This window comes from Pedobacter sp. UC225_61 (genome assembly GCF_044452285.1).
GTDB lineage: Bacteria > Bacteroidota > Bacteroidia > Sphingobacteriales > Sphingobacteriaceae > Pedobacter.
Window position 1 is genome coordinate 1,614,803 of record NZ_JBIOAL010000001.1, and the last position, 115,343, is coordinate 1,730,145.

The window sequence follows — 115,343 nt, forward strand, 5'->3', positions numbered from 1 at the left end:
ACGGGTACCTTAATTCCTTTTGATTTCGAACAAATTCAAGAAAATGTACCAGAATTAGCTAGGCTAGATTATCAACTCTCTATTCATTCCTTCAATCCTATTCTCGATTCTTCTAATATGAACCCAGAAATTTGGGCAGAATTAGCAAAGTTGATTCAAGAGAAATACGAAGAATTTGATGGTTTTGTAATTCTGCATGGTTCGGATACGATGTCATTTACAGCTTCGGCATTAAGCTTTATGTTACAAAATTTAGCTAAACCAGTTGTTTTAACAGGTTCTCAGTTGCCAATAGGTGAGATCAGAACAGATGCCAAAGAAAATTTAATAACAGCTTTAGAAATTGCAGCAACAAAAAAAGGTGGCAAAGCAATGGTGCCAGAAGTTTGTGTTTATTTCGACTATCAGTTATTCCGTGGTAACCGCTCTATCAAATATAATTCAGAAAAATTCGAAGCGTTTACTTCGCCAAACTATCCAATTTTAGCAGAAGCAGGAGTGAGCTTATCTTTTTATCCTAATTATATTCTACCAATCCCACAAAAACCATTTCAAATTCATACTGTTTTTAATGCAAATATTGGTGTGTTAAAAATGTATCCAGGTATAACTGAAAATGCAGTAAAAGCAATTACCAAATCTGGTGTTGAAGCTATTGTATTAGAAGCATTTGGATCTGGAAACACAACTACAGCGCCTTGGTTTATCGCTTGTTTAGAAAAAGCAATTGAAGACAACAAGATTATTATAGATATCTCACAGTGTAAAGGTGGTTCAGTTCAACTAGGTGTATACGAAACCAGTAGAAAGCTACAGCAAATGGGTATTATAAGTGGCTACGATTTAACATTTGAGGCTGCAGTAACCAAATTAATGTACTTAATGGGGCAGGGCTTGTCGATAGAAGAAGTGAAAAGATTAATGGAAGTTTCAATAGCAGGAGAGTTAACCAATTAGGTTACACAGCTCCATTTAAGTAAAACTTCTGCAATTATGATGAAGATCATATCACTTATATAAGATTAACCCTTATTTTTGCTAAAATTGATTATGAAGATTAAGCAAATATATACTGGATGCCTAGCCGAAGCGGCTTATTATATCGAAAGTAATGGCGAAGCAGCTATTATTGATCCGCTACGCGAAGTAACGCCTTATTTGAAAAAGGCAGCTGATAATGGCGCAAACATTAAGTATATATTCGAAACTCATTTTCATGCAGATTTTGTATCTGGACATATAGATTTAGCGGAAAAATCTGGAGCTACTATAGTTTATGGTCCAACGGCCAAAACAGATTTTAAAGCACATATTGCTACTGATGGTGAACAGTTTAAAATCGGTGATATTACCATTACTACACTACATACTCCAGGTCACACCCCAGAATCTACAACTTATTTATTAACGGATGAAAATGGTAAAGATCAGTGCATTTTTACCGGAGATACATTGTTTATTGGAGATGTTGGTCGACCAGATTTAGCACAACAAGGCGAGCTAACCATGGAAGATATGGCGGGAACACTTTATGAATCATTACATAATAAAATTCTAACGTTAGCAGATGATGTGATCGTTTATCCAGCTCATGGCGCAGGTTCTGCTTGTGGTAAGAACATGAGTAAAGAAACATTTGATACATTAGGACATCAGAAAGAAGTTAATTATGCGTTAAAGGCAAAGTCTAAACAAGACTTTATTAAGGAAGTAACAAATGGTCTTTTGCCTCCTCCACAATATTTTGCTAAGAATGCAGCCATGAACAAAGGTGGTTACGATAGTATTGATGAGGTATATGAAAAAGGTTTAGTTGCTTTATCACCCGAAGAATTTGAATTAAAAGCAAACCAAACAGATGCTTTAATTTTAGATACAAGAGATCCTCAAGTATTTGCCAAAGGTTTTATCCCAAAATCGATAAACATTGGTTTAAATGGTCAGTTTGCGCCTTGGGTTGGTGCTTTAATTACCGATTTGAAACAAGAACTATTATTAGTTACGGATGAGGGCAAGGCCGAAGAAACGATTACACGCTTAGCAAGAGTAGGTTACGATTATACCATTGGTTATTTAGCTGGTGGAATAACTGCTTGGCAAAATGCAGGAAAAGAAATAGACCAGATTGAATCCATTTCAGCTGACGAATTCGAAACCATTTTAAATGCGAATGATTCTATACAGGCTTTAGATGTACGCAAGCCTGGCGAATACGAAGCTGAACATTTAGAAGCTACACTTACTCGTCCCTTAGATTACATTAACGACTGGACCACAGAGGTTCATCCAGATGAAACGTATTACATTCATTGTGCTGGCGGTTACCGCTCTATGATTGCGGCTTCAATTTTAAAAGCTCGTGGCATCAACAATGTAATTGATATAGCTGGTGGTTATGGAGCAATAAAAGCGACGAACTTAAAACGTACTGACTTTGCTTGCCCAAGTAAGGCAATGAAAAGTTAATTAATCTTAAGGCAGCAGTTCAGCAAGTTTCTTTTTTAATTCATCGCCTCGTAGATTTTTTGCGATGATAATGCCTTTTTCATCAATCAGGTAATTTGTAGGAAATGCATTAATGCCGTAAATCACTACCGCTAAATTTCTATCGCCTTTTAAATCACTTACATTTTCCCAAGGTAGTTTATCATCTTTAACTGCTTTTAGCCAATCTGCCTTATTATCATCTGCAGAAACGCCCAATATTTCAAAACCTTTGCTTTTATACGCATTGTAAGTGTTTACTAAATTTGGATTTTCTCCTCTACATGGTCCACACCATGAAGCCCAAAATTCTAGTAATATATATTTGCCTTTAATAGCGGAAAGTTTAACTTTTTTGCCACTGACATTTTCTTGTTCGAAATCTTCAAATTTGTTGCCGATTTTTATTTCTTTATTTAACGCAAGGTATTCATTAACTGCCTTTCCAAATTTGGATGATTTTTGTTCAGCACTAAGGTTTTGGTATAATTCTCTTGTTTTTTCTTTTCCCCAAGAAGAAGCATATACTTGTAATACGTTAGCCGCAATTAGGGAGTTAGGATTGTCTTTCACATAATTCTGATAAACTTTTTGTTCTTCATTACGAGTAGTTTTTATTTTATCCCATATAGCTGCTGACTCTGCAGCACTTTTACCTTTTAAAGATTTTGTTAAGCTATCTTGTAGTCGATCTATCACACTTAAGTTACTTCTTAGAACATCGGCCTCAGTTTGAGTTTTAGAGCCCATTATCATTGCCTTTCTAAACTCTCCACCTTTGAGCGTTACCGTTATATCTTTTGGTTCAACCCACAACATGGTGTAGTCTTTATAGTTTGCTGTGTATATGATCATTTCAACAGCCTTTTCATCTATATTTCCTTTTAGGGTAAATTTCCCATTTAAAATTATACTTGAATCAAGTTTTACTTCTGGGGTAGCTGTTCTTAAAAAAATCCAGGTGCTATCTTTTAAACCAGTTACCGTTCCATGTATGTTGAATTTTTGGGCAGATGCCGTAAAGAATAAAGTGACAAATAAAAAAAGTACAATTAGTCTACTACACAGATTTTTCATGGGAATAAAGTTTTGATTAAATATACACTATTCATTGTTTGACAGGTTACTATTATTCTAATCTTCCAGCCGCTCTTTCTTGTCTCAAAAGTTTAGCTAAATCTATTTTTGGATCACTTAATAGAATAATCCTTGTCCCTTTTTCTCTAGCGAATTGACTTTCAATTTTAGCAACTTCTTTAATGCCACCAAATAAAGAAAGATCACGGGTATTGCTTAAATTATCTTCAGTTTTAATTCTAATCACTGTTTTAATTTCTTTAGTTAAGTCTAACCAATTCACGTAATCTGCAGTAAAAGCATCAGCTTTTAAACCTTTAATTTTTGTGTAATAATTAACCGCTCCAGCTTGTCCATAATTATCGCAAAGGATCATTACATGTTTTTTATCTGCTAGGCTAGTATATACTGAATTTGTTTTTTTAGCTAATTCCTGCCAGCCCAACATATCAGCAAAGTCTTGTGAAATAGGATGAATTTTCCCGTCTTCCCATTTATGCTCGCTAAAAGGTTTGTGTAGTTTAGCAGCTTCTGCATATTTATCGGGTGTTCTTAAAGGCAAATCAATTCTTAGCATGGGTAAGAACAATAGTAAGATGATAGTGATAGCCACATAACGTAGATACTTTTTCCAACCTTGTTGTAATACTTCGCTTAAATAAATAGCGCCAAAGGCGAAGAAAATAGGGTATAAACCAAGGGCATAATAGGCTTTTGCTTTTAAAAAGATGAATAAGGCAATGGTAAAAACATAAGCCCAAAAGAGTAATTGATATTTCTTAAAAGGTTTGTAACTGAAGAATGAAATGAAAGCTGCAATAAGGATAAATATGGAGCCAAGGAAAAAGAAGATCTGCTCTTTCACAAAATCCATCCGTTCTACATGAACTAATTGGGTATCATTTAATTCTTTTAAATGTTTAAAGACCGGGAAATCGTTTTGAAACTGCCAAATAAGATTAGGACTTATTAAGAGTAAGGTAAGTAAAATTGCTCCATAAAATTGCGGTTTTAAAAACAGGCTGCGGTGTTTGCTTAGCAATAGTGCAGGTAGTATTCCTAGAAGGCAAAATGCGATATTATACTTATTTAAAAAACCTATAGCAAAGCTGATGGCCATAAAATAAAGCCATTTGTAGTTTTCGGTTTGGATAAATTTAACAAGTGTGAAGAAAAGCAATGTCCAGCAAAGAATATCTAAAGAGTTTGGCTGATATAAGATATTTATTCGTACTAGCGTAGAAAAAGTTAGGGCAGTGGCGGCAAGAATACATGCGTATAAACTTCCTTTTAAAGTTTCTATCGTTTTCCAAACGACTACAATAGTAAGCGCACCAAATAGTGCTGGAAAAAACTTAATCCAAAAATAGGAGTTACCCAATTGTAAAATTAACCATGAAAGCCAAGAGGTGACAGGTGGAACAGAGTGATACCCCCATGCTAAATGTTTGGCTTGATCGAGATGCAAAAACTCATCGCGATGTAGTTCGTAGATTGGATTTACAACTACATACTGTAGTATGAGTTTGATAAGGATGAAAATGAATAGAAAAATGGTTCCTTTTTTCATACAGAAATTTTGTTTGTGGTTTGTTTGGTTAGAGCGGGAATGAAAGCTTATTGTTACGAATTAACCAAATTATGGAAAGGATTTAAGTAATATTAATCTTTAAAGAAATTCAACTAGAAAATTTGAACAGAGATGGAGGGTACCTGAATGTAATTGTCTTTTTCTTCTCTATTTTTCCGTTTTTCCCAATGGGAAATGCTCTTTGCGTGATAGGAAATGTCCTTTGCGTAACGGGAAATGTCCTTTAAGTGATGGGAAATATCCTTTGCGTGATGGGAAAAGCTCTTTGCGTGATGGGAAATGTCCTTTGCGTAACGGGAAATGTCCTTTGCGTAATGGGAAATTGACATTTCCCATCGGGAAAAACCAAATTTCCGTATCAAAACGTGCTTAAACTACAGGGTTTTGATCAAATTTGAACAGGTTTTACACCATTGTTACGCATATGTTCTAAAACAACAATTTTTAGACGTTTTATACCTAATTATACCACTTTTTGCAGAAATAGGTTAAAATGATTCTCATGCTAACTTTCATGGCAATATATGGCATGCGGAAATCTTATTAACTCGGACACAAGGGGGACGCTTGCACTAGATGAGGCAGTAAGTGGTTTGGGGGTTAGGGAAGTTGTAAGGTTGGCGTCATTGTCCCCATGCCCGTCTTTGCGAGACTTGTTTTTCACAAGTCGTGGCAATCTCCTACTTGCATGCTTACCCCACGCTTGTCATCCCGAGCGTAGCGAAGGATCTATTCTTCACCTCACACTCTGGCTTGCCTCGGCTCTTGATAGCCGAAGGATCAAGTTCCTTTTTTCACGAGCGCTTATTTTTGGGGTGTTCAAGAGTGCTACGCAGTTTTCCTTGATGAAAAAGTAACAATCCCGAGCTTGCGAGAGCATGAATACCGATAAAAAAAATAAAGGCTAATGAATAACATCAAGGCTGTGAATCATTGCTCGGATTACGCTATCCAAACTTTTAAAGCGACAGAAAAAGGTTCGATAAAATCAGATACCTATCGGATCGAACTGCTTTCTGTCTTGGATAGTGGTTGTTCTAGGGCGGTGCAAAAGTTTGAATGCGTTCTCCTTCGGAATGCTTCAAGGCCGTCCGTAGTTCTTAGGAATGGTTTGTGGTTTTGGTAAGGTTGTTACGCGGTCGCGTCATTTCGACCGCAGCGGAGAAATCTTTGGAAAAGCCGTTCCTAAACTTGTAGGTTACCTAATATCGATATAAGTTTTTTGAACGGATTTAAAATACATTTAAAACAAAAAAGTTCAGCATACACTTATCGTATGTTGAACTATTATTAACTATAGGACAAGCGGGGTGCTTGTGCTTGGTGAGGCTAGATATGTGGGAAATCTCTACTTCCAAAATATGAACATGTCGTTCCCCAAATTTTTATAATTCAATTTAAGCTTATTTAAAAGCTCTTTCTCAAACTTACTTTTTATTCGAATATTCTCCTTTCTATCAAAATCTTTGTTTATTCTCTTCCAATGACCAAGAGTTAAACCCTCGTTTACTGCTTCAAAAGAAATTATTGATTTTGTTTGTTCATTATCTTTTTGGGAAGTTAAAATATGAATAATTCTATCTTCATCTTGCCAATAAAAATAAGAATGGTAATAATACTGGTCTTTAGCATAAGAATCAGTTAAACCAGTTTCCTTTGCAGGTTGTAAATTCGGGTTTTCCTTTTTAAATTCTGTTAGTTTTTTAATCATCAATTCTTTTTCACAATAAAATTCATACTTCTGTGAATAAGCATTATTACCCGCAGATAGTAATGCTCCGAGGAAACCTATTATTATTACTCCTACAATTAAAATAATTATTTTTGTTTTTGTCATACCTGAAATTTTATCCCTTAAGTTATAATTAGGAACTAAATATTGAAGTCACATAAAAATGATTATGTTTTATTAATTTTCATAATAAAGAAAAGCAACACCCAAGGAACTATTAAGGAAACTACTACTAAAAACCCTCGAGATATTTTTTGAGAATCAGTCTCATCTTTCCAATAGAGCCTGAACTTATCATATTTATTTTTATAGTAATACTCATTAATGGTACTAAGAATAAAAAAGAATAGACCAAAAAAGTAGGAGACAATTTTAGAATATGGTTTTATTTCATCTTGTTCAAAATAAAATTTCATAAGAAATATGCATAAGTCTGCAAGGAGCAATGTCTGTATCATGCTGACTCCACAAACTGCAACTATTCCTTTTTTACCGTCCCATTTAAGATAAAACTTAGTCATACTATAAAAGATGTAAGCAAATACCTTTTTCATTTTTTACGTATTACATCTAGCTGCCGAAATATTAGTATTACGACTAAATGACAAGCTGTTTTAGCCAAGTCGAAATCTTTTTTATAAAGCATAACTTTTATCTACTTTTCACTCTGGCGCAAGCGTCTCTCTTGTGACTAAATATAAAAAAAGCCATTCCTAAACTTCACTTTACACTTAATATCGAATATAGTTATTGAATAGATATAAAGCCACCTTTAAAACAAAAAAGTTCAGCATACATTATACTGAACTTTTATTTAACTATACCACAAGCGGGACGCTTGCGCTAGATGGGGCTGAACTTAATTCAAATCACAAGTGAGACATTACTTCTTACCTGCTCGTTTGTTTAATTCTTCAATTGGCATATTCATCATTCTACCTACTGGAGTTTTACCACGATAGGTAATTACCTTTAACACAGTAGCATCAACAGGTGGTACTAATGGCGCAGTATATTTAGGGTAAAAACGATCTGGAAACGAGTTATCAAAACTATAATACATATCTAAACCTTCTACTTCTGTACTTAAACTAATTGATAATTGTCTATCAGCACTTCGTTTTACAGAAAAAATAGGATCATACACACTTGGTGCGTATTTGGTTTCTGCAACATCTAAACGTTTAAAATGTTGTTCGGTACGAGCAAAAAAGTTAGTCCAATTCTTTTTTTCTTTAGGCGACCATACTGATTCGGCAATAGCAAAACCACGTGGCCAAGTCATGTATTCTGCCTGACGGATGTTATACACTTGTTCTGTCCATAAATTTGCTTGTCCACCTTTAATATAAACTGGATTTACACCCTCTGGTATTGGGTCAAATTCGTAAGCTTTGCTTAATCTAAGCGATGCATATACCTTAGGTTCGGTAATTGCATCTGCCTGCATGTAATCTATATACGCATATTGAGTTGGAGACATTACGACTTCATGACCTGCTTTAGCAGCTTCTGTTCCATGTTGCATGTTACGCCAGCTCATTACTGCTGCGGTTTTTGAAACGCCTCCTTCTAAAACTTCATCCCATGCCATAAACTTTTTGCCTTTAGAAACGATAATCTGTTCTACTCTTTTCTCAAAATAACCTTGTACTTCTGGAATGGTTTTTAAGCCCTCACGCTTCATCAATTCTTTTATTTGATCATTCTTTTCCCAAAAATTACGGGCAACTTCATCTCCACCTACGTGGATATATGGGAACGGGAACAATTTTGCAACTTGTGTAAATACGGTATCTAAAAAAACATATACTTTTTCATTAGCTGGACACAACGTATTATCTACTAAACCCAACGGGGGTGCACCACGGCTCCAGTCCATAATTTTTTCACCACTGCGCACTTTATAATTTACCGCTTCTGGTGTACAAGATAATTCTGGATACGAAGCTATTGCAGCTAAACTATGTCCAGGAACATCTATTTCTGGCATAATGTCTACAAAACGTTCTTTAGCATAGGCTACCAATTCTTTAATGTCTTCTTGCGTATAAAAACCTCCATAATTACGTGGTTCATCTGCCGTAGGCGGAATAAAATCTCCAAAAGATCCTACACGTTTTACATTCCATGCACCTACTTCAGTTAGTTTTGGTAAGCCTTTAATTTCTATTCTCCATCCCTCATCATCTGCCAAGTGTAAATGCAAAACATTGTATTTATAGCGCACCATTGCATCTATATATTGCTTTACCTCTTGTTTAGTAAAGAAATGTCTAGCTACATCAAACATTAGTCCTCTCCAACCTAAACGTGGATAGTCAGTTATTTCTACACAAGGCATTGTCCATCTTATGCCCTTAACTTCTTCTTTGCTTTCTATTTCTTTTGGCAACAATTGCACTACTGTTTGTACGCCATAAAATAAACCCGCAGGTTTATTTGCCCTAATAATTACTTGTTTTAAACCAACTGTGATATGGTAACCTTCTGTACCTAGAGTTGCATCTTGTTTATCGTTTAAAATTAACTTGAAAGTTGCAGTTGCAGATGGGGTACTAATAATGCTGGTGTAATATCCAGTAGGAGTTGACAAACGTTCTTGTAAAAAAGCAACGGTTTGTTTTAACTCTGGAGATTTATTGGCTTGAATAACAATGTTTGCTGGCAACACAAAATGTCCAGCTTGTTTCATCACCGAAACAGGCTCTGGGATAATTGCAATCTCACTATTAGTTATGGGTTCGCTATTGGAAAAAGTTTCTGTAGAACTTTCTATGGATTGAGCGAAAATGTTGATGTTAACGAATAAAAGAAATACGAACGGAATGGTAAGTTTCATGTAGGTTATAATTGGGATTAAACTTAAAACTGCAATTTATTAAATTCTTTTGTCATTCCGACTTTGGAGGAATCTCTTTATGAGATTTCTTCGTTGCACTCAGAATGACAAATGTTGTTTATTATACATTAATAGGTTTTCTAACAGCATAGATTAATTCATCGTAAACCGTTCCGTTTTTGTAGAAGGTCTCTTTAAGTTCAGCTTCTAAGGTGAAACCTACCTTTTCTAAAACGCGTTGCGATTTAAAATTAGTGTCAAATGTTCGGGCAAAAATCCGAGTAATATCAAAAGTTTTAAACCCATAGTTCACCATTAGTTTTACGGCTTCAGGAACAATACCTTGTCCCCAATATTCTTCTGCTATCCAATAGCCCATTTCGGCATTTTTGCAATAGAAATCTGTTTGCGGATGAACACCAATAGAACCGGCAACTTCACCATTCACTACAATGGCAAATATTTGCAATGGATTTGCAGATAATGCTAAGTTGATAAAAGCAACACCATGATCTTGTGTATAGGGAAAAGGGAATTTATTGCTCAGGTTTTTGGCGATATTATAATTATTAGCATGTTTTACCAAGCTGCTTAAATCGCTAAGATGAAAAGGACGAAGTTCAAATTGCATTGGCTAAAACTTCATTTTATTTTCGCCAGCATTTACACCTTTCATAAATTTAATGATTCCTTTCATATACGTTTGTTGGTCATCGTATAAACTCATGTGACTGCCGTTTTTACAATACAAATAACTACCATTTTTAAAGGCTGATGCCATCCATTCCATATGCTTTGGATCCATGGTATCATACTGCGCACCTATACTTAACGCTGGTATGGTAATATTTTTAAGCTGATCTTTAATATCCCATTTTAATAATTTACCAGAAACGCCAAATTCGCTTGGGCCTTGCATGGTTACATATAAAGATTGGTTCATTTTACTAAACGATCTATTGATAGGCTCAGGCCATTGATCTAAAGGAATGCGACAAATGTGTTTTACATAGAAGTTTGGCATTAACAGACCCATGTATTCTGGATTTGCAAAATCATTTTTTGCTTCCATATCTCTAATTTTTTTGAGCACTTGCGGATCCATTTGTTTTGCTAATACCTCATCCGCATATTTTCCGTAATCGGGAATACTCGACATCATATTGCTTACAATCAACCCTTTCATGTGTTGTTGGTACTTTAGCGCATATTGCATGGCTAAAATTCCACCCCAAGAATGACCTAACAAGTAGAAGTTGTCCTTATCTAAATGTAAGGCTACTCTAACTTGTTCTACCTCCTCCACATAACGACCCAAATCCCACATTGCGGTGTCTTTAGGATTGTCTGAATTGCCACAACCTAATTGATCATAATAGATAAATTCAATTCCTTCTTTTGGAAGAAAGCTTTCCATGCATTCGAAATACTCGTGAGTAGCGCCTGGTCCGCCATTTAAGAGTAATAGCTTTATTTTAGGGTTATTACCAATACGTTTAGTCCAAACGTTAAATTTTTCCTTTGGAGTTTGAATAGGAATAATTTTAATTCCTCCATCTAATACACCTGTATCTACTGTATTAAAATAAGCTATCGAACTATTTTCTGAGTTGTTTTTGTTGGTGCAAGCGCATACAGTAAAACACACTAGAAAAACTCCAAGGTAAAGTAAGTTTTTGGTATTCATGATGTTAGAGGTTAAATTAAAAGATGAATATATAAATTCTAATCTTTATATCCATTGTTAATCTTATTTCAATGCATCTAAAACTTTAAATAGTTTTTTGCTAATGCCACCTCCGTTATAGTTGTTGATATTGATCACGGCAATGTATTTGTTTCCATTTTTATCGGTATAATATCCAGCATAAGCTGAAACATCATTAATACTGCCGCTTTTTAATTTCATGCCATTATTTTCTGGGAAAGAATTGTAATAAGCTGCAAACCAATCTTCTTTCTGTGCTTGAAATAGGACAGAAGCCATTGCTGAAGTAGTTACTCTAGTTCCCGGAGAAAGACCGCTACCATCTAAGATATTTAATGCATTTCTGTCAATCCCTTTGGCAGACCAAAAATTAATAACTGATGATGCACCATTCCTAGTACTTGGTGTTTTCCCTTGTTTCCACGCAATGGTTTTAAGTAATTGTTCTCCGTAAAGATTAATGCTTTTTTTATTAAACCAGTACACAATTTCACTTAAATCTGGCGAACTAATGGTTGCTAATTTTTGAGTTACAGTTGGTACAGTTTTACCTTCTAAGTCCAATCGTCTTGTAGTTGTGGCTTCCTTTGTGCTGGTAATAGTTAAGCGTAATAACGTGTCTTGTAAACGATAGGCGGCATCATAAGCAGGGTCGGGTAGTGCTAAAGAAATTCCAGCTTTGCTAATTCCCATTCCCCAAGTGCCACGTAAATACGCTAAATTGCTGTATGGCGGTAAAAAAGCATAGGCATTATCGCCAGAACCTGATGAACCCGTTTTAAGTTCATTTACTACTTTTAAATAAGGCATTGCTGGAACAACTTTTTGCACACTAACTTCTGCTCCAGTACTTCCACCAGGTTTTAAATGAATATCAAATTGATTTTCTCGCCAAGTAAGTGCTGAACTTCCAGCGCCATAATAATTTCCCATATCTTGCCAAATCCAACCTTCGGGCATAGTTTGAGTACCGAACAAACTGTCATCTCCAATTACCGAACCTTCGATTTTTTTAATGCCAACAGCTTTAATTGCATTTACCCAAGTAGTTAAAACTGAATTTTCTTTAGTTTGCTCGTAACGCCATGAACCTAATGTTGGATCACCACTACCACTAATAATTAAATCACCTTGTAAAGTCCCATCAGAAGTAATTTTTCCACTGTAAGCTAAGGTAGTTTGGTATTTAAAATCTTTACCCAGAACGCTAAAAGCTGTTGCTGACGTGATTGTTTTTAACGTAGATGCTGTTGCTAATCCTATATTTTCGTTTTTAGCAAAAATTACTTTTCCTGTTTGTGCATCTAATATGCAAAGCGATGTAATGGCATATTTTGCTTGTGGGTCATCTACTAAATTCTGATAAGCTTGCTCTAACTTTGCTATTGGAAATTGTGCAAAGCTTGTTAGGGAACAAAATATAAATAGGAGTTGGAGCTTAAAAATTTTCATTTTAAAGGATTGATCTGTTATAAAACGATTTAAACTAAAAAAGTGATGCATCAAATACATCACTTTTAAATTATTTAGTTAAAGATATGGACTTAAAACGTAAACTTATACGTTTAATTCGATTATACTAATTCTTTTCTCACCAAGTATTCGGCAATTTGAACCGCATTTGTAGCCGCACCTTTACGCAAGTTATCAGCAACAATCCACATGTTCAGCGTATTTGGCATCGATTCATCTCTACGAATGCGACCTACAAAAACTTCATCTTTTTCATGTGCATCTTTTGGCATTGGATATTTTAAGTTAGCAACATCGTCTACCACAATAATGCCTTCTGTTTTTTCTAATAATGAAGTAACTTCAGCTAAATCAAATTCATTTTCAAACTCAATGTTTACTGATTCTGAGTGACCGCCCATTACTGGAATACGAACTGTTGTAGCAGTTAAACGGATATTCTCATCACCCATAATTTTACGGGTTTCATTAATCATTTTCATTTCCTCTTTTGTATACCCATTTTCAGTAAATACATCAATTTGAGGAATAACATTTAAATCGATTTGATATGGATAAGCCATTTCGCCATCATAAACGCCTTTTCGCTCATTCATCATTTGGTCAACAGCCTTAACACCTGTACCCGTAACCGATTGATACGTAGAAACAACCACACGTTTAATTTTATATTTATCGTGTAATGGTTTTAAAGCAACTACCATCTGAATGGTAGAACAATTTGGATTTGCAATGATTTTATCGTCAAGTGATAAAATGTTAGCATTAACTTCTGGCACAACCAACGGGATGTTTGGATCCATTCTCCAAGCAGAAGAATTGTCAATAACTGTAGTACCTGCTTCTTTAAAACGAGGAGCATGTTCTAAAGAAGTGCTTCCGCCAGCAGAAAACAATGCAATATCCGGACGCATTCCAATCGCAGTATCCATGCTAACGATTGGAAACTGTTTACCCTTGAACGTAATTAACTTACCAACGCTCTTTTCAGATGCTACTGGGATTAATTCTGTCAATGGGAAATTTCTTTCTTCCAATACTTTTAACATTACGGTACCAACCAATCCGGTAGCACCTACTACTGCAACTTTCATTTTTCTCTGTTTTTTTATATATTTAGTAAATTCTTAATATCTACCAAATATGAGAAAAAGTTTACTTTTTTTAATGCTGCTGAGTGTTAAACTTACATTCGGCCAAGTTTCTGATGACTTTAGTGATGGAGATTTCACTACAAATCCAAATTGGGTGGGGAGTACATCATTGTTTAATGTCAATGCTGCAAAGCAATTAAAATCTTCTTTAAGTTCTACTGCTCAAACAGTTACCTTGTCAACTGCAAACACTTATGCTACAAATGCCAAATGGGAATTCTCTGTGCAAATGAGTTTTGATCCTTCGACAAGTAACTTAGCAAGAATTTATTTAATTTCTGATCAACAGGATTTAAATGGACCTTTAAATGGATATTTTGTCCAAATAGGAGAAAGCGGAAGCTCAGACAGCTATGATTTGTACAAACAAACAGGTACAACGGTAAGCAAAATTATCGATGGTCCTGCAAGAACAAGGGTGGATGCAAACAAACTTTTAGCACAAGTTCGCGTAACTAGAAACGATGATGGAAAATGGGAACTATACACAGATATAACTGGTGGAACTAATTATGTACTGGAAGGAAGTGCGACCGATTTAACGTTTACCAATTCGGATTGGTTTGGTGTATTTTGCAAGTATACAGCTACAAGATCTACTGGTTTTACATTCGATGATTTTAGCATTACAGAATTAATACCAGATGTAACAGCACCAACTTTAGTAAGTGCAAAAGCGTTGGATGAATTTACTGTAGAAGCTATTTTTTCTGAACGATTGGAATCTTCTTCTGCCTTGATGGAGAATAATTATGCGATTGCTAATTTGGGTAATCCTGTTTCTATAACTACTACAAGCGTACCAACTGTTTATAAGCTAACATACCCATCGGCTTTGCCTTCAGGTGATTATAAGTTAACAGTTAACAATGTTAAAGATTTAAAAGGGAATGTAATTGGCGTTAATAATGCAACTTCATTCTTTTATTTAAAGCCTTATACACTTAAAAAAGGAGATCTATTAATTAGTGAGATTTTGGTTAATCCTAAAACCGGTGGAGTTGATTTTATAGAAATTTACAATAACACAAATCAGGTTTTAGATTTGGCTACAGTACAGTTAGCAAATGCCGATGTGAGTGGAAGTCCAGCTAATCATAAAAACGTTAGTACAACAGCTGTATATATGCCAGCGAAAACCTATTGGGTGCTCACTACTAAGCCAGCTATAGTTAAAGAGCAATATGAGGCGAAATTTCCAAATCAATTTGTACAAATGAGTAGCTTGCCATCTTATAACAATGATAAAGGTGCTGTAATCTTAATGGCGTCTCAAGAAGTATTGGATCGATTGGATTACACGGATAAAATGCATATTCCTCTTTTACAAAATGTAGATGGTGTTGCTTTAGAAAGGGTTTCATTTACAAAACCCACCACTGAATTGGGTAATTTTAAATCAGCCGCAGCCACAATTGGTTTTGCAACGCCAACGTATAGAAATTCACAAGAAGAAGATCCTTCACTTATTAAAAGCAATGTAAGTTTAACGAGTAAAACTTTTTCTCCAGATGGAGATGGCTTTGAAGATGCATTGCGAATTGATTATCAGTTTGTAACTAACGGAAATTTAGCCACTGTTAACATTTATTCCGATAAAGGAATACTTGTTCGCAAACTTGAACGAAATACAACAATTGCAACTACTGGAAGTTTTAGCTGGGATGGCATCAACGACAATGGTCAGCAAAGTAAAGTTGGTATTTACGTGATTAAGTTTGATACTTTTGCCTTAAATGGTAAAGTTGAGCACTTTAAGCAAACCTGTGTTTTAGCAACAAGACTGAATTAGCAACTAATATTCAGATTTTTTTAAACAATATGAAAACGTGTTTGTTGTTTTAAAAAAAGGAATGATTATGAAATATGGAAAATTAATAGGGAAAATTCTTTCTCAAAAATCAAGTAATAACGGTCAAGTAGCAGTGGCAATAGTTGCAGGTTTAGCTGCTGGGGCAGTACTTAGTATTTTATTCGCTCCAGAAAGTGGAAAAGATGCACGTAAACTAATTAGCGATAAAGCAAAAGATTTAGGAAACTCTGCTAGAGATACTTACGCTACATTAAAAAATAGAATATCAGGTAATAATTTTGAAGAGCACAAAGATGATGTTGCTCCAGAAGTTCCACATTTTGTTCGCACGCCAGTTAAAAAACGTAAATCAGATATTAGAGATATTATTCACGAAAGTCATGTTGATGACCAACATACTAAACAAGAAATTAGCTAGATAGTACTAAATTCAATTTTCATTGTTTACCAATGAAAATTGAATTTTGAAAGTCTTATTACAACAATTGATTGTTAACGTAATTGAAACTGGTTTTTATTGAGCCTAATTCATCGGGTTTATAATTAAATTCGTGTTCAACAAAATAGTGTTTTACACCAGCCATTTTTGCGCCAGTAAATATCGATTTAAAATCTACGGCTCCTTGGCCAATTTCTGTATTTACATCATTTTTAGTTTTATCCATATCTTTTATGTGCCACATGGTAAAACGATGTTGATGCGTTTTGAAAAGCGATAACGGATCTACCCCAGAACGTGCTACCCAATATAAGTCCATCTCAAAATCTACAAGATTTTTATCTGTCTCACTTAGTAAAATTTCATATCCAGTTGTATTACCAAACTTTGTAAATTCAAAATTGTGGTTGTGGTATGCTAATTTTAAGCCAGATGCTTTACATAAAACCGCAGCCTCATTAAGTTTGCCTGCAATTTTTTTATAATCATCTGCTGTTTTTCTAAGCGAATCTCCCAAATAAGGAACGGTTACATATTCACCCCCAGTAATATTTGCTGCTTCGATATAAGATTTCAATTCATCGCTATTTTTGCCTGCAATAAAATTATCCATTCCATAATGACCGCTTGGTGCTTTTATACCATTTGCTTTTAATAAATTATCAAAAGTTTTTGCATCTAATCCCCAAAATTTATCCTTTACAGAATAGCCATAGGTTTCTACTTCTTTATATCCAATTGCTGCAACTTTTTCAATTATTCCTTTGATATCATTTTTAATGATATCTCTTAAACTGTATAATTGTAAACCTACTGGATGTTTAGCAACAGGCGTACATGCGAATGATGGAGATACTGCAACAGCAGCCGCAATTAGGCCTGTTTGTTTAATAAATGATCGTCTTGAATTCATGAGGATTTACGTTTAATTATAAATTAGGTAGTAGCTTCTGGTTTAGTTTTATCATTAAATAAAACAGCGAAGAGTATAAATACAACAAATGCAATTCCAGCTGGGATAATCCAAATCATTTTCCAATTTTCTTCTCCACCCACTTTATACATTTCTGTAATTTGCCCTGCAACCATAAATCCAATAAGCATGCCAATGCCATAAGTAGCTAGCGTAATTAGGCCTTGTGCAGAGCTCTTGAACTTTTCTCCCGCTTTAGAGTTGGTATAAATCTGACCTGAAACAAAGAAAAAGTCATAACAAATTCCATGTAGTGCTATTCCGATTAATAACATAAAGCTTAATTCGCCTGCATTGCCATAGGCGAATAAAACGTATCTAACTGCCCAAGCAAGCATACCTACAAGAATCGTTTTTTTGAAACCGAACTTTTTAAAGAAAATTGGAATGAACAATAGAAAAATTACTTCAGAAGCTTGTCCAATCGTCATTTTACCAGTAGGATTATCGACACCGATTTTAGATAAGAATAAATTGGCATTTTGATAGTAAAATGCTAAAGGAATGCAGATTAATATAGAAGAAACAAAGAAAATTAAGAAGTTCTTATCTTTTAATAGTTTTAAAGCATCTAATCCTAAAATATCTGATACGGTTACTTTTTCTCCTTTTGCAACTTTAGGTGGTGTTTTAGGCAGGATAAAACTAAATAATCCTAATACTAAAGATGCAATTCCAGCCATAAGAAAAGTGTTTTTTAATAATCCTGCGGTGGTGCTTTCTTGCGAATCCCAATGGAAAAAATAGCTAATTAATAAACCAGCAGCAATCCATCCTAAAGTTCCCCATATTCTAATTGTAGAAAACTCTTTTTCAGGATCTTGCATCTGATTAAATGAAACAGAGTTCACTAAAGCCAACGTAGGCATATAAAGTATCATATAAGCCAATACGTAAGGATAGAATGTAGATATATCTGTTGAATTATACATTTGATACATTAAAATGGCACCAACAATATGCAAAACACCTAAGATTTTTTCGGCATTAAAATATCGATCTGCAATTAACCCAATAATAAACGGAGCAATAATGGCTCCCCAAGATTGAGTTGAAAAAACTGAGCCAGTTTCTGGGCCAGATGCTTTTAAATTTGTTGCCAAAAATGTGCCTAGTGTTACAAACCATGCGCCCCAGATAAAAAATTCTAGGAACATCATGAATGATAATTTGATGCGAGTTGTTGAGTTCATTTTATGTTTGGTTAGGTTTAGTTCTTTTACAATTCTTTAATCGATATGTTTCTATACCACACTTCATCTCCGTGATCTTGCAACGATATTTTGCCAGTTTTATAGGTTCCAAAACCTTCCCACTTGGCAAATTTACTTCCAGCAATTAAGGCTTTCCAATTGGCATCCCACATGGTGGTATTTACTACTTTTACACCATTTAAAATGAAAGTTAAATTTCCTTTATCACTAATAATTTCCGATTTATTCCATTCACCTACTGGTTTTACAGGCTCTATATCGCTTTTAACCATGTCATATAAGTTCCCAGCTCTGTGTTTAGTTATTTTTCCATCGGGATGTCCATCATTATCTAACACTTGCATTTCTGGGCCTGTACTATAGGTTTGACTATATTTTGGATCTTCGTGAATGTAAAATATCACGCCACTATTTGATTTTGGAGCAACTTTCCATTCTAATTTTAAATGGAAATTGGTGTACTCTTTATCCGTTACTAAATCACCACCACCGTCTTTTCCTTTTGTTTTCGGATCTAAATGGATAGCACCGTCTTGAACTTGCCAAGCACTTCCAACGGTAGTTTTTCCGTAAGTATGCCAACCTGATGTAGTTTTTCCATCAAAAAGTGGAGTGAACCCTTTTTTAGCTTTTGTTGTTTGAGCGGTAGAACTGCAACCCATTACGATTAATACCAGTGCCGATGCTATATATTGTTTCATTTTAGTAATTTTTAATATCTGTAATTAAACCCCTAAAGTCCAACCTTTGCGGTATTCTCTTTTCACAAATTGATTAACCTCATCAAAATTTGTCACCTTCATATTGTCGTTATCCCACAATAATTTTTTGTACCTCCCAGGATAAATAGTTTTACCTTCTGCATTTTTACCCTGAATATCAGCTGCACGAATAGCCAAATTAGCCATCAATAAACATTCAGTTAATGGTCCTGCGATTTCGAAAGGAGAACTTAATTCTTTTTTACCATGACCTGCAATACATGCTTCTACCCATTGTGCATAATGGCCATTTTCTCCGCCGGTTACACGAGCAAATTTTGCAGGCACTTTAATATCTTTTGTTTTGCTTAATGGTAAAAGTTGTGGATTTCTTCCATACGTTTCTGATGTCATTTTTCCTTTAGTACCGATAAATAATGTTCCATTTCCACCGTCTCCGAATTTTTCATTTGCCATTAATTCTTCAGGTCGTGTTGGTTGAATTCCACCATCCATCCAATGTACAGTTACATCACCTTTGGTTTTATTGGTTTTAGGGAATTTTAAGGTTACGTGACTTGATGGAGGGCAACTTTCAGGGAAATAACCTCGTTTAAATTCATCCACATAAACAGAACCTACACTTGCTTCAACTTCTTTCGCATATTTTAAATTCAATACGCTAAAAGGAGTTTCTAATAAGTGACAACCCATGTCACCTAATGCACCAGTTCCATAATCCCACCATCCACGCCAGTTAAATGGCACTAATTTATTTACGTAATCTTTGTAAGGAGCAGTCCCTAACCATAAATCCCAATCCAGTTCTGCTGGTACTTCTGCTTTATTTGCAGACCATGGAATACCTTGAGGCCAAACCGGTCTGTCTGTCCAAGCATAAATCGTATGTACATCACCAATTAAACCAGCATCATACCATTCTTTCATTTGTCGTGGACCATCATTTGAAGCACCTTGATTTCCCATTTGAGTAACCACTTTATATTTTTTTGCCGCTGCGGTTAATGCACGAGCTTCGAAAATATCATGAGTAAGTGGTTTTTGTACGTACACATGTTTACCTAATTGCATGGCAGCCATTGCTTGTACCGCATGGTTGTGATCTGGAGTAGAAACTGTAACGGCATCAAAGTTCTTATGTTCTTTATCAAACATTTCTCTCCAGTCTTTATAGAATTTAGCTTTAGGGAAACGTTTTACACTTTCTACAGCTCTTCGTGTATCTACATCGCATAAATAAGCAATATCTGCTTTGCCACTTTCGGATATAAAACGAAGATCTGAATCTCCTTTACCGCCCACACCTATACCAGCAACAATTAACCGATCACTTGGTGCTAAAAATCCTTTACCGCCCAAAACATGACGAGGAACAATCATAAATGCAGCAGAGGCAATAGCTGTTGTCTTTAAAAAATTACGTCGACTGCCTGCTTCTACTTCTTTTTTTGCCTTATCCATTTTAAAATTTTTTAAGGTTAATGTTATTTTTTAAGCGATAAAATATATTTTACCATTGATTTGGCTTCGTCGTTTGTTATTTTAGTGTGAGGTGTCATTGGAATATTGCCCCAAACGCCTTTACCACCTTTTACAATTTTATCGGCTAATAAATTTACATTTTCGTCTGTAGCAGGATATTTTGCTGCAATTTCTTGATAAGCTGGACCAATTAATTTATCTTCTTTATGATGACAACCGATACAATCTGATTTCACAATCAATAATTCGCCTGGTTCCATTGCTGGTTTAGATTCACTTGTAGCAGGTGTAGTAGTCGTAGCAGTATCCGAATTGGAAGTTGAGCCACCACACGCAGCTAATAAAAAAGTTATTGCGCTTAAAAATAAAAGTGTTTTTTTCATCTGTGTTATATTATATACCTAAAATTTTCTTGTTAAAATTTGCATCGCCTCCTGCGGATGCAAAATCATCAAATGCTTTGGTGGTAACTGGAATAATGTGATTTTTAATAAATTCGGCACCCTCTCTAGCGCCAGTTTCCGAATCTTTAATACAGCATTCCCATTCCATTACTGCCCAACCCTTGTAATCGTATTGAGTTAATTTGCTAAAGATGCGTTTAAAATCTACTTGTCCATCACCAGGAGAACGATAACGACCTGCTCGATTTGCCCAACTTTGATAACCGCCAAATGTTCCTTGTTTTCCTGTCGGATTAAATTCTGCATCCTTTACATGAAATGCTTTAATTCTTTCGTGATAAAAATCGATGTACTGAATATAATCTAATTGTTGGAGCACAAAATGCGAGGGATCGTACAATAAACAAGCTCTCGAATGATTGTTTACTTTGGCTAAAAACATTTCATAGGTTTCGCCATCAAATAAATCTTCCCCTGGATGAATTTCATAACAAACATCCACACCACAATTATCAAATTCATTTAAAATTGGTAGCCAACGTTTTGCTAATTCTGTAAAACCATCATCCACTAATCCTTCTGGGCGTTGTGGCCAAGGATGAAATGTGTGCCATAATAAGGAACCGCTAAAAGTCGCATGCGCTTTTAATCCTAAATTTTGGGAAGCCTTGGCTGCATATTTTAATTGTTGTACTGCCCATTCTGTTCTAGCCTTCGGATTGTTCTTCACTTCATCTGCTGCAAAAGCATCAAATAACTGATCGTATGCTGGATTAACAGCTACTAATTGACCTTGCAAATGAGTAGAAAGTTCGGTAATCACTAATCCGTAAGAAGCTACTTTTGCCGTAAGTTCATCAGCATACGTTTTACTCTCCGCAGCCAATTTTAAATCGATAAAGCGCTTGTCTAAGGTTGGCATTTGAATGCCTTTAAATCCTAAACTAGCCGCCCACTTGCAAATTCCATCTAACGAATTAAATGGGGCTTCATCTCCAATAAATTGGGCTAAAAATACGGCTGGTCCTTGTATAGTTGTCATTTTTTAAATTTTAAAATCGTACCATTTCTGATCAGATTTACTCGAAGCTACTACATTTTCTATAAAAGCCATTCCACGAACCCCGTCATTTGCATTCGGAAAATCAAGCATTTCTAAAGTAGGTTTTTCATTGTTTTGTTTGGCTGATAAAGTCAATGCAAAATTTTTATAAATATTAGCAAAGGCTTCTAAATATCCCTCTGGATGACCTGAAGGTGTTCTCGTATTAAATTTAGCAACGTCTGATAAATAATTATTACCTGTTTTATAAACTTGCGTAGGTTGGTCTAACAATTTTATAAGTAATGTATTTGGTTCTGCCTGATGCCATTCCAATCCGCCTTTTTCGCCATAAATTTTAATTTTCAAGGCATTTTCTTCTCCGGCAGCAATTTGCGATGCCATTAAAGTTCCATTGGCGCCATTGTTAAATCTCAATAATACATTTCCATCATCATCTAATGCTCTACCATCTACTACACAATTTAAATCAGCACAAATTTTTTCAATTTGTAAGCCCGAAATATATTCTGCTAAATGTGCTGCATGTGTGCCAACATCGGCCATGCAACCGCTAATTCCACTTTTTTTAGGGTCAGCTCGCCAAGCCGCTTGTTTATTATCAGCAGGTGCTGGCATACTTAACCAGCCTTGTGGATATTCTACGCAAACTTTCCTAATCTTTCCAAATGCACCATCTTTTACCATTTGTTTTGCTTGCTTAACTAATGGGTAACCAGAATAGGTGTGGGTTAAACAAACCAACAAGCCGGTTTCTACTGCTTTTTGCTGTAATGCTTTCGCTTCAGCTAATGTTAAGGTGATGGGTTTGTCGATGACCACATGAAATCCATTTTCTAGGGCTAACATGGCGGGTTCGAAATGAACGTTATTAGGTGTAACTATACTTACAAAATGCATTCTTTCTGGTTCTGGAAGTTTGCTTTCTGCTGTAATCATTTCTTGATAGTTGGTATAAATTCTATCTTCTGGCAAGAACAATTCTTTGCCAGAGGTGATTGCATTTTCTGCATTGGAACTTAACGCTCCGCAGGACAATTCAATTAAACCATCTAAACTTGCAGCCATGCGATGAACAGCACCAATAAAGGCACCTTTTCCACCGCCAATCATACCCATTCTTATTTTTTCTTTCATAGTTATTAGCTAAAAGCAAAAAGGAGAGAACAATTCTGTTTCAATTTAATCTTTTTGCTTTAGTCTTTAAGCATTTTAAATATTGCCTTTTTTCAATTCGCTAACCGCAAAATCACATGCTCTTGCAGTTAAAGCCATATATGTTAATGAAGGATTTTGACAAGCAGTTGAAGGCATACAAGATCCATCGGTTACAAAAACATTTTTAACTTCATGCATTTGATTCCATTTATTTAATACCGAAGTTTTAGGATCTAAACCCATTCTAGCTGTACCCATTTCATGAATAGCCATACCTGGCATTGAGCCATTATCGTATGTTTTTACATCTTTAATACCTGCATCTTCTAACATCTCGGCTGCATCATTCATCATATCCACACGCATTTTTGCTTCGTTGTCTTTAAATTCACAGTCGATCGCTAATACATGCTGACCCCATTTGTCTTTTTTGGTTTTATCAATATATACATGGTTTTCATGGTAAGGGAGCGATTCTCCAAAACCACCTAATCCCATACTCCAAATTCCTGGTGTGCTAATTAAATCTTTAAAATCTCCGCCGAAGGCTAACTCTGCAATATCGTTATGCCAGCCAGAACGACTTGCACCACCTTGATAACCGAAACCACGAACATAATCACGTTTATCATTACCTACATTTCTATAACGCGGAATGTAAACCCCATTCGCTCTCTTACCATACGTGTATTTATCATCAAAACCTTCTGCTTGGCCAGATGCTCCACAACGGAAATGATGATCCATTAAGTTATGTCCTAATTCGCCACTTGCATTCCCTAAACCATTTGGATGCTCTGCAGATGTAGAATTTAATAATAAAAACGTAGTACCCAAAGTTGAACCATTTACAAAAACTATTTTCGCAAAATATTCAATGTGTTCCATCGTTTCGGAATCTATAATTCTAACTCCTTTTGCTTTTTGAGTTTCTTTGTCGTAAATAATTTCATTAACCAAAGAAAATGGTCTTAATGTTAAGTTTCCAGTGGCCACTGCAGCCGGTAAGGTAGATGATTGCGTACTAAAATACGCACCAAAAGGACAACCACGACTACATAAATTTCTATACTGACAACTTCCTCTACCGCCATGTTCTACCGTTAAATTTGCAGTACGACCCATAGTCATAATACGGCCTCTATTGTATTTTTTCTCAATACGTTCTTTAACAGATTTTTCTACGCAATTCATCTCCATTGGCGGTAAAAAATGCCCATCTGGAAAGTGAGGATAATTCTCATTGGATCCGCTAATTCCAGCAAATTTCTCTACATAATCGTACCAAGGTGCAATATCTTTGTAGCGAATTGGCCAGTCTACGCCATGTCCATCCTTTGCATTTTCTTCAAAATTAAGATCGCTTAATCGATAACTTTGACGACCCCACATTAACGATTTTCCACCCACATGAAAACCACGGTACCAATCGAATCTTTTTACCTCCGTGTAAGGACATTCTAAATCGTTTACCCAAAAACTTTCATTAAATTCTTGATAAGGATAATCTCTTTTTTGTACAGGGTGAGATGCTTTTTGAGCTTCCGTTAATCTCCCACGATGCTCAAACTCCCAAGGCTTTTTCATAGCCGTGGTATAATCTTTAATATGCTCTATATTTCTACCACGCTCTAAAAGTAATACTTTTAGTCCTTTTTCTGTTAACTCTTTTGCTGCCCATCCACCACTAATTCCAGATCCTACAACAATGGCATCATATGTATTTTGTGCGGTTGCTTTTGTATTTAAGTTCATTATAAAATGATAATAAGGTTTATGCCCAAACTTTTTGACCAGGTTTAAGGTCTACACATCCATCATAACGGCCAGGGATTTGTACGTATTCATAAGCTTGTGTGGCACCAACTTCTGATGTAAAGTAGCCAAGCATTGTTAAATCTCTTGCAATTGCAAAAAACTGAGGTGTAGTTTTTGGCGGGTCTTTAACTGCCATTGGATTTCCGGCTCTCTCTTTCTCTGGTTTATTTCTTTCGATATCCATTTCTAGTTTAGCAGCTTTTTCATTAGCATCATTTTCTGTCTTTTGAGCAGCTACCGTTTCATCTCTAACTTTAGTAATTAGTTGTTCACGTTCTTTAACAGAAATTTCAAGAAATGATTTGCCAAAGTCTTTTTTAGATCTTGTTTCAATATTTTCTAAACCTTTTACAAAAGCTTTCTGTGCATCCTCAGGATAGCATTCTTTTATCATCATACTGATAAATGGTCCAACGTTTGCAGCTTTAGCTCCGGGAGATTTTGCTGTTGTAGGAATAATGATGTCAGCAATTTCTGAAATTAGCTTTTCCTGATCTGAGGTAAATAGATTTGCGCTGTTTTTTCCAGGTTCATTACAGCTGTCAAATAAAGTGGCAATTGTTGTGGCCGATAAGGCTCCACCAATTAAAAAAGCTACACTTTTTACGGCTTCTCTTCTGTCCATATGATTTGGTTAGGTTTTGTGTTCCAAAGGAACTCCTTTTGGAGCAATTAAATTAGGTAAAATATATTAACATAAAGAACCACATTTAAAAATTAATAAGGATTTTAGGTTTTAATATTGTACAAAATACACTTAGGTGTATCGTAGGGCAAATAAGGCTTTGTAAAAATTAGTTTACATAATAAAACGTTTTACGTATTAACACATTTGCAGATTTTTTTACCTTTGCTGCATTACCCACATTGTATGATCGAAAAAATACTAGTACTTGGTTCTAACGGACAAATTGGTACTGAATTAGTTACAGCTTTACGCAAGGGTTATGGAAACGACAATGTTGTTGCTTGTGATATCCGTAGACCTGATTATGAGACTAAAAATGCTGGCCCATTTGAATTTGTAAACGTATTAGATAAGGAAATTTTAAAAGAGATTTTCCAAAAATACAAGCCAACACAAGTTTATTTACTTGCTGCACTTTTATCTGCCACAGGCGAACAAAATCCAAAATTAGCTTGGGATTTAAATATGAATGGCTTGCTAAACGTATTGGATTTAGCATTAATATATAAAACAGCAAAGGTTTATTGGCCAAGTTCAATTGCAGTTTTCGGACCAAATTCTCCAAAAAATCATACACCTCAATATTGTACCATGGATCCAAATACGGTGTATGGTATCAGTAAATTGGCTGGCGAACGCTGGTGTGAATATTACAATCAGAAGTATAATTTAGACGTAAGAAGTATTCGTTATCCTGGATTAATTAGCTGGAAAGCAGCACCAGGTGGTGGAACTACAGATTATGCTATTCATATTTTCCATGAAGCGTTAAAGAAAGGAAGTTATTCTTCATTTTTATCTGCTACAACTGAATTGCCAATGATGTATATGGACGATGCCATTCGTGGAACAATAGAGTTAATGGATGCTCCAGCTGAACAAATTTCTATTCGTTCAAGTTACAATTTTGGTGGAGTTCATTTTACTCCAGAAGTATTAGCTGCAGAGATTCGTAAACATATACCAGATTTTAAATTATCGTACACTGAGAACGATCCGCGTCAAGAAATAGCCAATAGCTGGCCAAAATCTATTGATGATAGTTTTGCTAAGAAAGATTGGGCTTGGAAACCGGAGTTCGATTTAGCAAAAATGACAGAAGACATGTTAACGAATTTAAAAAAGAGTTAAAAACTAAAACTAGAAGCAGAATAAAGTATTCAATACTATAAAAAGATGGGAAGAGCATTCGAATTTAGAAAAGAAAGAAAATTTAAACGTTGGGCCAAAATGGCTGTTCAATTTACCCGTATTGGTAAAGATATTGTAATGGCAGTTAAAGATGCTGGGCCTCATCCAGAGACCAACTCTCGTTTGCGTACTGCTATGCAAAATGCAAAGGCTGTGAATATGCCAAAAGATAGAGTTGAAGCTGCCATTAAGCGTGCTTCAGATAAATCGATGGCCAACTATGAAGAGATTGTATATGAAGGTTATGCACCACATGGCGTTGCCGTATTAATTGAAACTGCAACCGATAATACCAATCGTACGGTAGCTAATATTCGTAGTTATTTTAATAAAACTAATGGAACTTTAGGTAAAACTGGTTCGTTAGATTTTGTATTTAACCGTAAATCTATTTTCAGGTTCGCACCTGCGGAAGATTTAGATTTAGAAGAACTAGAATTCGAATTGATCGATGCAGGTTTGGAAGAGTTATATGTAGAATCTGATGAAGAAGGAAATGATATTGCAGTAGCCCAAGGTGCTTTTGAGAATTTTGGTTCTTTGCAAAAAGCATTAGAGGAAAAAGGTATTGAATTAAAAAGCTCAAAACTGGAGCGTATTGCATTATCTCATCATCCAGTTTCTGAAGAACAGGCAGTTGATGTATTAAAATTGATTGATAAGTTAGAGGAAGATGATGATGTTCAAGCTGTTTATCATAATATGGCTGAATAACTATGTGTGATACAAAAAGAAAAGGCTTCGAATTTATTCGAAGCCTTTTCTTTTTGTATCTACTTATGATTACTAAATAACCAAGGAAGTAAATTAGGTTCTGCAAAAGTAGAATCCCAACTGTTGTGATTTGCTTTTAAGTAAATGGTGTATTTAGGTTCATGTCCTAATTTTTTTAACTCTCTGTACACATTGTAAGATAATTGTGGGTTAACCACATCATCTAGTCCTCCGTGGAAAATCCACAATGGCACATTTTTATATTTCTTTGCATTTGCGGGATTATCGCCACCACAAATTGCAAATGCGGCTGCGAAAGTATGTGGTTTGCGTCTTAAAATTTCAAATGTTCCCATTCCACCCATAGATAAACCACCTACATAAACTTTGCTCTTATTAACAAAAGACTGATTTAAAAAATGATCAGTTAGCTTTAGTAAAAGTGCCATTGGCTTTGTAGGTTCACCACCTTTTTGAAAAGTAAAAAAACGTTTACCGCTTACTTCTTCAATTTCTACATTAGACCAATAGCCATTTTCTTCACATTGCGGAAAGATAACAATAGCTGGATTAGTTTTTCTGAACTCTTCTTTTAGGAATAATTTAGCGCCATGTGTTAACTGCTTTTCATTATCATTACCTCTTTCTCCACTACCATGCAAGAAAAAAACAACAGGATATTTTTTTGTGGCATCAAAGTTTTCTGGATATAGTATTCTGTATTTTAACGTATCAGTACCTTGAATAAAATTTTCTTTTTTGTACTTGGATAAATCTTGAGCAAATGTCGAAGAAATCGTTACGCAAAATAATATTAATAGAATAGTCTTTTTCATGGTGTTTTATGAATTTATGCTGAAGATTGCTTTTTACTTCACCAATTTAAAATCAGCTTCTTTAACATCTCTAACATTTGAACCTACAAATACCTTGAAATCGCCAGGCTCAGCAATAAATTTAAGATCACTAGTATAGAATTTCAAATCTTCTTCAGTCAGGTTAAATGTAACCATTTTACTTTCTCCAGGTTGCAATTTAATTTTTTGAAATCCTTTTAACTCTTTAACTGGTCTAGTACTTGTGCCAACTAAATCACGTATATAGAGTTGAACTATTTCTTCTCCAGCCAATTTTCCAGTGTTTGTTATGGTTGTGGTTACTGTTATTTTTTGACTAGGTTTTAATGTGTTCGAGCTCAATTTTAAATCTCCATAAGTAAATGTTGTGTAGCTTAAACCAAATCCAAAAGGATATAGAGGTTCATTACTTACATCTAAATAATTCGATTTAAATTTTGTAAACCATTTTCCATCTGGCAATGGTCTACCTGTATTTTTATGACTATAATAGATAGGAACTTGCCCAACATTTTGAGGGAAAGTTACAGGTAGTTTGCCAGAAGGGTTCACATCTCCAAATACTACATCAGCAATTGCATTTGTTGTCTGAATACCACCAAACCAAACATTTAATATGGCTGGCACATTTTCACTTTCCCATTTTATAGCTAATGGTCTACCAGTAAATAAAACCAAAACAACAGGTTTTCCTGTTTTTAATAAAGCATTTAATAGTCTTTTTTGGTTTTCAGGAATTCCAATATCTGTACGACTTGAACTTTCTCCGCTCATTTCAGAACCTTCGCCAAGTGCTGCTACGACAACATCAGCTTTGCTAGCGTTTTGAACTGCCTCTTTAATTAATTCATCTTCACTGCGGTTGTCTCTTGGTATTTCTCTTCCAAACATGGTCGAGTTTATTTGAAGAGTTTCATCAGTTGTAAGATTTGACCCTAAACTATAAGTAATCTTCACATTATCACCACCTACATTTTTTAAACCTTCCAATAAAGATGGAACTAAATTCATATCAGCATTTACACTCCATGTACCTGGCATATTTGCTTTTGTATTCGCTAATGGGCCAATTACTGCAATATTGCCTGATTTTTTAAGTGGTAAGGTTTGATTTTGATTCTTTAACAATACAAAAGTTTTAGTCGCTGCTTCTCTGGCAAATTGAATGTTAGCAGGGGTTAAGATTTCATTTTTAGCACGTTCTTCATTACAATATCTAAAAGGATCTTCGAACAAGCCTAATTTATATTTTGCTTGTAAGATTAAGCGACAAGAATTATCTAGTTGAGTGATAGTTACTTTTCCTTCTTTTAAAGATTGTTTTAACGTTGATAAAAAACCCTCGCTCACCATATCCATATCAGTACCCGCTTTTAAAGATAAAGCAGAAACAGTTTTTAAATCACCTAACCCATGATCTATCAATTCACTTACTCCTGTATAATCAGAAACGACAAAACCTTTAAAGCCCCATTGTTTGCGTAATAGATCTGTTAGCAACCATTTATTTGCAGTTGCTGGAACTCCATTTATATCGTTAAACGATACCATAATACTACCTGCACCCGCATCAAGGGCAGCTTTGTAAGGAGGAAGATAATCGTTATACATTCTATCCAAGCTCATGTCGGTTGTATTGTAATCTCTACCCGCTTCTGCAGCGCCATATAAAGCGAAATGTTTTACACAGGCCATAATGGTATTGTACTTTGATAAATCATCTCCCTGATATCCTTTAACCATTACTTTGGCAATTTGTGAACCTAAGTAAGTATCCTCTCCACTTCCTTCTGCAATTCTACCCCAACGAGCATCGCGAGCAATGTCTACCATAGGCGAAAATGTCCAGTTTAAACCATCTGCACTTGCTTCTATAGCAGCAATCCGAGCTGTTTTTTCAATTAAAGGTAAATCCCAACTTGCCGCTAAAGCCAAAGGAATTGGAAATGTGGTTTTATAACCATGTATCACATCTTGTCCAAAAATTAATGGAATTTTTAAACGACTTTTCATGGCAATTTCTTGAGCTTTGCGAATTTTTTCAGGAGTAGTTAAACTGAAAATGCCACCCACATTACCTTTTGCTATTTTAGATTCAACATCAGTACTTACTGCTGCTCCAGTTGTTGCTTCTCCGCCAGTTAATAAATTTAATTGGCCAATTTTTTCATCAACAGTCATTTTAGATAATAAGTTGTTAATGAATGTATTCATCTTTTGCTGCGCAGGATTTTCTGTTTTCTTTTGCTGGGCAAAAATAGAATTTGAGATAAGAGCGGCTAATAAAAGAAGGTAACTGAGTTTTTTCATTGTTGTGTGTATTTTGTTATTCAATTTTTATTTTTTGTAGGTAAATCCTAATTTATCCAATCCTTTTTGAACTTCTGGCGCACTCATAAATAAGTTCCATAATAAACCAGTTCTTCCGTTTTCTATCATAATCACAATAGGGCCTTGATCAATTCCTAAGTATCTTTTTGGATACCAATTTTCGGTTTCACTGTAAGCATCGTAAAAACCAAATTCGCCCCAAACTTTATCGTTTAGATTTTCGTATAAATTTCTCATTACTTGTAAGCTTTCTTTAGGGGCATAAGGATAAGATGAAAGTGCTGCAGTTGGACTAATCACTCCAAAATCTTCATTTGGCATGTGTGCTGCATAACCTTTTACGGAATAGCTTGCCGTTAATCCCCATGAATTTTTTCCATAACCTTTAAAACCTTTGGGGTTAGCAATGGCATAGTTGTAATTGATTAAAGTTTGATTTTTATTTTCTTCCCAATAATTAGCGTATTTGTCTTTTAGTCCAGTCGGATTTAAACCTAAATAAGAATAATGTGCCCAAAATAATGGTCCAATACTCTCCCCAACTACATTATGTTTTAATTTAATTGGATGACCGTAAATACTTATATTAGTGTTTATGGCTCCACTTTTAGCCCAACCTTGGTAATAAACTTCAGCTGGAACACCATGAGTTGGTGAAGAAGCTGCCATAATGTAGGTAATTAAGCATTCATTATAACCTGTAATGGCAAAATTCATTTTCCATCCAGAATTAGGTGACCAATGCCAATACAGCACATTTTCGTTATTTTTTCTATAAAAATTCCAATCTATACCTTTCCATAGTTCGTCAGCTTTATTTGCTAATGCCTTTTCTGCTGCATTACCGCTTGCATAATATTGGCGAACGCAGATTAAAGCCTGAGCTAAAAACGAGGTTTCTACTAAATCCCCTGCATCATCATTTTTACCAAATGCTTTTGGTTTACCCGAAGATAGCATCCAGTGTGGCCATGCACCATGAAACCGATCTGCCTTTGCTAAAAAATCTATTCCTTTTTTAAGATGAGCAAACCCCTGTTCTCTAGTTATAAATTTACGTTCAATCGCCACTAATGTTCCCATTATACCAAAACCACTTGCGCCTGTTGCAATGCTATTCTTATCGTTTTCAGGGTAAATATTATCGCTATGGTAGCGTTCTCTTGCTAAACCAGAAATAGGTTCAGCACCTTCATAAAAATACTTATAGGTTTGTTTTTGAACTAAAGTTAATAGTTCATCATCACTAAGATGTTTTTGTTTAACTACAGATTTTTTTTGCTGTGAAATGCAGCTGTTTAATACAATAAGAAGGGGAAAGATATATAAAAATTTCATTTGTGTGTGGTGTTTTTTAAATGTTAGGACTTGTAAAACCTAAGTTTGTCATTCCTGTTTTTACTTCTGGAGCGCTCATAAATAAGTTCCATAGTAATTTGCTGCGGTAATTCTCTATCATAATGATGATTGGACCTTGATCAATGGCCAAAGTTGATGTAGCAAACCAAGGATCATTTAACTTAAATGAATCTACAAAGCCATAGTCTTTCCAGATTTTATCGCCTAGTTTATAATAGAAAAATTTAAGTGCTGCCATAGATTCTGTTGGTGTATAAGGAAAAGATGATAAGGCTGCGGTAGGAGCAATTACTCCTAAATCATTTATTGGCGAACTAGCTGCATATCCATTCGGAACATCGCTGGCGGTAAGCCCCCAACATTCCGCACTGTAACCCACATTTTTTGCAGGATTGGCAACACAATAGTTGTAGTTAATTGAGGTATGTGCTTTAGTTTGGGTTTCATAATTAGCATAAGCATCTACCAAACCCATCGGATTTACCCCTAAAAAAGTGTAGTGCGCTAAGAATAATGGTCCACCATTTGCCACACCCAAAGGCAATTGCACACCGTAATATGTATTTCCGTTTTTCATTGCACCGCTTCTTGCCCAACCTAAATCGTAAACTGATTTTGGAATTGAATAAGTAGGTGATGATGCAGCCAGTATATACGTGTTTAGCGCTTCATTCCAGCCCTGTAATGGTAAATTCATATCCCAGTTATACGTTGGGCTCCAATGCCAATACAACACATTTCCGCCATCTTTTCTAAACCACGACCATTCTACTCCCTTATAAAGTGTGGTAATGTCGTTTCTTAAGTTAGTTTCTGCAGCATCAGTTCCGGTAAAATATTGTCTAGCGGTTATTAAACCCTGCATTAAGTAAGAAGTTTCGACTAAATCTGCACCATTATCTTTTGTGCTAAAAGGAATTACTTTCCCAGTATTTCCATCTAGCCAATGCGAATAAGCACCATGGAAGCGATCTGCAGTTTTTAGAAAAGCTACAATTTTTTGTAATCGAGCCAAACCCTCTGCTCTTGTAATAAAGTTTCTGTGAATTCCAGTTACAATTGCCATGATACCAAAGCCAGAACCTCCTGTAGTTACAATATCCCCAGATAAATTTCTTTCTCTAGCTAAGCCACTTGTAGGGTGTCCGAAATCCCAAAAATATTTAAAAGTTTGTTTTTGAACTAAAGTGAGAAGTTCATCATCAGTAATGCGAGGAAACTTGTCAGCGTTGTCTAATCCTGAAACCAAGGTGATTTCGACTGGATTGATTAAATTTCCGCCTCCAGAAGATTTTAAAGCATTATTGATTGTTAATGAATAAGAAGAATAGGACTTGAAATCACTCTGTGGAGTAATAATAATAATTTTATTCCCATCTTGATAAGTGGTTGAAAACGGCATTGAATTTCCTGCAGCATCTTTTAAAGATACTCCGCTCGAAACCGTTGAAGTGTTGATGGCTTCGGTAAAGTTGAATTTTATAACAGGCTTTAAGTTGGCTACGTTATATTTCAGGGTTCCATTATAAATGTCATTTACAGTAAATGAAAGAGATGTATCTATATTGGCAATTGGCTCAGTTTTACTTTTTTTGCAACTGATAAAAAATAATAGTAAAACAGCTAATGAAACACAAGTAAGTTTTGAATAGCCTTTAAAAGAAATAAATTGCATTTGCACTTATTATTAGGGTACATTAAAGAACATAGCACCACAATCGTAGTGCTATGTTTTAAATATTGAAATTATTTACCTGCTAAACCAAGGTTATATAATGCCTTAATATAGGCTTGTGGTAAATTTGTATTATATACTCTAACCTCATCAATTGATCCAGTCATAGCACCAAAATTTGTATCTGAATTTACAGATTTCCCAGGAATTACGTTGTAGTTTGCACCCATTATGATTTCACTAGGTTCGTATGAATTAAATAAACTGGTTCCAGTTCCTCTGTTTGGATAGTTACCAATTTTAATTGCATTAGCCCAAATATCAAAAGTCCCAGTAAGACCATCATAAGTAATTAGCAAATGCACCCACTTGCTTGCACCTATTTTAGGCGAAAGATTTGTAGAACCATAGTTGTTAATATTATCTTGGCGCCCACCACCTACAGTTGTAAAATATGGATGAATTTGAATGTAATCTGTGTTGCTTGCAGGATTGGCATTTGTCTCCAAAATAAAATCCAAACTTCCGTCAAATATTCCTGGTCTAGCAATTTGAAATAACATCGTTTTTTTCGAACCATTATTTAAAATTTGTACCCATTCACTTATGGTAAAGCTTTTAAACGCAGTTGTTTTAAATGCATCGAATTGTTTGCCATAATACATGTAACCGCCAGTTAAACTTAACGCTTGTCCTTTAACTCCTCCCGCAATAAATGCATCATTTAAAGTTGATGTAGGTGCTGTACCAGTTTTAAGTTCATTTTTCGTTCCATCAAAAGACCAATAGGCCACTAGATTTTTTGAATAAATTTCATCGGATGAGCTAAAGCCATCTATTTTTCCAGTATAATCTGAAGGACTTACATCTGGTAAGTTGTTAGGATTTCCATCTTTTTTACAAGATGAAATAACTGTTGCAGCAAGGACTAAACCTAGCATACAACCTTTTGTATATAAATTTGAAAATTTCATTTCTAATTTTTTAAAGATTAATAATTATGGGTTTTGTGTTAAAACGCCCTTACTTAAATCTATCTGAACTTGAGGAATTGGTAATAAGTTATCGCGGCTAGCAACGAAAGCTGTTTTTCCAGCTGCTGACATTTCAGCTTGCGAAATGCCCCAACGAACAATATCAAAGAAACGATCGTGTTCCATTGCTAATTCAATTCTTCGTTCATGTTGTATTGCTAAACGTAGGGCAGTTTGATCTGTTGTTGTGATATTAGGTAAAATAGCAGTATTGCCATTTCTAGCTCTAAAGCGAACACTGTTAACTGCAGCTAAGGCAGCAGTAGTGTTTGCTGTACCACCAATTTCATTTGCAGCTTCTGCATACATTAAAACAACATCTGCATAACGTAAAATACGAACATTCATCCAGTAGCCAAAAGTATCATTAATAGAAGCTCTAAAAGTTGGGTTGGTATATACTTTTTGATTGTAACGTGGATTTGGTAAACCAATTGGAGTAATTTCTCCATAAATGGTTATGCCAGGCGTAGTAGCTGTACTAGTGTATAAAATTGTTCGGGCTTTTCTTGGATCACCTGGTTCATAGGCGGCTTCTAATGCAGTGCTTGGAGTATTCCAACCCCAACCCATATTCCAAACCCCAGATCCTCTTACTCCTTGAATACTCGCATATTGAACACCATTGTCAGTTTTAACTTTGGCGTTTGCAGTTGCTTGTACTTCAAATACTGATTCTTTACTGTTTTCTCCAGATTCACTAAAAATTTTATCATATGGAGTTGATAAATCATATTGACCAGAGGTCATTACCAAATTAGCTGCACCCATTGCCGCAGCCCATTTTTTTTGTGTTAAATAAACTTTAGCTAACATTCCATTTGCTGCCCCTTTAGTAACGCGACCTACAAATTTCGATTCCCAACTAACAGGTAAATTTGCTGCTGCAAAAGTTAAATCACTTTCTATTAATGCATAAATTTCAGCAGGTGTGCTTTGAGGTACATTAGATTGTTCTACAGTCAATACTTTATCAATCAAAGGTACCCTTCCAAATAAACGAACTAACATAAAGTAAGCATAACCACGTATAAATTTGGCTTCTGCTCTCGACTGTGTTTTGATGGCATCAGTAGCAATAATAGTAGCATCATTATCAATTTTATCTAGCGTGATGTTACACTTGTTTATTAATGCATAGTAACCAGTCCATAATGAATTTGCTCTTCCGTTATTAGCTAATACAGGAAAATTATCCATTGAAATTACATCTGAACCGCCATCAGATGCAGTACTTCCTTTATCAGCATCATCACTTCTAATGCTTGTAGCAACTATAAAAGCATCCGAATGAACTCCGTAAGCTCTCAAGTCATTATATGCCCCAAAAAGATATTGATCATAAGCGCCTGAACCACTTGGGTAAGGGTAATCTCCTGATGTATATTCTCCTTGTTTTTGCGTGTCAAGGAAATTTTTACAACCCGAAGAAATAGAAATTAGGCAAATTGCAATCATTACAATACCAAAATTTCTTTGTGTTTTATTAAATTTTTTCATGTTATATGAATTTAATGCTGTTCTTAAAAAGTTACGTTTAAACCGAATGAATAAATCGCAGGTACTGGATAAACACCATTGTCTGCACCACCACCTAAAATACTACCAATTTGTGCTTCAGGGGTATAGCCGGTTACTTTGCTCCATGTTTTAACATTCTGACCACTTACATATAACCTCAATTTTGAGATACCAACTTTGCTTAAAGTGTTAGCGCCGAAAGTATAACCGAGTTGTACATTACGTAATCGGAAATAATCTCCAGGCTCTAAATAATAAGTGCTGAATAAATAATTATTACCACGAGAATTATCTAAAATTGGCTCGATATTGCTTGAACCAACCCCACTCCATGCGTTTAATCTATTGCTTTCGTAGTTTAAAACTGCAAATGTACTTGTACGACGTTGTGTATATATTTTATTTCCAGCAACACCCTGTCCTTCAATCATTGCATCAAAACCTTTATAATTCATACTTAGATTTAAACCATAACTGTACGGAGGGAATGGAGTTCCCAAATAAGTTCTATCTGCAGAGGTTATTTGACCATCTTTATTAATATCTGCGTAGGCGATATCACCTGGTAATGAATTTGAAAAATGAGGAAGTTTATCTAAATCTGCTGTTGATTGATAAATACCAACTTGTTTATACCCATAGAAATAACCAATAGATTGACCTGTTTCAGTTAAATTAGCACCACCATTTCCAATAATTTGGAAGTTGGTTGCATTACCTAATGAGTTAACTCTGTTTTTATTGTAACTAAAATTACCTGAAATGTTGTAACCAAAATCTTCACCAATTTTGTCTGTCCAACCCATGCTTACCTCAATACCCTTATTAGTAATCTTACCTAAGTTGGTAAAGTATGCTAATCCACCTTGCGAAGCAGGTAATGGGTAACTTGTAATAATTCCGTCTGTTGTTTTGTTATAAAGGTTAATTTCTGCATTCATTCGATTGTTAAATGCTCTAACATCTAATCCTAAATCTACACCTTGAACAATTTCAAAATGTAAGTTTGGATCTGGAATATAAGCGTTTTGAACCGCTGTATAAATATTTTCGCCAAATACAGCTGTAGAAGAACCTGATAGACCCTGCTGATATAAATTAGAACCTAACGAATTAGAATTTCCTAATCTACCCCAAGCAGCACGAATTTTTAAGAAATCGATACCCTTAATGTTGTCTTTAAAGAATTTCTCATCAGATGCAACCCATCCTAAACCGATACTTCCAAAAGTACCCCATCTGTTTTCGGGAGCAAATCTAGAACTTCCATCTCTACGAATAGTTGCGTTTAATAAATATTTGTTTTGATAGCTATAGCTTACGCGACCAAATGCACCAGCATTTGATTCTTCTCCACCACCACCACCATTAGAAGTAATGTTATTTGGGTTAATGATATTTATGTACCATAAGTTTGGATCAAATGGAACTTTTAATGTTGAATTTGTTCTAGAACCACTTAAAGATGTGCTAGATGAGAATACGGATGTAAAACCAATCAGCGCATTTAATTTATGACCACCCTTAAACTCTTTATCGTAGTTTAAAGTATGATCTTGTTGGTATTTACGATACTCTGCTTGCGCTTGACTTACACTTGTTCTAACAGTATTGTCGTAAAAAGTAGAAGTTGCAGCAGCGCCTTCCCCTAAATTAATTACTGTAAATGGAAGTGGTGAATAGCTTCTCGTATTATTAAAACCCAAATCTGTATATACTGTAGATCTAAGTGTGAAATCCTTTAAGAATTTAATTTCGGCAAATAAATTTCCATTAATTCTATAACCACGGTTAATAGAAGTATTTCTGCCACGATTTAATGCAGCAACAGGATTACCTACTTGCGCTCTTTGGAAAGAAGGCATGCTATAATAAGTATTTGCATCAGTTTGTATTGGTACAATTGGCGCTGCCCAAATGGCATTATTTAAACCAGCAGATGTTGGTTCATTTCTCCAATGAAAACCAGTTAAATCTCCGCCAACTTTAATTTTGTCAGTAATTCTAATTTCCTCGTTTAATCGAGCAATAAACTTTTTGTAGTTGTTGTATTTTACAACTCCATCTTGGTTGTTATAACCAATGCTTAATAAAGTTGTGCTCTTTTCTCCACTATTTGAAATACTTAATGAGTTGGTATTAATTACAGCGTTACGAAGAATTTCATTTTGCCAATTGGTGTTGGCCGTATAGTTTGTATAATCAAAAGGAGCTGCACCTAAATTAGCAAGTTGAGCAGAATATAATTTTTTAAATCCAGCTGCATCAACTACATCAATTTGATTAGTTACATGCTGAATACCAAGTGAACTTTGGAAATTAACTCTTGTTTTTCCTCTAGATGCTCTTTTAGTAGTTACTGCAATTACACCATTAGCACCTCTTAAACCATAAATTGCTGTAGATGAAGCATCTCTCAATAAGTCGATACTTTCAATATCTGCAGGATTTAAAAAATCAATATTGTCTTGCAATAAACCATCAACTACATATAATGGATTAGCACTATTTGTACTACTGATACCACGAATACGTACTGTTGGACTAGAACCAGGCGAACCAGAGTTTACCACTGTTAAACCAGCAACTTTACCCTGTAAAGATGAAATAGGATTTGTACCCTGAACTTTTTCGATATCTGCACCGCTAACACTTGTTATAGATCCAGTTAAATCTCTTTTTTTCTGTGTACCATAACCCACAACAACTACTTGCTGTAAATCATTTGATGAAGATTTAAGATCAATATTAATAGTTGTTCTACCATTAATTGCAATCTCTTGAGTAGCAAATCCTATATAGGTAAATACCAATGTGCCGCTTGCTGGTGCATTAATGGAATAGTTTCCATTAACATCTGTTTGCACTCCGTTACTTGTTCCCTTTACTATAACACTTGCGCCTGGCACAGGTAAACCTGTGTCATCTTTTATTATACCCTTAACTGTAACGTTTTGGGCATAAGCAACGTTTAATAGTAATAAACAAAAGAAGGTTAGAACAGAAAATTTTGTAAAGATTTTTTTCATACTGTTATGCATATTTGTTTAATTGATTAATCTAATTTTCTGTTTTTGTTTGGTTTCTACAAGAGAACGCACCTATACATTAATACATCAAAGCAATCATGTGTACTTTCTCAACTGAGTAGATAAATTGGTTTTTTAGTTCAAAAAGGATGTTTTATGAACGATAACAAGAAAATTACAGGTACTACAAAGTGAAATCTGTGTAGGGATAACAATGTAAAGAAAATGAAAGCATGAGAGGTAATGATGTAGTCCTAAAGTTCCATTAAAAACTCAACTAGGTTTTTATCGTGGGGAACTTCTAATTTTTTACGCAAACGATAGCGTCGTATTTCTACACCTCTAAGTGATATATTTAAGAGTGAAGCCATCTCCTTACTGCTCATGTTCATGTGCAAATAAGCACACAGTTTTAAGTCGTTTGGAACAAGATCTGGATGATTTGCTTTTAGTTTTTTGAAGAAACTCTCATGTGCTTCATTGAAACTGCTTTCGAATAAATTCCAATCCCGCTCATCATTCATTCCATCATCAATCACCTTTTGAATTTTGCGCAATTGATCTTCCGAGAGCTTTTTGCCATTTTCATCTTTCAACTTATTGATCTCCTCACTTAACTTCTGCAGCAATTCGTTTTTATACACTAAACTCATTGCAGAATTTGCTAACTCTCTATTTTTGCCAGCCAACTCGGCTTGTAGCTTCTCAGTCTGTAATTTGATGATATGCTTTTCTGTAGCTTCTGCTTCCTTCTTTAAGAATTCTTCTTTTTCAGTTTGTAGCTTTTGACTTATAGCGTGTTGGTCTTTACTTAATTTAGCTTCATAAATTCTTTTTCCTGCTACAAGTGCAATTACACCAATTAAAGCATAACATGCCAGAGCCCAATTACTACCATACCAAGGTGGTAAAACACTAAATTCAAAAACCGTGATAGCACTTATAGTTTCTTCATTTATTTTAGCTCGTACTTTAAACTTATAATTTCCTCTAGTTAAATTAGTGAAGTCTTTTTGTGTGGCCGAACTCCAATCGGACCATTGCTTAGAATATCCTTCTAGGTAATATTGAAATTTAATTTTAGATTGACGATAATAGGGTAGGGAAAAAGAAATGCGAATGTTGTTTCTACGAAATGGAATTTCAACGACTTCACCATTATTACCATTTTCTGTTAGTGTAGAATATTTATCGGTAATATCTTCTATTTTTCTAATTAAAACCGATGGTAATTTTAATTTCTCTTGCTTGCTTTCAGTATTGGTTGTGTTATAAATTACAAAGCCATCGTCAACGCTTATGAGATAAATTTTACTGCTGATCTGACTAATATTTTCATAATACTGTACCATTCGTCCATCTAGAATGCTAAATCTGTTTGAATCGATCAGTATTTTACCAGGCTCACTTAAATTAACCAAGCTCATTTTGCCATGGTTAATAAACCAATACTTTTTAAAACCAGCGTTAATAATTTTGTTGGATGAATAAAAACTGCCTAAATTTTTATTGAGCGCATCGTATTTGCTAAAGCGATTGCTAATTTCATCGTACACTAAAAAGCCAGAATCTGAAGAAAAAAGAATTTTATTCTCTACATTAAAAATGTTGATATTAAAGCTTCCTGGTAAGCCATTTTTCTCATCATAATATTTAATGTTAGTTGCTCTTTTTAAATCTGCACTTAAGGTTAATTTATACAAACCTTTATATGCATGACTTATCCAAATATCTCCTTTTGTGTCTTGCTCTACATATCGTGATGGTTCACCAAAGCCAGTTACTTTATGACTGAATTTCCAGTTTCCGCTCGCATCTTTTGCAAAAATAACTAGGCCATTGTAGGTTCCCTGAATTAAGAAATTAGGATTTGAATTTAGTTTCTTTATTGTCCATCCACCGCTAATGGTTGATATTCTTTCCATTCTATCACCAACAATGTTGAAAGTGCCATCATTGTGGCCGCATATCAACTGACCATCAATTTGGCTAAGTTCCCAAACCTGTCCTTGCGAATTTGGTATTAATTTAAAATCGAAGGAATTAAATAAATTCCCATTTTCTGGTAACCACGGGCTAGTGAATAAGCCTTGATTTGTACCTAGATATATTTTGTTTTTTACAATTAAACTTGAATATACTGTGCCGAACTGACCAGCTTTATCGAAATAAAAATATAATGGAGAATTTAGCTCTATTCTATCAATTCCGTTATCTAAACCAGCCCAAAGATTTTGCTCATTATCTGCGTACAAACTTAATATAGTATTATTTTGTAAACCACTAGATTTGTTTATTCGTTGAACAACATTCCCATCTTCATCGATAATAATTAGACCATTTAAAATGGTTCCATAGGCATAATATTTATTTAAAATTTTAACACCATTATTAAGTTGATAGGTTTTAAGAAAGGAATTCGCAGCGCTGAACATTGGACTAATCTTCTGACCATCATAAATGAAAAGTCCGTTTTTACTAGTGCCAATAATAAAACTATTGTTTTTGTAAGGAAGAATAGAAAGTACGCCTGTTTTTAAAAGTGTCTCACTTCCAGCTATTGGGACTAAATTTTTACCTTGTAACTCAAAAATGCCCCTCCCTAAAACTTCTGCAAAAAGACGGTTTCCTGCTTGATGCAGAAACAAAAATGCATTTGGCGCTTTAACAACGCTTATTTTTTTATTTTCGTAACTGTAAATGGTAGAGAAAGATTGAAAAATAATCTTTTTTCCAACCACATAAATTTTCCAAATTTCATCCGTTATTTTGTTTGGTTTTGGAATTAACTTAACCAAAGAAGTGTAAATAAGGCGTTTGTCTTGATAAGACCAATAGCCAAACTCACCAAAACTTCCAGTATAGATCATCCCTTTTGTATCGGTAGCTACAGCACGTACTATTTGGCGATTTGGCATTTTATATTGCTGCCAATATTTACCATCGTAAGTAAGTAAACCTTCGGCATTGCCAAAATACATGATTCCATTTTTATCTTTTGCTATCGACCAATTTTGATTGCCTGATAAATAAGATGATTTAGGATAATTTTGAACATAAGGAACCCCAATACTTTGTATATCGCTAGCCAAAAGAGTAGTTGCTTGGAGTAAAAATGCTAAAAAGACAAGAAGATATTTAAAAGATTTATTTTTCATTTATAGCAAATCGCGACCCTAATTCATTGCAAAATAAATATTTAAACTATATAAATGATGATGTATTGTTATTTCTTAATGAATGCAAAGAAAACAGCAAGAATAATGAGCGCAAATGCGACCATGTGATTCCAAGCAATCTTTTCTGTTTTAAAAAATAAGATAGAGAAAATAAGAAAAACACTAATTGAAATAGCTTCTTGTGTAATTTTTAATTGCATTAAACTAAAAGGACCACCATTCTCTTTAAAGCCAAATTTATTCGCTGGCACTTGAAAAATATACTCAAACAATGCAATTCCCCAACTAATAGCAATAATGCTAATTAACCCTAAACTTTTGCTCCACTCCATATCCTTAAACCTTAAATGGCCATACCAAGCCAAGGTCATGAATGTATTTGAAATGGTTAAGAATGCTATGGTGATAAGTGCTCTCATGCTTTTGCAACCTGCTGAGGAACTTTTACATAATAGCCCGTTCCATCATAAGGGCGTTTACGAGGATGGGTAGTACATTCTATTGAGCAGCAACCTTGCAGTTCTTCACCACACTCATCACATTGTGTAAAATGCTCATTGCACTCTGGATTTGCACAATTAATCATTTTTGGTGTTGTTTTACCACAATTATAACAGGTAGAAACAATGGTCGGATTAACAGAATTTACATCAACTGCAATACGGTTATCAAAAACATAGCATTTTCCTTCAAAATCTTTACCGCCAGCTTCTTTACCATATTTAATAATGCCGCCATGCAATTGATATACATCTGTAAAACCATGGTGCAATAGCAAGGCAGATGCTTTTTCACATTTAATGCCACCAGTACAATAGGTCATTATCTTTTTATCCTTGTATTTGGCTAATGCATCAATTTGATCTGGAAAATCACGGAAATTCTCAATATCAAGTGTGACAGCATTTTTAAATTTGCCTAAATTATGTTCATAATTGGAACGGACATCTAAAACAACTACATCATCGCGATCTAACATTTCGCTAAACTCTGCAGGTTCTAAATATTTTCCTGTTTTTTCATTAGGATTAATAATACTGGTATCACGTAAGCCAGAGTGTACAATTTCTGGTTTATACCTACAGTGCATTTTAATGAAAGAAGGCTCTGTAACCTCGTCAATTTTAAAATCTGTTTTAGCAAAACGTTCATCCGCGTTTAAATGCTCCATGTAAATTGCACATGCTTCTACAGTTCCAGAAACAGTTCCATTCAAACCTTCTTCGGCAATAATAATGCGGCCTACTAAGTTTAAAGATTTACAAAAAGCTAAATGATCTGCAGCAAATTGTTCTGCATTTGCTATTGGAGAATAGCAATAATAAAGTAAGGTATTGTATATCATAATTCATTGATACCGCTGCAAACGGCGTTTAATGCGTGACAAAGATAAGAAAATTAGTCAGGAAGACGGAAAGTCCAGAAGTTTAATTTGCAACTTTCTATAATTGGCTTTAAAAACTCCCGACTAAAGACCTCAGACTTTCGGACTAATTAAAATCCATAGGTTATCCTAAATCCTTGATCAACCTTTTTATTCCCGTCATATGCATAACCATAACTTGCGCCAAAACCTAAACGTTCGATACCAAAGTAAAACTCTTTGTAATTTCTTTTGCCTGGTTGTGTTAAATAGTTTACACCTACAATTTCCTCTAACTTTAACTTACGTAACAAAGGGATTTTATTAAGCATAAAGCCCGCAAAGTTATGTTCAAAATGAACTTCTACATACTCACGACTTGTACTGTATTGATAAAAATCTAAAAATCTAAATTTCCTCAAATTAGGAGGGAATATGGTTGAGTTGTTTCCTCTAAAATGTTTCATTTCTGGATAAAAGACGGTGGTGTTATTTAAAAATTTACCAGCGCCTACCACAAAAGACGAATAACCCAATAAACCTGTACTAATACGATCTTGATAAATTTCTACACTTAATAAATCATAATCTACATCACTATTTAAAACGCCTTTAAGCCCTTTTCTATACCCAATTTGAAAACGAGGATATTTTGATTCTTGATAGAATTTTCCGTCTGGTCTAGTTATATATTTTTGTCCAATAGTATACGTTAAACCTGCTGAAATACTTAATGAAGTATAGGTCGGAAATAGTGGCGTTTCAGTAGTAGGTGTAAACGGATTGTTGGATGTATATTCTTCGTCTTTAAGATCTCGAAGTTTATAAGTACTAGTGTTTTGTAAAGTATAATTTTTACTATAATCTATACTTGCAGAAGCTTGTAAACCATCAGCCAATTCTCTTGTACTATTAATATTGGCAAACTCTTTTTTGTAAAATTTAGAAAGATTTCGCTCAAAAAGTAACGTGTTAATAGAATTAGAAAGCAAACTCATTGAGCCATATCGATTAAGATCTGAAATATCTGTTCCAAAACTTGCGCCTACACTAGCTCGCTTTAATGGGTCGTAATAATAACTGCCACTTAAATTAGCTGTAAAAATATGGTTAGAAAACCCATAACGTGCTTCTGGCCTAATGCTATAACTTTTCCTATCCTCTAAATTTTTTCGAAATGTGATGCCATATTTTAATCCAAAACCTTCAACGGTGTTATAAAAAACGGACCTGATTATTGGGTCGAAAGAAATATATTTTTTCTCATATCTTTTATTAATGGTATATCCAGTTAATATCATTTTCCCGATGCCAAATTTATTATTTTCTTTCTCTAATGAATCTAGATAATGCTTAGAAGTTTTACGCAATGCGATACTATCCTTCTTTTTGTAATCGTATTTTTCTTCATCGGTTAACGGAATTGGACGGATATTCATCCAATACAATGAATCCTTTTTATTAACTGCTTTAGTTACTTTTAAAATCTCAGCTGTAAAATAGTTTTTAGGGAAATTAGGATGGATATTATAATCGCTGTAAATACCTACGTAATACCCTTCAAATTTAAAACCAAGTACATTTCCATTAAATTGAAATTTGATATCGGAAGGCATGTACACATTTTCAATCTTTATAAACTGCTGACTTATATTTAACGTGTCTACAAAATTAATTCCTGCATCTTCTGTTAAATTAAGGTTTGTGCCCATTAATCGCCAACTATCATCAGTAATATAAACTATACCTCTAAAAACAGGGTCATTTGTACGACGAGGAATGACCTCTATTTTATTTATGGTTACGCCATTTTCTTCCGTAGTTCCTAAAAGTTTGTACCTATAGTAGAATAAAGCGTTATCTGCAATTGGCGAAACAAAGCTTCGAGAGCTTAAACCAGTTCCTTCTAACAATAAATTTTCATAAAAATTGATAATTAAATCAGACGCTTTATTAAAACTGAAAGAGTTATTTCTACCAGAAACTTTTGAAGAAACCATCTCTTCATGAATTTTATTTGGGCGCTTAAAACTAAAAATTGATTGAGATTCTGATAAATACAAGATTCCTTTTCTATTCGTATCTAAATCGAGCGTTTTCTGAATATCTCTGCCAAAAAATTTCTTAGGAGCTCCAACTAATTTTTGCAATCCTTTTATATAGACACTACTACTATATTCATCTACTTCGTTTAAATGTATTTTTCTGTTTTTAATGGCTTGCCTAATTATTTCATAAGCAGGGTCTTCGGCATTTGGCCTAATAATCACATTTTTAAGTGTGTAGCTTTCTGATGCAAGTTTTTGGTTTAGCGTTAAATCTGAATTAACGGTTACAGCTTGTTCTGTAGTTTTAAATCCAATTGCTTTATATACTATCGTATAGCTGCCTTTGTCGAGTGAAAGCTTATATACTCCATCTGCATTCGCAGAGACACCTTTTGAAGTATTTTTTACATAAACAGACGCAAATGGAATAATTTCACCATTGTTCTCTGTTATTTTTCCACTAATTTGATATTGTTGAGCTACCGAAACATTAAAAAGAGCTAACATTAAAATTAGCAAGAGGTTAAATTTGTTCATATAAAATGATAAGCTATAAATATCGACTAAGTTCTAGAAGTTAACACAAATATTATGTTAAAGTTTGTTAACGAGCAAAATATTATATTTGCCAAAGCAAATCGTTATGCCTACGATTAGTCGCATCAAAATTTAAAATCATGTATAAAACTCTACAACCTGTATTACAAAAAGAACTCGAAGAAATAGAAAATGCTGGCTTATATAAACGCGAACGCATTATTACAACTCCACAAGGTGCTGACATTAAAGTAAGTACTGGCGCTGAGGTAGTTAACTTTTGTGCAAATAACTATTTAGGCCTTTCTTCACATCCAACAGTAATTGACGCTGCTAAAAAAGCAATTGATGAATATGGATATGGAATGTCATCAGTTCGTTTTATATGCGGTACACAAAATATTCACAAGGAGTTAGAAGCTAAACTATCTGAATTTTTAGGTACAGAAGATACAATTTTATACGCTGCAGCTTTTGATGCGAATGGAGGTGTCTTTGAACCTTTGTTTAATGCGGATGATGCTATAATTTCTGATGAATTAAATCATGCTTCTATTATTGATGGCGTTAGGCTTTGTAAAGCACAGCGTTTCCGCTATAAAAATGCGGATATGGCAGATTTAGAAGCGCAATTAATTGCTGCAAAAGCGTGTAGACACAGAATTATTGTAACCGATGGTGCATTTTCAATGGATGGTTCGGTTGCTCCACTTGATAAAATTTGCGATTTAGCAGACAAATACGAGGCCTTAGTAATGATTGATGAATCGCATTGCACTGGTTTTATTGGTAAAACTGGTCGTGGTACACACGAACACTTTGGAGTAATAGATCGCGTTGATATTATTACAGGTACGTTAGGTAAAGCCTTAGGTGGGGCATCTGGCGGATTTACCTCAGGCAAAAAAGAAATTATCGATATGCTTCGTCAGCGTTCACGCCCCTATTTATTTTCAAATACATTAGCTCCAGCAATTGCAGGTGCATCTGTGGCTGTTTTAAATATGTTGAGTGATACGACTGCACTACGTGATAAATTAGAAAATAACACTAAATATTTCCGCGAGAAGATGACAGCTGCAGGTTTTGATATTAAGCCAGGTTTCCATCCAATTGTTCCGGTAATGTTATATGATGCTAAAATTGCGCAAACTTTTGCAGCAAAAATGCTCGAAGAAGGAATTTATGTGGTAGGATTTTTCTATCCAGTTGTTGGGCAAGGAAAAGCTAGAATCAGAGTTCAACTTTCTGCAGCACATGAGCAACATCATTTAGATAAAGCAATTGCCGCATTTACAAAAGTAGGTAAAGAGTTAGGTGTTATTTAGTTCCCCATTTTAGTTTGAAATCATTTATGAAAAGCATCTCAAAAATTAGTGGTGTAGGATTTTTAATGTTAATGCTTTTCATAGCTTGTGAAAAAGTTGAACAGCCTTCGTATCAAACAAAAGCAGAAGCTCAATTAATAACAGATTTAGCATATGGCAACGATCCAAAACAAACCATGGATGTGTATTTGCCACCAAATCGTACCTCAAATACCAGTGTAATTATCTTTGTGCATGGCGGAAGTTTTATTGGAGGAGATAAAAATGATTATAAGGCTCATGCTATATATTTAGCGAATTGTGGTTATGCAGTATTAAACGTCAATTATCGTTTAGTAAATGGAACAGGTTTAAGCGAGACAAGATTAGAACCACCGCATATTGAAAGCGAAGTAAAGATAAAAGATCAGGTTAATGACGTAGCAACGGTTGTTGATTTCGCAATAGCACATGCTAAAGAGTGGGTAGTTAGTAATAAACGAATTGCAATCGCTGGGCATAGTGCAGGTGGTACATTAGCCTTGTTATATAGTTACGATGCAAGAAATACCAATAAAGTTCAAGCGGTATCAAATATGGCTGGAGCTTTAGATTTAGTATTTACAAATGTTTCAAATTGGCAATTTTACCCTAGGTATGTTTTTGAAGGTGGTTTCCGGTATACTGGATTTGATATTTCAATTGCTAATGAGAAATATTACAAAGAGATCAGCCCATTATTTACTGCAACTGAGAATAAAAGGATTTCAACTATAAACATTTTCCCGCAAAATAATGAAGTAATGGGATTGCCAAACCAAGATTTAGCAACTTTCGACAGATTTACCACAAGATTAGATGAACTCAAAGTACCTAATGAGTTCTTGTATGTTAGTGGTGCAGATCATAACTTTTCACAAACTGGCAAATGGCAACTTGTACTCGATTCAACAGTTGCCTATTTCAATAAAAATATAAAGTAACGCAGAGTAGATTGTTTTTGGGATCTTAGTTCATTTTCTTGTAATAAATACGTTTCAAGTTCATTTATAGACTCATGAGCTGTAAAATATTTCTATAAATTGCTGTATATTTGGCAGATGTTACAAGACCAGATTACACAGTATACGGCAGAAATCAACTCATTTGATACTACTAGTGCCGAAGAACTGGAACAATTCCGCATTCGTTTTTTAGGAACCAAAGGTATTATTAAAGATATTTTTGATGAGTTTAAAGCGGTTTCTCCTGAAGAAAAAAGAACCTTAGGTAAGGTATTAAATGAGTTTAAGCAATTAGCCGAAGCTAAATATCAAGCGTTAAGCGAAGTTACTGCAAGCGCAAAACAGAAAACTGAAAGTTCTAAAATAGACATGACTTTGCCTGGCGAGGGTTTCGAAGTTGGTGCTCGTCACCCTTTGGCTTTAGTTAGAAGAGAGATTATAGAAATATTTAATAAACTAGGGTTTAGCGTTGCTGAAGGTCCGGAAATAGAAGACGATTGGCATAATTTTTCTGCCCTAAATTTCCCAGAAGAACACCCAGCAAGAGATATGCAAGATACTTTCTTCATCCAAAAAGGAGGAGAAAAAGGCGATATCGCTTTGCGTACACACACGTCATCTGTACAAGTACGTATGATGGAAGCTGGTCAGCCACCATTCAGAGCATTAATGCCAGGTCGTGTATACCGTAATGAAGCAATTTCTGCAAGAGCACACTGCTTTTTTCATCAAGTAGAAGGACTGTATGTAGATGAGAACGTTTCATTTGCAGATTTGAAACAAACCTTATTTTACTTTGTTCAAGAGTTATATGGAGAAGGAACAAAAGTGCGTTTCCGCCCATCGTATTTCCCTTTTACAGAACCAAGTGCAGAAATGGATATTTCATGTACCATTTGTAAAGGAGATGGATGTCCAATGTGTAAATACAGTGGTTGGGTAGAGATTTTAGGTTGCGGTATGGTAGATCCTAATGTATTGGAAAACTGTGGAATTGACAGTAAAAAATACAGTGGTTTTGCATTCGGTATGGGTATTGAACGTATTGCCAATTTAAAATTCGAAATTAAAGATTTGCGTTTATTCTCTGAAAATGATGTGCGCTTCTTAAAGCAATATAAAACTGCAATTATATAATGAATAGGCTAATCGGTTTATTTTTGATGGTTTTACTTAGTGCATCTTGTGCTAAAGAAGAAAATCTAATACCCGATTTGCCTGTAAATTTTAGTGCACCATTAACAGATCCAAGGCTAAGCAGATTAAGCACAGCAGGTGGTGCGGTAAGTTTAACAGGGTATGGTGTGGCAGGCATTATCATTTATCGCAGGGCGGATAATGCATATGTGGCGTATGATCGCTGCAGTACTGTAAATCCTGAAAAGAAAAATGCAGTAATCGTAGATGATCCCTCATTAACGGCAACAGACCAAGTATCTGGAGCTAAATACTCATTATACGACGGCAGTCCGGTAAAAGCACCTGCTAAAACATCACTTAAAAAATACACTGTGATTATCACAAGTTCTACTATCCAAGTAAGCAATTAATGGAACCAGAAAAAATAAAAGAAAGCATCATAAGAGCTGCTAAAGAGTTATTCAGAAAATATGGTTACCATAAAACCAGTGTAAATGAAATTGCCAAAAAAGCACGAATTGCAAAGGCAACTATTTACAAATATTTCGATAGCAAAGAACAAGTTTTAGATGCTATTTTAATGGATTACCTAGATGTAAATCTTCACGAAATTTTAAGCAATAAGGTAACTTTTGCAAGTGAAGAAGAGCATTTAAAAGCATTGGTGATGAAAACTTGCCGTTTATCTTACACCGTTTGTAATGAGTTTATCGGTTGGGATTTCGTTCGTGAAAATGCCAATTCTCAAGAATTCTTAAAACATCTTTCAGATCAGTTAGAAGCACTTTTACTTTCTGCGTATCTAGAACTTGATCATTTTAAAAAGAACCCAGCTCGCCGTGGTGGATTGGCATTTCTACTAAAAGCCAGCAAAAGTATCGTCTTCTCTTTCGCCTTCACTTCCGTTAGTGATGCCGATGTTCGCAAGAACTTTGTCACTTTCCAAAAAGAGATATTGCCCTATCTGGTAAAGGCGGCTTTGTAATTACTTGCCATTCATTTCTCATTAGAAACTTTTTATTAACTTGGGAGTTCATGAGAAGAGCAATAATTTTAGCAATTTTTATTTGTAGTTCAATTATTAATTCAAGTTACGGTCAAGTTTCTGATTCTGTATTAATAATAGGCAAACCAGCTTTTTACTTGGTTTCGGATACAACTATTAGAATTGAATTAACAAATTCTTTAAAAGGTTTTTTGAGGACTAGAAATGATACATCTAAATCTAATCCGTACATAGAACAAGCTTATTTACTAAAAGATAATACTCCATTTAATTGGTTATTTAATGCTGAAGGTAAGATGCCAAATGGCGAGAATTTTTTCACGCCCACTTTGTTAGCGGTAATGCCTATTGGTAATGAAAAGTATATACTTAAAATTGCCTATATGGGTGTTGACAAGAAGCAATTTAATATTCCAAAATTAAATTTAATTACAACGCTTGAAGCAAGAAAAAACAGCAATGGATATTTCTTCTATAATGCGATTGACTACAATACCAGGTTGTATAATGTAAAGCAAGTTGGGGACATTAAATATATCTATCCAAATAAATTGAATAATGATAAAGCAAATAGGATGAATAGTTTTAATACATCTTTTGCGAAGAAATTTAATATTAAGCCTTTAAAAATAACGTATTATAAATGTGATGATCCGGAACAGTTATTTAAGATGTTAGGATATGACTATATTGAAAATATGTATTATTCTTTGTCTGGCGGATTTGCACATCAATGGACAAATACATTATTTGCGGGAAATAATTCTGAAATGTACCCGCATGAGGTTGTTCATTTTTATACATCTATATTGTTTCAACATCAATTTAGAGAAGTAGATGAAGGTTATGCCACTTATATTGGGGGCTCTGGTGGAGTAGGTGTAGAAAAGTTGGCAATTTTTGCTAAAACATATATAGCTAAAAATCCTAAAGATGATATTGGAGATTTAGCAACCAACTTTAAAATCCGTGTAGATGGTGGCGTTCCAATTACCTATATATTAAATGCGCTTGTTTGTAAAGATATCGAAGAGAAACTAGGAGTTGAAGGGATAAAAAAGTTATTCAGCCCAGAGCCACAAGAAGATTATTTTGCAACCCTAAAAAGACTAAATGGTGTTAGTAAGGAAGAATTTCCTAATTATATTAAAACATTATTGGCTAATTATTAGAAAATCCTTTTTTGAGCTTCGTCATAGAAATAGAAATGGCTGAAAATGCTTATGCTTATCAACAAGTATCTTTTTTAATCTGGCAAGTTTTAAAACGTTAAAAATTAAATTTCCAAATCACTTATGTTTTATTAAATAAATTAAAGTTGTTCTTTTCTAAGTAAGAAATAGCCTTATTTATTGCACGTAGATAAAAATAGGTGTGCGCAAAGCCCCATAGATTATACCAATTAAAAGTGTAGTGTTTTTTTAAATTTATATCGTAAATAACTGGAATTTCACGTTCACCTATAGTAGATCTCATTGATCCTTTACTAAATTTAATAGCTGATGGATCAATATCATGACCCACTATGATATTAATATACACTGTTAGAGAATATTCCGATTTTCCAGAAACAGCTTTGATAAAGCTTGTTGCCGCTGAGGTAAATCCTCTTATATATGCCTCATCGATTAACTTATCTGTTTTAGCAACAATTAAGATAAGTTTTAAGTCATACCCGTAGAATGGTTTTATATACCCTAATAATGCAACATCTGCTGTTGTACCGAAAATTTGTACGTTTTCAGCAATTTTTTGTAGTTCCATTAACTAATGTACAATTTATCACCGAAAACGATTTAAAATGTTATCTAATGATTAATTATCTTATATGAATTAAGCTTTTATTGGTTAGTGTCTTAATAACCAAAATCCAATCTGCTTTTCTAATCTTTCTAAGTTTGCAACCTTAGCAAACTATAAGTTTAAACACTTAATTGATTTAAATTGTCAAATCTTTTACAGCTTTAGGGGATAAAACTTTCTTTTAAGGTGTCGTTGCAATTTATACTGAAAAGTGCGCTATGTATTCATTTTTATGTATAAGTTGCTCTTAGTTTCTTCGGAGTTCCTTCGGAGCTTCTTCGGAGTTTGTTCGGACTTGCAACGGTTAACTCCGAACAAACTCCGTTTTAAGTACGAATGAAGTATGAATGAAAGATTAAGCTGTTATAGAAATCGTATTACTCTTTTTCCAAATTATTAGCATTTTATATTGTTTGTTATAACTTCTTTTTACCTCTCTAATGCCAAATAGAGCTAATCTTTTTATACTTCGTCATCTCGACTGGAGCAACGCGGAATGGAGGAACTTTCTAGATACAATATTTAAAGAATTTAGCTTTGCTGATTGCTGCGGGTTCTCCACTAGCTCGGAATGACGGAAAAAACTTAACATAAAATTAATATATACCGTTTTGGTTTTTGGTTCATAATAAGCTATATTTGTATAATTATCAACATAAAAACGTCATGAGTAAAGAAACTTTAGAAATCTCTGTAATGGTTGATGAACAATTTGATATGAGCTTTAACTTAGTAGAAGGCATTTTTGGATTAATCCTTAAAGTTTTTGGGAAGTAAGAAGATCAGTTGATTGTTTAGCCTCACCCAACCCTCCCCAAAGGGAAGGGCTAAATATGCTTTAAATTTTTTAGCCATAGATTAGCAGATTAATAGGGCATTATTTCTTTAATCTTTATCCTTTAGTCTTTCTGCTTTACTCTTTTAGGTTTTACTTATATTTGCAACAATGAGTAGAAATAGAAAAAATGCTGAGCCGATTCGAATTTCGGGACTGAGTATTATTGACATTGCCGAAGAGGGAAAAGGTGTTGGCAAAGCCGATGAATTAGTCATTTTTGTTGATAAAGCCGTTCCTGGAGATGTGGTTGATGTGCGTGTAGTGAAGAAGAAAAAGAACTTCGCGGAAGCAATTGTGGAACATATTCAGACCCCATCAGATTTGCGTCAAGATCCTTTTTGCAGTCATTTTGGTACTTGCGGTGGATGTAAATGGCAGCACATGGACTACGATGCACAATTAAAATTTAAACATAAAAATGTAGAAGCTGCCTTACAGCGTTTGGCAAAAATTGATACATCTACCATGGAACCAATTTTAGGTTCTGCCGTAAATAGATATTACAGAAATAAATTAGAATATACTTTTTCGAACAAACGTTGGTTAAATGCAACTGACATGGAATTTGAAGCGGAAGGCAGAGAAATGAATGCTTTGGGTTTCCATGTTCCATTGCGTTTTGATAAGATTTTAGATATTGAACATTGCTATTTGCAAGCCGAACCAAGCAATAGCTTGCGCTTAAGAGTTCGTGAATATGCATTAAAAAACGGATTGAGTTTTTACGATTTGCGTAATCACGAAGGTGCGCTACGTAATCTAATTATCAGAACTTCATCAACTGGAGAAGTGATGGTTGTTGTTGTTTTCGCTTATGCGGAGCAAGATCAGATTAATGGTTTAATGGAATATTTAAAAGTTTCATTTCCTGAAATTACGGCTTTGCTTTACATTGAAAATCAGAAAAAGAACGATACCATTTTTGACCAAGAAGTAATTAGGTATGCAGGCCGAGATCATATTTTTGAACAGATGCCCGTAGAGAATGGAGGTGTAGTTAAATTTAAAATTGGAGCAAAATCATTTTATCAAACGAACTCTGAGCAAGCATACGAATTATATAAAATAACAAAGGAGTTTGCTGGTTTTAAAGGTGATGAACTGGTGTACGATTTATATACTGGGGCTGGAACAATTGCTAACTTTATTGCAGGTAGTGTAAAACAGGTGGTAGGTATTGAGTATGTGCCAACGGCGATAGAGGATGCTAAATTTAATTCGTCGCTTAACGGAATCGATAACACCATTTTTTACGCTGGCGATATGAAAGACATTTTAACTGGTCATTTTATTGCTGAGCATGGCAAGCCAGATGTAGTGATTACTGATCCGCCAAGAGCTGGGATGCATGCAGATGTGGTGGAACGTTTATTAGAAATGGAAGCCGAAAAAATTGTGTATGTAAGTTGTAATGCCGCTACGCAAGCACGTGATTTAGCTTTACTAAAAGAAAAATACGATGTAGTGCGTATTAAACCTGTAGATATGTTTCCGCATACACAACATGTAGAAAACGTAGTTTTATTGCAACTGAAATCATGAAGAAATGTTGGATTTATGTAGTATTAATTGCTGTATTAGCTGCCTGTAAAGGTAATGTTAAAACCGAAGAAAAGTCTGAGAAAGCACTGGATTTGGCAAAAGCAAAAATGATAGTTGATACCACAAAACAAGTAGTGGATACTATTTTACTAAGTAAATCTGACACTGCATTTGTGGTTAAAAATAAACTAATACAAGATGATATTGGCGATAAACAAAAACAATATATCATTCAAATCTTTTTTACAAATGAACATTGGCCAATATTAATTTATAAAGATGCAATTGGTGCAGATGTAGCTTTAGCTGGAGATTTAAATAGCGATAATCAACCAGAGTTATTGCTTAGACCAGAATGGTTTAGCAGTTGTTGGTCGAGTGTTAACTTGTTTTCATTAGCCAAAAATGAATGGAAATTAGTTAAAAAAGGCAGTATGTATTTTTGCTCTGATAAATATCCACTTGCTAAAAGAATTGTGAAGACAGATAAAGGTTATGGCTTATTAACAGATAGCTTAACCGATGATAAATTTATTACCCTAAAAAAAGAAATCAAGTTTTAAGATATGGAGAGTGAAGAGTTATTGGGCAATTTAAGTTCAGATGAAAACGGATCGCCAAAAAAAGAAAAGAAAAGTCCACTAATAAGTTTAGAAAAGGATTTAACATTTTATGCAGATTCGATTAAAGAAGTAGCAGTAGAGATTATGATGGAAGGGATTTCCTTAAATCCAATTTTTATTGCACATCAACACGAAGTAAGCATAGGTGAAATAATTTTAAATAGAGCAGATTTAAATACGGATTGGACAATCCAAGCATCAACGTTAGAAGAATTTATCCAAAAAGGAATTATTCATCCTGATAAGAAAGAACAGTTTTTAAAGACTTACAAAAAGCCAGAAAACTACATGTGTGTTTTTGTGGTAGTACCTGAAGGAGCGAACTTTGTTTATTATCCTTATCCGAAAGGGAAATAGTTTGGTTAGTCATACCCAAATAAATTAGGTATACTAAAGCAATAAAAAAATAATCATCGCATTAAGATCACCGCTTTCGCGAGGATGATGCAAATGCAAAAGCCAATAGCGCATCCACACTATTGGCTTTTCCTTAAACTAAAAACTAAACTAAATTGTACTAATTTACGTGATTAACATCGCCACTTTTTGAAGAAGTGGTTTTCTTTAATGACGCATTTCCTTTATAATTTACATCGCTACCGCCACTTGCGCCAGCTTCTAATCCTTTGTTTACATAAATATTAGCATCGGAACCGCCGCTCACATTAACTTTAGCGTAATTTACGATATAGCTAAATGCATCTACATCACTACCGCCACTCGCATTTAACTGCATATTCTCTCCACTACCAGTTAAATCTGCATCAGAACCACCACTTACACTCACTGTTAGATCTTTACATGCTAAGGTTAATTTAAGATCAGAACCACCGCTACCTCTTATATTCAGCACATCTGCTTTTAGGGTGTTTTGAGTGTACACATCAGAACCTCCACTAGCTGTTAAGCTTTTCAATGTTTTAAAATTTACATACACTTTAATGCTTTGGTTTCTAAATAACCTACTCCAATTTACACCTTCTTTGTATTTAATGGTAACATCATTTCCGTTTTGCTCAACAATAACATCTTTAATTAAATTGTTATCACCTTTAATAGTTAAAGATTCGCTAGTACCTTGTGTTAAATACAAATCTATTCCACTACTTACAGTTAATGCATTAAAGTTTTTTACACTTACATTTTTGCTTTGCGCTTGAGTATTTATATAACTTAAAATGGCAATGGCTACTAAACATGCCGATTTGGGTAAACTGCTAAATTTCATAATTATTTTTTTAAGGTTTGTATTTATTAGACGCTCTTACCCCTGCAAACGTTGCAAGAAATTGAAATTATTTTTTTATTTGATTTTGAGGCTTAAAATCGTTCTTTTGTACAGTACAATAAAAGCGCTTAACCATGCCCGAAAATCAAGTACTTATTTTAGATAAACAGCAAATCGAACAAAAGATTAATCGCATTGCGTTTCAGATTTTGGAAGATAACTTAGAAGAAAAAGAAATTGTGTTGGCTGGTATTTGGGATCGTGGATATAAACTCGCTTTGCGTTTAGAAACTGTATTGCAAGAAATTGCCGGTTTTAAAGTTACTATGTTGCGTATTGATCTTGAGAAACAGAACAGCAAATTAGTTGCGAAAACAGATTTACAAGAATCAGAGTGGAAAAATAAAGTAATTATTTTAGTTGATGATGTACTAAACAGTGGCAAAACGTTAGCTTACGGTTTAGGAGTTTTCTTGAACACGCCGCATAAAAAAATCCGTACGGTGGTATTAGTAGATAGAAGTCATAAGATTTTTCCAATTGCAACAGACTTTGTAGGATTAGAACTTTCGACTATTTTAAAAGAACATGTAGATGTAGTGATGGATGTAGCAGGCGAAGAAGATCGAGTTTATTTAAGCTAATTACTCCATTGAATATATTTGCAAATCAGCCCAATTTTTTGCAATTTTCCTAAATGTATCATTCTCGTAAAAATGGTTTTATCTTTCATTGTTATTCATGGTATATCAATTATATCTTGAAGAAAGATTTTTCTGCTTTTACCCATAATCAGCTAGTTATTAAGGAAGATGAAGCTGTTTTGCTCTTGGCAAATCGTTTCAGTTGGTGGGATGGGTTTATGCTGTTTCAACTCAATAAAAAAGTTTTCAAAAAAGAGTTTCACGCCCTAGTTACCACGGATGATTATAAACAACTGAATTATTTAAAATATTTTGGCTGTTTTGCCCCAGAAAGCAAGGGAAAAGATGTGCTAGAAACCTTAATTTATGCAGGTACTTTATTAGATGATCCTAAAAATTTAGTGCTCATCTTTCCACAGGGAAAAATTAAATCATCTCATGTAGATTCTATTGCATTTGAAAAAGGAGTGATGCAGCTTATTAATGCTTCCAAAAAGAAATTCCAAACTGTGTTTTCGGTCATCCTCACAGACTATTTTAACAATAGAAAACCTAAAGCAAAGGCCTATTTAGCAAGTTGGCAAGCTGAAGAATACATAAGTTTGCAATTACTTAAAAGCGAATACAATAAACATTATGACACTGCAGTTTTAAAACAAACACAAAAAGCATCTTAAGCGTTAACTTCTCAGGCTCTTTTTGTGTATTTTTGTAGGTGTAATTGTGGTAATTTAAAATGAGATACAATTTAAACGTAACAATCGATAAATCTTCTGGCTTTTGCTTTGGTGTTGTATATGCCATAGATATGGCTGAGGACATTTTAGATAATGAGGAATATTTATATTGTTTGGGCGATATTGTACATAATGACGAAGAAGTAGAACGCCTAAAAGCGAAAGGACTTCGTATTATAGACCATGATCAATTGCACCAGCTTTCTAATGAAAAAGTATTAATTAGGGCGCATGGCGAAGCACCATCAACCTATGAATTAGCTTTAAATAATAACTTAACGTTAATTGATGCCTCTTGTCCTGTAGTTTTAAAGTTGCAAAATCGTATCAAAAATTCACATGATGATAATGAGCAAATTCTCATTTTTGGTAAACATGGTCATGCAGAAGTTATAGGCTTACAAGGACAAACCAACGGAAAAGCGATTGTTTTTCAGGATTTAGCAGAGCTGGATGAAATGGAATTGCCGAATAAGTTTACGTTGTATAGTCAAACTACTAAAAGCACAGATAAATTCTATCAAATTAAAGACGAATTGTTGAATAGAGGGTATGATGTGAAAGCGAATGATACCATTTGTAGACAAGTTTCTAATCGATATGAAGAGCTAGAGAAATTTGTAGCAGACTTTGATAAAATTATCTTCGTATCAGGTAAAAAATCATCGAATGGAAAAGTTTTGTATGATGTTTGCAAAAAATACAATACCAACTCTTACTTTATCTCTAATGTAGAAGAATTAGATAAAAGTTGGTTTAATCCAAATGATAAAGTTGGTATTTGTGGCGCAACTTCTACACCAATGTGGTTAATGGAAGAAGTAAAATCTGAGTTAGAAAAACTTTCGTAAATACGTCCGAAAACCACCATTAAATGAGTAGAAAATTTACTTTAGCACTTCTTTTTTCTTTTTTAAGTTTCACAGTTTTTGCCCAGAATGCTATTATTAAGGGCAAAATTACCAATTCGTTTACGAATCAACCAATTGAAGGAGCCACTGTATCTGTTCAAGGAAAAACAAATAATGCCATTACCGATAGTTTAGGGAATTATAGTTTATCAAACTTAACTCCTGGAGTTTATAATTTAAAGATCAATTTTATTGGTTATAAGCCTAAATCTGTTTTTGATATTGCAGTGAATAATGCAAAAGCGACAGTTTTTGATGTAACATTAGAAACAGAAGTAAGTAATTTAGATGAAGTTGTAATTCAAAAAGCAAGGTTTGTTAAGCCAATAGAAAGTCCATTATCGTTAAGAACAATTGGTGCTACGGAGATTAAAAGAAATCCTGGTGGCAATAGAGATATTTCAAAAGTTATACAATCTTTACCCGGAGTTTCTGCTCCGGTAAGCTATCGGAATGACATCATTATTCGTGGTGGAGCGCCAAATGAAAATAGATTTTATTTAGATGGGATAGAAATACCTAATATTAATCACTTTACCACACAAGGTTCATCTGGAGGACCAGTTGGTTTAATTAATGTAGATTTTATAAAAGAAGTAGATTTTTATTCTGGGGCATTTCCGGCATCAAGAGGAAATGCCTTGAGCTCGGTTTTTGAATTTAAACAAAAGGATGGGAATCCAGATAAAATGGGTGCATCATTAACGGTTGGTTCTAGTGATTTTGCAGTAGTGGCCGATGGGCCAGTTAGTAAGAAAACAACGTACATGGCATCCTATAGATTATCTTACTTACAGGGATTATTCAAACTATTGGGCTTGCCTTTTTTACCTTCTTACCAAGATTTTCAATTTAAGCTTAAAACAAAATTTAATACTAAAAATGAGTTGATAATAATTGGCTTAGGCGCTATTGATAAAGCGGTACTTAATTTCAACACTGAAAAAACTGAAAGTAATTTATATACAATAGCTAATTTTCCAGAAAATAAACAAGATAATTATACCATTGGAGCAGTGTATAAAAATTATCGTTCAAAAGGGTTTTCTACCCTTGTTTTAAGCAGAAATTATTTAAATAATAAGGCGTATAAATTTCAAGATAATGACCAAAGTAAAATTCAAGTATTAGATTATCATTCTACTGAAACTGAGAATAAGTTGAGAGTAGAAAACTCATCTCGAGAGGGAAAATATAAGATAAACTTTGGTGCAGGAATTGAAACTGCAGATTATACAACGAATAGTTTACAGTTTTTACCAGGTGGAGTTGAAGGGTATACTTCTGCCATTAATTTCATTAAATACGGAGCTTTTGCTCAACTAAGTGCTCCATATTTGGAAGAAAAGTTAAATCTTTCTTTTGGAGTTAGGTTAGATGGAAATAATTTTAACGCAAAAGGAGAAAATCCTCTTAAAACATTGTCGCCTAGATTTTCTGCTTCGTATAACTTTAACGAGAAAGTAAGTTTCAACTTTAACACAGGTATTTATTATCAATTACCAGCTTATACCGTATTGGGTTTTAGAAATAATACCGGTGGGCCATTAGTAAATACAAATGTTAATTATATCCGCTCTGCACAAGTTGTAGCTGGCCTTGAATACAATACTTTAAAAAACACGAAATTTACGGTGGAAGGTTTCTATAAAAATTATAGCCGTTATCCAATGGTTAAGATATTTGGAGATGTAATTCCATTGGCAAATTTAGGTGCAGATTTTGGTGTGGTTGGAAATAAACCTGTAGTTGGAGAAACTGATGGAAGAAGCTATGGGTTAGAATTTTTTGCTCAACAACGATTAAATAAAGGTTTTTACGGAATTTTTGCATTAACACTTTTTCGAAGTGAATTTAAGGATAAGTTAAACGAATATGTTCAGTCGAGTTGGAATAATAGATATATCTTAAGTATGACGGCAGGTAAGATATTTAATAAAAATTGGGAAGTTGGTGCTAAATTTCGTTTAGGAGGTGGAACACCATATACGCCATACGATATTGCTTATTCATCACTAAAAAGTAATTATTCCATATTTCCACAGGGAGTTCCGGATTATGATAGGCTGAATGACAATAGATTAAAGGGTTTTTACCAATTGGATGTTAGGGTAGATAAAAAGTATCCTTTTAAGAAATTTAACCTTAACGTATATTTGGACATTCAAAACCTAACGTACAATAAATACGAAACGCAACAACAATTGGTGTTGGATAGAGATATGAATGGAAATGCACAAGATGCGCCTGGAGATCCATCACGCTTTAAAACAAAACTATTAACAAATACTAGTGGGAATATCTTGCCTACACTTGGTGTAATATTCGAATTATAAATTATGGGAAAAAAAGGAGTTTTATTAATTAATTTAGGTACACCAGATAATCCAGATGTTCCTGCTGTACGCAGGTATCTTGATCAATTTTTGATGGATGAAAGGGTAATCGATATCCCTAAATTTAACAGAACTCTATTGGTAAAAGGAATTATTGTTCCTTTTCGTAGTCCAAAAACTTCTAAATTATACAAGGAAATTTGGAATGAAAAAGGTTCTCCATTATTATATTACAGCAAAATTCAAGCAAATTTACTGCAAGAAAAACTGGGCGATGACTACCAAGTAGAGTTGGCAATGCGTTACCAAAACCCATCTATTGAAAGTGCTTTAGAAAGATTAAAAGCAGGGTTGGTAGAAAGCATTAAGGTAATCCCAATGTTTCCTCAATATGCATCAGCAAGTACAGGTTCGGTTATGCAATTGGTAATGGAATTGGTAAGTAAGTGGCAAACTATTCCACCAATTTCATTTGTGAATTCTTTTCACGATAATCATTTAATGCTTGAAGTTTTTGCAGAAAATGCAGCTAAGCATCAGCCTGAAACGTATGATCATGTGCTTTTTAGTTTCCACGGTTTACCAGAAAGGCAATTGTTAAAATGTGATCATACTGGGAATTATTGCTTAAAGAAGGATAACTGTTGTGATGTATTAAACGACACCAATAAATTTTGTTATTCTGCACAAGGTCATCATACTGCAAGCCTCATTGCTGCAAAACTAGGATTGTCTAAGGATAAATATACAGTTTGTTTTCAATCTCGTTTGGGTAAAGAGCCTTGGGTACAGCCGTATACAACAGATGTTTTAAAGAAATTAGCTGCAGAAGGGAAAAAGAGATTATTGGTTTTTAGTCCTGCGTTTGTAGCCGATTGTTTGGAAACTTTATACGAAATTACAGTAGAATATCATGAAGAATTTAAAGCGCTTGGTGGTGAACATGTACAATTGGTAGAAAGCTTGAACGATCATCCAAAGTTTATTGAGGCATTAGTAGAATTAGTGAAAAACTAAAATTAAGCGATTGCTTTTACAATCATTTCTGTCGCTCCTTTTTTCTGCGTTACATATTTTTTCGCATTAGCAGATGACATTTCATTTGCTTTAAAAAATTCAAAAGCACTAATTAATTCACCAACTGTAGTAATACTTTTGGCTGCGCCTATGGTAATTAAATCTTTGGCTTCTTGAAATTTATCGTATTTGGGACCAAAAATTACAGGCAAACCAAATGCTGCGGCTTCTAACGTGTTATGTATTCCTGCTCCAAAACCGCCACCAATATAAGCTATGTTAGCATATTGATATAAAGAGGACAGCATTCCAATATTATCGATAATTAAAACTTGAGATGTATTTGCTTTTAATTGAGAAAACTTTACAGCAGTTGGAAATAGCTTTTCAATTTCTTCAAGATGAGAAATTCCAATTTCATGTGGAGCAATGATAAACTTCCAATCTGGATATTTTACTGTTAGGGAGACCAATAGTTTTTCGTCGGGTAGCCATGAGCTTCCGGCTATAAAAACATTATCAGCACCGCAAAATTTATCAATCAGTTCTAATTTTTTAGGTTGCTGAGCATTTTCATACACCCGATCAAAACGAGTGTCTCCGCTTAAACTAACATTATTAATACCAATACTTTTTAAAAGAGAGACACTTTCTTCATTTTGTACAAAAAAGTGCGTTACAAATTTTAAAATCCCTCTATAAAAACTGCCGTACCATTTAAAGAATACTTGATCTGATCTAAAAATGCCAGAAATTAAATAAAGAGGAGTTTGCTTTTCGTGTAATTCATTAAAATAATGATACCAAAATTCATACTTGGTAAATACAGCAAACTTAGGGTTTACGCTATTTATGAACTTCTTTGCATTGCTAGCTGTATCTAGTGGTAAATAAAAAACATCCGCCAATGCGTAATTTTTTCTAATCTCATATCCCGAGGGAGAAAAAAAAGTTATCAAAATTTTCTGCGAAGGATCATCAGCCTTCAACTTTTCTAGTACTGGTCTTCCTTGTTCAAACTCCCCTAAAGAAGCAAAGTGAAACCATATTGGTCTATCATGGGTACTGATTTTCTGTTGAACTTTTTCGAAGATATTTTTCCTTCCAACCACAAATAACTTGGCTTTGGCATTAAAAAGTGATACCAACCTTACTAATAAGCCATATATTACAATTCCAATATTATAAATCCAAAGCATTTTGTGTCTTAATTTCTTATCTTCGTCCGAAGATAAATGAATAAATTTAAAACCTTCAATTAATATATGAAGATAGCAGTAATTGGAACAGGATATGTTGGTCTTGTTACCGGAACATGTTTGGCAGAGACTGGCAATACCGTAATTTGCGTAGATATTAACAAAGCAAAAGTTGAAAAAATGATTGCTGGGGAGGTTCCAATTTATGAGCCAGGATTAGATGTGCTATTTCATCGTAATATTGCTCAAGGCCGTTTATCGTTTACAACCGATTTAGCATTTGCAGTTAAAGAATCTCAAATAATTTTTATGGCATTACCAACTCCTCCAGGTGGAGATGGCGCTGCTGATCTTTCCTATATTTTAGGCGCTGCAAAAGATATTTCAAAGCTAGTTACGGAATACAAAGTAATTGTAAATAAATCTACAGTTCCAGTTGGTACAGCAGATAAAGTTCAAGCAGTTTTTGCAGCTAATACTTCAGTAGAAATAGATGTGGTTTCTAATCCTGAATTTTTACGTGAAGGTGTCGCTGTTGATGATTTTATGAAACCTGACCGCGTGGTAATTGGTACACGTAGTGAAAAAGCACAAAAATTAATGACAGAGTTATATGCGCCTTATGTTCGTCAAGGTAATCCTATTTTCTTTATGGATGAGCGTTCTTCTGAATTAACTAAATATGCTGCAAACTCATTTCTGGCAACGAAAATTACGTTTATGAACGAGATTGCAAATCTTTGCGAAATCGTAGGTGCTGATGTAGATGCGATACGCAAAGGAATTGGCTCTGATGATCGTATCGGTAAACGATTTCTTTTTCCAGGAATTGGATATGGAGGAAGCTGTTTCCCAAAAGATGTGCAGGCTTTAGCTATTGCTGCAGATACTCATGATTACGATTTTCAAATTTTGAAAGCCGTAATGAATGTAAATGAAAAACAAAAAACGGTTTTAGTAGATAAGTTATTAAAATATTATAAAGGTGATATTAAAGGCAAACATTTTGCGCTTTGGGGTTTGGCGTTTAAGCCAGAAACTGATGATATTAGAGAAGCACCGGCTTTATATATTATTGATGAATTGATTAAGCACGGAGCAACAGTTACAGCTTTTGATCCGGAAGGAATGCATAATGTCAAATCAATATTAGGCGACAAAATCAATTTTGCTGAAAATCAATACGATGCTTTACAAAATGCGGATGCGTTATTAATTGCGACAGAATGGTCGGTGTTCCGTAATCCAGATTTTGAGAAAATGGATGAGCTATTGACTAATAAAGTGATTTTTGATGGAAGGAACTTATTCGATTTACAAAAAATGATCGATTTAGGTTATTATTACAATAGTGTAGGTAGGAAATTAATAAACTAATCATGGAGCGGAAAAGAGTTTTAATAACAGGAGCAGCTGGATTTTTAGGTTCACATCTTTGTGATCGGTTTATTAAAGAAGATTTTCATGTAATTGGAATGGATAATCTAATTACGGGTGATTTGCAAAATATCGAGCACTTGTTTAAACTAGAAAACTTTGAGTTCTACCATCATGATGTCTCTAAATTTGTTTACGTTCCAGGTAATTTAGATTATATTCTCCATTTTGCTTCTCCAGCAAGCCCAATTGATTATTTAAAAATTCCTATTCAAACATTGAAAGTTGGTTCTTTAGGTATTCATAATTTGTTAGGTTTAGCAAGATCAAAAAATGCTCGTTTGCTAATTGCTTCGACTTCTGAAGTGTATGGCGATCCAACAGTAAATCCGCAACCGGAAGAATATTGGGGAAATGTAAATCCAGTTGGACCTCGTGGGGTATATGATGAAGCTAAACGTTTCCAAGAAGCAATGACAATGGCATACCATACTTTTCATGGATTAGAAACCAGAATTGTACGAATATTTAATACCTATGGTCCGCGAATGCGATTAAATGATGGACGAGTTTTGCCAGCATTTATTGGACAAGCATTAAGAGGAGAGGACCTTACTGTTTTTGGCGATGGAAGTCAAACACGATCTTTCTGTTATGTAGATGATTTGATTGAAGGAATTTATCGTTTGTTGTTTAGCGATTATGCTCAACCTGTAAATATTGGTAATCCTGATGAAATTACCATGTTAGATTTTGCAGAAGAGATTATCAAATTAACAGGAACTACACAGAAAATTATTTGTAAAGAGTTGCCAACAGATGACCCTAAACAACGTCGGCCTGATATTACCAAGGCAAGAGAATTATTAAATTGGGAGCCAAAAGTAAATAGAGCTGAAGGCTTGAAGATTACATATGATTATTTTAAATCCTTACCAAAAGAAGCACTTGTAAATAAAGAGCACAAAAATTTTAAAACGTATAATAAATAATGAAGAAAATATTAGTTACGGGAGGTGCAGGGTATATAGGTTCGCATACTGTTGTAGAACTTTTTAATGCTGGATACGAAGTTATTATTGTTGATGATTTTTCAAATTCTGATCCTAAAATGTTAGATCAAATTGAAAAAATAAGCGGGAAAAAACCAGAGTTTGTAAAACTTGATCTATGCGATGAGCAAGTCGTTCATGCATTTGCCAATCAACATCAAAACATTAGTGGCATTATTCATTTTGCAGCATTTAAAGCCGTAGGCGAATCTGTTCAACAGCCTTTAAAATACTACCGTAATAATTTTTACTCCTTAATTAATATTATAACAGCTTTTAATAGTAAAATCAAATTAGTTTTCTCATCATCATGTACGGTTTATGGCCAGCCTGATCAATTGCCAGTAACGGAATCGGCGCCAGTAAAAAAGCTGAATCACCATATGGAAATACGAAACAAATTGCTGAAGAAATTTTACAGGAAACTTGTGCGGTAACACCAGATTTAAGAGTAATCGCATTGCGTTATTTTAATCCAGTTGGTGCACATGCATCAGCTTTAATTGGCGAATTACCTATCGGAGTACCACAAAATTTAGTACCATTTATTACACAATCTGCTATTGGCAAACGTGGTGCAATTACTGTTTATGGCGATGATTATAATACACCAGATGGTTCGGCGATAAGAGATTATATTCACGTAGTGGATTTAGCGAAAGCGCATGTTGCTGCTATTAAAAGATTAGAAGCTGAAACCGGAGATAATTATGAAATCTTTAATATCGGAACAGGCAAGGGCTCATCTGTACTAGAAATTATTCATGCTTTTGAACAATCTACCGGAGAAAAGTTAAATTATGCAATTGGCGCACGTAGAGAAGGAGATATTGAACAAACGTATGGCGATGTAAATCGTTCGAATACTGTTTTAGGTTGGAAAGCAGAGTTGGGTATTAATGAAATGATGAGTTCTGCATGGAATTGGGAGAAGTATTTAAGAGATAACCCTTTTTAAATGAACCATCATGAGCATCGACTATTCATTACTAGATGTGCTCATGATAGCTCATTCTCCATTAAAAACATAAATGAATAAATGAAACTAAGTGAGCACAAAGAGCTTAAAATAGAGATTTTAGCATTGCCGCCAAAAGAGAAGGACAAATTATTACTTCGCTTGGTAGCAAAGGATAAAGTGCTTACCGAACATTTACATTTTATATTATTAGAGGATGAAAGTCATCTGCGTGATAGGATAGCCACTATTAAAGAAAGCATTCTGCAAAATATGCAGAGTTTAAAAGAGTTAAAAAAGTTAAATGCTAAAGATGTATTAGTGAATTTACGTAAATTGGCAAAACAGGTTAATCATAATTTAAGGGTAACAAAAGCTAGTTTTGAAGATGTTGAGTTAAGGATATTTCTTTTTAATAACACGATTACTCAATTTAAATCAGGTATCTTTTCATCTAATAGAAATTATGAACAACTTTTTGCAAGTTATTTTGTGAAATCTACTTTAATAACTTTGCGCAAATTTGATAAATTGCATGAAGACCTTCAATTTGATTTACAAGAAGGAATGAATAACTTGCTGACCAAAATATACAATGGAAACATGGCGAAAATTGCTCATGAGCTAGGTTTACCAGAACAAATATAAATATGAAGAAGATTTTAATTACCGGCGGTGCTGGTTTTATTGGCTCACACGTAGTCCGCAGATTTGTAAATAACTATCCGCAATATGAAATAATTAACCTCGATGTGCTAACCTATGCGGGAAATCTGGCTAATTTAACAGATATCGAAAACAGGAACAATTATAGGTTTGTAAAAGCCGATATTACCAATGCGGCAGAGATAAACAATCTTTTTAAATCAGAGAACTTTGATGCTGTGATCCATTTGGCAGCAGAATCTCATGTAGACCGTTCCATTGCAGACCCAAGTGCTTTTGTAATGACTAATGTGATTGGGACTGTGAACCTGTTAAACGCAGCCAAAGAATATTGGAAAGGTAATTATGCAAATAAACGTTTTTACCATGTATCCACTGATGAAGTTTACGGAGCGCTTGGAGAAACTGGAATGTTTACAGAAAGTACGAGCTATGATCCCCATAGTCCATATTCTGCATCAAAAGCAAGTTCTGACCATTTTGTACGAGCTTACCACGATACGTATGGTTTAGACATTGTAATTTCCAACTGTTCAAACAATTATGGATCGCATCATTTCCCTGAAAAACTGATCCCGTTAGCGATCAACAACATTAAAAATAATAAGCCAGTACCAGTTTATGGCAAAGGAGAAAATGTACGCGATTGGCTATGGGTTGAAGATCATGCAAGGGCAATAGATGTAATTTTCCATAACGCTAAAACAGGGCAGACCTATAATATTGGCGGTCATAACGAATGGAAGAATATTGACCTAATCCATTTGTTGTGCCGGATAATGGATCAGAAACTAGGTAGAGCTGAAGGAGCATCTGCAAAACTAATCACTTTTGTAACCGATAGGGCCGGGCATGATTTACGTTATGCAATAGATTCTACCAAGCTGCAAAAGGAGTTGGATTGGGTGCCGAGTTTGCAGTTTGAGGAGGGATTAGCAAAAACAGTAGATTGGTATTTACAGAATGAGGATTGGTTAAATAATGTAACTTCGGGTAATTATCAAGCCTATTACGATAATCAATATAAAGGGAGGTAAGTTTGTTAGGGTGGTTTAAAAAGGACAAAGAGCCTGAGTTTAATTTTTCAGTGATTGGAACAGATATGCATTCTCATATCATTCCAGGAATTGATGATGGAGCAAAAAGCCTCGATGATTCTTTGTTATTGGCCAAACGTTTTAAGGCATTAGGTTTTAAAAAACTTGTTGCTACGCCCCACATAATGGCAGATTATTTTCGTAATACGCCAGATATTATTCATAGAGCACTTGATGTTTTACGTGAAGGTTTATTGCAAAACAATATTGATTTAGAAGTAAGTGCTGCTGCCGAATATTATTTAGACGAAACTTTTGAGAAAAAAATAGAGAAAAAAGAAGTGCTAAGCTTTGGAAAAAATAATTATTTACTTTTCGAGCTGTCTTACATCAATCCTCCTCATAATCTTTTTGAAGTTATTTCTAAAATTCACCATGCTGGTTATCAACCAGTATTGGCACATCCGGAACGATACCCTTATTACAATGGATCTTTGGAAAGCTATCAACAAATTAAAGATGCAGGTTGCCTTTTACAATTAAATACTATTTCCTTAACGGGATATTATGGTAAAAGTTGTAAGCAAACCGCAGAAGAATTAATTGATAATTATTGTATTGATTTTTTAGGAAGCGATATGCACCACCTTCGCCATGCGGATGCTTTAAAAGATAGCTTGAGTATAAAAAGGTTGCAAAATATCTTATCACAACCTCAAATTAGTAATCTTTTGTTGTAAATATTGTGAGTTCGATTCAAAATGAAAGACATTGCTTAACCACCTCGTCATTTCGAGCGAAGCTGTGAAATCTTTGAATTTATAACTACTTGTTGAAAAGATCCATTCCGCTGCGCTACAGTCGAAAGGACGATATTCGCTATAAGACTTCGTCTGTCAATTGAGAACTGAATTACTCGTAACGCAGTGCCTCTACCGGATCAAGTTTAGATGCTTTTTTAGCTGGATAATAGCCGGAAACTATACCCACAATAACACATAAAGCAAATCCACCGATAATAAATAGCCACGGAATTAAAAATGATCCTCCCATAGAGAAGGATATTAAATTCCCTATTCCAATACCTAGTAAAATTCCAAGTGCACCACCCATTAAACAAATTACTACAGCTTCAATTAAAAACTGTTTTCTAATTACTGCTGGATTTGCGCCTATAGCTTTTCTTATTCCAATTTCTCTAGTTCTTTCAGTTACAGAAACCAACATGATATTCATTAAACCAATAGATGCGCCAATTAAGGTGATTACACCAATGGCTATGCCGCCAACTCGGATATAAATTAGATTCTCAAATAGCGTTTGTGCAACAGCATCACTTTTAGTGATTTCAAAGTTATTGGCTTCACCGACTTTAACTTTTCTAATATTTCTAAATTCTGCAGTCGCTTCACCAATAACGTTATCCATTAAATCTGCATTTGGCACCATTACGGTTACAGTATAAGAAGGATTGTCGTTTGAATTAATCAGCTTTGCTTTATATAGAGGCACATATACGGCTCTATCTGTATTAGAACCCATACTCGAACCTTTAGATACCAGCACACCAATTACTTTCAATCGAGTACTACCAGCGGTGATAATTTTATCAATTGGAGATTCTTTTTTGAAGAGTGTACTTGCTATTTCACTTCCGATAATACAAACATTATTACCAGATAAAGCTTCTGCACTATTAAAGTTCCTTCCTAAAGCAAGTTCCAAACCTTGTGAAGCTAATCCATTCTCATCAATACCTTGTACACTTGTATTTGGATTTGTTTTTTCTTGCTCGTATTTAACCGTAGAACCACCACTTGCAAAAACACTAACAGAAACTGTTGCAGGCGTGTTTAATCTTTCTTTAAATTTAATAGCATCTTCATATCGAATAGATTTAAAGGGCTTTGGTCTTTTGCCAGAGCCTCCAATTCTAATTCCAGTACCTCTATTTCTAATGTTAAAAGAGTTTGCACCCATGCTCGAAAAAGCATCGGTCATACTTTTTTTAATTGCATCTATTGTAGTAAGAATACCCACTAATGCCATAAGACCAAGTGCTATAATTAATGCGGTAAGCATTGTACGAAGGCGGTTACTTTTAATAGATTGTAGCGCAAGTCTTACGTTTTCGGTATAGGTCATTTGATAGAAATAAAATTCTGTGGAGATAAAAATAAAAAGTCCCGCTGTTAAGACAACGAGACCTATTAAAATGTTACAAATATTATATGCTTAAACAGAGAAACTTGTTCCACATCCGCATGAACTTGCTGCATTTGGATTGCTAAATGTAAAACCTCTAGAGTTTAATCCATCTTGCCAATCAATCTGCATTCCTAATAAATACATTTGATGTGCTTTATGCATAAAAATTTTAATGTTGTCAATTATAAATTCTTGATCACCTTCTTTCTTTTGGTCAAAACCCAAAACATAACTCATCCCCGAGCAACCACCACCTTCAACACCAACACGTAAGCCAAAATCATCAGCAATTTCTTGTTGGTCTTTTAGTTTTAAAAGTTCTTTAACAGCAGTTTCGGTAAACGATACGGGCGCAAAAGCAGTTTCTACAGTATTACTCATGTTTTTAAAATTTATCTGTTACAAATATAAATAATAATGCACATTTTTGCCTTTATCACCTTATTATATTACTATAATTAAACAATACTCATGAATGGTATGCAGAATCTTATCAATCTAATAACTTTGCTATTTGGTATCTTTTTCGGGTTAATGGCATTTTATCAATTTATGAAAAATGATATTAAACGCTTTTTTGATTTGAAAACGAGCGAACTGAATAAAGAAAGTAGAGCAGCTTTACTTCCTTTACGTTTACAGGCACATGAAAGACTAATCGTTTTTATTGAGCGTATTAATCCTGCTAATTTATTAGTTCGTTTGCATCAATCTGGAATTGAGCTTTCTGCATTGCAATCTATAATCTTAAATGAAATAAAGGCAGAATATCAGCATAATATAGCTCAACAACTTTATATAGATTCTACGAGTTGGAGTGTAGTTAGAAAGTTAAAAGACGATACGATTGCTATGGTTAATAATGTTGTACAAGGTTTGCCAGAAAATTCAACAGGTGTTGATTTAAGCAAAAAAGTATTACAACATATGAGTACGATAGAAGAAAATCCGTACGAGTTAACCATTAATATTCTTAAAAAGGATATTCAAGCTTTATTTTAAGTGCCATGAGAGATAAAAAATTTACAACTACATCTGGAATAGAAATAAAGGATGTATATACTTCGGCGAAACCGTTAACAGAAACCCCTGGAGAGTTTCCATTTACTAGAGGGATTCAAAAAGATATGTATCGTGGTCGTTTATGGACAATGAGGCAATATGCGGGATTTTCAACTGCAGAAGAATTCAAATAAACGCTATCATTATTTATTAGCGCAAGGAACAATGGGTTTATCAGTAGCTTTTGATTTACCCACTCAAATTGGCTATGATTCTGATCATGATATGGCAGAAGGAGAAGTTGGAAAAGTGGGTGTAGCTATCGATTCATTAAAAGACATTGAAATATTATTTGATGGGATTGAATTAAAAAGGATTACCACATCAATGACGATAAATGCAACCGCGTCTATATTATTAGCTATGTATATCGCCTTAGCTAAAAAACAAGGTGCAGATTTGAAAGAAATATCGGGTACAATACAAAATGATATTTTAAAAGAATACGCCGCAAGGGGAACATATATCTACCCTCCAAAACCATCAATGCGTATTATAACTGATATTTTTGAATATTGTAGTAAAGAGGTTCCAAAATGGAATACAATTTCTATTTCTGGGTATCATATTCGTGAAGCGGGTTCAACTGCAGTTCAAGAACTAGCTTTTACATTGGCAAATGGTAAAGCGTATTTAAATGCAGCATTAGAAAAAGGATTGGATATTAATGTTTTCGCAAAGCGATTATCTTTCTTTTTCAATTGCCATAATAACTTTTTTGAAGAAATTGCCAAATTTCGTGCTGCTCGGAGAATGTGGGCTCACATCACAAAATCACTCGGGGCAACAGATGAAAAAGCAATGATGCTTCGTTTTCATACACAAACAGGTGGATCTACATTAACAGCACAACAGCCGTTAAATAATGTAATTCGTGTAACTAACCAAGCAATGGCTGCGGTATTAGGCGGTACACAATCTTTACATACCAATGGATATGATGAAGCATTATCGTTGCCAACGGAAGCAGCAGCTAAAATCGCTCTGCGTACACAACAAGTTATTGCATTTGAAAGTGGAGTGGTGGATACAGTAGATCCACTTGCTGGCTCTTATTTTGTAGAAGCTTTAACAGATGAAATTGAAGCTGCGGCTTTAGCTTATATTGATAAGATAGATGCGATGGGCGGTTCTGTAAATGCAATAGAAAATGGATACATTCAACAAGAGATTGCTAACTCTGCGTATCAATATCAAAAGGAAGTAGAATCTGCAGAACGAATTATTGTTGGTGTTAATAAATTTACTCAGCAGAAAGAAGGAATTACCGACGTTTTAAATATAGATGAATTCGATACGGACAATACAGACTGAAAAATTAAAGTTGTTAAAAGCCGAGCGAAATAATGAAGCTGTTAATTTAGCATTAGATAACTTACGGAATGCGGCAAAATCCGATCATAATTTAATGCCTTTTATACTCACTGCAGTAGAAGAATATGCTACACTTGGTGAAATTGCAGATTGTATGCGAAATGTGTTCGGAGAATATTAAATTTCATGTTAAAAAATAGTTATCAACACAAAAAATTTAGGTTAAGCAGTTTATGATACTGCTTTTGAACGACTTACAAATTAATTGAAATATTTGTTCTTTTTGTTGATAATTTTTTGAATATTCGATGTTCCAAAAGGGCATGTCCGTAATGCCTTTGTAAGAACTGAAAACCAACAAATTAACGATTAACAATGGAAAAAACTTGTACCGAAGTATGGAAGAACTGTCTTCAAATAATTAAGGATAACATCCCGACCCAAAGTTTTAAAACTTGGTTCGAACCGATATCAGCACTTAAATTAGAAGGGAAAGTTTTAACCATCCAGGTGCCTAGTTTATTTTTTTACGAATGGCTAGAAGAACACTACGTTGGTCTGCTTCGTAAAACAGTAAAAAAGCAATTGGGAGACGAGGGGAGATTAGAATATAATATCGTAGTTGACAAGTCGTCAAATAGCGGTTCTCCTTACACAACAAACATGCCCTCTAACGGAAATGGGGCAGAAGCGAAAATGCAATCAATGCCAATTCCTGTTTCAATAAATAAGGATATTAAAAATCCTTTTATTATTCCGGGATTAAAAAAATTGACTGTTGATCCGCAATTAAATGCAAACTATACTTTTGAAAATTATATTGAAGGAGACTGCAATCGTTTGGCTCGTTCTGCAGGCTATGCTGTGGCAGCAAAACCAGGTGGTACTTCATTTAACCCATTAATGATTTATGGTGGTGTAGGTTTAGGTAAAACGCATTTGGCACAAGCAATAGGTAATGAGATTAAACGTAGCATGCCAGATAAATTGGTAATCTATGTTTCGTGTGAGAAATTTTGCCAACAGTTTGTTGATTCATTAAAGAACAATACGATCAATGATTTTGTGAATTTCTACCAAGCTATGGATGTAATCATTATGGATGATGTACATAACTTTGCAGGTAAAGAAAAAACACAAGATATTTTCTTCCATATATTTAACCACTTACACCAATCAGGTAAACAAGTGATTTTAACTTCTGATAAAGCTCCTAAAGATTTAGCTGGCTTAGAAGAAAGATTATTAAGTCGTTTCAAATGGGGATTATCTGCAGATTTGCAAATACCAGACTTAGAAACTCGTATTGCTATTCTGAAAAAGAAAATGTACGCTGATGGTATTGAATTACCTGGCGAAGTGGTTGAATATGTAGCACACAATATTGATAATAACGTTCGTGAATTAGAAGGTGCAATGGTTTCATTATTAGCACAATCTACACTTAATAAAAAAGATATCGATTTAGCTTTGGCTAAACAAATGTTGAAGAACTTTATCAAGAATACGTCGAAAGAAATCTCAATGGAATATATCCAGAAATTGGTTTGTGAATATTTCGAAGTTCCAGTTGATATGGTGAAATCACAAACACGTAAACGTGAAATTGTACAGGCTCGTCAAATTTCTATGTATTTGTCAAAAAGCCATACTAAATCATCATTAAAAACTATCGGCGCTTTCTTTGGTGGTAGAGATCACTCTACTGTAATTTATGCTTGCCAAACAGTAGAAGATTTAATAGAAACAGATAAAAAGTTTAAAGCTTACGTTAACGATATTCAGAAAAAACTAAAGATGAGTTAATTCATTTACTAATTAATTTTTCACCGCATAAAAAAGCCGTTCGATTATCGAACGGCTTTTCTCTTTTGAGTACTACTGTATTTTATTTCTTAGTCACTCTTAGCATTTCTTTAACAGCAGCTTCAATTTGAGTATCTTTTCCAGAAAGGAAAGATTCATAAGGAAGCGTAACTTTAATATCAGGTTCAACCTGTAGATTTTCAGTAGTTCTACCTTCTTTGCCAATTGTGCCAATCATTGGAATCCCAAATACAATGGTTGGGTCAATTTGAGTTTCCCACCAAACTGCAGTTCCTGTACCTGGAACAGGCATACCAATTAATTTTCCAGTTCCTGTTTGTTTATAGATGTATGGGAATATAAACGCATCACTGTAATTGCTTTCGCTCATCACAACTGTACTTGGTTTAGTCCAAGTGTTAAAGGGTTCTTGTCCTTTCAATGCATTGCCTTGTGAACTAAATGTTAAATAAGGTTTTCCACTTAAGAAAGCGTTAAGGTCATTGTGTAACCATCCACCACCATTAAAGCGAGTATCTACAATTAATGCATCTTTTTCCTTGTTTATACCTAAAGCTTCATCTACTACTACACGGTAACTTCCATCATTCATTCCACGAACGTGTACATAACCAATTTTTCCTCCGCTAAGTCTGTCAACCATCTCACGCATCCCTTTAACCCAACGTTTGTACATCAATTCGTTTTCTTCGCCAGCAGAAATGGTTTTAACAGCTTCATCAAATCTCGTTTTACCAGTTGGATCGTAAATACTTAATAAAATTGTTTTCCCAATTTCTCGGTTTAGATATTTTGTCCAATCATCAGTAGCAGCGATTTCATTTCCATTTATTTTTTCAATGATATAGCCAGCTTTAATTTTAGATTCAAATTTATCCAGAGGTCCAGAGGTTAGTACTTCTGCAATTTTAACTCCTTTGTCCGCATAAGTTTCATCTTCCAAAATTCCAATTGATGCAGTTTGATCAGGTGCAACTGGCCTTGGTGCGTATCTGCCTCCAGTATGTGATGCATTTAATTCACCTAACAACTCACTCAATAATTCTTGAAAATCGAAGTTGTTTGAAATATGAGGTAAAAATTTGGCATAACCAGCTTTATATCCATCCCAATTTACATTATGCAACTTCGGATCATAGAATTTCTGTTTTACTTGACGCCAAATATGTTCGTAAATATAAGCTCGTTCCCCAACTGTGTTTAAGGTAATTTCACCATTAATATTAATTGGAGAAATTTTTCCGTTTTCAGCATCCACTTTAACTAATCTGCCATTATTGCTTACAAAAAGTGATTTTCCATCTTTACTAATTTCTAATCCACTCGGAGACCCGCCCAATTTGGCTAGTATTTTTGTGTCGTGTGTTCTAGGCTCTGTTACCCATAAATCATACCCGTTCTCAAATTCTGCCAAATAAAAGAGTTTGTTTCCTTCATTATTTAAAGCGTAATCGCTAATTGAAGAACTGTTAATCGTAAGTTTAATCGTACGATTATCAAGATCTTTTAACTCAAGTGCATTAACTTTCTTAATACTATCTGGAGTTTTAATCTCTTTTGCAGTTGTTTTGGAAGCAACAGTTTTTGTGGTGTCTTTTTTTGCAGCATCATTTGTTTCTTTCCACAGATTAAATTCATCTTTACTAAGTTTGAAATTATCGTATGCAGCTTTATCAAAAAAAGAAATAAAGATATCCGTCTCTGCAGATCCTTGTTGCGCCAAAGATTTTCTTCCGTTTTTGCTGTTTGCCCAAGTCAATGCTTTTCCATTCATTGCCCATTTTCCACTGCTTTCTCCAAATCCACTATTAATAGGCTGAACAATTGGTCCGGATCCGTCGGCCTTAATTAATGAGATATTGCTTGCAAAGGTATAGCCATTTTGATCATCTACGACAAGCCATTTACTATCTGGACTCCAGTTAAAACCCCAATCGCCATCACTATAAGAATGATTTCGTCCTTCAGGCAATACTGTTCTCGTTTTTTTTGAAGCTAGATTATAAATCTTTAAGATGTTCCTATTTTCAACATATGCAATCTCCTTTCCATCTGGAGAAAAGTCTGGCTGAAATTCTTCTGCCGCAGTTGCAATAATTGCTTCTTCTTTCAACACAGTTGAAGCATAAAAATAAGGTTCTGATGAACGTGTTCTTTGAGCTCTGAACACATCCCAGCTTCCGTTTCTTTCTCCAGCATAAACGAGACTTTTTCCATCAGGGCTCCATCTTACCGAACGTTCTTGTTGTGGCGTATTGGTAATTCTTTTGGTTTGTCCATTTTCAACACTTGAAACAAAGATTTCTCCTCTAGATACAAATGCAATTTCTTTCCCACTAGGACTCGCTGCAAACTCGCTAATATTTGTATTAATTGGAATATTTTTTTCAATCTCTGCACTAGTTTCATTTCCAATCTCTACGTTAACTTTTCGAGGTTGACCATTGGCAGCCATCACATAAATTTCACCATTGTAGGTAAAGCATAAGGTGTTGTTATCAGCAATGCTTAAATTTCTAACTGGATAATCTTTAAAAGAGGTTAACTTTTTAGCAGGTCCAGCAGTTGGCTGACTGTATACGTTTTGAGTTCCATCTCTTTCATTTAAATAAAATATTTGATCGTCATTTGTGCTATAAATCGGTTCACGATCTTCTCCTTCAAAATCTGATATTTTTTTATAGGCATTGTTTTTTAAATCAAGTTCCCAAATATCTCGCGTTACCGAAGAAACATGATGTTTTCTAAAAGCATCTTCGTATCCTTTTCTATCTTGGAAAATAATCTTTGTGCCTTTGCTATTGTAATGTGCATTTTCTGCTCCAGCGGCACTCACTAATAATGGTCTTCCACCAGTGGCAGTCACTGTATATAAATTCAAAAATAATCCACGTTGTGGGAATCGTACACTTGCTGCGGTAGATTGATGGCCTGAAGAGAATAGTACACTTTTGTTATCCACTGTAAAATCTGATGGATAATCATTGGCACTGTTAAAGGTTAAACGTTTTGCAGCTCCGCCAGTTGCAGGTAAAGTGAAAATATCAAAATTGCCGTATCTATTACTTGCAAAAGCAATAGTTTTTCCATCATGGCTCCAAATAGGCATTTGATCGTGATATTCGGAGATAACTAAAGGAGTGGCTATCCCACCTTCGGTGCTAATTTTGTAGATATCTCCTTTGTATCCAAATGCAATAGTTTTTCCATCAGGAGATATAGACGGATACCGAAGCCATAGGGCATTGGTTTGCGCAAATGAAAATAATGCGCTAAATGAAAATGCTGTAGTGCACAGCATTCTTCTGATTAGTTTAAATTTCATAAAAGGGCGTAAAATAGGTGAGTAATTAAGTTAATTTCATTAAGCCATAATAAAGACCAGCAACATGAAGTGCTTGATCAATTTTATTATCTTTTAATAATTGTTGTACTTCTTCTATAGTATATTCTTCTACATTTAAGATTTCGTGTTCATCTAAATGCTGTTCATGAGTTTTTATTCCACCTTTTAATAAATAAGTAAAGGTTTTGTTAGTAGATGTTGCCGGATTAGGATAAAGTGTGGCAATCAATTCGCATGTTTCGAAAGTATAGCCTGTTTCTTCTTGTAATTCGCGTAAAATGGCAGTTTCAGGATTTTCGCCTTCATCAATTACTCCTCCGGGAATTTCTAAAGAAATAATATCAGCAGCAAAGCGATATTGTCGAACTAAAATGATTTTGTTTTCTTTAGTTAAAGCAATTGCATTCACCCAATTTGGATATTCAAGCACATAATAATCATCTTTTATAGTGCCATTTTGCAATTTGCAAGTATCTACTCGTAGCGTAGCCCACTTTTCTCTTACTAAATATTTTGAGGCTAGTTTCTGCCACTTTAAAATTTCCATTCTTTTTTATAGGTATTGTTGAATCATCTTCTGCCTTCCTAAATTAATTAAATGTACAACTTGATGATCATCAATTAGAGATTGATAGATTAAATTTAATTTCTGTGCAAACAAATTTGATGTTATAGGATTATTTTCAAAATCAAGTTCGCTGTAAAGGAAATCAGTTAAGGCATTTAACTTTTCGGCATTAAGGTTAGATTTTTTCAACCAATTCGTGAAACCTTCAGTATCATTTTCTAATAAGATAGACGGATTTAACCCAAAACTAGAATTTAATGTTTCATTAAATAAATCTTCAGCCTCTTTTAGCTTTAATTCAGTTTTAAAACCCATTATTCTTGCTAAAACCTGAGCAAGCTTTTCTATTTCGGCAGTAATTAAATCTCGTCTATACATGACTTTTTAATTTTATAGGTATAGTCAATTCGTTAAATTGGAAAATAGTCAATCGTAATTCTTCATGCTAAAATGGCGATTACCAGCTTCCGCTACTACCCCCACCACCAAAACTTCCACCACCAAATCCGCCAAATCCACCACCGCCTCCGCTACTTCCTCCACCGAAACCACCACCAAATCCGCCACCAGAACTACGGCCACCACCTAATAGCATACTCCAAAAAAGTGCATCAGCAACGCCTCTTCCACCAATTACCTGACTTCCACCTCCGCCACCGCCTTTTCTTAAAATGATGACGATAATTACTATAATGATCAACACAATAAAGCCTGCACTTCCTTTTCCGCCTTTAGATTTTGCTTTAGGATTGTCGTTTTTATATTCGCCTTTAATTAAAGATATAATTGAATTTGTTCCAGCATCAATGCCACCATAATAATCATTTGCTTTGAAAAATGGTTTAATATCATTTTCGATTATTCTTTTGGTATAAATATCTGGCAAAGCGCCTTCTAATCCATAACCAGTTTGAATAGCTAATTTTCTATCGCCAATGGCAATTAATAAAATTACCCCATTGTTTTTGTTTTTTCCTCCAATACCCCATTTGCGCCCTAGTTCAAGCGCATATTCGTTAATATCGTAATCGCCAACGGATTTCATAATAACAACCGCAATCTGATTAGATGTAGAATCATCATACGCTACTAGCTTTTGCTCTAGCTGTTGTATCTGACTTGAGGTGAGTGTTTGTGTATAATCGTTAACTAAAGTACTCGGCTTTGCCGGAAAATCTTGCGCAAAGCTGAAACTATAACTAAGCGTTAAAAGAAATAAGATGATCAGTTTTTTCATCAATATATAGTTTGTTTTTTAAACGTGATGAAGCTATCATGAGCACGTAGTGTTATTTTAGATAGTATGCTCATGATGGTTTCATCAGTTATTTGGGTTCAGCTTGATCCATAAATATAATATCGTTAGGCAATTCATTCACATCACCACTTTGGTAAGGGAAAAATAAAGCTAATTTTTCACCAGCTAATGCCACACCAGCAATAATTCCTTCGGCTAAATTTCCACTTAAAAAATGAGCTTTCATAGCTACTTGTGTAGTTTCCCAAAAATCAGCTGGAACAACCGTATCAATTCCACGGTCACCAATAATAGCGAATTTCTTGTCTTCGTGAGCTAGGTAAATGAGCACCCCGTTATGTTGAGCCGTTTTGTCCATTCCTAATTCAGCAAAATATTGAGTTGCTCTTTCAAAAGCACTGCCATGGCAATGTTTCTCAATGGCAATTCTAATTTCCCCTGAAGTTGCTTTTTCAGCTTCAGCTATGGCATTGGCAATTAATTCTTGTTCTTGTGTTGTGAAAAGAGACATATTCTTTTGTTTTAAAAAGTAAAGGGTAATATATGTTTAGTGCATAAACATATATTACCCCTAAATGTTAGTGTATAACTAAAATTCTACTTTAGGTGCGTTTTGAGCTCCTGCATCAGCTTTAAAACCAGCTTTCGCACTGAAGCCGAATAAGCCTGCTGTTAAATTATTTGGGAATGATCTTACTTTAGTATTGAAGGTCTGAACAGATTCGTTAAAATCTTTACGAGCAACCGTAATGCGATTTTCAGTTCCTTCTAATTGCGCAGAAAGATCGCTAAATTGTTGTGTAGCTTTTAGTTCTGGATAATTTTCAGTCAATACCATTAATTTACCTAATGCCTGAGTAATTTGACCTTGAGCAGCCTGATATTTCTCAATATTTTCCGAATTTAGTTTATCTGGATCAATCGTTATTTTACTTGCACTTGCACGAGCTTCAATTACTGCAGTCAACGTACTTTGCTCAAATTTTGCAGCACCTTTAACCGTACTTACTAAATTAGGAATCAAATCTGCTCTACGTTGATATTGTGCCTCAACATTGTTCCATTTTGTTTTTACATCCTCATCTAATTTAACTAATCCATTATAGCCACATCCACTAAATAAGGCTAATAAAACTACAACTGCAATTATTCCAATTACTACTTTTTTCATGTTATTGTTTTTGTTTTAGGTTTCTATTTCAATTTAGATATCAATATTCATACCTTGTTACGAAAACAGACAAAATACTGACAACTTGCCACAATTGACTAGTTAAATATACCAAATATTGGATAAGGTGCAAATCTGTGGAGCATTGGCGAATTGGGAACTGCGAACAGAAATCTGTATTTTTGCATATTCGAGATAAAAACTCGACAAACCCATATGCAAAAAGAAATCGAAATTACTGTCGCTCCAGAACATGTTGCTAATGAACAAGTAATTCTTCAAAATTTAGCTAGAGCCTTAAAAGTCGAAATCTCTACCATCAAACAACATAAAGTTTTAAAGCGCTCTATTGATGCCAGATCACGTAAGGTTATTTACAGATTACAGGTTAGGGCTTATATTGATGAAAATCCCATAGTTGAAGAAAGTAAATTTACCTATCAAAAAGTAACTAATGCTAAAACAGTTATTATTGTTGGTGCTGGGCCTGCTGGATTATTTGCAGCTTTACAATGTATTGAAAATGGTTTAAAACCCATTATCGTAGAACGAGGTAAAGATGTAAAGCAACGAAGAAGAGATTTGGCTGCCATTAACAAGCAAGGAGTTGTAAATACAGAATCTAACTATTGCTATGGCGAAGGCGGTGCGGGAACATATTCTGATGGTAAATTATATACACGCTCCAATAAACGTGGAGATATCAATAAGGTATTGCAAGTATTTGTGCAACATGGAGCAGAACAAGATATTTTAATTGATGCTCGACCACATATTGGCACAAATAAATTGCCTCAAATTATTACTTCAATTAGGGAAACAATTCAAAATGCTGGCGGCGAGGTGTTATTTGATTCAAAGCTTACAGATTTCATTATTGAAGAAGGGAAGATAAAAGGAATCATAATTAATCAACAACAAGAACTTTTAGCTAACTCCGTTATTTTAGCTACAGGCCATTCAGCAAGAGATATTTACGAACTACTACATCAAAAAAACATTTTAATTGAAGCTAAACCTTTTGCACTAGGGGTGCGCATTGAGCATCCTCAACAAATTATAGATAGTGCTCAATACCATTGCGATATAAGAAGTGAGTTCCTGCCACCAGCATATTATAGTATGGTAGAACAGGTAAAAACAAGAGGTGTATTCTCATTTTGTATGTGTCCCGGAGGAATTATTGCTCCTTGCGCTACGGATTTAAATGAAATAGTAGTCAATGGATGGTCTCCATCAAAAAGGAATAACCCGTATGCAAATTCGGGAACAGTAGTACAGGTTACTTTAAATGATGTTCAGGGTTACGATCCATTAAGAATGTTAAACTTTCAATCTGAGATAGAACAACTCGCTTTTGAAGCAGGAGGTGGTAATTTGGTAGCTCCCGCACAGCGGATGATAGATTTTGTAGAAAATAGATTGTCAATCGATTTGCCAAAAAACTCATATTTACCAGGAGTAAAGAGCGTGATGTTAGCTAATATTCTTCCAGATTTTGTAGCTCAAAGTTTAAGATCAGCACTTCCATTATTTGGTAAAAAAATGAAGGGATATTATACCAATGAAGCTATTTTAGTCGGTGTGGAAAGCCGTACTTCATCTCCGGTACGCATTCCGCGTGATAAAGAAACTCTTCAGCATCCACAAATCACAGGTTTATTTCCTTGTGCCGAAGGAGCAGGTTACGCCGGAGGTATAGTTTCAGCAGCAATAGATGGTATTAATTGTGCCAATGCAATTTTAAACAATTAGAACGTCTGAAACGTTATACGTATAATTTCTTGATCATGATTAATTTAATAGACGAATTAGAAAAAGCCTACAATGGCGATACGTGGCATGGAAGTAATGCTTTAAATTTGGTGTTGCAAGCAGATCCTCAAAAAGTTTTTACGCATCCAATTCCTAATGCGCATTCAATAGCAGAACTGGTATTACATCTCACGGCTTGGACAGAAGAAGTGTTAGATAGAATAGAAGGTAAGGAGGCAAAATCGCCATTGCGAGGAGATTGGCCTATGCCAATAGAAAAGTCAGAGCAAGAATGGGAGATGATAGTAAAGGATTTTTCATCAGCTAATGAAAGATTAATTTCACTTGTTAATAATTTTATGCCTTCACAATGGTCTAATATTGTTAAGGATAAACGAACTCCAGAATTAGGAACTGGTGTAAACAATTCCCAACTTATCAATGGATTAGTTCAACATCATGCATATCATTCGGGCCAGATCGCTTTACTTTTAAAATTTTAACCAAATGAAAAAGACATTAATTATAGGAGCAACCCCAAATGCAGATCGCTACGCTTACCGAGCGGCTCATATGCTTACGGCAAAAGGACACCCTATTGTGAATGTTGGTGTTAAGCAAGGCGAAGTTGCAGGTGTTAAGATCGAAAAACAAGGGGCTCCGTATCATGACATTGATACAATTACCTTATATATAGGTCCAGCTGTGCAAATCGGTTATTACGATTATATCTTACAAACCAAACCTAAACGCGTAATATTTAATCCTGGGACTGAAAATCCAGAATTTGAAAAAATGTTAGATCTTCACAATATAGAACCAGTCGAAGCCTGTACATTGGTATTATTAAGTATTGGGCAATATTAGAAAGCAAGTTGGTATATATATACTATGGCTAGTCCCGCTACGATTTCAATCTTTTATCTACTCGTTTAGGTTTCAACAACCTATACTTCATTGCAAAAAGTATTTCCGTTTATATCGGGTTTATTAAACAATCCTCAGTTCACCCATGGATTTTTCCATTCAAGCAGGCTCACTAAAGAAAAAAGTAAGGAGCAAAGATTAACAGCTCAAAGGCAAATCAGTTATCTCGAACTTCTCAGGTTGAAGTTAAATAAAAAGAGCACGCTGTTTTGCCTTAAGGTTTGCTCCGAGTTAAGGTAAGGTTAAGACCATAATAAATACGCGTCTAGTCCGCATTTTTACGTAATGACGCGGACTAGATGCGGACTAGATGCGGACTTGCTCTTAGCATGACCCAAGCATGACCCTGGTTGTTCGCATCTGGATAAAGAAGAACCAGGTAAGTGGTTACTGTCCTTGTGTTCGATAAACTAGTCTAATATATCACAGTTTATATTTTATTAGTAAACGCTGCCAATGGTATAAGTTCTTTGGTTCCGTTCTTTGCTGTCGCCTCTGGTTAGGCTTCTGGGTTGCCACTACGCCCTTGGTTAGTTAACGAAGTTGCCATGCATTCTACTACATTCCATGTGATTTCCCCTCGATCATCCCACTACAGTTACGCACTTAAACTTTTTCTAGGTGTTAATCATGCACTTAGGTAATTTGATTAAAACAATCGTTAATATTATTTGTTTACACATCTTTTTTTTCTACCTTTGCGTCCCGCTTCGGAGGAAGGGGGATGGATGCCGGAAACGGCTCTGGTAGTGCAGGGGGGAGGGATGAAAAACAAAGCGGCTTATTTATAGCCACTTAGAACAAACCTCAAAAAACTTGAAAAAAAAGTTTTGGGAAGCGGAAAAGTTTCCTACCTTTGCAACCCGCTACGGAGGTAACGGCACAGGAAGAAAGGGATGAAGGAGGAGAGGGATTTTGAAATAGGGAGGCTATATGGAAAGCAAACAACGGAGCGGAAAAAAAGTTTCGATTTTTTTTAAAAAAAGTTTGCAGGAATAAAAAAGTTTCCTACCTTTGCAGTCCCAAACAAAACGGGAGCCGATCAGCGGATGTTGAGAAGGCAGAATAAACAAGATTGAAACAATGAAAACGTCGAGTGGCGGTTCGGAACAACAAAGACCGGAACAAAGCAGAACATTGACATTGCAACATATACAGATCACCGCGAGGCACGATCGAAAAGTTCATTAAAGAGATATCATTTATACAACGCAGCGGGGCAAACAGTACGATTTCAAAGTACATGACACCAAGCTGTTTCTTAAGTCTATTCTATCAGACAACATAATAGAATACAAGACTATTTAATTTTTAATAACACTAGAATAAGAATGGTCAGTGTTCAAACAACACATTTTACAATGGAGAGTTTGATCCTGGCTCAGGATGAACGCTAGCGGCAGGCCTAATACATGCAAGTCGAGGGGTAGTGGTTGCTTGCAACCATGAGACCGGCGCACGGGTGCGTAACGCGTATGCAATCTACCTCTATCTGGGGGATAGCCCGAAGAAATTCGGATTAACACCGCATAAAATCACAGTACGGCATCGTACAATGATCAAATATTTATAGGATAGGGATGAGCATGCGTGTCATTAGTTAGTTGGCGGGGTAACGGCCCACCAAGACCACGATGACTAGGGGATCTGAGAGGATGACCCCCCACACTGGTACTGAGACACGGACCAGAACTCCTACGGGAGGCAGCAGTAAGGAATATTGGTCAATGGAGGCAACTCTGAACCAGCCATGCCGCGTGCAGGAAGACAGCCCTCTGGGTCGTAAACTGCTTTTATTCGGGAATAAACCTACTTACGTGTAAGTAGCTGAATGTACCGAAGGAATAAGGATCGGCTAACTCCGTGCCAGCAGCCGCGGTAATACGGAGGATCCAAGCGTTATCCGGATTTATTGGGTTTAAAGGGTGCGTAGGCGGCCTGTTAAGTCAGGGGTGAAAGACGGTAGCTCAACTATCGCAGTGCCCTTGATACTGATGGGCTTGAATACACTAGAGGTAGGCGGAATGTGACAAGTAGCGGTGAAATGCATAGATATGTCACAGAACACCGATTGCGAAGGCAGCTTACTATGGTGTCATTGACGCTGAGGCACGAAAGCGTGGGGATCAAACAGGATTAGATACCCTGGTAGTCCACGCCCTAAACGATGAATACTCGCTGTTGGCGATACACAGTCAGCGGCTAAGCGAAAGCGTTAAGTATTCCACCTGGGGAGTACGCTCGCAAGAGTGAAACTCAAAGGAATTGACGGGGGCCCGCACAAGCGGAGGAGCATGTGGTTTAATTCGATGATACGCGAGGAACCTTACCCGGGCTTGAAAGTTAGTGAAGTATCCAGAGATGGATGCGTCCGCAAGGACACGAAACTAGGTGCTGCATGGCTGTCGTCAGCTCGTGCCGTGAGGTGTTGGGTTAAGTCCCGCAACGAGCGCAACCCCTATGTTTAGTTGCCAGCACGTAATGGTGGGGACTCTAAACAGACTGCCTGTGCAAACAGAGAGGAAGGAGGGGACGACGTCAAGTCATCATGGCCCTTACGTCCGGGGCTACACACGTGCTACAATGGATGGTACAGAGGGCAGCAAGCTGGCAACAGCAAGCAAATCTCAAAAAGCCATTCACAGTTCGGATAGAGGTCTGCAACTCGACCTCTTGAAGTTGGATTCGCTAGTAATCGCATATCAGCAATGATGCGGTGAATACGTTCCCGGGCCTTGTACACACCGCCCGTCAAGCCATGGAAGTTGGGGGTACCTAAAGTACGTAACCGCAAGGAGCGTCCTAGGGTAAAACCGATAACTGGGGCTAAGTCGTAACAAGGTAGCCGTACCGGAAGGTGCGGCTGGAATACCTCCTTTCTGGAGTAGGAAAGACTACTCGCTGCGTAAAAAATGATACATATCTCTAAAAGGAAACACCAAGAAGACGAGCCATCGGCACGACTCAGGTCTGCAGGGGCGAGATTAACAGTCCCGTAGCTCAGCCTGGTTAGAGCACTACACTGATAATGTAGGGGTCTCCAGTTCAAATCTGGACGGGACTACAAACGCTAAGTTTTTTTGGGGGATTAGCTCAGCTGGCTAGAGCGCCTGCCTTGCACGCAGGAGGTCAACGGTTCAACTCCGTTATTCTCCACCATCACCGGTACCTGTTACAAAAGGTACGTTTATAATAAGGATGCAGCAATGCAGCCTCGGGATTGAAAAGTTCTTTGACATATTGGAAGAAGTTAATAAGAAGAGCAAACAACAATAGAGACGTTGTTAGCTTGGAGTTCCCTCGGGGACGAAGAGGTAACGACAGATCAAAAAAAGCATTTATACAGGCGCAAAAGGCTGTATAGAGAAGAAAGTAAGAAAGAGTATACGGGGGATGCCTTGGCTCTCAGAGGCGATGAAGGACGTGATAAGCTGCGATAAGCGCTGGGGATCAGCAAATATGAATTGATCCGGCGATTTCCGAATGGGGAAACCTGGCATGTTGAAGACATGTCGCACATAGTGCGCAAACCTGCCGAACTGAAACATCTAAGTAAGCAGAGGAAGAGAAAATAATAATGATTTCCTAAGTAGTGGCGAGCGAAAGGGAAAGAGCCCAAACCAGTTATGTTACGGCATAGCTGGGGTTGTAGGACTACGATGTGATTATAATGCAATGAAGTGGAACGGGATGGGAAGCCCGGCAAAATAGAGTGATAGCCTCGTACACGTAAGTACCATTAGTCTAGTAGTATCCTGAGTACCGCGAGGTCGGAGACGCCTTGTGGGAATCTGCCGGCACCATCCGGTAAGGCTAAATACTCCTGAGAGACCGATAGTGAACCAGTACCGTGAGGGAAAGGTGAAAAGAACCCCGAACAGGGGAGTGAAATAGAACCTGAAACCGTATACTTACAAGCGGTCGGAGCGTCCAGGTGGCGTGACGGCGTGCCTTTTGCATAATGAGCCTACGAGTTACTCTTCTCTGGCAAGGTTAAGTGTTTAAGACACGGATCCGAAGCGAAAGCGAGTCTGAATAGGGCGTATAGTCAGGGGAGGTAGACGCGAAACCTTGTGATCTACCCATGGACAGGTTGAAGGTGCGGTAACACGTACTGGAGGACCGAACCGATAAACGTTGAAAAGTTTCCGGATGATCTGTGGGTAGGGGTGAAAGGCTAATCAAACTGGGAAATAGCTCGTACTCCCCGAAATGTTTTTAGGAACAGCGTGGTGGTTAAGTTATATAGAGGTAGAGCTACTGATTGGGTGCGGGGGAGTCAAATCCTACCAAATCCAGACAAACTCCGAATGCTATATAATATACACTGCAGTGAGGCCCGGGGTGCTAAGGTCACGGGCCGAGAGGGAAAGAACCCAGACCATCAGCTAAGGTCCCTAAATTACCGCTAAGTTGAACTAACGAGGTGCGATTGCATAGACAGCTAGGATGTTGGCTTGGAAGCAGCCATTCATTTAAAGAGTGCGTAACAGCTCACTAGTCGAGCGATCGTGCATGGATAATAAACGGGCATTAAGTGGTATACCGAAGCTATGGGTAATATTAATATTACGGTAGGGGAGCATTCCAGCGGCAGCGAAGTTGTAGCGTGAGCTATGGTGGAGCTTCTGGAAAAGCAAATGTAGGCATAAGTAACGATAAGGCGGGAGAGAAACCCGCCCACCGAAAGGATAAGGTTTCCTGATCAACGCTAATCGGATCAGGGTTAGTCGGGGCCTAAGGAGAACCCGAAGGGGATATTCGATGGACAACGGTTTAATATTACCGTACTTTTTATAGATGCGATGTGGGGACGGAGTAGTGACACTGCCGCGAACTGACGGAATAGTTCGTTAAAGACTGTAGGTATTAGAATGGTAGGCAAATCCGCCAATCTAGCTGAACGTCGATAGTACCGCAAGCCTTCGGGTGAGTGGATAGCGCAGGTAATCAGACTTCCAAGAAAAACCGCTAAGCTCCAGTCTATAAAAACCCGTACCGCAAACCGACACAGGTATCCGGGAAGAGAATTCTAAGGTGCTCGAGTGAATCATGGCTAAGGAACTCGGCAAAATGGCCCTGTAACTTCGGGAGAAGGGGCGCTGGTAGCAATATCAGCCGCAGTGAAAAGGCCCAGGCGACTGTTTAACAAAAACACATGGCTTTGCAAAATCGAAAGATGAAGTATAAGGCCTGACACCTGCCCGGTGCTGGAAGGTTAAGAGGGGATGTCATCCGCAAGGAGAAGCATTGAATCGAAGCCCCAGTAAACGGCGGCCGTAACTATAACGGTCCTAAGGTAGCGAAATTCCTTGTCGGGTAAGTTCCGACCTGCACGAATGGTGTAACGATCTGGGCGCTGTCTCAGCCATGAGCTCGGTGAAATTGTGGTCCCGGTGAAGACGCCGGGTACCCGCAACGGGACGGAAAGACCCCATGCACCTTCACTACAATTTAACATTGACATTGGATACAGGATGTGTAGGATAGGTGGGAGGCTTTGAAGCGGCGTCGCTAGGCGTCGTGGAGCCAACGTTGAAATACCACCCTTTTTGTATTCGGTGTCTAATCCCGCCCAGCGGGAGACATTGTTTGATGGGTAGTTTGACTGGGGTGGTCGCCTCCAAAAAGGTAACGGAGGCTTTCAAAGGTAAGCTCAGTACGCTTGGTAACCGTACGTGGAGTGCAATAGCATAAGCTTGCTTGACTGTGAGGCAGACAAGCCGAGCAGGGTCGAAAGACGGATATAGTGATCCGGTGGTTCTGCATGGAAGGGCCATCGCTCAAAGGATAAAAGGTACGCTGGGGATAACAGGCTGATCTCCCCCAAGAGCTCATATCGACGGGGAGGTTTGGCACCTCGATGTCGGCTCGTCACATCCTGGGGCTGGAGAAGGTCCCAAGGGTTCGGCTGTTCGCCGATTAAAGTGGCACGCGAGCTGGGTTCAGAACGTCGCGAGACAGTTCGGTCCCTATCTGTTGTGGGCGTAGGAATTTTGAGTGGGGCTGACCTTAGTACGAGAGGACCGGGTTGGACTAGCCTCTAGTGAATCTGTTGTTCCGCCAGGGGCATTGCAGAGTAGCTACGCTGGGGATAGATAAGCGCTGAAAGCATCTAAGTGCGAAACTAGCCACGAGATGAGAATTCCATATAGGACCGTAGAAGACTACTACGTCGATAGGTTACAGATGTAAAGCTGGTGACAGCACAGTCGAGTAATACTAATCATCCGAAGCTTTCAAGAGCAACACGTTGTTTGCTCTTCCAAACTAACTTCTTTCAATAATATGTCATTCTAGGCTGGACCCTTGTCCACCTATTAACGATATTCAGGTGCCTATATCGGCGGTGTCCACCTCTTCCCATTCCGAACAGAGAAGTTAAGCCCGCCAGAGCCGATGGTACTGCAGTAACATGTGGGAGAGTAGGTCGGTGCCAGATCCTAAAGAAGCCCTGTAACGAAAGTTGCAGGGCTTTCTTGTTTATACACAATTTCAATATGGAATAAAAAGATTGACAATATAAGGTAGTCCTAGAAAAAGCAGGAGTACATTACTTCTTAAAGAACTTTAATGCCTTTCCAAATCGAAAGCTGTAATTTTTGTTAAAATTTTGTTAAAATCTATCAAGTTACGACCATAAAAATTTTAAAACTGTATTATTGTAAATTACGTTAATCTTAAGAAAGCATAATAGTCATGAAATTGAAGATCAGTTTATTCATTGCATTTTTTATAGCGATAAGTGTTAATGTTTTTGCGCAAGATAAGAACGTTACTCTCCCACCAAATTGGTTTAATCTCGATTTAGTATCTAACGGATATTTTGGTATTAGTACCGAAAAAGCATACACTGAATTACTTAAAGATAAAAAACCTAAACAAAAAATTATAGTGGCCGTAATAGATGGCGGAACTGATATTAATCATGAAGATTTAAAAGACGTTTTATGGACCAATGCTAAAGAAATTCCTGGTAATGGAATTGATGACGATGGCAATGGTTATGTAGACGATATTCATGGCTGGAATTTTTTAGGGTCAAAAAAAGGTAATCTAGCTTATGACAATTTAGAATTGATACGTATTAAAAGAAAATTTGAACCTAGGTACAGATCTACTATTATGACCACAGTGTTGGATAGTACAGAAAAGAAAGAGTATGCACTTTACAAAAGAGTTCAAGCAGATTTTGGGAAGAAATATGAGGATGCCACTTCCACATTTCCAATATATATAGCCATAAAAAAGGTGATGGACTCTGTGGCCATGATTAATAAAAAAGAAGTACCATCATTAGAAGATATTGAAAAGTATAAAGCTGACGATGAGACAGAAGAATATGTTAAAAAAATAATTAGAAAAGGGGCAAAGGAAGAAGGAAACATTGAGAAATTCTATACCAGTATTAAAAAGGGATATGAAGAATTAGAAGTCATGTTAAAATATAATTTGAATGTGAATTATGATCAGCGTGCTGAATTAGTAGGGGATGATTATTCAAATTCTGAACAGCGTAATTATGGAAATGCAGATGTAATAGGGCCAAAAGCAGATCATGGAACCCATGTTTCGGGAATTATTGGTGCTAATAGAGGTAATGGAATTGGGATTTTGGGTGTTGCGAACAATGTGAGTATTATGACTATTAGGGTAGTGCCTGAGGGCGATGAACGTGATAAAGATGTAGCTAATGGAATTCGATATGCAGTTGATAACGGTGCTAGAATTATAAACATGAGTTTCGGTAAAAGTTATAAGTGGGATAAGAAAGCTGTAGATGATGCAGTGAAATATGCAGAATTTAAAGGAGTATTACTAGTGCATGCAGCTGGTAATGATAATAAAGACAATGATATTGAAGACAATTATCCTACTAAATATTATGATAGTCCAGAAGCTATTGCATACGCTAATGCTAATCAAAAACCAGATATTTCAAAATTTATACCACCAAAAACAGAGGAAATGGTGAACGGACAAATGAGCAGAAGGCCAGATCCATTTGCAAAACCAAAACCATTAGACTCTGCAAAATTCAATTTGCCACATGCTAATAATTGGATTGAAGTAGGTGCTAGTTCTTATAAAGATGATGATAATTTAAAAGCATCTTTTTCTAATTATGGTAAGAATAATGTAGATGTTTTTGCGCCAGGTTTTATGATTAATTCTACTATACCTGGATCTAAATATGAAGAATATGATGGAACAAGTATGGCTGCGCCTGTTGTTTCTGGTTTGGCTGCTTTAGTTTTGAGTTATTATCCAGAGCTAAATCCAACGCAGTTGAGAGATATCATTATGAAATCCGTAACTAAAGTTGATCATAAAATTAAATATAAAAATGATAGAGATGAAAATGTTAGAGTTCCATTTTCAGATATTTGTGTGAGTGGCGGAATTGTTAATGCTTATAATGCATTAAAATTGGCAGAATCTTATCAACTTTCAAAATAATATTCAAAATATAGTGTATTTGAAATCCTTGATTGTTAAAATCAAGGATTTTTTAGTTTAATGATCTTTTTGGTTATATAGTCGGTAACAATTTAGTGATGTTTTGCAGATAAGAATATAGAAAAGTGCCTTCATGAATTAGAAATTTGCTTTTTGTATTATTTATCTATTCTTTTATGAAAAATGCTGGATTTACTATTAAGCCATTACTTTATTATTAAGTCTATTCCGTAATACTCATTATTTAGTAAAGCTTAAACTATTAAATTGATATGAAAAAAGTCTACTTAAGTTTATGGATGGTGTTTTTAGCACTCGCTTCTTTTGCACAAAAAATACCTGATATACAAGTTTCGAATATGATTGCGCCAACTACTATTAAGATAGATGGAAAAATCTCAGAATGGAACGACACTTTCGCAGCTGAAAATAAAAGAACGGATTTATTTTATAGCATAGCTAACGACGATAAAAATTTGTACTTGGTTCTTAAATCTTCTAGTACGGCTTCTACTAACAAGATTATGATTGGAGGAATAACTTTTCTTATAAATCCCGAAGGAAAGAAAAAAGAAAAAGATGCAATAACCATAACATATCCTTTAGTTGTTCGTGCAAATAGAGGACAAGGTGGAAGAGGAGGGCAAGGACAAAATAGACAAGGTGGTTTTCAAAATCGATCACAACTAAGCACGCAACAACGTGATTCTATAGCATTGGCTTTGCACAAAACTCAATTAGCAACTGTAAAAGAAATAAAAATTTCAGGGTTTAAAACTATAACAAATTCATTGATTTCGATTTATAATGAACATGGAATTAAAGCAGTAGCGTCATTTGATCAAAAAGGAATATATAATTGTGAATTTGCTATTCCATTAAACTTACTTGGCTTATCTGTAAATGATACTAAAGAATTTGCTTACCAAATAAAAGTAAATGGATTAAGTAACATGAATTTTGGAGGCAATGGTGCAGGATTTGGTGGAAGGGGAGGTGGATTTGGAGGTGGCAATAATGCTAGCAGTGGACAAGATTTAATGAGTGCTACCGATTTTTGGGGAAAATACAGTCTTGCAAAAAAATAAACCTAATTATAGCTCTTAATAATCCTTTTTATGATTCACTTTTATCAATGCCGTTCCTTTGCTACTTTATTTAAAGGATTAGTTTTTTTTATTTCATTAATAATTTGCAGTATAAAATTATCTGCTCAAACCCCACAAACACCTAAAAAAACAAATACACCACCTCCATTATTAGTTCGTGAGATAAGTGGGATTGTAAAAGATACAACTGATGTTGGAGTGCCTGGTACTACTATACGTTTAACTTCTGAAAAAGATACATTAGTAACGAGCACTAATCCTGATGGTATTTTTGTGTTTAAAAATGTAAAATCAGCAACGTATACATTAAGTGTTAATATGTTGGGATTTAAACCATTAATTGGTAAATACAAGCAAAATGATGCCATTCCTAGAATTGTTATGGATCCTATTATTCTGAAATCTCATTCTAATACTTTAGATGCTGTAGTAATTAATGGAACTCCTTCTATTACTTATAAAACAGACACTGTTGAATATAAAGCAAGTGATTATATTGTAAGAGAGAATGCAACAGTTGACGAATTACTGAAGAAAATGGAAGGCATGGAAGTTGGCACGGATGGTTCATTGGTGCATCAAGGAGCTGCAGTAACCAAAGCTAAAATTAATGGTAAAACTTATTTAGGAGGAGATGTTTCTACAGCTATCCAGAATTTACCAGCAGAAATTGTAGAAAAAATTCAGGTAGTAGATGACTACGGAGATCAGGCTGCAAGAACAGGAATTAAAGATGGTGATCCAGAGAAAATCTTAAACATCGTTACACGTGCTGATAAATCTGTTGGAAATACTGCTAATATCGCCGCTGGCGCTGGGAGTAATGAAAGATACGAAGGCTCTGTATTTGCAACCAGATTAAATGCGAATCAAACAATAGGTGTGAATGCTAGAATAAATAATACCGTAAATGGGGTTGCAAATAGTGGAAGTAATAATGGCGGTGGAAATGGAGGTAGAGGAGGAAATGGAGGCGGGAGCTCATCAGAAGGAAGTGGAGGAACAACAAATAATGGGAATACCTCTTTTTCTTATCGTGATCAGTTAAGTAAAAAAGTTAAAATCAATACTAATTATAGATATAATTTTAGCGATGTAAATTCTTTAAATAGTAGCATTTCTCAAATTCCAAGCTTATTAGGTAAAACCTTCTCAACTAATGATGGCTCTAATGATAATAATACAAAAGCGCATAATTTGAGTTTTGAATTAGAAGCTGATTTAGATAGTGCAAATTTTTTAAGAGTTAGTCCAACATTTAGTTATTCATCTACAGGATCAGGTAGCGAATCATTCAATACTCAACGATTTATTGCAGCAAATCCAACACCGACAAACCAATCGTTTAGACAAGATCAAACTGGTAAAAATGCAAGTACAAATACGAGGCCTAATTATGGAGTTACAGTGTTTTATCAGCACATATTTAAAAAACCAAGGAGAAATATATCGTTACAAGTAAGTTTAAATAATAACAATCAAGAAGCAGAGCAAGAGCGTAATTCACGTATACTTTATTATGATGGATTATCTGATGTTGTACTTAAAGATTCATTAGTACATCGGATGGTTGATAGAGATAATTTGACAAAGAATTATAGAGGAAGTTTGACTTTTGCCGAGCCTTTAACTGCAAATACACAATTGGAATTTAATGGGCAAATTAATTACAATGGATACGATAACACAGCTACAACGAGTAATATCTTAGCAAACGGGACCAAACTAATTGTTGATTCATTAAGCAACATTTATGATTACTCCTTTACGCAGACACGTTTGGCTTTGAATTATCGTTATGGTGTTTCTAATGCTTCTAAAGTTAGATTTTCGTTAGGTCTAACTGCTGTTCCAGGTGTGCTTAGCGGAACTAAAGCAAGTTTAGGGACAACGACTCATCGAACTAGCTTTAATTTGATCCCTATTGCTCGTTTTCAATACTTATGGTCTAGACAACACAGTATTCAAATTAATTATTCAGGAAATGCCTCTGAACCTACATTTGATCAGATTCAACCAGTTAGGGATGTATCTAATCCGCAGAATCCTATAGTTGGTAACCCAAATCTTAAAGTAACATTTAATCACTCTATAAATACGAACTATAATAACTACATCGCTAACTCTAAGTTAAATTATTCTGTAAACGCCAATGCTACATTTATAGAAAATTCTGTAGTAAGAAATGTAGTACAAATTATAGATGCTTATAATAGTAAAAAGAACGAAACACGTTATGTAAATATTAATGGTGTGTATCGTATAAATGGAAATTATTCCATTAGTAAACAGCTTTATAATCGTAAATATAACCTCACACTTAATGGAAATGCTAGCTATAACCATGGTGTCTCAATGAGTGATAATAAGCAAAACATTACGACAACTTGGAGATTTAATGAACGACTTGGGCCAAGAATTAATCCAACAGAATGGTTAGAGGTAAATCCTTTTATTTCATATGATTATACAAAGTCGAATAATACTTTAGCTAGTTCAATTGATAGTAAAACAAAAACTTTAGCATTTAATATTGACGGAAAAGTTTACATGTGGCAAACCTTGATTTTTGGATATAGCGCTAGTAAAAACTATGTAAGTGGTATCAATGCAAACATTACAAATAATCCTTTGGTAATTAATGGGTATTTAGAAAAGGAATTTTGGAAGCGCAAAGCGAAATTTACATTTCAAGCATTTGATATCTTAAATCAAAATAATTTTGTGAATAGGAATATTTTAGATAATGGTGGTATTATAGATACAAAGTCGAACTCACTTAGCAGATATTTCATGCTTCGTCTTAGTGTACGTTTACAAAAATGGAGCGGAATTAAACCTCGTGATGGAAGACAAATGATGAGACGAGGAGACGGCAGTTTTAATTAAAAATTTAACTACTTACGGGCTTCCATTAATTGTCGAGGTGATGAATTAAATTACTAATTCTAATAAAAGAAAACAATTAAGAGAGCAATGCATGAAACAGCAATAAATAATAGATAGATTAAATTAATTGCATCTGCTTTTTTCATAGTAGGATTAATTATATATAAATAAGTAATGAGATTTAAATGTAATTTTATTATCTCCATTCATATGTAACTGCCTTAATAATTCGTTTACATGCGTTTTCTGTTAAGTCAAAACGCTCTTTTAATAAATTCAAAGTAATCATTTCACCAGTACATAGATCATATTTGCTCCAGTTTTTATAATCAGCAGCAATTTTCCATATGTTTTTGAAAAGCATTAATGCATTTTCATTTTGTAATTGATTAGAAATATAAGATTCAAATTTCCAAGGCATATTCCAGGTTTGAAAAGTTAGAACTGTTTCTTCGATGTTGTTAAGAGCTGATCTATGATCCATCTGATGCTAGTCTTTTAAGGTGATAATGTGATTTAGTTATAGTTTTAAAATTTAAATTCTTCGTTCGATTTCAACAAAGCTTAGTAAGGAATTAATTAGAAATCCTTGAAATAGCTTAAATAAAGAACTTTAATTTCTTAAAAAGGAATTCAGTATTTCAAAAGATTTTTAATATTCCTTTCATCTAAGTTATTCTTAAAAAGAAAGTTAGATATACTCTTTTAGGATGAAAACTTTGCTATGAAAGCATTAGAGAATTTAAGTAAACCAATGAAGATGGAACTACTTTTTAAAAGAGGGTTGAATAGCTCTTAAAATAAAAAAAGCTCATCTTTTGATGAGCTTTTACCAGTAGCGGGAACGAGAGTTGAACTCGTGACCTCAGGGTTATGAATCCTGCGCTCTAACCAACTGAGCTACCCCGCCAAAATGAAAATAATACCAAATGTTGAATACTATTTTTTAAAGAGTTGCAAATATAGAATAAATTACTTTTCTTTAGAAACAAATAATAAAAAATAGTCCATTATTTTTAAGAATAGAGGTGTTTAAGGATGTCAGAAAAGAAAAAATTTACATTAGAATATGAGTTGAGATCATCTCCCCGTATATTATTCAGTTTTATTAGTGAACCAAATGGCTTATCGCAATGGTTTGCTGATGATGTGATTTTTAGAGATCAGGTTTACACTTTTACTTGGGACGATGAAGTTCAGAAAGCAAAACTCCTTAGCATAAAAGAGAATAAATTAGTGAAATTTAAATGGCTAGATGATGAACCTCATTGCTATTTCGAAATGGAAATTGTTCAAGATGAGCTGACTAACGATGTTGCTTTGTCAATTACAGATTTTGCTACAGATGAGACACGTGCAGAAAGAACACAAATTTGGGACAATCAAATCACTTACCTACTTAGTGTAATTGGTGCCTAGATTTTCGTAGGCTTTGCCTATCTTTGCATAGTGAAAAAAATACACCTACTGCTAATAAAGGCATTCATTAGACCATTCATTGTCACTTTTTTTGTGGTAATGTTTATTCTATTAATGTTCTTCTTGTTTAAGTATGTGGATGACTTGATAGGGAAAGGATTTGAGTGGTATACCATTGCAGAAGTAATGATGTATGCTTCTGCCTCAAACGTAGCAATGGCACTACCTCTTTCTATTCTCCTATCCTCTATTATGACGTTTGGTAGCTTAGGTGAAAACTATGAGCTTGTTGCTATTAAATCTGCTGGAGTATCTTTACAAAAGGCCATGCGACCATTATTTGTGTTAATCATTGGTCTTTCGATTGCATCTTTTTTATTTTCAGATTACATGCTTCCTAAAGCTAATTTAAAATATGGCTCGTTGCTTTGGGACATGCGTAACAAAAAACTTTCTTTTTTAATTAAACCTGGAGTTTTTAATAATAGTATTCCCAATTATGCCATGAGGGTTGAGCGTAAAGGTGAGGGTGCGATAGATTCTTTATATGGAATTATGATTTATGACCATACGGGTGGCAATGGAATTCCGAAAATTATTATGGCACAAAAGGGTAGGATGGCTAAAACTAGTGATGGCAAATATTTAGTGCTAAAATTAGTGGACGGTGTTAGATACGAAGAAACTAATGGTAGTGGAAGTGCATCATACAATCCTCGTCAGGCATTTAACCGAATGCGTTTTAAACAAACAGAAGTGAAATTTGATTTTTCTAGTTTTAAGGATTTAAGTCGCACCCAAGAAGAAAATTTCAAGAACAATGCACCTATGCTTAATTTGAAAGAACTTTCTCACCGTGAAGATTTTTAAGTAAATCATTAGATAGTGTAAATAAAAGTACAAAAGTTAATGCAGGGAGTTATTTTAAACAAAATAATTATCAAAAAGGGTATAGTAAAATTAAAGCACCAGCAATCGTTATTAAAGGCTCTATATTAAATGCTATTCCAAAAAATCAACGTTTACAGGCTTTGCAAAATGGATTTGATCAAGCTGAAACTATAAAGCAGGTTGTTAATAATCGTATTTTAGAACATAGTGTTAGAGAGAAGGAAATTATAAAAGCACGTATCGAGTATCAAAGAAAATATACATTAGCCGTTTCGTGTTTGCTCCTATTTTTTATTGGAGCACCATTGGGTGCTATTATTAGAAAAGGAGGCTTAGGCTTGCCCGTAGTGATTGCAGTAGTGTTTTTCTTAATTTATCATATTATTTCAACTGTAGCAGAAAAGTCTGCAAAAGAAGGTTCTTTAGATCCTATTTTTGGTATGTGGACAGCGATATTAATTTTAACTCCTTTAGGTATATTTTTAACTTATAAAGCAACTGTTGATTCTGCCTTATTTGACATCGATTATTACAAACAACTTCTAACAAACTTATTTAAGCGCAAAAACCCTAAATCTTTGGATTAAGAAGATTTTTTACAAATCCTATTCCTTACTTATTGATGATATTTTATGTCAAATTATTGCCAACAAAGGTTGTAACTTTGCATAATAAACTATTGAAGGAATTTTGAATCCTTAAGTAGTTATTGATAGATACAAAATGAAAATAAAATTAAATACAATAGACGAAGCTCTTGAGGATATCAAAGCTGGTAAAATAATTATAGTGGTAGATGATGAGGATCGCGAAAATGAGGGGGATTTTATTACGGCGGCTAGAAATGTAACTCCAGAAGTAATTAATTTTATGTCTAAGTATGGAAGAGGGTTAATTTGTGCACCATTGATTGAAGATCTTTGCAACGATTTAAAACTCGACCTAATGGTGCAAAATAATACAGTATTACATCAAACTCCATTTACAGTTTCTGTTGATTTGATTGGTCATGGATGTACCACAGGTATTTCTACGCATGATAGAGCTAAAACTGTTCAAGCGCTAATCAATCCTGATACTAAGCCCGAAGATTTAGGTCGCCCAGGTCACATTTTCCCTTTAAAAGCTAGAAGAGAAGGTGTACTGAGAAGAACTGGTCATACAGAAGCTACTATAGATATTGCTAGACTTGCAGGTTTTGAACCAGCGGGAGTTTTGGTTGAAATTATGAATGAAGATGGTACTATGGCCCGCTTGCCTGATTTAGTACAAATTGCGGCTCAGCATGAACTTAAAATCATTTCAATTAAAGATCTTATTGCTTATCGTCTTGCGGCAGAAAGTTTAATTAAAGAAGAGGTTGCTGTAAATCTACCAACACAATGGGGAGATTTTAAAATGACAGCTTATACGCAACTTAGCAATAATGCTACTCATTTAGCGATTAGCAAAGGCGAATGGGCAGCTGATGAACCTATTCTTGCTCGAATTCATAGTTCTTGTGTTACTGGTGATATTTTTGGTTCTTGTCGTTGTGATTGCGGACCTCAATTACATGCTGCTTTTCAAATGATAGAAAAAGAGGGGAAAGGCATTATTGTGTATATGAACCAAGAAGGAAGGGGGATTGGATTGATTAATAAATTACGTTCTTATAATTTGCAAGATGCTGGTTTCGATACTGTTGAAGCTAATATTGAGTTAGGTTTTAAAGGAGATGAACGTGATTATGGTGTTGGTGCACAAATATTGAGAGCACAAGGAGTAAGTAAGATGAAGTTGCTATCTAATAATCCTACAAAAAGAGCAGGATTAATTGGTTATGGCTTAGAAATAGTAGAAAATATACCAATTGAGATAGAAAGCAATAAGCATAATGAAACATATTTAAAAACTAAACGCGATAAAATGGGTCATCATATTATGAAAGGTTAGTCAAATAGAAACACTTATAAAATTAAAAATCCAAAGCTTATTTTCGCTTTGGATTTTTTTTGCTCTCGTTCATGATCGCTTCTTTATCAAGTTTCTCTTTTGATTTTTCTGCTTCCTTTTTCTTCTGATCTCTGCGATATTTCCCACTTATTTTCTGTAGAAATTCTTTAAACGAATCGAATTGTTGACTATAAATTAAACCTAATGAGGTTACGTTAGCATTAGGATCTACACCTGGGTTAGCGAATATACTTTGTTGCGTAGGTGGTTTGTTAGCTAGTTTTCCTACTAACGTTCCATCTTTTTTAATTAGACCAAGAATTTCTACTTCTTTACCCACGTTATCTTTAAAGAGACCAATTGAGTAGTCAGTAGAGCTTTTTGTGTTGTCTACTATACCAGCATTTACTATAATTCTATCATTAAAAAATTTGAATGAAGCACTTGCTTCATTAAATGATTGAACGTTTATATCAACAAAATTCAGGTTAAGAGATGAAAGTAAGTTGTTGAATTGGTTAAAAATCAATTCTGTAGCAGTACTTGTCCCTACTGAACTTAATTGCTGACCAATATTTGCTTTGCCAGTTCCAGGAGCAAAACGACGTTGAATAATTAAGCTTAAAGCTTGCGTATTTAAATTGTCTCCGTCATTAAAATAAGCTTGCAATTCATCTTTAACTGCCGGATTAGTTGGGAAGAAAATATCTAATTTAATATCTGGTTTCAATAGCAATCCCGATAACCCCATTTCAACTTCTGTTTGCACTCTTTCACTTGCATTACTACTTGCATCGCGATTTGCGGCAGTATACAAATCACTCAAACTAGCTCGTAAAGCATATATCGCTTTTAAATTAATTTGCGCATTACTTGGGTTTCCTGTCCAACGTATGGTACCACCTTGGCGAATATCAAGACGTTTATTAATTACTTCTTGAGCTGTAAAATCAAAAGTTCCAGTTTCTATAATATAGTCGCCTTTCATTTCAAAATCGCCTATACTGTTAATTTTTAATTCTAATTCTGCGTTTCCTTTTCCACTTAATTTACCCAATATCGTATAAATATTTGCCGAACTATTCGGGTCAACTTTAAGTTTAAAGTTCATGGTTAGGCCATCGAAACTGGTTTTTCTTTTAATAACTTGAGTAGTATCTTTACTCACAAAAGTGATGAAATCTTTTTCAGAAACTGTTTCAGAGCTATTTAATGGTAAATTAAAGACAGTTCCTTTTTCTGTTTTCGCGTCAATATCAATAAACATTTTGTTTGTAGGACCTTTAAAAGAGAATTCTCCTGTAGCATAGGCCTTTCCATAATAAACTGAATTATCTTTCGAAGTTGTATTTAGTGCCATAAAATTAGTGGCAACTAACTTCACCTGTATATCTGGATTATCAATATTGTTTAAATCAACGGTTCCGTTTGCAGTAGCTTCATTACCATCAGCATCCTGTAAAACCAAATCATTGATGGCAATTATACTATTATTTACCTCAACTTTGTCATTTAAAGTATAAGCAGTTTTAAGATAGTTAACGGTTACTTCACCTTTATCAAAAGATACATCTCCATTTATCCCTGGTTTATCAAAGGAGCCTTTTACGGTAAGATCTGCAGAAACATTGCCTTTTAAATTAGAAACTAGTTTTTTAACAAAAGGCTCTAAGACCGTCAATTTACTATCATCTAACTTTATGTTAAGATCAATTAGTTTATCTTTTAAATCTAAGTTTCCTGTTAATTTAAAAGTTTCTTTATCATCCGTTACAATTTGAGTGTATACATTAGCAAGGTTAATGCTTTTGTTGTAAGAAGAGGTATCGGTTAATTTGCCGATATAAGTGTCGTTAAAATTAAGAGAATCGATTTGTATGCTATCCGTAATTCTTGGAGAGTTAAGGATGTTATATAATTTTGTTTTGCCATTGATATGCCCTGCCATTTTTAAGCCTAATGTTTTAACAAAAGGATTTAATGTTTTTAGCCTGAAATTTTCAAAACCAATAACTAACAAATCTTTTGGATCATTCGATACAATCCCATCTATTTTTAATAATTGTTTATCATTACTTAATGAGAAATTATTAATCTCAGTTTTACCGTTATTAAAGCTAATCCTAACTTTTTCTTGAATCATCCAATCTTCACTGTTGATTTTTAAATTGGATGGTAAGATACTGATTTTAGCAGTCGTATCTCCTGCAAATTCGATCAATCCGTTTAAATCCAGTTGATTGGCATCATCAGCATTTGATAGTTTTACGTTTAATGATAAACTATCGTTTCTTAAAACATTAGAGATGTTTACATTTTTAATGTATAAACTATCATTCAAATCTACTCTATCGGAAGTAATAATTGCTTGTAACTGTTTTGAAGTCGTGTTTTCGTCGATGATTATATTGTTTGCAGTAATTCCCTTATAAGTTAGCTTTTTTATACTACCATTTAAAGTTGCTATATTATTTCTTGAATCAAATGATCCAATAAGTAATGCCTGATCTTCAATTTGTAAACCAGGCATTAAAAGTTCTGCAATCGGTTCAAATCGTTTAATCTTTAAGTTAAAATCGAAAATCTGCGTATTGTATTTTATAATGTCTGTTCTAATAGATGGAACATAGGTTTTAGCAATTGCTTTATAATAAGAAACAATAGTATTGAGGTCATACTGCCCTTTAATGCTAGCGTCTAGAATATCAGATTTAATGGTTAAGCTTCTATCTATTCCAACACCATTTGCATTTAATTGGACGGAATCAATATTATAGATTCCTTTTTTATTAGTTAACCTTATTTGTTGGATTAATAAATTTCCTTGGATATTATCTAAGTTGTTACCTGAGAAATTAGAGCTAAATGTAGCATCCACTTTTAGTGAATCCTTGTATAATTTCAATGTTTTGAGGCGGGCATTTTTAATAGATGCATTAAAGTTGAAAACAGGTAGTTTAGGATTTAGATTTACACCGCCATCGAAAACTAATTGTACATTTTTATCATTTATTTTAAGGCTTCCATCGAAATATTTTTTATCAAATGTTCCATTAATAGTCACGTTTCTGTAGCGATAACCATTAAAATCTATGTAAGTAACCTCGCCTTTTAACTGCTCTGTAAGCCCTTTTACTTCTATACCTTTGCCTTTTACATACAATGCTGAGGTAATTTTACCTAAACTTTTTTCATTTAATAATTCACCCAAATTAAAATCAAAAGTTTTAACATTTCCAGAATAAGAAGGGATATCATTCTTATCTATTTTCATGTTAACATCAGATTTAAATCGACCTAGTTTTGTCTTAAATTCACCATAGGCAACAAAATCATTTTGAAAGCCAGTGAATGATCCATTAAAGTTAACATTGCCAAATTTATTTACAATTACTGGAATGGACTTCATTTGCTTTCCAGTAATATCTGTTAAAATTTCGTCCAAATCTTTTTTGTTTGTGCCGGCCATTTCAATTTTCATGTCCATAAAAGTTTGCTCCCAATCTGGCAAACCTTTTAACACGAAATCACCTTTAATGTAAGTGGCTTTTCCTGCTTTCAATGAAAGTTTTTTGGCCCTAAGGTCACTTACATATCCTGAAATTTGTCCATCAATGTCGATGTCTAATCTCATCTTTTTTAAGGCGGGAGTGAAGTAAGCAATGTCGTTAGAAGAAATGTGGCTTTCCTTAAAGTTAGCCTTCATTCTTACTTTATTTATGTAGTCGTTAAAATCTCTAAACTTACCAAACTTCATTTGGTAATAATCTGTTAAACGACTTTGGTTAGTCACTAATAAAAGGTCTTTCAGCTCAATTGCATTTGTGTCAATTGTAGTAAAAGCTGTTAAGTTTTTTAAGTTAAAACCACTCTTTTCTCTAAAGTTTAAGTTTTTAATATTAGCTTGAAGAATATGGCCATTGGTGTTCAGTTTTTCGAAAATGCCATTTAGTTTAGTTAAACTAATATCTTCAAAGTTTACACCTTTGGTAATGGTATCCTTTTTTAAGTTTTTATATTTAAAGGCTACATTATTTAAAATTATCCTATCAATTAAGAATTGGAATTTCTTTTTCCTAACCTTTGGAGGTGGCCCACTATCAAAATAATCTATAATAAAATCAAGATTTGATGAACCATCTAGATTATCTTTTAAAAAGAAAGAGCCATTATTAACCTGAACAGTATTTACATCCAAAATTCTTTCTTTTAAGGACAGTTTATTTAGATCTACTAAAAACTTTGGAAAATTGGCCAAGGTGTCTTTCTTTTGATCAAGCACAACTAGGTTCTCTAAGATGACAGATTTAAAAGGTTTTACGTATAGGCCACCAATAGAAATTGTAGTTTTGAGTTCTTTAGAAAGATATGCGGCAGCTTTTTTTGCTACAAATGTTTGTACAGGTTTAAACTGGAGGGAAAATATGACAATAGCAAGCAATAATATTATTGATGCAACAACCCAAAGCAGTATTTTTAATAGTTTTTTAATAATTTTGTAGCTTAATAATAATAAACGTGTCTATAATACTTGCCATTGAATCTTCTTGTGATGAAACATCAGTTGCCGTATGTAACAACGGCAAAATTACTGCCAATGTTATTGCAAACCAAACAATTCATGAAAATTATGGAGGAGTAATACCAGAATTAGCATCAAGAGTTCATCAACAAAATATAGTGCCTGCTGTTCAGCAAGCATTGTCAATTGCTAAAGTTAACAAAAATGAGTTAAATGGCGTTGCTTTTACGCAAGGTCCAGGCCTATTAGGCTCTTTGTTGGTAGGAGTGTCATTTGCAAAGTCATTTGCATTAGCTTTAAATCTGCCATTAATTTCGGTTAATCATATGCAGGCACATATATTGGCTCATTTTATAGACGAACCAAAACCAAAATTTCCATTTTTGTGTTTGACGGTTTCTGGTGGGCATACGCAAATAGTTTTAGTAAAAGATTATTTCGACATGGAGATTGTAGGTGAAACCTTGGATGATGCCGCAGGCGAAGCATTTGATAAAACAGCTAAAATTTTAAACTTGCCTTATCCAGGAGGGCCATTGATTGATAAGTATGCTCAACAAGGAAATCCATTAGCATTTAAATTCCCGGAGCCACAAATACAAGGACTTAATTATAGCTTTAGTGGATTTAAAACTGCAATTTTGTATTTTATTAGAGACAGCCAAAAAGAAAATCCTTTGTTTGTAGAAGAAAATTTAGCGGATATTTGTGCATCTGTTCAGTTTAGCATTATAAATATATTAATGAACAAATTGAAAAAGGCTGCTAAACAATACAATATTAAAGAAATTGCAATTGCTGGTGGTGTTTCTGCAAATTCCGGTTTGCGAAATACATTATCTGAAATGAAAGATAGTTTAGGTTGGAATGTTTATATTCCAGCTTTTCAATATTGCACAGATAATGCAGGAATGATTGCTATTGCTGGTTATCAGAAATTTTTGGCTGGAGATTTTGTAGGGCAAGACATTTCGCCAATGGCGAGAATGAATTTTTAATAAAAAATATGGGAACAACGAGTTATATCTTTTTTGGTTTATTGTTAATTCCGTTAATTATTTTTTTAATCTGGGCAATTAAGCAGGATAAAAGAAAGAATTATCTGGGTTTGTTTTTTTTGATGCTAGGCGTAATCATTGCTATCTACACCATTCTTAGGTTAGATAGAGATTTTATGAAAAATAACACGCAAGTTGTTCCAAAATCATCGAGCTTTAAATAAATAAAAAAAGGAGAATTGAAAAATTCTCCTTTTTTTATGATGATGATTATTTTGAGATTATATTTTCTCTTCTAATTTTTCGCCTGTTACTTCAGCTCTAATTTTAGCTTCAATCTCTTCTGATAATTCTGGATTATCTAATAACAACTGTTTAACTGCATCTCTTCCTTGACCTAGTTTAGTTTCTCCATAAGAGAACCAAGATCCAGCTTTTTTAATGATGTTAAAATCTACACCTAAATCAATAATTTCTCCAGTTTTAGAAATACCTTCACCAAACATAATGTCAAATTCAGCTATGCGGAAAGGTGGTGCAACTTTATTTTTAACGATTTTGACTTTCACTCTATTTCCAGAAACTTCATCTGAATCTTTAATTTGTGACGTTCTACGAATATCTAAACGTACAGATGCATAGAACTTTAAAGCATTACCACCAGTTGTAGTTTCTGGGTTACCAAACATCACCCCAATTTTTTCACGTAATTGATTGATGAAAATACAGCAGCATCCAGTTTTAGCAATTGTTCCAGTTAACTTACGTAGCGCTTGACTCATTAAGCGAGCTTGTAAACCCATTCTGCTATCACCCATTTCACCTTCAATCTCTGCTTTTGGTACTAAAGCTGCAACCGAGTCAATTACGATTACATCAATTGCGCCAGAACGAATTAAATTATCAGCAATTTCTAGTGCTTGTTCACCATTATCTGGTTGTGAAATTAAAAGGTTATCTACATCTACACCTAATTTTTTTGCATAGCCTTTATCAAATGCATGCTCTGCATCAATAAATGCTGCGATGCCGCCTTTTTTCTGAGCTTCTGCAATAATATGCGTAGCCAAAGTAGTTTTACCAGATGATTCTGGTCCGTATATTTCTATCACACGACCTTTTGGAACACCGCCAATGCCCAAGGCAATGTCTAAACTAATAGAGCCTGTAGAAATCGAATCGATTGCTTCTACGGCAGCATCTCCTAATTTCATAACGGAACCTTTACCGTATGATTTTTCTAATTTATCTAAGGTTAATTGTAGTGCTTTTAATTTTTCTGCGTTTGGGTTCATTTTCGTCATTCTCTAAGTAAATAATATATATGTATCGGCTAATAATCTAATTTTGTAATACTAATAACTTTAGCAAACATATTAATTTAAATTTGATTTATGCAAATAATATTTAAAATATTTTAATAAAATTATCAACATAGCTAATTTATTTAGTTTTAAAGGTCTTTTCGAAATACCTACAAAAGTGTGTGATCTCGCAAATGCTACACTTAGGACTTCTAGCTACACAAACATAACGTCCATGTAAAATTAACCAATGGTGTGCCATTGCAATTGTGTGCTCTGGTAAATGTTTTACTAAATCTTTTTCTACAGCTAATGGAGTTTTGCCGTTTGTTAAACCAATTCTATTAGCAACTCTAAATACATGTGTATCAACTGCCATTGCAGGTGCATCATAAATTACAGAAGCAATTACATTAGCAGTTTTACGGCCTACGCCTGGCATTTTTTGCAATTGATCAACATCAGATGGTACTTCGTTATTAAATTCATTAACCAACATATTTGCCATGCCCACTAAATGTTTGGCTTTATTGTTTGGATAACTTACACTTCTAATGTAATCGAAAACTAAATCTGGTGTGGTTTCTGCAAGTGATTTTGCATTTGGAAAACGTTGAAAAAGAGCAGGAGTAACTTGATTTATCCTTTTGTCGGTGCATTGTGCTGATAAAATAACGGCAACCAACAATTGATAAGGATTATTATAATGTAATTCTGTTTCAGCGTTGGGTTGTTTGGCAGAAAAATGAGAAACAAAAAGTTGATACCGTTCTTTTTTAAGCATGAACAAATATAGGTATCGGGTACAAAGTATCAAGTAAACAAAATACAGTAATAAGAAATATCAAAATAAAATTGATAGGTAATTAAAGTTAAAAAGCCCATTAACTTCGAGTTAATGGGCTTTTCTTTTTTGTAAATTATTTCTTTTTACTGTAAGCTAAAATCCTATTAATGATTTCATCTGATGGATTTTTAACTAGCTCATCCAATTTGGATTTAATGCTGTTGTAAAATAGCTCATTCTGTTGATCGGCTTCATCTGCAACTTTTTCCACAAGTTGGGTGTTAAGAGAATTTACAATGTTGGTTGAAGTAGAGGTTTTTGTCATACGCAATTAAACAATTAGAAATATAATTAAGTTTTTAAATCTAAACGCAATTGCATACATATTATTTTACAACTGGATTAAATTATTTGCGTATTCCAAATTATATTTCATAAAATGGATTATGAGCATGAATTCGTAGTTTTTATTAACCATAGATTAACAGATTTTTTAATTATCTATCAATCTGTGGTTTTTATAACGAATAAATGGTTGATGTTATAGACCTCTTTGCGATGTTACTTCTTTCACATTCATCATTTTACGAAGATTGCTTAACGCATAACGCATTCTGCCTAGAGCAGTATTAATGCTTACATCTGTTAAATCGGCTATTTCTTTAAAGCTTAAATCTGCATAATGACGCATAATTAATACTTCTTTCTGTTCATCAGGTAAAAGATGAATCATTGCTCTTAAATCTGCGTGTGTTTGCTCACGTAACATTCTATCTTCTGTGCTTTCTTCAAGAATTTGCAAAAGATTAAGTACATCTGTACCATCAGCGCTGGTAATTACGGGCGCACGTTTCTCGCGACGGAAATAATCGATGACCAAGTTATGCGCAATACGCATCACCCATGGTAAAAATTTACCTTCTTCATTATATCTGCCGCTGCGTAAGGTATTAATTACCTTAATAAAAGCGTCTTGAAAAATGTCTTCGGCTAAGTATTGGTCTTTTACCAATAAATAAATAGATGTGTATATTTTGGATTTATGTCTTCGAAGTAACTCTTCTAAAACAGATTCTTCTCCGTTAAGATATAACTTCACCAAATCCTGATCACTGTGCTGTTGTAATTTCATAGGAGTGCGTAACTAAAACTCTTCTCTTTTTATTAAAAATTAAAATAAATAAGTAGCTTTTTAATCTATAGCGTTTCTCCTGTTTTAAGATGGTGGTTTCTAACTTGTGTGAGTTACAATTCCAAAAGACGGATTTTTTTTTGATAATCCAACAATAAATATGTTAAAAAATGTAAATTTTTGTAAAATAGTACTAATATAGAGCTAGGTTGAAACCAAATTCGTAAATTTGAGGTTGTAAAATAGTATAGCTACAAAGGCGGTTCATGAGCAAGGAAATAGAGAAAGATCCACACAAAAATATCATTATAAAAGGGGCAAGAGTTCACAATCTTAAAAATATTGATGTTGCCATACCTAAAAACAAATTGGTTGTAATTACTGGTATGTCTGGCTCGGGTAAATCCTCTTTAGCTTTTGATACGTTATATGCAGAAGGCCAAAGACGCTATGTAGAAAGTTTATCATCTTATGCTCGGCAATTTATGGGCAGAATGAATAAACCCGATGTAGATTATATTAAAGGTATTGCACCTGCTATCGCAATTGAACAAAAAGTAATTACTTCAAATCCACGTTCTACGGTAGGTACATCTACCGAGATTTACGATTACTTAAAATTGCTTTTCTCTAAAATCGGCATTACCTATTCGCCAATATCTGGTGAAGTAGTTAAAAAAGATACAGTTACCACAGTAGTGGATTTTATTTTAGGTTTAGGAAATGATGTAGTTGCAACTATTTTCTGCCCATTGCATCCTCATAACAACCGCTCGGTTAAAGAAGAATTAGCGGTATTGTTGCAAAAAGGCTTCTTACGCGTTTACTTTAAAGGTAAAATTGCAAAAATTGAAGATCTATTAGAAGATCCTTCGATAAAAGATGTTGAATTGACAGATAGCGAGACCATTCGTATTTTAATAGATAGAATTGTTGTAAACGAAGAAGAAGAAACGTTAAGTCGTATGGCGGATTCTGTTCAAACTGCATTTTTTGAAGGCAAAGGCGATTGCTTTGTAGAACACGAAGGAAAACAAACCTTCTTTTGCGATCGTTTTGAATTAGATGGTGTTAAGTTTGAAGAGCCAACGCCTAATTTCTTCAGCTTTAATAATCCCTATGGTGCATGTAAACGTTGCGAGGGTTATGGAAATGTAATTGGTATTGATGAAGATTTAGTAATTCCTGATAAGAGCAAAAGCTTATACGATAATGCAATAGCACCTTGGCGTGGTGAAAAAATGGGTGAATGGTTAAAGAAGTTTATCAAGAATGCGGATAAATTCGATTTTCCAATTCATCGCTCGTATAGCGAATTAACAGAAAAACAACAACGTTTAATTTGGACAGGAAATAAGTATTTTGCTGGTTTAGATGAGTTCTTTAAAGAGCTAGAAGAACAAACATATAAAATCCAATACCGAGTAATGTTATCGCGTTACCGGGGAAAAACGATTTGTCCTGATTGTAAAGGAACTCGTTTGCGTAAGGATGCGTCGTATGTAAAAATTGATGGAAAATCTATTTTAGATATGGTCTTAATGCCTTTATCAACAATACTTCCATTTTTTGAAAAATTAGAATTATCAGAAACTGAAATTAAAATTTCTAAACGCTTATTAGCTGAAGTTACGAGTAGGGTTTTATACTTGAATAATGTTGGCTTAGGCTATTTAACTTTAAATCGTTTATCTAATACCCTTTCTGGTGGCGAAAGTCAGCGGATTAATTTGGCAACTTCCTTAGGGAGTAGCTTGGTTGGTTCAGTCTATGTTTTAGATGAACCAAGTATTGGCTTGCATCCAAGAGATACGCATAAACTGATTGAAGTTTTAGAATCATTAAGGAATGTAGGTAATACCGTTTTGGTGGTAGAGCATGAAGAAGAAATGATGAAAGCTGCGGATCATATCATAGATATTGGTCCTGAAGCGGGCACGAATGGAGGAAATTTAGTTTTTAGTGGTACTTATGATGAAATCATCAAAGATAAAAATTCATTAACTGGTCGTTATTTAGCTGGAAAAGAAGAAATCGCTATTCCAGCAAAACGTCGTGAGTGGAAAGACCATATCCTTATCAAAGGAGCTAGAGAAAATAACTTAAAAAACATCAACGTGAAATTCCCACTTGGAATTTTTACATGTGTGAGTGGAGTTTCTGGTTCTGGAAAAACGAGTTTGGTGAAGAAAATTCTTTATCCTGCTTTGCAAAAAGCTATAGGTAATTATGCAGGTGAGCAAACTGGTAGTTACGATGGTGTTTTTGGTAATATCGATTTGGTGAGTGCTGTTGAAATGGTGGATCAAAACCCAATTGGACGTTCTTCGCGTTCAAATCCAGTTACATATGTTAAAGCTTGGGATGATATTAGAGCTTTATTTTCGGCTTTACCAGCTGCAAAAGCTAGTGGATTAAAACCTGCAGCATTTTCTTTTAATGTAGAAGGTGGTCGTTGTGATACGTGCCAGGGTGAGGGTGAAGTGAAAATAGAAATGCAGTTTATGGCAGATATTTATTTGCCTTGTGAAACTTGTGGTGGAAGAAGATTTAAGCAACAAGTTTTAGACATTACTTATCAGGATAAAAACGTAGCGGATATTTTGGATTTAACCATTGAAGAAGCAGTTACATTTTTTGCCAAAGAACCTAAAATATTGCAAAAGCTAAATCCATTATTAGATGTAGGTTTAGGTTATGTGCATTTAGGTCAATCGTCAAATACTTTATCTGGCGGTGAGGCGCAACGCATCAAATTAGCTTCCTTTTTAATCAAAGGAAATAATGCACAAAAAACAATGTTTATTTTTGATGAACCTACCACTGGTCTACACTTTCATGATATTAAAAAGCTATTGAAAGCCTTAAATACATTAATAGAACAGGGAAATACAATTTTAGTGATTGAACACAATATGGATATGATTAAATGTGCGGATTGGGTGATCGATATTGGTCCAGAAGGCGGTGATAAAGGCGGACACGTAGTGTTTGAAGGGAAGCCTGAAGATTTACAAAATGCTAAAGGTTCTTATACTGGTCAATTTTTAAAAGCACATTTGAAATAGTATCTTAGCAAACTATGCTCTTCCTAACCTTACTAATAGGCATCGTATTAAATGCCATGGGCTATATCCCTCCGGGAAATATTAACCTTACTGTGGCGCAGCTTACCATTAACAAAGGCATGCGTCAGGCATTGTACTTTATACTTTCTTTTTCTTGCGTAGAAGTGTTTTTTACCTTCGGAATGATGCGTTTTGCTCGTTGGGTATCAAGTGATGTTAACCTTGATGCTAACATTAGTGAGGTAAGATTAGGAACATATGTAGACTTATTTATGATTTTGCTCTTTATTGTAATGGGCACAATTACTTGGGTTAATCGTAAAAAAGTCCCAAAAACAAGGAGTGAAGATAACAGAAGTAGAAAGGGTAGTGTATTTTATGGAATGTTGCTAGGAGTTTTAAATCCAGTACAAATTCCTTTTTGGTTGTTTTTTGGCAATTATGTGATTCTTCATGAGTGGATCCATACTAATTACTTATCATTAGTGATTTTTAGTTTGGGTTCGGGTATGGGTTCGGCTTTAGCTTTATATGGATATGCTCATTTTGCAAAATATATTCAAGAGAAATTTGCATTGAGTAGCCATATCATTAATCGCTCTATTGCATTGTTTCTTTATGCATTAGCGTTGTATCTTATTATTAAACAAAGTTTGGTTTATTTAGGGTAAGACATAGTAGTATAACCCAAACTTTTCACTGCTTTAAGATTTTACTTTCGTTTAAAATGATAGGAGTTATAGAAATCAGCGTTGATATTTCCAGTTTAAAGATTTTCCTTCGTTTAACCATTCAATTGTTGTCGACATACGTTTTATTCTGGTGGCTTCTGCTTTAGCAGTTGTTATCCATTCTAAGTATTCTCTACGGTGTGATGGACTAAAGTTTTCAAACTGTTGTTTGGCTCTTGGGTTTTCATTCAATACACTTGCAAAGTCTGATGGTATTGCAATTTCCGCCTTTGGCGTGACTACCTTTTTAACTTTTGTACCTTCTTCATTCAGCTTTAATGCTTCTAAAATATATTCTGTAAGAATTTTAGTTTCAGGGATATCTTCCATTTTTTCAACTCTTCCCATAGTGCCCATCGCATCTTTTTCGAAAATTTGATAAGGATCTTTCATTAAAGAAGACTTCCAAAAACCAAAAGCGCAATGTGCTTTAAAGCTTGCCATAGAACAAACAGTGCCTTTATAATCGAAATGAGGAAATCCCCATTTAATGGTTTCATTAATTAAAGGAGAGGCTTGGTGAATGGTATTTCTTAAATGTATTAAAATTGGTTGTGCAAATGGTGCAGCTTTTGCGATGTAAGCATCTACACGTTCATCGTATTGTTTCATTTTCGATCCATTTTATTCTTAGTGAACTCAATATTCCATATTTTTTCTGCTTTGCGGCCAATTAACCAAAATGAAATGGCTAATACAGAAAAGAATAATGCTTTATGCCAACTATCCCAAAAATATTCGAAATAGCGTGTATATAAATTTATAAATAAAAAAGTAATACCAAATTCTCTAGCAACTTCATCATGGTATTTTAAACCAATAAAAATGCTAATCGCACACATTGTTGACGAAATTATAGCCCAGTAAAACAGGTTAATTTGTTTTACGGCATACCAGCTTTCTAAAGTGCCGTAATTGCCAAACACCGAAAGCAACCAAAGAGATATAAAAAGATAAGCCATTCCGCAGATATACGTAGTTGGGAAAAAACGTTGGAGATTTTTCTTACGTCTTAATAAAAACGAAACAGCAGTAAGGAATAAACCGAATAATACAAAGCGTAACGGATAATTTAAGCCTATAAAATAGCCACTCCAACGTGATAAATAGCCTGTTTCAGTGCCGAACCAAGCACCAAAGGAAAGTAAGGTAAATACCCAAATTAGCCTTGATTTAAACAAATAAGCTAAGCCTGCATAAATTACTACAGATAGTAATATTAAAATTGAGAAATGATTGCTGCCATTATTCAATGATTTTCCGAAATAGGCAATGGCATTTGCGGTAAGCATTACAGCAGTAAAAACAAGAGCTTCATTGCTAAAAACCTTTTCGGGCTTAGTCTTTTTTCTTTTAAAACCCAATATAAACAGACCAATTGCAGCTAATGCTGAGAATAAGCTAATTAAACTATTTGGTGTATTGTATAGCCTTTGAATATAATTGAGCAAGGTTTTGTCTATCAGTAACGCCCCTAGAGAAATAACACCGCAAGCCATTGCCACCCAAAATGAATATTGTGCTAACCTACGCCAATCGAATACTTTAGCTTCGTAACTTTGGC

At 34.9% G+C, this 115,343-nt stretch carries 93 protein-coding genes, 3 tRNA genes, 3 rRNA genes and 1 pseudogene (2 of these 100 running past the window's edge); 50 read left to right on the forward strand and 50 right to left on the reverse strand.

Annotated elements, in window-relative coordinates:
- Together ACHMWN_RS07715 and ACHMWN_RS07720 are read left to right on the forward strand one after the other, a co-directional pair.
- On the forward strand, positions 1–957 hold the 3' portion of the coding sequence (locus tag ACHMWN_RS07715) for an asparaginase (RefSeq protein WP_397299297.1). The gene continues 60 nt to the left of window position 1, outside the view; 957 of the gene's 1,017 nt are visible here — the last part of the coding sequence; its start codon lies beyond the left edge, outside the window; the stop codon is at positions 955–957.
- A 93-nt stretch (positions 958–1,050) separates the two neighbouring features.
- On the forward strand, positions 1,051–2,466 hold the full coding sequence (locus ACHMWN_RS07720) for a rhodanese-like domain-containing protein (RefSeq protein ID WP_397299299.1): 1,416 nt from the start codon (positions 1,051–1,053) through the stop codon (positions 2,464–2,466).
- Between the two features lie 6 nt (positions 2,467–2,472).
- On the opposite strand, the gene ACHMWN_RS07725 is transcribed toward ACHMWN_RS07720, so the two are convergent.
- The 10 genes from ACHMWN_RS07725 to ACHMWN_RS07770 all read right to left on the reverse strand — a co-directional run bounded on the left by ACHMWN_RS07725 (position 2,473) and on the right by ACHMWN_RS07770 (position 14,001).
- Positions 2,473–3,561, reverse strand: a complete 1,089-nt coding sequence (locus ACHMWN_RS07725; RefSeq protein ID WP_397299302.1) for a redoxin domain-containing protein — start codon at positions 3,559–3,561, stop codon at positions 2,473–2,475.
- A gap of 52 nt (positions 3,562–3,613) precedes the next feature.
- The gene (locus ACHMWN_RS07730; protein WP_397299305.1) at positions 3,614–5,131 is read right to left on the reverse strand and encodes a glycosyltransferase family 39 protein; all 1,518 of its coding nucleotides are present in this window, start codon (positions 5,129–5,131) and stop codon (positions 3,614–3,616) included.
- Positions 5,132–5,299: 168 nt separating this feature from the next.
- Positions 5,300–5,488, reverse strand: a complete 189-nt coding sequence (locus ACHMWN_RS07735; protein ID WP_397299308.1) for a hypothetical protein — start codon at positions 5,486–5,488, stop codon at positions 5,300–5,302.
- 1,012 nt (positions 5,489–6,500) lie between these two features.
- Positions 6,501–6,989, reverse strand: coding sequence for a hypothetical protein (locus ACHMWN_RS07740; RefSeq protein WP_397299311.1), 489 nt, complete (start codon positions 6,987–6,989; stop codon positions 6,501–6,503).
- Positions 6,990–7,051: 62 nt separating this feature from the next.
- Positions 7,052–7,438, reverse strand: a complete 387-nt coding sequence (locus ACHMWN_RS07745) for a hypothetical protein (protein WP_397299314.1) — start codon at positions 7,436–7,438, stop codon at positions 7,052–7,054.
- Between the two features lie 329 nt (positions 7,439–7,767).
- Complete coding sequence (locus ACHMWN_RS07750; protein ID WP_397299317.1) at positions 7,768–9,726, reverse strand: beta-N-acetylhexosaminidase; 1,959 nt, start codon at positions 9,724–9,726, stop codon at positions 7,768–7,770.
- 121 nt (positions 9,727–9,847) lie between these two features.
- Entirely contained in the window at positions 9,848–10,357 is a 510-nt protein-coding gene (locus ACHMWN_RS07755; protein WP_397299320.1) for a GNAT family N-acetyltransferase, read from the reverse strand.
- Between the two features lie 3 nt (positions 10,358–10,360).
- Positions 10,361–11,413 (reverse strand): proline iminopeptidase-family hydrolase, encoded by a 1,053-nt coding sequence (locus tag ACHMWN_RS07760; protein WP_397299323.1) that lies wholly within the window; start codon positions 11,411–11,413, stop codon positions 10,361–10,363.
- 63 nt (positions 11,414–11,476) lie between these two features.
- Positions 11,477–12,886, reverse strand: a complete 1,410-nt coding sequence (dacB, locus tag ACHMWN_RS07765; RefSeq protein WP_397299326.1) for a D-alanyl-D-alanine carboxypeptidase/D-alanyl-D-alanine-endopeptidase — start codon at positions 12,884–12,886, stop codon at positions 11,477–11,479.
- A 122-nt stretch (positions 12,887–13,008) separates the two neighbouring features.
- A complete protein-coding gene (locus ACHMWN_RS07770; RefSeq protein ID WP_397299328.1) occupies positions 13,009–14,001 on the reverse strand; it encodes an aspartate-semialdehyde dehydrogenase in 993 nt (330 codons plus the stop codon).
- 49 nt (positions 14,002–14,050) lie between these two features.
- On the opposite strand from ACHMWN_RS07770, the gene ACHMWN_RS07775 reads away from it, so the two are divergent.
- A complete protein-coding gene (locus tag ACHMWN_RS07775; protein WP_397299330.1) occupies positions 14,051–15,853 on the forward strand; it encodes a lamin tail domain-containing protein in 1,803 nt (600 codons plus the stop codon).
- A gap of 67 nt (positions 15,854–15,920) precedes the next feature.
- On the forward strand, positions 15,921–16,292 hold the full coding sequence (locus ACHMWN_RS07780) for a YtxH domain-containing protein (RefSeq protein WP_397299331.1): 372 nt from the start codon (positions 15,921–15,923) through the stop codon (positions 16,290–16,292).
- 58 nt (positions 16,293–16,350) lie between these two features.
- On the opposite strand, the gene ACHMWN_RS07785 is transcribed toward ACHMWN_RS07780, so the two are convergent.
- From ACHMWN_RS07785 to ACHMWN_RS07825, 9 genes are all read right to left on the reverse strand, one after another.
- Positions 16,351–17,226 carry a sugar phosphate isomerase/epimerase family protein gene (locus tag ACHMWN_RS07785; protein ID WP_397299334.1) on the reverse strand — a complete coding sequence of 292 codons (876 nt, stop codon included), beginning with the start codon at positions 17,224–17,226 and terminating at the stop codon, positions 16,351–16,353.
- A 23-nt stretch (positions 17,227–17,249) separates the two neighbouring features.
- A complete protein-coding gene (locus tag ACHMWN_RS07790; protein ID WP_397299336.1) occupies positions 17,250–18,479 on the reverse strand; it encodes a nucleoside permease in 1,230 nt (409 codons plus the stop codon).
- Positions 18,480–18,505: 26 nt separating this feature from the next.
- Positions 18,506–19,201: a DUF1080 domain-containing protein gene (locus ACHMWN_RS07795; protein WP_397299339.1), complete on the reverse strand. Its 696-nt coding sequence runs from the start codon at positions 19,199–19,201 to the stop codon at positions 18,506–18,508.
- A 24-nt stretch (positions 19,202–19,225) separates the two neighbouring features.
- The gene (locus ACHMWN_RS07800; RefSeq protein ID WP_397299341.1) at positions 19,226–20,683 is read right to left on the reverse strand and encodes a Gfo/Idh/MocA family protein; all 1,458 of its coding nucleotides are present in this window, start codon (positions 20,681–20,683) and stop codon (positions 19,226–19,228) included.
- Positions 20,684–20,706: 23 nt separating this feature from the next.
- Positions 20,707–21,087: a c-type cytochrome gene (locus tag ACHMWN_RS07805; RefSeq protein ID WP_397299344.1), complete on the reverse strand. Its 381-nt coding sequence runs from the start codon at positions 21,085–21,087 to the stop codon at positions 20,707–20,709.
- A 10-nt stretch (positions 21,088–21,097) separates the two neighbouring features.
- Positions 21,098–22,150: a sugar phosphate isomerase/epimerase family protein gene (locus ACHMWN_RS07810; protein WP_397299346.1), complete on the reverse strand. Its 1,053-nt coding sequence runs from the start codon at positions 22,148–22,150 to the stop codon at positions 21,098–21,100.
- 3 nt (positions 22,151–22,153) lie between these two features.
- A complete protein-coding gene (locus ACHMWN_RS07815) occupies positions 22,154–23,308 on the reverse strand; it encodes a Gfo/Idh/MocA family protein (RefSeq protein ID WP_397299349.1) in 1,155 nt (384 codons plus the stop codon).
- 75 nt (positions 23,309–23,383) lie between these two features.
- The gene (locus ACHMWN_RS07820) at positions 23,384–25,084 is read right to left on the reverse strand and encodes a GMC oxidoreductase (RefSeq protein WP_397299352.1); all 1,701 of its coding nucleotides are present in this window, start codon (positions 25,082–25,084) and stop codon (positions 23,384–23,386) included.
- A gap of 19 nt (positions 25,085–25,103) precedes the next feature.
- Complete coding sequence (locus tag ACHMWN_RS07825) at positions 25,104–25,772, reverse strand: gluconate 2-dehydrogenase subunit 3 family protein (protein WP_372817213.1); 669 nt, start codon at positions 25,770–25,772, stop codon at positions 25,104–25,106.
- A gap of 246 nt (positions 25,773–26,018) precedes the next feature.
- Between ACHMWN_RS07825 and ACHMWN_RS07830 the strand changes: the two genes are divergently transcribed.
- Together ACHMWN_RS07830 and ACHMWN_RS07835 are read left to right on the forward strand one after the other, a co-directional pair.
- On the forward strand, positions 26,019–26,966 hold the full coding sequence (locus tag ACHMWN_RS07830; protein WP_397299356.1) for an NAD-dependent epimerase/dehydratase family protein: 948 nt from the start codon (positions 26,019–26,021) through the stop codon (positions 26,964–26,966).
- 45 nt (positions 26,967–27,011) lie between these two features.
- Positions 27,012–27,740: a YebC/PmpR family DNA-binding transcriptional regulator gene (locus ACHMWN_RS07835; protein ID WP_397299358.1), complete on the forward strand. Its 729-nt coding sequence runs from the start codon at positions 27,012–27,014 to the stop codon at positions 27,738–27,740.
- A gap of 59 nt (positions 27,741–27,799) precedes the next feature.
- On the opposite strand, the gene ACHMWN_RS07840 is transcribed toward ACHMWN_RS07835, so the two are convergent.
- The 11 genes from ACHMWN_RS07840 to ACHMWN_RS07890 form a co-directional block, all read right to left on the reverse strand.
- Entirely contained in the window at positions 27,800–28,576 is a 777-nt protein-coding gene (locus ACHMWN_RS07840) for a prolyl oligopeptidase family serine peptidase (protein ID WP_397299361.1), read from the reverse strand.
- A 33-nt stretch (positions 28,577–28,609) separates the two neighbouring features.
- On the reverse strand, positions 28,610–30,907 hold the full coding sequence (gene bglX, locus ACHMWN_RS07845) for a beta-glucosidase BglX (protein ID WP_397299364.1): 2,298 nt from the start codon (positions 30,905–30,907) through the stop codon (positions 28,610–28,612).
- A 27-nt stretch (positions 30,908–30,934) separates the two neighbouring features.
- Positions 30,935–32,266, reverse strand: a complete 1,332-nt coding sequence (locus tag ACHMWN_RS07850) for a glucoamylase family protein (protein WP_397299367.1) — start codon at positions 32,264–32,266, stop codon at positions 30,935–30,937.
- Between the two features lie 16 nt (positions 32,267–32,282).
- Positions 32,283–33,962, reverse strand: coding sequence for a glucoamylase family protein (locus ACHMWN_RS07855; RefSeq protein ID WP_397299370.1), 1,680 nt, complete (start codon positions 33,960–33,962; stop codon positions 32,283–32,285).
- A 71-nt stretch (positions 33,963–34,033) separates the two neighbouring features.
- Positions 34,034–34,936, reverse strand: coding sequence for a LamG-like jellyroll fold domain-containing protein (locus tag ACHMWN_RS07860; protein ID WP_397299373.1), 903 nt, complete (start codon positions 34,934–34,936; stop codon positions 34,034–34,036).
- 24 nt (positions 34,937–34,960) lie between these two features.
- Positions 34,961–36,496 (reverse strand): RagB/SusD family nutrient uptake outer membrane protein, encoded by a 1,536-nt coding sequence (locus ACHMWN_RS07865; protein WP_397299376.1) that lies wholly within the window; start codon positions 36,494–36,496, stop codon positions 34,961–34,963.
- 23 nt (positions 36,497–36,519) lie between these two features.
- On the reverse strand, positions 36,520–39,546 hold the full coding sequence (locus ACHMWN_RS07870) for a SusC/RagA family TonB-linked outer membrane protein (RefSeq protein ID WP_397299379.1): 3,027 nt from the start codon (positions 39,544–39,546) through the stop codon (positions 36,520–36,522).
- Between the two features lie 254 nt (positions 39,547–39,800).
- Positions 39,801–42,704 carry a triple tyrosine motif-containing protein gene (locus ACHMWN_RS07875; RefSeq protein ID WP_397299381.1) on the reverse strand — a complete coding sequence of 968 codons (2,904 nt, stop codon included), beginning with the start codon at positions 42,702–42,704 and terminating at the stop codon, positions 39,801–39,803.
- A gap of 68 nt (positions 42,705–42,772) precedes the next feature.
- Complete coding sequence (locus ACHMWN_RS07880; protein WP_397299384.1) at positions 42,773–43,144, reverse strand: DMT family protein; 372 nt, start codon at positions 43,142–43,144, stop codon at positions 42,773–42,775.
- Positions 43,141–44,070: a rhodanese-related sulfurtransferase gene (locus ACHMWN_RS07885; RefSeq protein WP_397299386.1), complete on the reverse strand. Its 930-nt coding sequence runs from the start codon at positions 44,068–44,070 to the stop codon at positions 43,141–43,143. Before ACHMWN_RS07885 ends, ACHMWN_RS07880 begins: the two co-directional genes overlap by 4 nt.
- A gap of 149 nt (positions 44,071–44,219) precedes the next feature.
- Entirely contained in the window at positions 44,220–46,673 is a 2,454-nt protein-coding gene (locus tag ACHMWN_RS07890; protein WP_397299389.1) for a DUF5686 and carboxypeptidase regulatory-like domain-containing protein, read from the reverse strand.
- Positions 46,674–46,813: 140 nt separating this feature from the next.
- Here ACHMWN_RS07890 and kbl point away from each other — a divergent pair, with 140 nt between their 5' ends.
- From kbl to ACHMWN_RS07920, 6 genes are all read left to right on the forward strand, one after another.
- Positions 46,814–48,001, forward strand: a complete 1,188-nt coding sequence (gene kbl / locus ACHMWN_RS07895; protein WP_397299392.1) for a glycine C-acetyltransferase — start codon at positions 46,814–46,816, stop codon at positions 47,999–48,001.
- A gap of 26 nt (positions 48,002–48,027) precedes the next feature.
- A complete protein-coding gene (locus tag ACHMWN_RS07900) occupies positions 48,028–48,963 on the forward strand; it encodes an alpha/beta hydrolase (protein WP_397299395.1) in 936 nt (311 codons plus the stop codon).
- A gap of 117 nt (positions 48,964–49,080) precedes the next feature.
- Positions 49,081–50,121 carry a phenylalanine--tRNA ligase subunit alpha gene (gene pheS / locus ACHMWN_RS07905; protein WP_397299398.1) on the forward strand — a complete coding sequence of 347 codons (1,041 nt, stop codon included), beginning with the start codon at positions 49,081–49,083 and terminating at the stop codon, positions 50,119–50,121.
- The gene (locus ACHMWN_RS07910) at positions 50,121–50,534 is read left to right on the forward strand and encodes a hypothetical protein (RefSeq protein ID WP_397299401.1); all 414 of its coding nucleotides are present in this window, start codon (positions 50,121–50,123) and stop codon (positions 50,532–50,534) included. The genes pheS and ACHMWN_RS07910 overlap by 1 nt, the downstream gene beginning before the upstream one ends.
- Positions 50,534–51,109, forward strand: a complete 576-nt coding sequence (locus tag ACHMWN_RS07915; protein ID WP_397299404.1) for a TetR/AcrR family transcriptional regulator — start codon at positions 50,534–50,536, stop codon at positions 51,107–51,109. The genes ACHMWN_RS07910 and ACHMWN_RS07915 overlap by 1 nt, the downstream gene beginning before the upstream one ends.
- 50 nt (positions 51,110–51,159) lie before the next feature.
- The gene (locus ACHMWN_RS07920) at positions 51,160–52,302 is read left to right on the forward strand and encodes a hypothetical protein (RefSeq protein WP_397299406.1); all 1,143 of its coding nucleotides are present in this window, start codon (positions 51,160–51,162) and stop codon (positions 52,300–52,302) included.
- Between the two features lie 121 nt (positions 52,303–52,423).
- Here ACHMWN_RS07920 and ACHMWN_RS07925 read toward each other — a convergent pair whose 3' ends face one another.
- The gene (locus tag ACHMWN_RS07925; protein WP_397299409.1) at positions 52,424–52,894 is read right to left on the reverse strand and encodes a hypothetical protein; all 471 of its coding nucleotides are present in this window, start codon (positions 52,892–52,894) and stop codon (positions 52,424–52,426) included.
- Between the two features lie 705 nt (positions 52,895–53,599).
- On the opposite strand from ACHMWN_RS07925, the gene ACHMWN_RS07930 reads away from it, so the two are divergent.
- The 4 genes from ACHMWN_RS07930 to ACHMWN_RS07945 all read left to right on the forward strand — a co-directional run bounded on the left by ACHMWN_RS07930 (position 53,600) and on the right by ACHMWN_RS07945 (position 56,293).
- Complete coding sequence (locus tag ACHMWN_RS07930; RefSeq protein ID WP_397299412.1) at positions 53,600–53,710, forward strand: phenylalanyl-tRNA synthetase subunit alpha; 111 nt, start codon at positions 53,600–53,602, stop codon at positions 53,708–53,710.
- Between the two features lie 169 nt (positions 53,711–53,879).
- Positions 53,880–55,313, forward strand: a complete 1,434-nt coding sequence (gene rlmD / locus ACHMWN_RS07935) for a 23S rRNA (uracil(1939)-C(5))-methyltransferase RlmD (protein ID WP_397299415.1) — start codon at positions 53,880–53,882, stop codon at positions 55,311–55,313.
- On the forward strand, positions 55,310–55,876 hold the full coding sequence (locus ACHMWN_RS07940; protein WP_397299417.1) for a hypothetical protein: 567 nt from the start codon (positions 55,310–55,312) through the stop codon (positions 55,874–55,876). Before rlmD ends, ACHMWN_RS07940 begins: the two co-directional genes overlap by 4 nt.
- A gap of 3 nt (positions 55,877–55,879) precedes the next feature.
- On the forward strand, positions 55,880–56,293 hold the full coding sequence (locus ACHMWN_RS07945; protein WP_397299420.1) for a hypothetical protein: 414 nt from the start codon (positions 55,880–55,882) through the stop codon (positions 56,291–56,293).
- Between the two features lie 160 nt (positions 56,294–56,453).
- Here ACHMWN_RS07945 and ACHMWN_RS07950 read toward each other — a convergent pair whose 3' ends face one another.
- A complete protein-coding gene (locus ACHMWN_RS07950; RefSeq protein ID WP_397299423.1) occupies positions 56,454–57,164 on the reverse strand; it encodes a head GIN domain-containing protein in 711 nt (236 codons plus the stop codon).
- A 134-nt stretch (positions 57,165–57,298) separates the two neighbouring features.
- On the opposite strand from ACHMWN_RS07950, the gene ACHMWN_RS07955 reads away from it, so the two are divergent.
- From ACHMWN_RS07955 to hemH, 5 genes are all read left to right on the forward strand, one after another.
- Positions 57,299–57,808 (forward strand): phosphoribosyltransferase family protein, encoded by a 510-nt coding sequence (locus ACHMWN_RS07955; protein ID WP_397299425.1) that lies wholly within the window; start codon positions 57,299–57,301, stop codon positions 57,806–57,808.
- 116 nt (positions 57,809–57,924) lie between these two features.
- Positions 57,925–58,485, forward strand: a complete 561-nt coding sequence (locus ACHMWN_RS07960; RefSeq protein ID WP_397299427.1) for a glycerol acyltransferase — start codon at positions 57,925–57,927, stop codon at positions 58,483–58,485.
- A 59-nt stretch (positions 58,486–58,544) separates the two neighbouring features.
- Positions 58,545–59,396: a 4-hydroxy-3-methylbut-2-enyl diphosphate reductase gene (locus tag ACHMWN_RS07965; RefSeq protein WP_397299429.1), complete on the forward strand. Its 852-nt coding sequence runs from the start codon at positions 58,545–58,547 to the stop codon at positions 59,394–59,396.
- A 23-nt stretch (positions 59,397–59,419) separates the two neighbouring features.
- On the forward strand, positions 59,420–61,792 hold the full coding sequence (locus tag ACHMWN_RS07970) for a carboxypeptidase-like regulatory domain-containing protein (protein WP_397299432.1): 2,373 nt from the start codon (positions 59,420–59,422) through the stop codon (positions 61,790–61,792).
- A gap of 3 nt (positions 61,793–61,795) precedes the next feature.
- Positions 61,796–62,809, forward strand: a complete 1,014-nt coding sequence (gene hemH / locus ACHMWN_RS07975) for a ferrochelatase (protein WP_397299435.1) — start codon at positions 61,796–61,798, stop codon at positions 62,807–62,809.
- A 2-nt stretch (positions 62,810–62,811) separates the two neighbouring features.
- Here the strand turns inward: hemH and ACHMWN_RS07980 are convergent, their stop codons facing one another.
- Complete coding sequence (locus tag ACHMWN_RS07980) at positions 62,812–64,008, reverse strand: 3-deoxy-D-manno-octulosonic acid transferase (RefSeq protein ID WP_397299438.1); 1,197 nt, start codon at positions 64,006–64,008, stop codon at positions 62,812–62,814.
- A gap of 66 nt (positions 64,009–64,074) precedes the next feature.
- On the opposite strand from ACHMWN_RS07980, the gene ACHMWN_RS07985 reads away from it, so the two are divergent.
- The 6 genes and pseudogenes from ACHMWN_RS07985 (at position 64,075) to ACHMWN_RS08010 (ending at position 69,838) form a co-directional block, all read left to right on the forward strand.
- On the forward strand, positions 64,075–65,385 hold the full coding sequence (locus ACHMWN_RS07985; RefSeq protein WP_397299440.1) for a UDP-glucose dehydrogenase family protein: 1,311 nt from the start codon (positions 64,075–64,077) through the stop codon (positions 65,383–65,385).
- A 2-nt stretch (positions 65,386–65,387) separates the two neighbouring features.
- Positions 65,388–66,377 carry a UDP-glucuronic acid decarboxylase family protein gene (locus ACHMWN_RS07990; protein WP_397299442.1) on the forward strand — a complete coding sequence of 330 codons (990 nt, stop codon included), beginning with the start codon at positions 65,388–65,390 and terminating at the stop codon, positions 66,375–66,377.
- Positions 66,377–67,395: pseudogene (gene galE / locus ACHMWN_RS07995) on the forward strand (UDP-glucose 4-epimerase GalE). Before ACHMWN_RS07990 ends, galE begins: the two are co-directional and overlap by 1 nt.
- Positions 67,396–67,476: 81 nt before the next feature.
- Entirely contained in the window at positions 67,477–68,043 is a 567-nt protein-coding gene (locus tag ACHMWN_RS08000; RefSeq protein ID WP_397299444.1) for a hypothetical protein, read from the forward strand.
- 2 nt (positions 68,044–68,045) lie between these two features.
- Positions 68,046–69,098, forward strand: a complete 1,053-nt coding sequence (rfbB, locus tag ACHMWN_RS08005) for a dTDP-glucose 4,6-dehydratase (RefSeq protein WP_397299447.1) — start codon at positions 68,046–68,048, stop codon at positions 69,096–69,098.
- Positions 69,099–69,148: 50 nt separating this feature from the next.
- Positions 69,149–69,838 carry a tyrosine-protein phosphatase gene (locus ACHMWN_RS08010; RefSeq protein ID WP_397299449.1) on the forward strand — a complete coding sequence of 230 codons (690 nt, stop codon included), beginning with the start codon at positions 69,149–69,151 and terminating at the stop codon, positions 69,836–69,838.
- Positions 69,839–70,010: 172 nt separating this feature from the next.
- Here ACHMWN_RS08010 and ACHMWN_RS08015 read toward each other — a convergent pair whose 3' ends face one another.
- Together ACHMWN_RS08015 and ACHMWN_RS08020 are read right to left on the reverse strand one after the other, a co-directional pair.
- Positions 70,011–71,243, reverse strand: a complete 1,233-nt coding sequence (locus tag ACHMWN_RS08015; RefSeq protein WP_397299452.1) for an ABC transporter permease — start codon at positions 71,241–71,243, stop codon at positions 70,011–70,013.
- A 90-nt stretch (positions 71,244–71,333) separates the two neighbouring features.
- A complete protein-coding gene (locus ACHMWN_RS08020; RefSeq protein ID WP_397299454.1) occupies positions 71,334–71,687 on the reverse strand; it encodes a HesB/IscA family protein in 354 nt (117 codons plus the stop codon).
- Positions 71,688–71,786: 99 nt separating this feature from the next.
- Here ACHMWN_RS08020 and ACHMWN_RS08025 point away from each other — a divergent pair, with 99 nt between their 5' ends.
- From ACHMWN_RS08025 to dnaA, 5 genes are all read left to right on the forward strand, one after another.
- Positions 71,787–72,308 (forward strand): hypothetical protein, encoded by a 522-nt coding sequence (locus ACHMWN_RS08025; RefSeq protein WP_397299456.1) that lies wholly within the window; start codon positions 71,787–71,789, stop codon positions 72,306–72,308.
- Between the two features lie 5 nt (positions 72,309–72,313).
- The gene (locus ACHMWN_RS08030; protein WP_397299459.1) at positions 72,314–72,502 is read left to right on the forward strand and encodes a methylmalonyl-CoA mutase family protein; all 189 of its coding nucleotides are present in this window, start codon (positions 72,314–72,316) and stop codon (positions 72,500–72,502) included.
- A 31-nt stretch (positions 72,503–72,533) separates the two neighbouring features.
- Complete coding sequence (locus ACHMWN_RS08035) at positions 72,534–73,682, forward strand: methylmalonyl-CoA mutase (RefSeq protein WP_397299461.1); 1,149 nt, start codon at positions 72,534–72,536, stop codon at positions 73,680–73,682.
- Positions 73,654–73,863, forward strand: coding sequence for a methylmalonyl-CoA mutase family protein (locus ACHMWN_RS08040; RefSeq protein ID WP_397299464.1), 210 nt, complete (start codon positions 73,654–73,656; stop codon positions 73,861–73,863). The genes ACHMWN_RS08035 and ACHMWN_RS08040 overlap by 29 nt, the downstream gene beginning before the upstream one ends.
- 194 nt (positions 73,864–74,057) lie before the next feature.
- Positions 74,058–75,488, forward strand: coding sequence for a chromosomal replication initiator protein DnaA (gene dnaA / locus ACHMWN_RS08045; RefSeq protein WP_173272629.1), 1,431 nt, complete (start codon positions 74,058–74,060; stop codon positions 75,486–75,488).
- Between the two features lie 82 nt (positions 75,489–75,570).
- Here the strand turns inward: dnaA and ACHMWN_RS08050 are convergent, their stop codons facing one another.
- The 6 genes from ACHMWN_RS08050 to ACHMWN_RS08075 all read right to left on the reverse strand — a co-directional run bounded on the left by ACHMWN_RS08050 (position 75,571) and on the right by ACHMWN_RS08075 (position 81,852).
- Positions 75,571–78,834 (reverse strand): S41 family peptidase, encoded by a 3,264-nt coding sequence (locus ACHMWN_RS08050; protein WP_397299467.1) that lies wholly within the window; start codon positions 78,832–78,834, stop codon positions 75,571–75,573.
- A gap of 25 nt (positions 78,835–78,859) precedes the next feature.
- The gene (locus ACHMWN_RS08055) at positions 78,860–79,402 is read right to left on the reverse strand and encodes an NUDIX hydrolase (protein ID WP_397299469.1); all 543 of its coding nucleotides are present in this window, start codon (positions 79,400–79,402) and stop codon (positions 78,860–78,862) included.
- A gap of 6 nt (positions 79,403–79,408) precedes the next feature.
- Complete coding sequence (locus ACHMWN_RS08060) at positions 79,409–79,801, reverse strand: hypothetical protein (protein ID WP_397299472.1); 393 nt, start codon at positions 79,799–79,801, stop codon at positions 79,409–79,411.
- 79 nt (positions 79,802–79,880) lie between these two features.
- Entirely contained in the window at positions 79,881–80,660 is a 780-nt protein-coding gene (locus ACHMWN_RS08065; RefSeq protein WP_397299474.1) for a TPM domain-containing protein, read from the reverse strand.
- An 88-nt stretch (positions 80,661–80,748) separates the two neighbouring features.
- Positions 80,749–81,192: a TPM domain-containing protein gene (locus ACHMWN_RS08070; RefSeq protein ID WP_372820480.1), complete on the reverse strand. Its 444-nt coding sequence runs from the start codon at positions 81,190–81,192 to the stop codon at positions 80,749–80,751.
- 78 nt (positions 81,193–81,270) lie between these two features.
- Positions 81,271–81,852, reverse strand: a complete 582-nt coding sequence (locus ACHMWN_RS08075; protein ID WP_397299478.1) for a LemA family protein — start codon at positions 81,850–81,852, stop codon at positions 81,271–81,273.
- A 216-nt stretch (positions 81,853–82,068) separates the two neighbouring features.
- Here ACHMWN_RS08075 and ACHMWN_RS08080 point away from each other — a divergent pair, with 216 nt between their 5' ends.
- The 11 genes from ACHMWN_RS08080 to ACHMWN_RS08130 all read left to right on the forward strand — a co-directional run bounded on the left by ACHMWN_RS08080 (position 82,069) and on the right by ACHMWN_RS08130 (position 96,992).
- A complete protein-coding gene (locus tag ACHMWN_RS08080; protein WP_397299479.1) occupies positions 82,069–83,607 on the forward strand; it encodes an NAD(P)/FAD-dependent oxidoreductase in 1,539 nt (512 codons plus the stop codon).
- Between the two features lie 35 nt (positions 83,608–83,642).
- On the forward strand, positions 83,643–84,110 hold the full coding sequence (locus ACHMWN_RS08085) for a DinB family protein (RefSeq protein WP_397299482.1): 468 nt from the start codon (positions 83,643–83,645) through the stop codon (positions 84,108–84,110).
- A gap of 4 nt (positions 84,111–84,114) precedes the next feature.
- Positions 84,115–84,474: a CoA-binding protein gene (locus tag ACHMWN_RS08090; protein ID WP_397299484.1), complete on the forward strand. Its 360-nt coding sequence runs from the start codon at positions 84,115–84,117 to the stop codon at positions 84,472–84,474.
- A gap of 1,418 nt (positions 84,475–85,892) precedes the next feature.
- A 16S ribosomal RNA gene (locus ACHMWN_RS08095) occupies positions 85,893–87,413 on the forward strand.
- Positions 87,414–87,523: 110 nt separating this feature from the next.
- A tRNA-Ile gene (locus ACHMWN_RS08100) sits at positions 87,524–87,598 on the forward strand.
- 18 nt (positions 87,599–87,616) lie between these two features.
- Positions 87,617–87,693: transfer RNA gene (locus tag ACHMWN_RS08105), tRNA-Ala, on the forward strand.
- Between the two features lie 207 nt (positions 87,694–87,900).
- Positions 87,901–90,779, forward strand: a 23S ribosomal RNA gene (locus ACHMWN_RS08110).
- Positions 90,780–90,864: 85 nt separating this feature from the next.
- A 5S ribosomal RNA gene (rrf, locus tag ACHMWN_RS08115) occupies positions 90,865–90,976 on the forward strand.
- The 16S, 23S and 5S rRNA genes sit together here with 2 tRNA genes alongside, the layout of an rRNA operon.
- A gap of 257 nt (positions 90,977–91,233) precedes the next feature.
- Positions 91,234–92,994, forward strand: a complete 1,761-nt coding sequence (locus ACHMWN_RS08120; RefSeq protein ID WP_397299487.1) for a S8 family peptidase — start codon at positions 91,234–91,236, stop codon at positions 92,992–92,994.
- Between the two features lie 272 nt (positions 92,995–93,266).
- Positions 93,267–94,082, forward strand: a complete 816-nt coding sequence (locus ACHMWN_RS08125; protein ID WP_397299490.1) for a hypothetical protein — start codon at positions 93,267–93,269, stop codon at positions 94,080–94,082.
- A 30-nt stretch (positions 94,083–94,112) separates the two neighbouring features.
- Positions 94,113–96,992: a TonB-dependent receptor gene (locus ACHMWN_RS08130; protein ID WP_397299493.1), complete on the forward strand. Its 2,880-nt coding sequence runs from the start codon at positions 94,113–94,115 to the stop codon at positions 96,990–96,992.
- Between the two features lie 196 nt (positions 96,993–97,188).
- Here ACHMWN_RS08130 and ACHMWN_RS08135 read toward each other — a convergent pair whose 3' ends face one another.
- Together ACHMWN_RS08135 and ACHMWN_RS08140 are read right to left on the reverse strand one after the other, a co-directional pair.
- A complete protein-coding gene (locus tag ACHMWN_RS08135; protein WP_397299496.1) occupies positions 97,189–97,476 on the reverse strand; it encodes a hypothetical protein in 288 nt (95 codons plus the stop codon).
- Positions 97,477–97,828: 352 nt separating this feature from the next.
- A tRNA-Met gene (locus ACHMWN_RS08140) sits at positions 97,829–97,902 on the reverse strand.
- Positions 97,903–98,030: 128 nt separating this feature from the next.
- Here ACHMWN_RS08140 and ACHMWN_RS08145 point away from each other — a divergent pair.
- The 4 genes from ACHMWN_RS08145 (at position 98,031) to ACHMWN_RS08160 (ending at position 101,237) form a co-directional block, all read left to right on the forward strand.
- Positions 98,031–98,411: an START-like domain-containing protein gene (locus ACHMWN_RS08145; protein ID WP_372820135.1), complete on the forward strand. Its 381-nt coding sequence runs from the start codon at positions 98,031–98,033 to the stop codon at positions 98,409–98,411.
- 30 nt (positions 98,412–98,441) lie between these two features.
- Positions 98,442–99,281 (forward strand): LptF/LptG family permease, encoded by an 840-nt coding sequence (locus ACHMWN_RS08150; protein ID WP_397299499.1) that lies wholly within the window; start codon positions 98,442–98,444, stop codon positions 99,279–99,281.
- 161 nt (positions 99,282–99,442) lie between these two features.
- Entirely contained in the window at positions 99,443–99,889 is a 447-nt protein-coding gene (locus tag ACHMWN_RS08155) for an LptF/LptG family permease (protein WP_397299501.1), read from the forward strand.
- 136 nt (positions 99,890–100,025) lie between these two features.
- Positions 100,026–101,237: a bifunctional 3,4-dihydroxy-2-butanone-4-phosphate synthase/GTP cyclohydrolase II gene (locus tag ACHMWN_RS08160; RefSeq protein WP_397299503.1), complete on the forward strand. Its 1,212-nt coding sequence runs from the start codon at positions 100,026–100,028 to the stop codon at positions 101,235–101,237.
- A gap of 37 nt (positions 101,238–101,274) precedes the next feature.
- Here ACHMWN_RS08160 and ACHMWN_RS08165 read toward each other — a convergent pair whose 3' ends face one another.
- Positions 101,275–105,678: a translocation/assembly module TamB domain-containing protein gene (locus ACHMWN_RS08165; protein WP_397299506.1), complete on the reverse strand. Its 4,404-nt coding sequence runs from the start codon at positions 105,676–105,678 to the stop codon at positions 101,275–101,277.
- 77 nt (positions 105,679–105,755) lie between these two features.
- On the opposite strand from ACHMWN_RS08165, the gene tsaD reads away from it, so the two are divergent.
- Positions 105,756–106,757 carry a tRNA (adenosine(37)-N6)-threonylcarbamoyltransferase complex transferase subunit TsaD gene (gene tsaD, locus ACHMWN_RS08170; protein ID WP_397299509.1) on the forward strand — a complete coding sequence of 334 codons (1,002 nt, stop codon included), beginning with the start codon at positions 105,756–105,758 and terminating at the stop codon, positions 106,755–106,757.
- Between the two features lie 281 nt (positions 106,758–107,038).
- On the opposite strand, the gene recA is transcribed toward tsaD, so the two are convergent.
- The 4 genes from recA to ACHMWN_RS08190 form a co-directional block, all read right to left on the reverse strand.
- A complete protein-coding gene (gene recA / locus ACHMWN_RS08175; RefSeq protein WP_397303555.1) occupies positions 107,039–108,052 on the reverse strand; it encodes a recombinase RecA in 1,014 nt (337 codons plus the stop codon).
- Between the two features lie 148 nt (positions 108,053–108,200).
- Positions 108,201–108,845 (reverse strand): endonuclease III, encoded by a 645-nt coding sequence (gene nth / locus ACHMWN_RS08180; protein ID WP_397299511.1) that lies wholly within the window; start codon positions 108,843–108,845, stop codon positions 108,201–108,203.
- Positions 108,846–108,981: 136 nt separating this feature from the next.
- Entirely contained in the window at positions 108,982–109,173 is a 192-nt protein-coding gene (locus tag ACHMWN_RS08185; protein WP_397299514.1) for a hypothetical protein, read from the reverse strand.
- 216 nt (positions 109,174–109,389) lie between these two features.
- The gene (locus tag ACHMWN_RS08190) at positions 109,390–109,980 is read right to left on the reverse strand and encodes an RNA polymerase sigma factor (RefSeq protein ID WP_173273854.1); all 591 of its coding nucleotides are present in this window, start codon (positions 109,978–109,980) and stop codon (positions 109,390–109,392) included.
- A gap of 266 nt (positions 109,981–110,246) precedes the next feature.
- Here ACHMWN_RS08190 and uvrA point away from each other — a divergent pair, with 266 nt between their 5' ends.
- Positions 110,247–113,048, forward strand: a complete 2,802-nt coding sequence (gene uvrA, locus ACHMWN_RS08195; RefSeq protein WP_397299517.1) for an excinuclease ABC subunit UvrA — start codon at positions 110,247–110,249, stop codon at positions 113,046–113,048.
- A 56-nt stretch (positions 113,049–113,104) separates the two neighbouring features.
- Positions 113,105–113,719, forward strand: coding sequence for a LysE family transporter (locus tag ACHMWN_RS08200; RefSeq protein ID WP_397299520.1), 615 nt, complete (start codon positions 113,105–113,107; stop codon positions 113,717–113,719).
- A gap of 75 nt (positions 113,720–113,794) precedes the next feature.
- Here the strand turns inward: ACHMWN_RS08200 and ACHMWN_RS08205 are convergent, their stop codons facing one another.
- Positions 113,795–114,391 (reverse strand): YdeI family protein, encoded by a 597-nt coding sequence (locus ACHMWN_RS08205; RefSeq protein WP_397299523.1) that lies wholly within the window; start codon positions 114,389–114,391, stop codon positions 113,795–113,797.
- Positions 114,388–115,343, reverse strand: the 3' portion of a protein-coding gene (locus ACHMWN_RS08210) for a DUF2157 domain-containing protein (protein ID WP_397299526.1). Its footprint extends 100 nt past the window's final position; 956 of the gene's 1,056 nt are visible here — the last part of the coding sequence; its start codon lies off the right edge, out of view; it ends in the stop codon at positions 114,388–114,390. Before ACHMWN_RS08210 ends, ACHMWN_RS08205 begins: the two co-directional genes overlap by 4 nt.

What these genes read in the sequence shown, in the direction of transcription:
- recA (WP_397303555.1), bottom strand. Translation starts at nt 108,052, where the DNA reads ATGAACCCAAACGCAGAAAAATTAAAAGCACTACAATTAACCTTAGAT.
- ACHMWN_RS08085 (WP_397299482.1), top strand. Translation starts at nt 83,643, where the DNA reads ATGATTAATTTAATAGACGAATTAGAAAAAGCCTACAATGGCGATACG.
- ACHMWN_RS08185 (WP_397299514.1), bottom strand. Translation starts at nt 109,173, where the DNA reads ATGACAAAAACCTCTACTTCAACCAACATTGTAAATTCTCTTAACACC.
- ACHMWN_RS07990 (WP_397299442.1), top strand. Translation starts at nt 65,388, where the DNA reads ATGGAGCGGAAAAGAGTTTTAATAACAGGAGCAGCTGGATTTTTAGGT.
- ACHMWN_RS08055 (WP_397299469.1), bottom strand. Translation starts at nt 79,402, where the DNA reads ATGGAAATTTTAAAGTGGCAGAAACTAGCCTCAAAATATTTAGTAAGA.
- ACHMWN_RS08145 (WP_372820135.1), top strand. Translation starts at nt 98,031, where the DNA reads ATGTCAGAAAAGAAAAAATTTACATTAGAATATGAGTTGAGATCATCT.
- ACHMWN_RS07870 (WP_397299379.1), bottom strand. Translation starts at nt 39,546, where the DNA reads ATGAAAAAAATCTTTACAAAATTTTCTGTTCTAACCTTCTTTTGTTTA.
- ACHMWN_RS07815 (WP_397299349.1), bottom strand. Translation starts at nt 23,308, where the DNA reads ATGAAAGAAAAAATAAGAATGGGTATGATTGGCGGTGGAAAAGGTGCC.
- ACHMWN_RS08125 (WP_397299490.1), top strand. Translation starts at nt 93,267, where the DNA reads ATGAAAAAAGTCTACTTAAGTTTATGGATGGTGTTTTTAGCACTCGCT.
- ACHMWN_RS08050 (WP_397299467.1), bottom strand. Translation starts at nt 78,834, where the DNA reads ATGAAATTTAAACTAATCAGAAGAATGCTGTGCACTACAGCATTTTCA.
- dacB (WP_397299326.1), bottom strand. Translation starts at nt 12,886, where the DNA reads ATGAAAATTTTTAAGCTCCAACTCCTATTTATATTTTGTTCCCTAACA.
- ACHMWN_RS08020 (WP_397299454.1), bottom strand. Translation starts at nt 71,687, where the DNA reads ATGAGTAATACTGTAGAAACTGCTTTTGCGCCCGTATCGTTTACCGAA.
- ACHMWN_RS07940 (WP_397299417.1), top strand. Translation starts at nt 55,310, where the DNA reads ATGAAGAAATGTTGGATTTATGTAGTATTAATTGCTGTATTAGCTGCC.
- ACHMWN_RS07965 (WP_397299429.1), top strand. Translation starts at nt 58,545, where the DNA reads ATGAGATACAATTTAAACGTAACAATCGATAAATCTTCTGGCTTTTGC.
- ACHMWN_RS08205 (WP_397299523.1), bottom strand. Translation starts at nt 114,391, where the DNA reads ATGAAACAATACGATGAACGTGTAGATGCTTACATCGCAAAAGCTGCA.
- ACHMWN_RS08040 (WP_397299464.1), top strand. Translation starts at nt 73,654, where the DNA reads ATGAATTCGATACGGACAATACAGACTGAAAAATTAAAGTTGTTAAAA.
- ACHMWN_RS07750 (WP_397299317.1), bottom strand. Translation starts at nt 9,726, where the DNA reads ATGAAACTTACCATTCCGTTCGTATTTCTTTTATTCGTTAACATCAAC.
- ACHMWN_RS07835 (WP_397299358.1), top strand. Translation starts at nt 27,012, where the DNA reads ATGGGAAGAGCATTCGAATTTAGAAAAGAAAGAAAATTTAAACGTTGG.
- ACHMWN_RS07760 (WP_397299323.1), bottom strand. Translation starts at nt 11,413, where the DNA reads ATGAATACCAAAAACTTACTTTACCTTGGAGTTTTTCTAGTGTGTTTT.
- kbl (WP_397299392.1), top strand. Translation starts at nt 46,814, where the DNA reads ATGTATAAAACTCTACAACCTGTATTACAAAAAGAACTCGAAGAAATA.
- nth (WP_397299511.1), bottom strand. Translation starts at nt 108,845, where the DNA reads ATGCTTAAAAAAGAACGGTATCAACTTTTTGTTTCTCATTTTTCTGCC.
- ACHMWN_RS07755 (WP_397299320.1), bottom strand. Translation starts at nt 10,357, where the DNA reads ATGCAATTTGAACTTCGTCCTTTTCATCTTAGCGATTTAAGCAGCTTG.
- ACHMWN_RS08190 (WP_173273854.1), bottom strand. Translation starts at nt 109,980, where the DNA reads ATGAAATTACAACAGCACAGTGATCAGGATTTGGTGAAGTTATATCTT.
- ACHMWN_RS07735 (WP_397299308.1), bottom strand. Translation starts at nt 5,488, where the DNA reads ATGGGAAATGTCAATTTCCCATTACGCAAAGGACATTTCCCGTTACGC.
- rfbB (WP_397299447.1), top strand. Translation starts at nt 68,046, where the DNA reads ATGAAGAAGATTTTAATTACCGGCGGTGCTGGTTTTATTGGCTCACAC.
- ACHMWN_RS08075 (WP_397299478.1), bottom strand. Translation starts at nt 81,852, where the DNA reads ATGAAAAAAGTAGTAATTGGAATAATTGCAGTTGTAGTTTTATTAGCC.
- ACHMWN_RS07795 (WP_397299339.1), bottom strand. Translation starts at nt 19,201, where the DNA reads ATGAAACAATATATAGCATCGGCACTGGTATTAATCGTAATGGGTTGC.
- ACHMWN_RS08065 (WP_397299474.1), bottom strand. Translation starts at nt 80,660, where the DNA reads ATGAAAAAACTGATCATCTTATTTCTTTTAACGCTTAGTTATAGTTTC.
- hemH (WP_397299435.1), top strand. Translation starts at nt 61,796, where the DNA reads ATGGGAAAAAAAGGAGTTTTATTAATTAATTTAGGTACACCAGATAAT.
- ACHMWN_RS08130 (WP_397299493.1), top strand. Translation starts at nt 94,113, where the DNA reads ATGATTCACTTTTATCAATGCCGTTCCTTTGCTACTTTATTTAAAGGA.
- ACHMWN_RS07875 (WP_397299381.1), bottom strand. Translation starts at nt 42,704, where the DNA reads ATGAAAAATAAATCTTTTAAATATCTTCTTGTCTTTTTAGCATTTTTA.
- rlmD (WP_397299415.1), top strand. Translation starts at nt 53,880, where the DNA reads ATGAGTAGAAATAGAAAAAATGCTGAGCCGATTCGAATTTCGGGACTG.
- ACHMWN_RS07900 (WP_397299395.1), top strand. Translation starts at nt 48,028, where the DNA reads ATGAAAAGCATCTCAAAAATTAGTGGTGTAGGATTTTTAATGTTAATG.
- ACHMWN_RS07730 (WP_397299305.1), bottom strand. Translation starts at nt 5,131, where the DNA reads ATGAAAAAAGGAACCATTTTTCTATTCATTTTCATCCTTATCAAACTC.
- ACHMWN_RS07925 (WP_397299409.1), bottom strand. Translation starts at nt 52,894, where the DNA reads ATGGAACTACAAAAAATTGCTGAAAACGTACAAATTTTCGGTACAACA.
- ACHMWN_RS08025 (WP_397299456.1), top strand. Translation starts at nt 71,787, where the DNA reads ATGCAGAATCTTATCAATCTAATAACTTTGCTATTTGGTATCTTTTTC.
- ACHMWN_RS08120 (WP_397299487.1), top strand. Translation starts at nt 91,234, where the DNA reads ATGAAATTGAAGATCAGTTTATTCATTGCATTTTTTATAGCGATAAGT.
- ACHMWN_RS07775 (WP_397299330.1), top strand. Translation starts at nt 14,051, where the DNA reads ATGAGAAAAAGTTTACTTTTTTTAATGCTGCTGAGTGTTAAACTTACA.
- ACHMWN_RS07970 (WP_397299432.1), top strand. Translation starts at nt 59,420, where the DNA reads ATGAGTAGAAAATTTACTTTAGCACTTCTTTTTTCTTTTTTAAGTTTC.
- ACHMWN_RS08060 (WP_397299472.1), bottom strand. Translation starts at nt 79,801, where the DNA reads ATGTATAGACGAGATTTAATTACTGCCGAAATAGAAAAGCTTGCTCAG.
- ACHMWN_RS08080 (WP_397299479.1), top strand. Translation starts at nt 82,069, where the DNA reads ATGCAAAAAGAAATCGAAATTACTGTCGCTCCAGAACATGTTGCTAAT.
- ACHMWN_RS08200 (WP_397299520.1), top strand. Translation starts at nt 113,105, where the DNA reads ATGGGCTATATCCCTCCGGGAAATATTAACCTTACTGTGGCGCAGCTT.
- uvrA (WP_397299517.1), top strand. Translation starts at nt 110,247, where the DNA reads ATGAGCAAGGAAATAGAGAAAGATCCACACAAAAATATCATTATAAAA.
- ACHMWN_RS07785 (WP_397299334.1), bottom strand. Translation starts at nt 17,226, where the DNA reads ATGAATTCAAGACGATCATTTATTAAACAAACAGGCCTAATTGCGGCT.
- ACHMWN_RS07945 (WP_397299420.1), top strand. Translation starts at nt 55,880, where the DNA reads ATGGAGAGTGAAGAGTTATTGGGCAATTTAAGTTCAGATGAAAACGGA.
- ACHMWN_RS07855 (WP_397299370.1), bottom strand. Translation starts at nt 33,962, where the DNA reads ATGCAATTTATTTCTTTTAAAGGCTATTCAAAACTTACTTGTGTTTCA.
- ACHMWN_RS08090 (WP_397299484.1), top strand. Translation starts at nt 84,115, where the DNA reads ATGAAAAAGACATTAATTATAGGAGCAACCCCAAATGCAGATCGCTAC.
- bglX (WP_397299364.1), bottom strand. Translation starts at nt 30,907, where the DNA reads ATGAAAAAACTCAGTTACCTTCTTTTATTAGCCGCTCTTATCTCAAAT.
- ACHMWN_RS07800 (WP_397299341.1), bottom strand. Translation starts at nt 20,683, where the DNA reads ATGGATAAGGCAAAAAAAGAAGTAGAAGCAGGCAGTCGACGTAATTTT.
- ACHMWN_RS07830 (WP_397299356.1), top strand. Translation starts at nt 26,019, where the DNA reads ATGATCGAAAAAATACTAGTACTTGGTTCTAACGGACAAATTGGTACT.
- ACHMWN_RS08000 (WP_397299444.1), top strand. Translation starts at nt 67,477, where the DNA reads ATGAAACTAAGTGAGCACAAAGAGCTTAAAATAGAGATTTTAGCATTG.
- ACHMWN_RS07805 (WP_397299344.1), bottom strand. Translation starts at nt 21,087, where the DNA reads ATGAAAAAAACACTTTTATTTTTAAGCGCAATAACTTTTTTATTAGCT.
- ACHMWN_RS07725 (WP_397299302.1), bottom strand. Translation starts at nt 3,561, where the DNA reads ATGAAAAATCTGTGTAGTAGACTAATTGTACTTTTTTTATTTGTCACT.
- ACHMWN_RS07745 (WP_397299314.1), bottom strand. Translation starts at nt 7,438, where the DNA reads ATGAAAAAGGTATTTGCTTACATCTTTTATAGTATGACTAAGTTTTAT.
- ACHMWN_RS07740 (WP_397299311.1), bottom strand. Translation starts at nt 6,989, where the DNA reads ATGACAAAAACAAAAATAATTATTTTAATTGTAGGAGTAATAATAATA.
- ACHMWN_RS07890 (WP_397299389.1), bottom strand. Translation starts at nt 46,673, where the DNA reads ATGAACAAATTTAACCTCTTGCTAATTTTAATGTTAGCTCTTTTTAAT.
- ACHMWN_RS07885 (WP_397299386.1), bottom strand. Translation starts at nt 44,070, where the DNA reads ATGATATACAATACCTTACTTTATTATTGCTATTCTCCAATAGCAAAT.
- ACHMWN_RS07985 (WP_397299440.1), top strand. Translation starts at nt 64,075, where the DNA reads ATGAAGATAGCAGTAATTGGAACAGGATATGTTGGTCTTGTTACCGGA.
- ACHMWN_RS07915 (WP_397299404.1), top strand. Translation starts at nt 50,534, where the DNA reads ATGGAACCAGAAAAAATAAAAGAAAGCATCATAAGAGCTGCTAAAGAG.
- ACHMWN_RS07790 (WP_397299336.1), bottom strand. Translation starts at nt 18,479, where the DNA reads ATGAACTCAACAACTCGCATCAAATTATCATTCATGATGTTCCTAGAA.
- ACHMWN_RS07880 (WP_397299384.1), bottom strand. Translation starts at nt 43,144, where the DNA reads ATGAGAGCACTTATCACCATAGCATTCTTAACCATTTCAAATACATTC.
- ACHMWN_RS07950 (WP_397299423.1), bottom strand. Translation starts at nt 57,164, where the DNA reads ATGAAATTTAGCAGTTTACCCAAATCGGCATGTTTAGTAGCCATTGCC.
- ACHMWN_RS07910 (WP_397299401.1), top strand. Translation starts at nt 50,121, where the DNA reads ATGAATAGGCTAATCGGTTTATTTTTGATGGTTTTACTTAGTGCATCT.
- ACHMWN_RS07720 (WP_397299299.1), top strand. Translation starts at nt 1,051, where the DNA reads ATGAAGATTAAGCAAATATATACTGGATGCCTAGCCGAAGCGGCTTAT.
- ACHMWN_RS07780 (WP_397299331.1), top strand. Translation starts at nt 15,921, where the DNA reads ATGAAATATGGAAAATTAATAGGGAAAATTCTTTCTCAAAAATCAAGT.
- ACHMWN_RS08015 (WP_397299452.1), bottom strand. Translation starts at nt 71,243, where the DNA reads ATGACCTATACCGAAAACGTAAGACTTGCGCTACAATCTATTAAAAGT.
- ACHMWN_RS07810 (WP_397299346.1), bottom strand. Translation starts at nt 22,150, where the DNA reads ATGACAACTATACAAGGACCAGCCGTATTTTTAGCCCAATTTATTGGA.
- ACHMWN_RS07865 (WP_397299376.1), bottom strand. Translation starts at nt 36,496, where the DNA reads ATGAAAAAATTTAATAAAACACAAAGAAATTTTGGTATTGTAATGATT.
- ACHMWN_RS08135 (WP_397299496.1), bottom strand. Translation starts at nt 97,476, where the DNA reads ATGGATCATAGATCAGCTCTTAACAACATCGAAGAAACAGTTCTAACT.
- ACHMWN_RS07820 (WP_397299352.1), bottom strand. Translation starts at nt 25,084, where the DNA reads ATGAACTTAAATACAAAAGCAACCGCACAAAATACATATGATGCCATT.
- ACHMWN_RS07955 (WP_397299425.1), top strand. Translation starts at nt 57,299, where the DNA reads ATGCCCGAAAATCAAGTACTTATTTTAGATAAACAGCAAATCGAACAA.
- pheS (WP_397299398.1), top strand. Translation starts at nt 49,081, where the DNA reads ATGTTACAAGACCAGATTACACAGTATACGGCAGAAATCAACTCATTT.
- ACHMWN_RS08160 (WP_397299503.1), top strand. Translation starts at nt 100,026, where the DNA reads ATGAAAATAAAATTAAATACAATAGACGAAGCTCTTGAGGATATCAAA.
- ACHMWN_RS08030 (WP_397299459.1), top strand. Translation starts at nt 72,314, where the DNA reads ATGAGAGATAAAAAATTTACAACTACATCTGGAATAGAAATAAAGGAT.
- ACHMWN_RS07770 (WP_397299328.1), bottom strand. Translation starts at nt 14,001, where the DNA reads ATGAAAGTTGCAGTAGTAGGTGCTACCGGATTGGTTGGTACCGTAATG.
- ACHMWN_RS07840 (WP_397299361.1), bottom strand. Translation starts at nt 28,576, where the DNA reads ATGAAAAAGACTATTCTATTAATATTATTTTGCGTAACGATTTCTTCG.
- ACHMWN_RS07860 (WP_397299373.1), bottom strand. Translation starts at nt 34,936, where the DNA reads ATGAAATTTTCAAATTTATATACAAAAGGTTGTATGCTAGGTTTAGTC.
- ACHMWN_RS07920 (WP_397299406.1), top strand. Translation starts at nt 51,160, where the DNA reads ATGAGAAGAGCAATAATTTTAGCAATTTTTATTTGTAGTTCAATTATT.
- ACHMWN_RS07930 (WP_397299412.1), top strand. Translation starts at nt 53,600, where the DNA reads ATGAGTAAAGAAACTTTAGAAATCTCTGTAATGGTTGATGAACAATTT.
- ACHMWN_RS07850 (WP_397299367.1), bottom strand. Translation starts at nt 32,266, where the DNA reads ATGAAATTTTTATATATCTTTCCCCTTCTTATTGTATTAAACAGCTGC.
- ACHMWN_RS08035 (WP_397299461.1), top strand. Translation starts at nt 72,534, where the DNA reads ATGGGTTTATCAGTAGCTTTTGATTTACCCACTCAAATTGGCTATGAT.
- ACHMWN_RS08070 (WP_372820480.1), bottom strand. Translation starts at nt 81,192, where the DNA reads ATGTCTCTTTTCACAACACAAGAACAAGAATTAATTGCCAATGCCATA.
- ACHMWN_RS07825 (WP_372817213.1), bottom strand. Translation starts at nt 25,772, where the DNA reads ATGGACAGAAGAGAAGCCGTAAAAAGTGTAGCTTTTTTAATTGGTGGA.
- ACHMWN_RS07980 (WP_397299438.1), bottom strand. Translation starts at nt 64,008, where the DNA reads ATGCTTTGGATTTATAATATTGGAATTGTAATATATGGCTTATTAGTA.
- dnaA (WP_173272629.1), top strand. Translation starts at nt 74,058, where the DNA reads ATGGAAAAAACTTGTACCGAAGTATGGAAGAACTGTCTTCAAATAATT.